The sequence below is a fragment of the Methylibium sp. Pch-M genome (genome assembly GCF_004136295.1).
In the GTDB taxonomy this organism is placed as follows: domain Bacteria; phylum Pseudomonadota; class Gammaproteobacteria; order Burkholderiales; family Burkholderiaceae_C; genus Methylibium; species Methylibium petroleiphilum.
This window is the reverse complement of the sequence record NZ_CP029606.1, coordinates 335,109-447,326: the sequence shown is the minus strand read 5'-3', so window position 1 is coordinate 447,326 and position 112,218 is coordinate 335,109. Positions and strand designations below refer to the sequence as shown.

General features: G+C 69.2%; 104 protein-coding genes and 3 tRNA genes (2 of these 107 running past the window's edge). 75 read left to right on the top strand and 32 right to left on the bottom strand.

The annotated features are described in order from the left end of the window. A protein-coding gene (locus C1M51_RS02075; RefSeq protein ID WP_129448005.1) for a histone deacetylase family protein crosses the window boundary here: on the top strand, positions 1-718 show its 3' portion. The gene continues 224 nt to the left of window position 1, outside the view; 718 of the gene's 942 nt are visible here — the last part of the coding sequence; its start codon lies beyond the left edge, outside the window; its stop codon occupies positions 716-718. A 43-nt stretch (positions 719-761) separates the two neighbouring features. Further along, complete coding sequence (locus tag C1M51_RS02070) at positions 762-2,069, top strand: mechanosensitive ion channel family protein (protein ID WP_129448004.1); 1,308 nt, start codon at positions 762-764, stop codon at positions 2,067-2,069. 3 nt (positions 2,070-2,072) lie between these two features. Here the strand turns inward: C1M51_RS02070 and C1M51_RS02065 are convergent, their stop codons facing one another. The 4 genes from C1M51_RS02065 to C1M51_RS02050 all read right to left on the bottom strand — a co-directional run bounded on the left by C1M51_RS02065 (position 2,073) and on the right by C1M51_RS02050 (position 7,284). Beyond that, positions 2,073-4,379 (bottom strand): ATP-binding protein, encoded by a 2,307-nt coding sequence (locus tag C1M51_RS02065; RefSeq protein WP_129448003.1) that lies wholly within the window; start codon positions 4,377-4,379, stop codon positions 2,073-2,075. 35 nt (positions 4,380-4,414) lie between these two features. Next, complete coding sequence (locus tag C1M51_RS02060; RefSeq protein ID WP_129448002.1) at positions 4,415-5,152, bottom strand: response regulator transcription factor; 738 nt, start codon at positions 5,150-5,152, stop codon at positions 4,415-4,417. A gap of 46 nt (positions 5,153-5,198) precedes the next feature. Next, positions 5,199-6,188 (bottom strand): phosphate/phosphite/phosphonate ABC transporter substrate-binding protein, encoded by a 990-nt coding sequence (phnD, locus tag C1M51_RS02055; protein ID WP_165349628.1) that lies wholly within the window; start codon positions 6,186-6,188, stop codon positions 5,199-5,201. A gap of 118 nt (positions 6,189-6,306) precedes the next feature. Further along, the gene (locus C1M51_RS02050) at positions 6,307-7,284 is read right to left on the bottom strand and encodes an NADPH:quinone oxidoreductase family protein (RefSeq protein WP_129448000.1); all 978 of its coding nucleotides are present in this window, start codon (positions 7,282-7,284) and stop codon (positions 6,307-6,309) included. Positions 7,285-7,388: 104 nt separating this feature from the next. Here C1M51_RS02050 and surE point away from each other — a divergent pair, with 104 nt between their 5' ends. From surE to C1M51_RS18955, 7 genes are all read left to right on the top strand, one after another. Then, the gene (gene surE, locus C1M51_RS02045) at positions 7,389-8,153 is read left to right on the top strand and encodes a 5'/3'-nucleotidase SurE (protein WP_056322529.1); all 765 of its coding nucleotides are present in this window, start codon (positions 7,389-7,391) and stop codon (positions 8,151-8,153) included. After that, positions 8,150-8,959, top strand: coding sequence for a protein-L-isoaspartate(D-aspartate) O-methyltransferase (locus tag C1M51_RS02040; RefSeq protein ID WP_129447999.1), 810 nt, complete (start codon positions 8,150-8,152; stop codon positions 8,957-8,959). Before surE ends, C1M51_RS02040 begins: the two co-directional genes overlap by 4 nt. A gap of 19 nt (positions 8,960-8,978) precedes the next feature. Beyond that, entirely contained in the window at positions 8,979-9,917 is a 939-nt protein-coding gene (locus C1M51_RS02035) for a peptidoglycan DD-metalloendopeptidase family protein (protein WP_242499944.1), read from the top strand. A 17-nt stretch (positions 9,918-9,934) separates the two neighbouring features. Continuing rightward, on the top strand, positions 9,935-10,966 hold the full coding sequence (rpoS, locus tag C1M51_RS02030; RefSeq protein WP_129447997.1) for an RNA polymerase sigma factor RpoS: 1,032 nt from the start codon (positions 9,935-9,937) through the stop codon (positions 10,964-10,966). 48 nt (positions 10,967-11,014) lie between these two features. Continuing rightward, a complete protein-coding gene (gene rlmD / locus C1M51_RS02025) occupies positions 11,015-12,379 on the top strand; it encodes a 23S rRNA (uracil(1939)-C(5))-methyltransferase RlmD (protein WP_129447996.1) in 1,365 nt (454 codons plus the stop codon). A 612-nt stretch (positions 12,380-12,991) separates the two neighbouring features. Beyond that, on the top strand, positions 12,992-13,864 hold the full coding sequence (locus C1M51_RS02020; protein ID WP_129447995.1) for a hypothetical protein: 873 nt from the start codon (positions 12,992-12,994) through the stop codon (positions 13,862-13,864). 180 nt (positions 13,865-14,044) lie between these two features. Further along, positions 14,045-14,200, top strand: coding sequence for a hypothetical protein (locus C1M51_RS18955; RefSeq protein WP_165349627.1), 156 nt, complete (start codon positions 14,045-14,047; stop codon positions 14,198-14,200). Positions 14,201-14,529: 329 nt separating this feature from the next. On the opposite strand, the gene C1M51_RS02015 is transcribed toward C1M51_RS18955, so the two are convergent. Together C1M51_RS02015 and C1M51_RS02010 are read right to left on the bottom strand one after the other, a co-directional pair. Then, positions 14,530-15,435 (bottom strand): IS1595 family transposase, encoded by a 906-nt coding sequence (locus C1M51_RS02015; RefSeq protein ID WP_129447994.1) that lies wholly within the window; start codon positions 15,433-15,435, stop codon positions 14,530-14,532. 114 nt (positions 15,436-15,549) lie between these two features. Continuing rightward, the gene (locus C1M51_RS02010) at positions 15,550-16,245 is read right to left on the bottom strand and encodes a Bax inhibitor-1/YccA family protein (protein WP_011828856.1); all 696 of its coding nucleotides are present in this window, start codon (positions 16,243-16,245) and stop codon (positions 15,550-15,552) included. A 185-nt stretch (positions 16,246-16,430) separates the two neighbouring features. Between C1M51_RS02010 and C1M51_RS02005 the strand changes: the two genes are divergently transcribed. Continuing rightward, positions 16,431-16,835, top strand: a complete 405-nt coding sequence (locus C1M51_RS02005; protein WP_129447993.1) for a heme-binding protein — start codon at positions 16,431-16,433, stop codon at positions 16,833-16,835. A gap of 43 nt (positions 16,836-16,878) precedes the next feature. Here C1M51_RS02005 and hemP read toward each other — a convergent pair whose 3' ends face one another. The 3 genes from hemP to bfr all read right to left on the bottom strand — a co-directional run bounded on the left by hemP (position 16,879) and on the right by bfr (position 17,976). After that, the gene (hemP, locus tag C1M51_RS02000) at positions 16,879-17,091 is read right to left on the bottom strand and encodes a hemin uptake protein HemP (protein ID WP_129447992.1); all 213 of its coding nucleotides are present in this window, start codon (positions 17,089-17,091) and stop codon (positions 16,879-16,881) included. Positions 17,092-17,174: 83 nt separating this feature from the next. After that, positions 17,175-17,396 (bottom strand): bacterioferritin-associated ferredoxin, encoded by a 222-nt coding sequence (locus C1M51_RS01995; RefSeq protein ID WP_129447991.1) that lies wholly within the window; start codon positions 17,394-17,396, stop codon positions 17,175-17,177. A gap of 100 nt (positions 17,397-17,496) precedes the next feature. Further along, positions 17,497-17,976: a bacterioferritin gene (gene bfr / locus C1M51_RS01990; RefSeq protein WP_011828859.1), complete on the bottom strand. Its 480-nt coding sequence runs from the start codon at positions 17,974-17,976 to the stop codon at positions 17,497-17,499. Positions 17,977-18,229: 253 nt separating this feature from the next. Here bfr and carA point away from each other — a divergent pair, with 253 nt between their 5' ends. From carA to C1M51_RS01965, 5 genes are all read left to right on the top strand, one after another. Continuing rightward, positions 18,230-19,381: a glutamine-hydrolyzing carbamoyl-phosphate synthase small subunit gene (gene carA / locus C1M51_RS01985; protein ID WP_129447990.1), complete on the top strand. Its 1,152-nt coding sequence runs from the start codon at positions 18,230-18,232 to the stop codon at positions 19,379-19,381. Position 19,382: 1 nt separating this feature from the next. Then, positions 19,383-22,655 (top strand): carbamoyl-phosphate synthase large subunit, encoded by a 3,273-nt coding sequence (gene carB, locus C1M51_RS01980; protein ID WP_129447989.1) that lies wholly within the window; start codon positions 19,383-19,385, stop codon positions 22,653-22,655. 79 nt (positions 22,656-22,734) lie between these two features. Continuing rightward, the gene (greA, locus tag C1M51_RS01975; RefSeq protein WP_129447988.1) at positions 22,735-23,211 is read left to right on the top strand and encodes a transcription elongation factor GreA; all 477 of its coding nucleotides are present in this window, start codon (positions 22,735-22,737) and stop codon (positions 23,209-23,211) included. After that, on the top strand, positions 23,208-23,666 hold the full coding sequence (locus C1M51_RS01970) for a DUF4149 domain-containing protein (protein ID WP_129447987.1): 459 nt from the start codon (positions 23,208-23,210) through the stop codon (positions 23,664-23,666). The genes greA and C1M51_RS01970 overlap by 4 nt, the downstream gene beginning before the upstream one ends. A 102-nt stretch (positions 23,667-23,768) precedes the next feature. Then, positions 23,769-24,413, top strand: a complete 645-nt coding sequence (locus tag C1M51_RS01965; RefSeq protein ID WP_242499942.1) for a DUF502 domain-containing protein — start codon at positions 23,769-23,771, stop codon at positions 24,411-24,413. Position 24,414: 1 nt separating this feature from the next. Here C1M51_RS01965 and C1M51_RS01960 read toward each other — a convergent pair whose 3' ends face one another. Beyond that, on the bottom strand, positions 24,415-24,885 hold the full coding sequence (locus C1M51_RS01960; protein ID WP_129447985.1) for a YhbY family RNA-binding protein: 471 nt from the start codon (positions 24,883-24,885) through the stop codon (positions 24,415-24,417). Positions 24,886-24,905: 20 nt separating this feature from the next. Between C1M51_RS01960 and C1M51_RS01955 the strand changes: the two genes are divergently transcribed. The 4 genes from C1M51_RS01955 (at position 24,906) to glmM (ending at position 30,017) form a co-directional block, all read left to right on the top strand. Beyond that, the gene (locus tag C1M51_RS01955) at positions 24,906-25,580 is read left to right on the top strand and encodes an RlmE family RNA methyltransferase (protein WP_011828866.1); all 675 of its coding nucleotides are present in this window, start codon (positions 24,906-24,908) and stop codon (positions 25,578-25,580) included. Positions 25,581-25,757: 177 nt separating this feature from the next. Further along, positions 25,758-27,680 carry an ATP-dependent zinc metalloprotease FtsH gene (ftsH, locus tag C1M51_RS01950; protein WP_129447984.1) on the top strand — a complete coding sequence of 641 codons (1,923 nt, stop codon included), beginning with the start codon at positions 25,758-25,760 and terminating at the stop codon, positions 27,678-27,680. Positions 27,681-27,763: 83 nt separating this feature from the next. After that, a complete protein-coding gene (gene folP, locus C1M51_RS01945; RefSeq protein ID WP_129447983.1) occupies positions 27,764-28,600 on the top strand; it encodes a dihydropteroate synthase in 837 nt (278 codons plus the stop codon). 43 nt (positions 28,601-28,643) lie between these two features. Further along, entirely contained in the window at positions 28,644-30,017 is a 1,374-nt protein-coding gene (gene glmM, locus C1M51_RS01940; protein WP_129447982.1) for a phosphoglucosamine mutase, read from the top strand. 43 nt (positions 30,018-30,060) lie between these two features. Here the strand turns inward: glmM and C1M51_RS01935 are convergent, their stop codons facing one another. Next, complete coding sequence (locus C1M51_RS01935; protein WP_129447981.1) at positions 30,061-30,546, bottom strand: fasciclin domain-containing protein; 486 nt, start codon at positions 30,544-30,546, stop codon at positions 30,061-30,063. Positions 30,547-30,765: 219 nt separating this feature from the next. Between C1M51_RS01935 and pstS the strand changes: the two genes are divergently transcribed. From pstS to phoR, 7 genes are all read left to right on the top strand, one after another. After that, positions 30,766-31,806 (top strand): phosphate ABC transporter substrate-binding protein PstS, encoded by a 1,041-nt coding sequence (gene pstS, locus C1M51_RS01930; RefSeq protein WP_129447980.1) that lies wholly within the window; start codon positions 30,766-30,768, stop codon positions 31,804-31,806. 129 nt (positions 31,807-31,935) lie between these two features. Then, on the top strand, positions 31,936-32,913 hold the full coding sequence (pstC, locus tag C1M51_RS01925; RefSeq protein WP_049820778.1) for a phosphate ABC transporter permease PstC: 978 nt from the start codon (positions 31,936-31,938) through the stop codon (positions 32,911-32,913). Further along, the gene (gene pstA / locus C1M51_RS01920) at positions 32,910-33,794 is read left to right on the top strand and encodes a phosphate ABC transporter permease PstA (protein WP_129447979.1); all 885 of its coding nucleotides are present in this window, start codon (positions 32,910-32,912) and stop codon (positions 33,792-33,794) included. The genes pstC and pstA overlap by 4 nt, the downstream gene beginning before the upstream one ends. 13 nt (positions 33,795-33,807) lie before the next feature. Continuing rightward, complete coding sequence (gene pstB / locus C1M51_RS01915) at positions 33,808-34,593, top strand: phosphate ABC transporter ATP-binding protein PstB (RefSeq protein ID WP_011828874.1); 786 nt, start codon at positions 33,808-33,810, stop codon at positions 34,591-34,593. Positions 34,594-34,609: 16 nt separating this feature from the next. After that, positions 34,610-35,317 (top strand): phosphate signaling complex protein PhoU, encoded by a 708-nt coding sequence (gene phoU / locus C1M51_RS01910; RefSeq protein WP_011828875.1) that lies wholly within the window; start codon positions 34,610-34,612, stop codon positions 35,315-35,317. A gap of 19 nt (positions 35,318-35,336) precedes the next feature. After that, positions 35,337-36,038, top strand: a complete 702-nt coding sequence (gene phoB / locus C1M51_RS01905; protein ID WP_011828876.1) for a phosphate regulon transcriptional regulator PhoB — start codon at positions 35,337-35,339, stop codon at positions 36,036-36,038. 29 nt (positions 36,039-36,067) lie between these two features. Then, entirely contained in the window at positions 36,068-37,450 is a 1,383-nt protein-coding gene (gene phoR / locus C1M51_RS01900; RefSeq protein WP_129447978.1) for a phosphate regulon sensor histidine kinase PhoR, read from the top strand. Here the strand turns inward: phoR and C1M51_RS01895 are convergent. The 5 genes from C1M51_RS01895 to trxA form a co-directional block, all read right to left on the bottom strand. Then, positions 37,393-38,772: an MATE family efflux transporter gene (locus C1M51_RS01895; protein WP_129447977.1), complete on the bottom strand. Its 1,380-nt coding sequence runs from the start codon at positions 38,770-38,772 to the stop codon at positions 37,393-37,395. The genes phoR and C1M51_RS01895 overlap by 58 nt on opposite strands. Continuing rightward, positions 38,769-40,532: a hypothetical protein gene (locus C1M51_RS01890; RefSeq protein WP_129447976.1), complete on the bottom strand. Its 1,764-nt coding sequence runs from the start codon at positions 40,530-40,532 to the stop codon at positions 38,769-38,771. Before C1M51_RS01890 ends, C1M51_RS01895 begins: the two co-directional genes overlap by 4 nt. Positions 40,533-40,605: 73 nt before the next feature. After that, positions 40,606-40,866, bottom strand: coding sequence for a type B 50S ribosomal protein L31 (locus tag C1M51_RS01885; RefSeq protein ID WP_036229732.1), 261 nt, complete (start codon positions 40,864-40,866; stop codon positions 40,606-40,608). Between the two features lie 124 nt (positions 40,867-40,990). Further along, positions 40,991-42,253: a transcription termination factor Rho gene (gene rho / locus C1M51_RS01880; RefSeq protein ID WP_036229752.1), complete on the bottom strand. Its 1,263-nt coding sequence runs from the start codon at positions 42,251-42,253 to the stop codon at positions 40,991-40,993. A gap of 238 nt (positions 42,254-42,491) precedes the next feature. Next, the gene (trxA, locus tag C1M51_RS01875) at positions 42,492-42,821 is read right to left on the bottom strand and encodes a thioredoxin TrxA (protein WP_011828882.1); all 330 of its coding nucleotides are present in this window, start codon (positions 42,819-42,821) and stop codon (positions 42,492-42,494) included. A gap of 275 nt (positions 42,822-43,096) precedes the next feature. Here trxA and C1M51_RS01870 point away from each other — a divergent pair, with 275 nt between their 5' ends. Beyond that, entirely contained in the window at positions 43,097-45,595 is a 2,499-nt protein-coding gene (locus C1M51_RS01870) for a PD-(D/E)XK nuclease family protein (protein WP_129447975.1), read from the top strand. Next, positions 45,592-48,852, top strand: coding sequence for an exodeoxyribonuclease V subunit beta (locus C1M51_RS01865; protein ID WP_129447974.1), 3,261 nt, complete (start codon positions 45,592-45,594; stop codon positions 48,850-48,852). Before C1M51_RS01870 ends, C1M51_RS01865 begins: the two co-directional genes overlap by 4 nt. A 37-nt stretch (positions 48,853-48,889) precedes the next feature. On the opposite strand, the gene hpnE is transcribed toward C1M51_RS01865, so the two are convergent. From hpnE to hpnC, 3 genes are all read right to left on the bottom strand, one after another. Next, a complete protein-coding gene (hpnE, locus tag C1M51_RS01860; protein WP_242499941.1) occupies positions 48,890-50,230 on the bottom strand; it encodes a hydroxysqualene dehydroxylase HpnE in 1,341 nt (446 codons plus the stop codon). Beyond that, entirely contained in the window at positions 50,227-51,090 is an 864-nt protein-coding gene (gene hpnD, locus C1M51_RS01855; RefSeq protein WP_129447973.1) for a presqualene diphosphate synthase HpnD, read from the bottom strand. The genes hpnE and hpnD overlap by 4 nt, the downstream gene beginning before the upstream one ends. Positions 51,091-51,168: 78 nt before the next feature. Beyond that, on the bottom strand, positions 51,169-51,999 hold the full coding sequence (gene hpnC, locus C1M51_RS01850) for a squalene synthase HpnC (RefSeq protein WP_129447972.1): 831 nt from the start codon (positions 51,997-51,999) through the stop codon (positions 51,169-51,171). Between the two features lie 195 nt (positions 52,000-52,194). Between hpnC and C1M51_RS01845 the strand changes: the two genes are divergently transcribed. The 9 genes from C1M51_RS01845 (at position 52,195) to C1M51_RS01805 (ending at position 62,995) form a co-directional block, all read left to right on the top strand. Continuing rightward, complete coding sequence (locus tag C1M51_RS01845) at positions 52,195-53,334, top strand: efflux RND transporter periplasmic adaptor subunit (RefSeq protein ID WP_129447971.1); 1,140 nt, start codon at positions 52,195-52,197, stop codon at positions 53,332-53,334. 13 nt (positions 53,335-53,347) lie between these two features. After that, positions 53,348-56,473 (top strand): efflux RND transporter permease subunit, encoded by a 3,126-nt coding sequence (locus tag C1M51_RS01840; RefSeq protein ID WP_129447970.1) that lies wholly within the window; start codon positions 53,348-53,350, stop codon positions 56,471-56,473. 97 nt (positions 56,474-56,570) lie between these two features. Continuing rightward, positions 56,571-56,657 (top strand) — tRNA-Leu (locus C1M51_RS01835). A 35-nt stretch (positions 56,658-56,692) separates the two neighbouring features. Further along, complete coding sequence (gene tig / locus C1M51_RS01830; protein WP_129447969.1) at positions 56,693-57,997, top strand: trigger factor; 1,305 nt, start codon at positions 56,693-56,695, stop codon at positions 57,995-57,997. Positions 57,998-58,124: 127 nt separating this feature from the next. Beyond that, entirely contained in the window at positions 58,125-58,733 is a 609-nt protein-coding gene (clpP, locus tag C1M51_RS01825) for an ATP-dependent Clp endopeptidase proteolytic subunit ClpP (protein WP_129447968.1), read from the top strand. Between the two features lie 104 nt (positions 58,734-58,837). Further along, entirely contained in the window at positions 58,838-60,109 is a 1,272-nt protein-coding gene (gene clpX / locus C1M51_RS01820) for an ATP-dependent Clp protease ATP-binding subunit ClpX (protein ID WP_129447967.1), read from the top strand. A gap of 122 nt (positions 60,110-60,231) precedes the next feature. Continuing rightward, positions 60,232-62,649 (top strand): endopeptidase La, encoded by a 2,418-nt coding sequence (gene lon / locus C1M51_RS01815; protein WP_129447966.1) that lies wholly within the window; start codon positions 60,232-60,234, stop codon positions 62,647-62,649. Positions 62,650-62,749: 100 nt separating this feature from the next. After that, a tRNA-Gly gene (locus C1M51_RS01810) sits at positions 62,750-62,825 on the top strand. 96 nt (positions 62,826-62,921) lie between these two features. Beyond that, a tRNA-Cys gene (locus C1M51_RS01805) sits at positions 62,922-62,995 on the top strand. A 490-nt stretch (positions 62,996-63,485) separates the two neighbouring features. Here the strand turns inward: C1M51_RS01805 and murI are convergent. Next, positions 63,486-64,307, bottom strand: coding sequence for a glutamate racemase (murI, locus tag C1M51_RS01800; RefSeq protein WP_129447965.1), 822 nt, complete (start codon positions 64,305-64,307; stop codon positions 63,486-63,488). Positions 64,308-64,510: 203 nt separating this feature from the next. On the opposite strand from murI, the gene C1M51_RS01795 reads away from it, so the two are divergent. From C1M51_RS01795 to C1M51_RS01780, 4 genes are all read left to right on the top strand, one after another. Beyond that, positions 64,511-65,260, top strand: coding sequence for an electron transfer flavoprotein subunit beta/FixA family protein (locus tag C1M51_RS01795; RefSeq protein ID WP_129447964.1), 750 nt, complete (start codon positions 64,511-64,513; stop codon positions 65,258-65,260). A 2-nt stretch (positions 65,261-65,262) separates the two neighbouring features. Continuing rightward, positions 65,263-66,192, top strand: coding sequence for an electron transfer flavoprotein subunit alpha/FixB family protein (locus tag C1M51_RS01790; protein ID WP_129447963.1), 930 nt, complete (start codon positions 65,263-65,265; stop codon positions 66,190-66,192). Between the two features lie 97 nt (positions 66,193-66,289). Further along, positions 66,290-68,080, top strand: a complete 1,791-nt coding sequence (locus C1M51_RS01785; RefSeq protein WP_129447962.1) for an acyl-CoA dehydrogenase — start codon at positions 66,290-66,292, stop codon at positions 68,078-68,080. Positions 68,081-68,094: 14 nt separating this feature from the next. Then, complete coding sequence (locus C1M51_RS01780) at positions 68,095-69,060, top strand: nitronate monooxygenase family protein (RefSeq protein WP_129447961.1); 966 nt, start codon at positions 68,095-68,097, stop codon at positions 69,058-69,060. A gap of 13 nt (positions 69,061-69,073) precedes the next feature. Here C1M51_RS01780 and C1M51_RS01775 read toward each other — a convergent pair whose 3' ends face one another. Continuing rightward, on the bottom strand, positions 69,074-69,469 hold the full coding sequence (locus C1M51_RS01775) for an FKBP-type peptidyl-prolyl cis-trans isomerase (RefSeq protein ID WP_129452062.1): 396 nt from the start codon (positions 69,467-69,469) through the stop codon (positions 69,074-69,076). A gap of 396 nt (positions 69,470-69,865) precedes the next feature. On the opposite strand from C1M51_RS01775, the gene C1M51_RS01770 reads away from it, so the two are divergent. The 7 genes from C1M51_RS01770 to C1M51_RS01740 all read left to right on the top strand — a co-directional run bounded on the left by C1M51_RS01770 (position 69,866) and on the right by C1M51_RS01740 (position 75,041). Continuing rightward, positions 69,866-70,087: a hypothetical protein gene (locus C1M51_RS01770; protein WP_129447960.1), complete on the top strand. Its 222-nt coding sequence runs from the start codon at positions 69,866-69,868 to the stop codon at positions 70,085-70,087. A 215-nt stretch (positions 70,088-70,302) separates the two neighbouring features. Beyond that, positions 70,303-71,397, top strand: a complete 1,095-nt coding sequence (locus C1M51_RS01765; RefSeq protein WP_129447959.1) for an amine dehydrogenase large subunit — start codon at positions 70,303-70,305, stop codon at positions 71,395-71,397. Positions 71,398-71,451: 54 nt separating this feature from the next. Continuing rightward, a complete protein-coding gene (locus C1M51_RS01760; RefSeq protein ID WP_129447958.1) occupies positions 71,452-72,066 on the top strand; it encodes a LysE family transporter in 615 nt (204 codons plus the stop codon). Positions 72,067-72,184: 118 nt separating this feature from the next. Further along, positions 72,185-72,886, top strand: coding sequence for a DUF6781 family protein (locus C1M51_RS01755; protein ID WP_129447957.1), 702 nt, complete (start codon positions 72,185-72,187; stop codon positions 72,884-72,886). Between the two features lie 20 nt (positions 72,887-72,906). Further along, positions 72,907-73,113, top strand: coding sequence for a dodecin (locus C1M51_RS01750; RefSeq protein ID WP_011828904.1), 207 nt, complete (start codon positions 72,907-72,909; stop codon positions 73,111-73,113). A 32-nt stretch (positions 73,114-73,145) separates the two neighbouring features. Further along, positions 73,146-73,445 carry a hypothetical protein gene (locus C1M51_RS01745; protein WP_129447956.1) on the top strand — a complete coding sequence of 100 codons (300 nt, stop codon included), beginning with the start codon at positions 73,146-73,148 and terminating at the stop codon, positions 73,443-73,445. A gap of 117 nt (positions 73,446-73,562) precedes the next feature. Next, positions 73,563-75,041: a M48 family metalloprotease gene (locus tag C1M51_RS01740; protein ID WP_129447955.1), complete on the top strand. Its 1,479-nt coding sequence runs from the start codon at positions 73,563-73,565 to the stop codon at positions 75,039-75,041. 10 nt (positions 75,042-75,051) lie between these two features. Here C1M51_RS01740 and C1M51_RS01735 read toward each other — a convergent pair whose 3' ends face one another. Then, positions 75,052-75,345, bottom strand: a complete 294-nt coding sequence (locus C1M51_RS01735; protein WP_129447954.1) for a YkvA family protein — start codon at positions 75,343-75,345, stop codon at positions 75,052-75,054. Positions 75,346-75,499: 154 nt separating this feature from the next. Here C1M51_RS01735 and C1M51_RS01730 point away from each other — a divergent pair, with 154 nt between their 5' ends. Continuing rightward, on the top strand, positions 75,500-75,838 hold the full coding sequence (locus C1M51_RS01730) for a hypothetical protein (protein WP_129447953.1): 339 nt from the start codon (positions 75,500-75,502) through the stop codon (positions 75,836-75,838). Positions 75,839-76,055: 217 nt separating this feature from the next. Then, positions 76,056-76,838: an aldo/keto reductase gene (locus C1M51_RS01725; RefSeq protein WP_242499940.1), complete on the top strand. Its 783-nt coding sequence runs from the start codon at positions 76,056-76,058 to the stop codon at positions 76,836-76,838. Positions 76,839-76,849: 11 nt separating this feature from the next. Here C1M51_RS01725 and C1M51_RS01720 read toward each other — a convergent pair whose 3' ends face one another. Both C1M51_RS01720 and C1M51_RS01715 read right to left on the bottom strand, forming a co-directional pair. After that, positions 76,850-77,158 (bottom strand): hypothetical protein, encoded by a 309-nt coding sequence (locus C1M51_RS01720; RefSeq protein WP_129447951.1) that lies wholly within the window; start codon positions 77,156-77,158, stop codon positions 76,850-76,852. A 96-nt stretch (positions 77,159-77,254) separates the two neighbouring features. Then, positions 77,255-78,184, bottom strand: a complete 930-nt coding sequence (locus C1M51_RS01715; protein WP_129447950.1) for a LysR family transcriptional regulator — start codon at positions 78,182-78,184, stop codon at positions 77,255-77,257. A gap of 150 nt (positions 78,185-78,334) precedes the next feature. Between C1M51_RS01715 and C1M51_RS01710 the strand changes: the two genes are divergently transcribed. Next, positions 78,335-79,111 (top strand): SDR family NAD(P)-dependent oxidoreductase, encoded by a 777-nt coding sequence (locus tag C1M51_RS01710; protein ID WP_242499939.1) that lies wholly within the window; start codon positions 78,335-78,337, stop codon positions 79,109-79,111. 136 nt (positions 79,112-79,247) lie between these two features. Beyond that, positions 79,248-80,465 carry an MFS transporter gene (locus C1M51_RS01705; RefSeq protein WP_129447949.1) on the top strand — a complete coding sequence of 406 codons (1,218 nt, stop codon included), beginning with the start codon at positions 79,248-79,250 and terminating at the stop codon, positions 80,463-80,465. A 5-nt stretch (positions 80,466-80,470) separates the two neighbouring features. Here C1M51_RS01705 and C1M51_RS01700 read toward each other — a convergent pair whose 3' ends face one another. Further along, the gene (locus C1M51_RS01700; RefSeq protein ID WP_129447948.1) at positions 80,471-82,300 is read right to left on the bottom strand and encodes a glutamine--tRNA ligase/YqeY domain fusion protein; all 1,830 of its coding nucleotides are present in this window, start codon (positions 82,298-82,300) and stop codon (positions 80,471-80,473) included. Between the two features lie 193 nt (positions 82,301-82,493). Between C1M51_RS01700 and C1M51_RS01695 the strand changes: the two genes are divergently transcribed. The 13 genes from C1M51_RS01695 (at position 82,494) to fabG (ending at position 93,793) form a co-directional block, all read left to right on the top strand. Continuing rightward, complete coding sequence (locus C1M51_RS01695; RefSeq protein WP_129447947.1) at positions 82,494-82,874, top strand: hypothetical protein; 381 nt, start codon at positions 82,494-82,496, stop codon at positions 82,872-82,874. A gap of 85 nt (positions 82,875-82,959) precedes the next feature. Beyond that, positions 82,960-83,265, top strand: a complete 306-nt coding sequence (locus tag C1M51_RS01690) for a phosphopantetheine-binding protein (RefSeq protein ID WP_011828915.1) — start codon at positions 82,960-82,962, stop codon at positions 83,263-83,265. A 16-nt stretch (positions 83,266-83,281) separates the two neighbouring features. Beyond that, positions 83,282-83,932 carry a hypothetical protein gene (locus C1M51_RS01685; protein ID WP_242499938.1) on the top strand — a complete coding sequence of 217 codons (651 nt, stop codon included), beginning with the start codon at positions 83,282-83,284 and terminating at the stop codon, positions 83,930-83,932. Positions 83,933-84,078: 146 nt separating this feature from the next. Continuing rightward, a complete protein-coding gene (locus C1M51_RS01680) occupies positions 84,079-85,329 on the top strand; it encodes an AMP-binding protein (protein ID WP_242499937.1) in 1,251 nt (416 codons plus the stop codon). After that, complete coding sequence (locus C1M51_RS19200) at positions 85,326-85,646, top strand: 3-hydroxyacyl-ACP dehydratase (RefSeq protein WP_242499936.1); 321 nt, start codon at positions 85,326-85,328, stop codon at positions 85,644-85,646. The genes C1M51_RS01680 and C1M51_RS19200 overlap by 4 nt, the downstream gene beginning before the upstream one ends. Further along, the gene (locus C1M51_RS01675; RefSeq protein ID WP_129447946.1) at positions 85,643-86,608 is read left to right on the top strand and encodes an acyl-CoA synthetase; all 966 of its coding nucleotides are present in this window, start codon (positions 85,643-85,645) and stop codon (positions 86,606-86,608) included. The genes C1M51_RS19200 and C1M51_RS01675 overlap by 4 nt, the downstream gene beginning before the upstream one ends. Further along, positions 86,592-87,230, top strand: coding sequence for an outer membrane lipoprotein carrier protein LolA (locus C1M51_RS01670; RefSeq protein ID WP_242499935.1), 639 nt, complete (start codon positions 86,592-86,594; stop codon positions 87,228-87,230). Before C1M51_RS01675 ends, C1M51_RS01670 begins: the two co-directional genes overlap by 17 nt. Then, positions 87,230-89,638 (top strand): MMPL family transporter, encoded by a 2,409-nt coding sequence (locus C1M51_RS01665; RefSeq protein ID WP_129447944.1) that lies wholly within the window; start codon positions 87,230-87,232, stop codon positions 89,636-89,638. The genes C1M51_RS01670 and C1M51_RS01665 overlap by 1 nt, the downstream gene beginning before the upstream one ends. Positions 89,639-89,733: 95 nt before the next feature. Then, the gene (locus C1M51_RS01660) at positions 89,734-90,576 is read left to right on the top strand and encodes a polysaccharide deacetylase family protein (protein ID WP_129447943.1); all 843 of its coding nucleotides are present in this window, start codon (positions 89,734-89,736) and stop codon (positions 90,574-90,576) included. After that, positions 90,573-91,757 carry a beta-ketoacyl-[acyl-carrier-protein] synthase family protein gene (locus C1M51_RS01655; protein ID WP_129447942.1) on the top strand — a complete coding sequence of 395 codons (1,185 nt, stop codon included), beginning with the start codon at positions 90,573-90,575 and terminating at the stop codon, positions 91,755-91,757. Before C1M51_RS01660 ends, C1M51_RS01655 begins: the two co-directional genes overlap by 4 nt. Continuing rightward, positions 91,754-92,557, top strand: coding sequence for a beta-ketoacyl synthase chain length factor (locus tag C1M51_RS01650; RefSeq protein WP_129447941.1), 804 nt, complete (start codon positions 91,754-91,756; stop codon positions 92,555-92,557). Before C1M51_RS01655 ends, C1M51_RS01650 begins: the two co-directional genes overlap by 4 nt. Continuing rightward, positions 92,550-93,065, top strand: a complete 516-nt coding sequence (locus C1M51_RS01645) for a hotdog family protein (RefSeq protein WP_129447940.1) — start codon at positions 92,550-92,552, stop codon at positions 93,063-93,065. Before C1M51_RS01650 ends, C1M51_RS01645 begins: the two co-directional genes overlap by 8 nt. Next, on the top strand, positions 93,062-93,793 hold the full coding sequence (gene fabG / locus C1M51_RS01640) for a 3-oxoacyl-ACP reductase FabG (RefSeq protein ID WP_129447939.1): 732 nt from the start codon (positions 93,062-93,064) through the stop codon (positions 93,791-93,793). The genes C1M51_RS01645 and fabG overlap by 4 nt, the downstream gene beginning before the upstream one ends. Before the next feature lie 23 nt (positions 93,794-93,816). Here the strand turns inward: fabG and C1M51_RS01635 are convergent, their stop codons facing one another. The 6 genes from C1M51_RS01635 to C1M51_RS01610 are packed head-to-tail and all read right to left on the bottom strand — an operon-like array spanning position 93,817 to position 99,321. Next, a complete protein-coding gene (locus C1M51_RS01635) occupies positions 93,817-94,590 on the bottom strand; it encodes a glycosyltransferase family 2 protein (protein WP_129447938.1) in 774 nt (257 codons plus the stop codon). Next, positions 94,587-95,333: a lysophospholipid acyltransferase family protein gene (locus C1M51_RS01630; RefSeq protein ID WP_011828928.1), complete on the bottom strand. Its 747-nt coding sequence runs from the start codon at positions 95,331-95,333 to the stop codon at positions 94,587-94,589. Before C1M51_RS01630 ends, C1M51_RS01635 begins: the two co-directional genes overlap by 4 nt. Beyond that, on the bottom strand, positions 95,330-96,163 hold the full coding sequence (locus C1M51_RS01625; protein ID WP_129447937.1) for a MipA/OmpV family protein: 834 nt from the start codon (positions 96,161-96,163) through the stop codon (positions 95,330-95,332). The genes C1M51_RS01630 and C1M51_RS01625 overlap by 4 nt, the downstream gene beginning before the upstream one ends. Continuing rightward, entirely contained in the window at positions 96,160-97,188 is a 1,029-nt protein-coding gene (locus tag C1M51_RS01620) for a hypothetical protein (protein ID WP_242499934.1), read from the bottom strand. Before C1M51_RS01620 ends, C1M51_RS01625 begins: the two co-directional genes overlap by 4 nt. 2 nt (positions 97,189-97,190) lie before the next feature. Beyond that, a complete protein-coding gene (locus C1M51_RS01615; RefSeq protein ID WP_129447935.1) occupies positions 97,191-98,540 on the bottom strand; it encodes an NAD(P)/FAD-dependent oxidoreductase in 1,350 nt (449 codons plus the stop codon). Positions 98,541-98,544: 4 nt separating this feature from the next. Next, positions 98,545-99,321: a class I SAM-dependent methyltransferase gene (locus tag C1M51_RS01610; RefSeq protein ID WP_129447934.1), complete on the bottom strand. Its 777-nt coding sequence runs from the start codon at positions 99,319-99,321 to the stop codon at positions 98,545-98,547. A gap of 197 nt (positions 99,322-99,518) precedes the next feature. On the opposite strand from C1M51_RS01610, the gene C1M51_RS01605 reads away from it, so the two are divergent. Both C1M51_RS01605 and C1M51_RS01600 read left to right on the top strand, forming a co-directional pair. Then, on the top strand, positions 99,519-100,700 hold the full coding sequence (locus tag C1M51_RS01605; RefSeq protein ID WP_129447933.1) for an efflux RND transporter periplasmic adaptor subunit: 1,182 nt from the start codon (positions 99,519-99,521) through the stop codon (positions 100,698-100,700). After that, entirely contained in the window at positions 100,697-103,783 is a 3,087-nt protein-coding gene (locus tag C1M51_RS01600) for an efflux RND transporter permease subunit (protein ID WP_129447932.1), read from the top strand. Before C1M51_RS01605 ends, C1M51_RS01600 begins: the two co-directional genes overlap by 4 nt. A gap of 15 nt (positions 103,784-103,798) precedes the next feature. Here C1M51_RS01600 and C1M51_RS01595 read toward each other — a convergent pair whose 3' ends face one another. Beyond that, the gene (locus C1M51_RS01595; protein ID WP_129447931.1) at positions 103,799-105,328 is read right to left on the bottom strand and encodes a helicase HerA-like C-terminal domain-containing protein; all 1,530 of its coding nucleotides are present in this window, start codon (positions 105,326-105,328) and stop codon (positions 103,799-103,801) included. A 145-nt stretch (positions 105,329-105,473) separates the two neighbouring features. On the opposite strand from C1M51_RS01595, the gene C1M51_RS01590 reads away from it, so the two are divergent. The 8 genes from C1M51_RS01590 to rsfS all read left to right on the top strand — a co-directional run. Continuing rightward, complete coding sequence (locus C1M51_RS01590; protein ID WP_129447930.1) at positions 105,474-105,998, top strand: zonular occludens toxin domain-containing protein; 525 nt, start codon at positions 105,474-105,476, stop codon at positions 105,996-105,998. A 267-nt stretch (positions 105,999-106,265) separates the two neighbouring features. Next, entirely contained in the window at positions 106,266-106,832 is a 567-nt protein-coding gene (locus tag C1M51_RS01585) for a hypothetical protein (protein ID WP_129447929.1), read from the top strand. 586 nt (positions 106,833-107,418) lie between these two features. Continuing rightward, positions 107,419-108,012 (top strand): recombinase family protein, encoded by a 594-nt coding sequence (locus C1M51_RS01580; RefSeq protein WP_242499928.1) that lies wholly within the window; start codon positions 107,419-107,421, stop codon positions 108,010-108,012. Between the two features lie 26 nt (positions 108,013-108,038). Continuing rightward, complete coding sequence (locus C1M51_RS01575) at positions 108,039-108,764, top strand: YebC/PmpR family DNA-binding transcriptional regulator (protein WP_129447928.1); 726 nt, start codon at positions 108,039-108,041, stop codon at positions 108,762-108,764. 10 nt (positions 108,765-108,774) lie between these two features. Next, on the top strand, positions 108,775-110,067 hold the full coding sequence (gene purD / locus C1M51_RS01570) for a phosphoribosylamine--glycine ligase (RefSeq protein ID WP_129447927.1): 1,293 nt from the start codon (positions 108,775-108,777) through the stop codon (positions 110,065-110,067). Between the two features lie 10 nt (positions 110,068-110,077). Further along, a complete protein-coding gene (gene hemF, locus C1M51_RS01565) occupies positions 110,078-110,998 on the top strand; it encodes an oxygen-dependent coproporphyrinogen oxidase (RefSeq protein WP_129447926.1) in 921 nt (306 codons plus the stop codon). Continuing rightward, positions 110,995-111,633, top strand: a complete 639-nt coding sequence (nadD, locus tag C1M51_RS01560; protein WP_242499919.1) for a nicotinate-nucleotide adenylyltransferase — start codon at positions 110,995-110,997, stop codon at positions 111,631-111,633. The genes hemF and nadD overlap by 4 nt, the downstream gene beginning before the upstream one ends. 24 nt (positions 111,634-111,657) lie before the next feature. Continuing rightward, a protein-coding gene (rsfS, locus tag C1M51_RS01555) for a ribosome silencing factor (RefSeq protein WP_129447925.1) crosses the window boundary here: on the top strand, positions 111,658-112,218 show its 5' portion. It continues 90 nt past the right edge of the window; only the first 561 of its 651 coding nucleotides appear in the window; the start codon lies at positions 111,658-111,660; its stop codon lies beyond the right edge, outside the window.

Sequence of the window (112,218 nt, the reverse complement as noted above, 5' to 3'; positions counted from 1 at the left end):
CGAGGCCACTGGCCAGCGCCGCGCGCTGGACCCCGATACCGTCGCCGGCCCCGGCACCTGGGCCGCGGCGCTGCATGCGGCCGGGGCCGCGGTGGCGGCGACCGATGCGGTGCTCGACGGCGAGATCGAGAACGCCTTCTGCGCGGTGCGCCCGCCGGGCCACCACGCCACGCGGCGCCAGGCCATGGGTTTCTGCTTCTTCAACAACGTGGCCGTCGCGGCACGCCATGCGCTCGACCGGCGCGGGCTGGAGCGTGTGGCGATCATCGATTTCGATGTCCACCACGGCAACGGCACCGAGGACATCATCGCCAACGACGACCGCGTGCTGATGTGCAGCTTCTTCCAGCACCCGCTGTACCCGAACTCCGGGGCCCAGCCGCTGGGCGACAACATGGTGAACCTGCCGGTGCCGGCCTATACCAAGGGATCCGAGATCCGCGAACTGATCGACCGGCACTGGTTGCCGCGGCTCGAGGGCTTCCGGCCACAGATGCTGTTCATTTCGGCGGGTTTCGACGCTCACCGCGAGGACGATCTCGGTCAACTCGGGTTGGTGGAGAGCGACTACGCCTGGATCACGCGGCGCCTCAAGGGTGTGGCCGAACGCCATGCCGACGGTCGCATCGTCTCGTGTCTGGAGGGGGGCTACGCCCTGAGTGCGCTGGCGCGCAGCGTGGCCAGCCACGTGCGGGTGCTGGCCGGCCTGACCGATTGACGGCGCTCGCACGCCGCATTCCGCACCGAACCCGAAGGACCCGATGGCCCGACCGATGACCCCCGACGAGCTGAGTGCGCTGGGCAGCGCGCTGCTCACCACCAATGCCGCACTGGAGCTCGCCGTGCTCGGCGGCTGCCTGCTGCTGGCGTGGGCGCTGGCTCGCACGCTGCGCGGTCGGCGCGAGGATCCCCATTCGGTGCTGTTCGGTCGCCGACTGGTCGACGGTGCGCTGTTTCCGCTGCTCTCGCTGGGGCTCGTGCTGGCCGCCCAGCACCTGCTGCTGGCGGTGCTGCACCTGCCGCCGGCGGTACTGCGCATCGCGGTCGCGTTGCTGCTGTCGCTGGCGCTGATCCGCGTGTTCGTGCGGGTGCTGCGAGCGGCGTTCCCGGCGTCGGCCTTCGTGCGCATCGTCGAGCGCTGGCTGTCGTGGGCGGTGTGGATCGGCATGATCCTTTGGTTCACCGGCGTGCTGCCGATGCTGATGGAAGAGCTGGAAGGCATCAGCTGGAAGGTCGGCAGCGATCGCATCTCGCTGCGGGCGCTGCTCGAAGGCGCGTTCAACGCGGTGATCGTGCTGATGCTCGCGCTGTGGCTCAGCGCGGCGATCGAGGCGCGGCTGCTGAAGGGGCGATTGACCGACCTCTCTCTGCGCAAGATCGCGGCGAACGCCACCCGCGCGTTGCTGCTGTTCGTCGGCCTGCTGATGGCCCTGTCGGCGGCCGGCATCGACCTCACCGCGCTCAGCGTCTTCGGGGGGGCGATCGGTGTCGGCCTGGGCTTCGGCCTGCAGAAGCTCGCGTCCAACTATGTCAGCGGCTTCGTGGTGCTGGCCGAGCGCTCGCTGCGGATCGGTGACCTGGTCAAGGTCGACAACTTCGAGGGCCGCATCACCGACATCAACACGCGCGCGACGATCATCCGCGCCGCCAACGGCCGCGAGTCCATCGTGCCGAACGAGCTGCTGATCACGCAGCGCGTCGAGAATGCCTCGCAGACCGACCCGAGCCTGCAGCTGTCGACCGTGGTGCAGGTGGCCTACGGGACCGACATCCTGAGTCTGCGCCCCAAGCTGCTCGATGCGCTGGGTGGCATCGAGCGCGTGATGAAGGACGATAAGCACCGCGCCGTCGTGCACCTGAGCAACTTCGCGGCGGACGGGCTCGAGCTGACGGTCTGGTACTGGGTGCCGGACCCGCTGAACGGCCAGTCCAACCTGCGCTCCGAAGTGAATCTGGCCATCCTGGCGGTGCTCGACGCCGAGGGCATCGAGATCCCGTTCCCGCAGCGCGTGCTGCGGCGTGTGCCGCCTGCCCACAAGCCGCCATCGGCGGCCTCGCAACCGCCCTGATCGTCAGGCCGACGCGCTCTGCGACCAGTTCGGGAAACGCACCCGGCACTCGATGCCGGCCGGCAGCAGTTCGCGCCACTCGACCTCTCCGCCGAGCTGCTTGACCCGCTTGCGGATGCCGCCGAGGCCCAGGCCATGCGCCCATGCCTGCGGATTGCGGCCGTGGCCGTCGTCGTGCACGCGCAGCTCGAGCCGATCGTCGGCCAGCTGCAGCGAGATCGCCACCCGCGTGGCCCGGGCGTGTGCAATGGTGTTGCTGACCAGCTCGCGCAGCACGCGCGTCAGGGCCGACCACTGCACCACCGTCAGCTCCGCGTCGCGATCGAACTGCGTGTGCCAGTCCAGCACGACGTTGGCGATCTGCAGCCGTTGCTGCACATCGGCCTTCCATTCGGCAGCGGCATGGGATAGGCGGTGGCTGCTGACCGCGAGGCCGCGCGTCAGCGTCTTCAGATCCTGCAGCGTGTGGCGGATGTAGTCCTCCTGCTCCGGGCTCTGGGCCTGGTACATCAGCGTCAGAAGCCGCGCGCCGATGTCGTCGTGCAGGTCCTGCGCCAGGCGGCTGCGCTCCTCGCTGCGGCCCCGCTCGACGGCCTGGTCGAAGGCGACCGCGCGCTTGAGCTGCTCGACGATGCGGTCCGCCAGACGCGCGTCCTCGCGCGTGAACAGGCGCCGGCCGCGCTGCGAGTAGCGCAGCACCAGCGTCTCGTCGGCGCGGCCGCTGATGCGGCTGAGGTCGGGCACCGGCACGGTCAGCGCCGAGCCGTCACCGCTGGCACGTGCGTGCTGGGTGGATTTCGGCGCAACCGCGGCCTCCAGCGGTTCGAACAGTTCGCGCAGCAGGCTCAGCAACGAGGTCGACGCGCGTTCCGGGTGGGCCTCCACCTCGCGTGCCATGCGGTACAGGCGCTCGAACAGGCGTTCCATCGTGACCATGCCGGTGCCGCGCAGGTGGTTCAGCAGCCATTGCCGCACGCTGACGTACAGACCGATCGACAGGAACACCGACAGCGTGATCGACGTGAACTGACCGAAGGAGAAGGCGGTGACGAACAGCAGGTCGAGCGAGGTGGCGACGGTGCTGACGCCGGCCAGCAGCGAGAACTCGCGCAGCATCTGCTGCGACTTGGCGAGAAACGGCACCAGCAGCATCAGCGAGGCGAGGAACACCACCCAGATCATCGAACCGACGGTGGCGATCCCCTGCTGCGCACCCGGGGTCTGGCCGACGGCGGCGATCGCGGCCGTCAGCAGGATCCAGGTGCCGGCGGTCACGATGCCGAATCGGCGTTGCACCAGGGCGTAGGGGTGCGGCTCGATGCGGTAGGACCAGCTCAGCAGGCCGATGGCCGAGAGACCGAGCGCGGCACCGATGCCCTGCGTCCACCACCAGGCCTGCGGCAATGCGGCCCGCACGTCGAGCGCCAGCAGTCCGCCGACCAGGCCCCACACCAGCAACGCGATCGCCGGGCCACCGGGCAGCCGCCTCGGGTGCAAGGAGGCCGCGTGGACGATGGCCGCAGCGGTGACCAGATCGAAGGCCATGCGGGCATGCACTTCCAATCCCGCGTAGCCCCGAGGCAGCGTCAGCTCCGACACCCCCGCCGCAGCGATGAACAGCAGATTGCCGCACTGGCTGAGCGCCATCAGCGCAAACAGGGCGTTGGCGAGCATCGGTCGCACCAGCAGCACCACCATCGCGATCAGGTAGAGCACCAGCGCCAGGCCGGCGAGCAGCCAGTACATCAGCCCCAGCCGGAAACTGCCGCGAGGCTGGAGCTGCAGCTCGGCCGTGCCGCCTTCGGCGAAGTAGAAACGCACATGGCCCTGCGACAGCGCCCGCTCGAGCTGGTCGTGCAGTTCGTGGTGGCGGGCCCGCTCGGCATCGCCGGGCAGCCAGCGCGGCGAACGCTGCAGGGCCAGCGCGTCGAGCACGGCGACCTGGCTGTCGCCGCCGATGATGCCAAGCAGCGCGTGGCCGACGAAGGGCTGCAGCGCCGGCTCGTTGCTGGCCGCCAGCAGCAGCTGGCCGTGCTCGTTGCCGCGCCAGCTGGCGTCCAGGCGCGGTTGCTGCGCGAGTTCGCGCGTCAGCAGGAACAGCGCCAGGCACCCCAGCAGCGCCAGCACGACCAGGGCCCGCAGCCGCCAGCCGAGCCAGCGCGAGCTGCGCAGCCGCGACGGCAGCCATTGCTCGAGGACCGTGGTGTCGATGCCGGAGTCGTTGTCGTCGAGCCGCGACGTGGGCGGGCCGGAAGTGCGCGCGTCGCGCCGCGACGGCCTTGCGGGATGGCGCTCAGCCGGCGCGTTCATCGACAGGCCGCGTTGTCAGCACACCGAACGCGGGCTCACACCAGACCTTGCTTGCTGGCCAGCACGGCGGCCTCGGCGCGGCTGGAGACATTGAGCTTGCGGTAGATGGCCTTGATGTGGTCGTTGACGGTAAACCACTTGATGCCCATCAGGCCGGCGATCTCCTTGATCGTGAAACCCTTGCTGAGGTAGGTCAGCACCTCGGTCTCGCGCGGTGTGAGACGCTCGTGGTCCGGCTCCGCGTAGACCGCGGGAGCGGCCGGTCGGGCGGGCTGGAAGTCGCCGGGCGCGTGGGCGCTGTCGAGGGCCATCGAGCCCGAATCGCCGAGCCGGAAGTGCGACAGCAGACGCCGCGCGATCGCCGGTGACAGCGGCGGTTGGCCACGAACGATCTTCTGCAGTTCCTCGACCAGCACCTCGAAGCGGTCTTCCTTCAGCAGGTAGCCGTCGGCGCCGCACTGCAGCGCGGGGAAGAGATGGTCGTCGTCCGAGTACAGCGTGGTGACGATCTTCGTCGCGCCGTGTCCGGCCAGTTCGGTGAGCAACTCGAGGCCGTTGCCGTCGGGCAGCTCCAGGTCGACGAGCACCAGCTTGAACGGCTCGCTGCCCGGCGGCAGCGGCGGGGCGCCGCCGATGCCGAGCTGGCGGCGGGCGGATTCGAGGTCCCCGGCCTCGGCCATCCCCGTCACGTCGGAAAAGCTCTCACGCACGACGCGCGCCAGGAAGTGGCGTGCGACGGGGTTGTCTTCGACGATCAGCACCTTGACGGCCATCGGATTCTCCAGAAAGGGGGACGAACGTCGTGGACCCGGCGCGGCGTCATCGCGGCGGGTCCGTGTCGGCCTGGACAGCGCGCGACAGGCGCACATAGCGCTCGCGCAGGTCGGAGAGCCGTTCGTTCTTGGCGGACTCGCTCATCCTGGCGTCGAGCAGCGCTTCGGAACGCTGCTTGAAGTCGTCGACGTCGAGCACGAACTTGAGCTGCTGGTTGCTGGAACGCTTGAAGCCGGCAAGGTCGAACATGCGCTTGAGCATCAGCTTCTCGTCATCGGTCCGACCTACACCGAAGATGTAGTCTGCGATGCGCTTGCGCACCGACAATGGCAGGTCGCGGCGCCACAGCAGTGGATCCTTCGGGATCATCGCCGACTCCCACAGGATCCGCAGCTGCATTGCCTGAGCGGGCGACTGCTCTCGCAGGCGATGCAGCTCCTCGGTGTTGTACGTGCCGGCGTGGACCTGGCCGGCGAGCACGGCCGCGAGCGTCTGTGCATGGGTGCCGCGGCGCAGTGCCTGGAAGTGTTCCTCCGGCTTGATGCCGCGCGGCACGAACAGCGCGTACTCCAGCATCACGGCGCCGGAGGTCGAGCTGGGCTCGCCCATCGCGAAACGCCAGGTGCGTGGGCGGTTGAGCAGAGGGTCGATCGACAGCAGTGCGCTGTCGCGGCGCGTGATGATGATCGAGCGATAGCCGAGCGAGCCCGCGGAATCGACCAGCTGAGCGAACACTTCCACGTTGGTGCGCTCGATGCAATCGAGCGCGGCCTTGTTCGAGACCCAGGCCAGCTGCACCAGGTTGCGCACCACCGCGTCGACCGCTTCTTCGTAGGTGGCGTGGTAGACGCCGCGCACGTCGAGTCCGGTGCTGCGACGCATGGCGGCGAAGAAGGGTTCCCACGCCGTGCGGGTCTCGGCGACGGTGGTGGTGGTGATCACGCCGAAGGCCAGCGATGGCGCGTCGGCCGCAGTCACCCGGCCGGCCAGGCCGACGAGGACGAGCATGAGCAGCTTCAGCAGCAAACGGCGCACGGCGGGCTCGCGTTGAATGGGCACGCGAATTTAGCACCGGGGCCGGGCGGACCCGACCCATCAAGAGGGCCCCCCGACGGGGGGCCGCGGCGCCGAGGGCCCTGCGGTAAGAAGCGCTTCAGTCGACGCTGAGCACGATCTTGCCGCGCACTTGCCGTGACGCCATCAGCTCGAAGGCGCGTGGCAGGTCGCGCAGCGCGTAGCGGTGCTCGATCACCGGCTTGATGCGGCCCTGGGCGTACCAGCCCGCCAGTTCGTTCAGGGCTCGCGCGTTCTGCTGCGGTTCTCGCTTGGCGAACTCGCCCCAGAACACACCGACCAGCGAGGCGCCCTTGAGCAGGGCCAGGTTCAGCGGCAGCGCCGGGATGGCGCCGGCGGCAAAGCCGATCACGAGGTAGCGACCGCGCCAGGCGATCGAGCGGAACACCGGCTCGGCCATCGCACCGCCGACGGGGTCGTAGACCACATCCGGCCCTTTGCCCTCGGTGGCGGCCTTGATCTGCTCGCGCAGGTCGGCGCTCGTGTAGTTGATCGACGCGTCTGCCCCGAGGGTGCGGCACAGCGCGCACTTCTCGTCGCTCGAGGCGGCGGCGATCACGTGCGCGCCCACCGCCTTGGCGATCTGGATCGCGGCGGTGCCGACGCCGCCCGCCGCACCCAGCACCAGCACGGTCTCGCCGGCCTTCAACTGTGCGCGGTCGACCAGCGCGTGGTGGCTGGTGCCGTAGGTGCACAGGAAGGCGGCGGCGTCGTCGAACGCGAAGCCCGACGGCAGCGGCATCACCTGCCGGGCGTCAACGCATACATGGCTGCCGAACCCACCGATGCCGCCGAACGAGGCGACGGCCATGCCGGCCTGCAACTGCGTCACGCCGGGACCGACCGCCTCGATCACGCCGGAGAACTCTGCCCCGGGCACGAAGGGCAGCGGGGGCTTCAGCTGGTACTTGTTCTGCACGATCAACAGGTCGGGGAAGTTCAGGCTGGCGCAGCGCACCGCCACGCGCACTTCGCCCGCCTGCGGCTCGGGGGTCGGCAGTTCGGTCCACTTCAGCGCCTCGGGGCCGATCGGGTTGTCGCAGAGCCAGGCGTGCATGTCGTCTCCTTGCTGCCGCAGTCGGCCGCGGCGCCCGATGATAGGTAGAGGTACGCGGGAACTCCGTCGCCGAGGCGACGTGGGGGCTCCCTACAATGAGTCGGATGCGCATCCTTGTTGCCAACGACGATGGTTATCTTGCCCCCGGACTGGCGGCGCTGGTCGAAGCGTGTCGCGGACTGGGCGAGCTCGACGTGGTCGCGCCCGAGCAGAACTCGAGCGGCACCTCCAACGCGTTGACGCTGCAGCGTCCGCTGTCGGTCTGGACCGCGGCCAATGGCTACCGCTACCTGAACGGCACGCCGTCGGACTGCGTGCACGTGGCGCTGACCGGGCTGCTGCCGCAGCGTCCGGACCTGGTGGTCTCGGGCATCAACAACGGCGCGAACATGGGCGACGACACGCTCTATTCCGGCACGGTGGCCGCGGCGATGGAAGGCTATCTGTTCGGCATCCCGTCGATCGCCTTCTCGCTGAGCGAGAAGGGGTGGACGCACCTCGACACGGCCGCGCGCGTGGCACGCCGTCTCATCGAGCAGGTGATCGCGCTGCCGCCGGTGCCCGGTGCCTGGCTGCTCAACGTGAACATTCCCGACCGGCCCTACGAGGACTTGCGCGGCCTGCGCACCACCCGGCTCGGCCGCCGCCACGCCAGCGAACCGGTGATCCGCCAGAGCAATCCCCGCGGCGAACCGATCTACTGGATCGGTGCAGCCGGCGACGCTCGCGAGGCCGGTGCCGGCACCGATTTCCATGCCGTGGCTCAGGGCCACGTGTCGGTCACGCCGTTGCAGGTGGACCTGACCGATCATGCCTGCCTGCCGGCCTGGGGTTCGTGGCTGGAACGCGCGGGCGAGGGCGGGCGATGAGCGCCGGCCAGCGACCGGCCCCGAAGTTCCCGCTGCGGCTCGACCAGGTCAAGCCGGCAGGTCGCCCAGACGCCGCACCCTTGCTGCGGCCCCAGCGGCCATTGCACCAGGCGGCCACGGAGCGCGGCCGCGGCACTGCGCCGGCCGGTCTGGGACTCGATTCGCACCTGGTGCGCGAGCGCATGCTGGCGCGCCTTCAGGCCGAAGGCGTACGCGACGCGCGCGTGCTCGCGGCGATGCGGGCCGTGCCGCGGCACAGCTTTGTCGATACCGCGCTGGCCAACCAGGCCTACGAGGACACCAGTCTGCCGATCGGACTCGGGCAGACGATCTCCAAGCCCTCGGTGGTGGCGCGAATGATCGAGTTGATGCTCGCCCTGCAGCCGGCCGGCGCGCGGCCGAGGCTGCTCGAGATCGGCAGCGGCTGCGGCTACCAAGCGGCCGTGCTGGCGCAGTTGGCGCGCCAGGTGGTGTCGATCGAGCGGCTGCGACCGCTGTACGACAAGGCGCGGGAGAACCTCGCGCCATTGAACTTCGGGAACCTGCGGCTGGTCTATGGTGACGGCCGTGTCGGCCATGCACCGAACGCGCCCTACGACGGCATCATCGCGGCGGCGGGCGGTGAAGACATCCCGCAGCCCTGGATCGACCAACTTGGCCTGGGAGGACGGCTCGTCGCGCCGATGCTCGACGCGCGCAGTGGAGGGCAGGTGCTGGTGGTGATCGACCGTCATGCCGACGGCAACCTGGTGCGCTCGCTGCACGAGGCTGTCAGATTCGTCCCCCTAAAATCCGGCACCGACTGAACGAATGCGACGCCACCTCATGTTTCTTCCTGTCCCTGGTCGCACGCTGTCGCGCAGTCTGACGACCGCGCTGCTGGTGTTCTTGCTCGCGGCCTGCGTGCAGGCGCCACGGCGTGCCCCCCCTGTCGAGGATCGCAGCACGCGCAGCCCGGCCGCAGCGGTGGCCGTTCCGGCGGGCGCGGCCGTGGCCTCGGCCGCCAGCGCACCCGACGCCGGCAAGCCGCTGCCCGGCGCAGAGAACGCCGGCAAGCCGGGCTACTACACCGTCAAGCCGGGTGACACGATGATCCGCATCGGTCTCGAGACCGGTCAGAACTGGAAGGACATCGCTCGCTGGAACGGCATGGAGAACGTGAACGTCATCGAGGTCGGCCAGGTGCTGCGCGTGCTGCCGCCGACGGTCGACCCGACGGTGGTCGCGGCCAAGCCGGTGGCCAGCACGAAGGTCGAGGCGCGGCCGCTCGAGACCAAGCCGGGCGCCGCTGCGGCGTCGGCACCGGGAGGCAGCGCGTCGGGCAGTGCCGTGGCAGCGGCCCCGCAGGCACCGGTCATCACCCAGACGCCTGCGGCCTCGTCGAACCGGGACGACGACGAACTGAACTGGGCCTGGCCCGCTTCGGGTGCCGTGCTGGCAAACTACGATGAAGCGCGCAACAAGGGGCTCGCGATCGGCGGCAAGGCCGGCGATCCGGTGACCGCGGCAGCGGACGGGCGCGTCGTGTATGCCGGGTCGGGGTTGCGCGGTTACGGCAATCTCGTGATCGTGAAGCACAACGCCACCTACCTGACCGCCTACGCGCACAACCAGACGCTGCTGGTCAAGGAAGACCAGCCGGTCAAGCGAGGCCAGAAGATCGCCGAGATGGGGGCGACCGACGCCGAGCGGGTACAACTGCACTTCGAGATCCGCAAGCTGGGCAAGCCGGTCGATCCGGTCAAGCTCCTGCCACCGCGCTAGCGACGCACCCGACCATCATGAATCACAGGAAGCACTCTCCGCCCGGCAACGGACACGCGCTTCCTGATGCGGGTGCCCTGCCGCACGGGGCTTGGCCGGTCGAGCCGATGCATGGTGCGGGAGATCCGCCGAATGGTGCGGACGACCTGCCGGAGCCGGTGCAGGAGCACCTGCCGATCGCCGCCGGCGAAGGCGAGGTCGGCAACACGCTGCAGACCTATCTGCGTGAGATCCGGCGAGCGCCCCTGTTCACGCCCGACGAGGAATTCGCGATGGCCACGCGCGCCCGGGCCGGCGATTTCGCGGCGCGGCAGCAGATGATCGAGCGCAATCTGCGGCTGGTGGTCAGCATCGCCAAGAGCTACCTCAGCCGCGGCCTGCCGATGACCGACCTGATCGAGGAAGGCAACCTCGGCCTGATGCACGCGATCGGCAAGTTCGAGCCTGAACGCGGCTTTCGCTTCTCGACCTATGCCTCGTGGTGGATCCGCCAGAGCATCGAGCGCGCGATCATGCACCAGGCCCGCCTGGTGCGGCTGCCGGTGCATGTGGTGCGAGAACTCAACCAGGTGCTCAAGGCGCGCCGTGCGCTGGAGGGCGAAGCCGCGGCGAGCGCCGACGGGCGGACCGTCCGCGTCGATGAGATCGCCGCAGCGTTGGGGCGTCCGGTGACCGAGGTGTCCGAACTGCTGCGATTTGCCGAACAGCCCACCTCGCTCGATGCGCCGCTCGAGCGCCAGGCAGGCAATGGGGCCGAGACGCTGGGCGACATGGTGGCCGACGAGCAGGCCACCGACCCGCTGGGCCACACGCTGAGCCACGAACTCGACGTCCTGCTGGAGCACGGATTGGGCGAACTGAGCGAACGCGAGCGCGAGGTGCTGGCTGGTCGTTACGGGCTGCACGACCGGGAACCCGAGACGCTGGAGGTGCTGGCCGAGCGTCTGGGCCTGACGCGCGAGCGCATCCGCCAGATTCAGCAGGAGGCGCTGCTCAAGCTCAAGCGCCGGATGGCACGCAACGGCGTCAACCGCGACTCGATCTTCTGAGCGGGAGGCTTGCCGGCCGCGCCGGCCGTGGCCCGGATAATCCACGGCATGACAGCAAGCGATGAATGGTTGACGGTCGAGTCGCTCGACCTCGAGGCGCAGGGCGTGGCGCACAACGCCGAAGGCAAGGTGGTGTTCGTGGAGGGCGCCTTGCCGGGCGAGCAGGTTCTGGTCGCAGTGGGACGGCGCAAGAACAACTGGGAGCAGGGCACGATGACGGCGCTGCGCCGCGAGAGCTCGCAGCGCGTCTCGCCGCGTTGCGAGTACTTCGGCCTCTGCGGCGGCTGCAAGATGCAGCATTTCCACGTCGGCGCGCAGGTCGCGGTGAAGCAGCGGGTGCTGGAGGACAACCTCTGGCACCTGGGCAAGGTGAAGGCCGGCCAGATGCTGCGGCCCATCGAGGGGCCGACCTGGGGCTACCGCTACCGGGCGCGCCTGTCGGTGCGGCATGTCGTCAAGAAGGGCAAGGTCCTGATCGGCTTCCACGAGCGCAAGTCGAGCTACGTGGCGGACATGAGCCGCTGCGAGGTCCTGCCGCCGCACCTGAGCGCGATGCTGCTGCCGTTGCGCGCCCTGATTGCCGCCATGGACGGCCGCGACCGGCTGCCGCAGATCGAGGTGGCGATCGGCGAGGCGCCCGACGGGCTGGTGACGGCGCTGGTGCTGCGTCACCTCGAGCCCTTGAGCGCGGCCGACCTGCAGCGGCTGCGGGCTTTTGGCGCCGAGCACGGCGTGCAGTGGTGGCTGCAGCCCAAGGGGCCCGACACCGTGCAGCGGCTCGACGACAGCGGGCCTCAGCTCGCCTACACGTTGCCGGAATACGGCGTCGTCATGCCCTTCAAGCCGACCGATTTCACCCAGGTCAATCACGCCATCAACCGCGCGCTGGTGGTGCGGGCGCTGCGGCTGCTGGCCGTACAGGGCGACGAGCGGGTGATCGACTGGTTCTGCGGGCTCGGCAATTTCACGCTGCCGCTGGCGACGCAGGCAAGAGAGGTGCTGGGCATCGAAGGCAGTGAGGCGCTGGTGGCACGCTCACGCGACAACGCGGCGCTCAACGGGCTTTCGCACAAGACGCGCTTCGACGCGCGCAACCTGTTCGAGTTGCTGCCGGCCGATCTGGCGGCCTATGGCAGCGCGGCGAAGTGGCTGGTCGACCCGCCGCGCGAGGGAGCGTTCGCCCTGGCCAAGGCCGTGGCCGATGCGGTGCAGGACCCGGCGCTGGCGCCCGGCTGGGCGCCGCCGGCGCGCATCGTGTACGTGAGCTGCAACCCCGCCACGCTGGCGCGCGATGCCGGCCTGCTGGTGCACCAGGCCGGCTACCGCTGCGTGCAGGCCGGCGCGGTGAACATGTTCCCGCACACCGCGCACGTGGAAAGCATTGCGGTCTTCGACCGCAATGCTTGGGCGTAGGCTCATGTCGCGGAGCGACGTGACGCCGTAGCCAAAGCATCAGGGTGTCGACCGCAATGCTTGGGCGTAGGCTCATGTCGCAGAGCGACGTGATGCCGCAGCCAAAGCATCAGGGTGTCGACCGCAATGCTTGGGCGTAGGCTCATGTCGCAGAGCGACGTGATGCCGCAGCCAAAGCATCAGGGTGTCGACCGCAATGCTTGGGCGTAGGCTCATGTCGCAGAGCGACGTTACGCCGTAGCCAAAGCATCGTGGCGATGCAGCGGCATCGAGCCGATCACAAAGAAAACGGAAGTATGTACTTTGCAAACCCAGAGCGCTGACCTAGGCCGAGGCCACGCTCGATCTGCACAGTAGGTGTCGTGCTCATCCTCAGCCAGAAGATGACGCATCCGATCCCAGCCGGCACGCCCGAGAATTCAACTATCGTCGGCAGTCTAGTTGTATGGCGCTCAGTCTACGCATTAATTGCAACTACTAATTTGTTGATTTTAAACAATAAAGTATTGACGGCGCGATAGCTTAGCCGGCGACGCAATTGAGTTGTGCTTGTGTTGTGCACGATTCGGCGAGTTCGTGATAGGATGCGGCATCTTCTGGCTGGAGATGAGCATGGCTACTGATGCACCGAACGAAGTCCCCAATGGGGACGAAGGAGCCGCAGGCAAGGCGGCTCGGCCAAAGCCGACCAAACCGCTCCCGACGGATCGTGTCGGTATCGACAAGCAGTTCTTGATCATGCGCGCGGCCGCTAAGGCCAGCTTGTCAGCGGACGGCAAGTCGGTGGCGAACGGGGATGTGGCGAGGATCGCCGACATCCACATCTCTAGCGTCAGTGTCTGCAACCCGTTCTGGGTGGACATCGGCCTGATGTCCCGCGATGGGCTCAAGCTGATGCCGCACGCGGCTGTCTTTGAGTACGACCAAGCGGCCGAATGGAACGCAGAGAAGGCGCCGCTAAAACTGGCGCGCGTATTCGAGGGAACATGGTTCGCCAAGGCGATCTTGCCGCGTCTTGCGTTGCGCTCGATGACTCGCGCTGAGGTACTGGAGGTGCTGGCCGAGGAGTGCCGAGCTCCGAAGGAGTTCCAGCCGCAGCTCGAATTGCTGATCGAGTACATGCGACTCGTCGGCGTGATCATCGTCGACGGCAGCAACGTGACGCGCGCGAAGGCCGAAGCGCCATCCACGCCGCCACTGCCACCACCGGCCCCCGCGGTGCAAGCCGGCGGCGAAAGCAAGATCGTGCAGCCGCCCCATCAGGCCGACAACATGGAGCGGTTCTCGATCTATTTGCCCGGGAAGGCCAAGGTGACGGTCGAGATACCGAAGGATATCGACAAGGACGACTGGATCATGGTGGCCGACCATCTGGCCGGCTACATCCGGCGCTGGAAGGGGTGGCGGCCGACGCCAGCCCTGAAGGATGCAACCGACGACGACAACGACGTATCCGCCAACAACCCGAGCGGGGTGCCCAAATGAGGCCTTGAGTCGGCCCCGGTGATGCGCCCGCCGTAACCGGGGCGGAAGAGCGGGCCCTGATAGCGCCGATGAGTCTTGGCGGACAGCGCGCTATCAGGGCCGAGGCGGGCTCCTTGCGGAGCCGTTGCTCCGTGCCCTCCACTGACGCCGGATAAGGCCGGCAGAAAGTAAGAGCACGTCGTGAAACAAGCGACATTCAACTTTCCGATCCCCGAGGATCACGAGGTCATCTTTCGAGCCTCGATCACCCTCAAGAACGGGAAAGTTCTCTTGGCACGCTTCTTCGGGATCAGGGGGTTCCCGATCCTGGTGAAGAAGCAGGCGAAGAAGGACTGACCGTCTCTCGCTTCACTATGCCCCGGTGGCGGAATCAGTAGACGCGACGGACTTTAAATCCGGGACTCTGGCTGGAGTGTGCGGGTGCAAATCCCGTCCGGGGCACTTTTGAAGTTTAGCCCATAGGGGCATGGCCTCGCCACGGGATTTACTTCCCCGGCGAGACCTTTTTGCGCCCGCGCGAAGCTGGCGCGGCGGGCTTGAAGTTGAGCATGCGACGCAGCGTCTCATCGAGCCCGATTCCGGGTTCGTCGCCGCTCTGCTCGTCGCGCGGCAAGCTCTGCTTCGGCTTCGGCCTTGATGGCCTTCCAGACCTTGTTGCGGGCAAGTTAGGCCTTGTAGGTCAGCCGCTTCCCTTCGATGCCCTTGAGGATCGCTGACGTGCGCTGCACGTCGTTGACGCCGAGGGCGATGCGATGGTTCCAGCGGAAATCAAACTCGGTGGCGTACCGTTGCAGGTGCGCCTCGCTGACGCTGTGGAACGTGCCGATCAGGCCGCGCTTGAGAAGCGCGAAGCTGGATTCAACAGTGTTCGTCGTCACGTCACCGCGAGCGTATTCCTTCTGCGTGTGGTTCACAACCTCGTGCGAGGCGAACTCGGGTCCGATCACCTTGTACTGGTTGGCGTCGTCCGTCATGAGGCGGGCCTTCTCGGCGATCATGCCCTTCATGATCGGGCGCAGAGTCTTCGCGTTGACGCTCGGGACGTGGAATGAACGCTTCTCGCCGTTGCGCTCCACCAGCGAAACAACCTTCATCTGATGATGGAACGAGCGGGCGCCAGGAGCATTCTTGCCCTTGTTGCCCCAGAAGGTCTCATCGGCCTCGACCGGAGCGGTCAGGCCGAGCGGGAGCTTTGGGGCGATGTTCATTGCCTCCCGAATCCGGTGGCCCATGAACCATGCGGTCTTGTACGAGACGCCGAGCATGCGCTCAAGCTGCTTGGCCGAAACACCCTTCTTGCTCGCGCTCATCAGGTGGCAAGCCTGCATCCAGATGTGGAGCTTGATCTTGGATGACTCGAACACGGTGCCGACCGTGACGCTGAACTGCTCGCGGCAGTCTTGGCACTTGTAGAGGCCCGGGCGATGCGCTTCGCCGGTGAGCTTGTAGAAGCGGTCAATCACGCCGCAATGCGGGCAGACGACACCATTGGCCCAGCGGATCGCTTCAAGGTACTCGCGCGCGGCTTCCGGGTCTTGGAAGTGCGGTTGATTGAAGATTGATTCGGCCATGATTTGCGCTCCGGAATGACTCCATTGGGCGCCTTTCTCATGGGTTTGTCAAGTACATACTTCCGAAAGAAAAAGGCCCCGCGGAGCGGGGCCTTGTCGATCCGGCGGCGCGCGTTATTCGCGTTCGCCACCGAAGATGCCCAGCAGGCTCAGCAGGCTCTGGAACACGTTGTAGACATCCAGGTAGATCGCCAGCGTGGCGGTCACGTAGTTCGTTTCGCCGCCGTCGATCACGCGCTTGATGTCGTACAGCATGAAGGCCGAGAAGATCACGATGGCGAGCACCGAGACCGTCAGGAACAGCGCCGGCATCTGCAGCCAGATGTTGGCGACGCTGGCCACGATCAGGCCGATCACGCCCACCATCAGCCACTTGCCCAGGCCAGACAGGTCGCGCTTGATCGTGGTCGCCAGCGTGGCCATGCCGAAGAACACCAGCGCGGTGCCGCCGAAGGCCATGCCGATCAGGGTGGCGCCGTTGCTGTAGTTGCCGAGCACGCCGCCGATCAGGCGCGACAGCATCAGGCCCATGAAGAAGGTGAAGCCCAGCAGCAGCGCCACGCCAATGCCGGAGTTCTTGAACTTCTCGATCGCGAAGAAGAAGCCGAACGCGATGCCCATGAACAGCAGGAAGCCGATGAAGGGGCTGCCGGCGAAGAAGCTGAAGCCGGTCGCGACCCCCACCCAGGCGCCCAGCACGGTCGGCACCAGCGACAGCGCGAGCAGCCAGTAGGTGTTGCGCAGGACGCGGTTGCGCTCGCCGCCGACGGCGGCCGAGCCGGGGTAGGCGGTTTGCAGGGTGTCATTCATTCGATAACCTCCGTAGGGAAGAATAGGCTTGCTTGGAGCTGACGGACCGATTCTAGTTCCCTTGTGCAGGTGCTGCCCAGGCTGTCCCGGTTCCGATGGCACGCGGATGAGGAATTGGCCGCAGTCTCTTTGCCACGGAGCCCGGGCCGCCTTAGAGTCGGGTTAACCCATAGTCGGAGGATTCCATGCAGACCAAGCCCGTGCTGTCCCTCGAGGATGTCAAGCGCATTGCGGCCGCGGCCGAAGCCGAGGCACTGGCGCACCAGTGGCCGGTGACGATCGCGATCGTCGACGACGGAGGGCATCTGCTGTGGCTGCAGCGTCTGGACGGCGCGGCGCCGGTCTCGGCGCACATCGCGCCGGCGAAGGCCCATACCGCCGCGCTGGGCCGGCGAGAAAGCCGGGTGTACGAAGAGGTCATCAACCAGGGGCGCACGTCGTTCCTGAGCGCACCGACCATCGCGGGCCTGCTGGAAGGGGGCGTTCCCATCCTGCTGCAGGGCCAGTGCGTCGGCGCGGTGGGCGTCAGCGGCGTGAAGTCGAACGAAGATGCCCAGGTCGCCAAGGCGGGGATCGCCGCGCTGGGCTGAGCGGCAGGCCGGGGGAGGGCGGAGCCTTCCCGGTCGGCCGGGTTCACTTCGTCAGGATGAGCTTGCCGAGCCGGGTGCTGCGCAGCTGGTAGAGCGCCCCGTTGTGCTCGATGTGCACGACATTGCGGCCCTGGAGCAGTGCCGCGCTGTGCACCTGGGGCGCGGGAGGAGAGACGGCCGCGGCACAGGGCCCCGCGGGCACGTGGCCGCCGGGACGCAGGGAAGGCAGGTCGAGAGTCGGGTTGGCGATGTGCATCAGGCATCCCTCAGCGTGGTGAACGCAGCGCCCACCAGGCGCCCAGGGCAACGACGGACAGGCTGGCCAGCCACCACATGAGCTCAGGCCAGTGCCGCAGCCGGTTGAGCCGCACGCAGGCGGCCCATCAGGCCGCAAGTGGGTTGCTGGCGGGCCTCGTCGAACACGGAGCGGGCGCAGTCACCGCAGCGGCCGCAGCCGGTGGCGACACCGGTGTTCAACTGCAATTCATCGAAGCTGTCGCAGGCCGTTGCATGGCGCTCGATCTCGCGATGGGAGATGCGGTGGCAGACACAGACGATCATGGTGCGGCAGTCCGGGATCAGAGTGCCTTCACTATAAATAGGAATGATTCGTAATACAAGCCCCTGTTGACCCAGGGGCTTGTGCTGACCTTGCGATCGCTCAGGAACCGATCTCGCCCATCTGCGACTGCAGGTAGTTCTGCGGACCGACCTGGTCGACCAGGCCGAGTTGCGTCTCGAGGAAATCGATGTGCTCCTCGGTGTCGTCGAGGATGCCCTGCAGCAGGTCGCGCGAAACGTAGTCGCGCACCGTCTCGCAGTGTGCGATGCCATCCTTGATCGTGAGTTGGGCGGTCTGCTCCAGCTGCAGGTCGCTGCGCATCGCCTCGACGACGTCCTCGCCGATCAGCAGCTTGCCCAGGTCCTGCAGGTTGGGCAGGCCGTCGAGCATCAGGATGCGGTCCATCAGGCGGTCCGCGTGCTTCATCTCGCCGATCGACTCTTCGTACTCCTTCTTCGCGAGCTTGTCGAAGCCCCAGTGCTTCATCAAGCGGTAGTGCATGAAGTACTGGTTGATCGCGGTCAGCTCGTTCTTGAGCTGAGCGTTCAGGTATTCGATGACTTTGGCGTCGCCTTTCATGGCCCTCTCCGTGATGTGATTCGCTGCATTATCGAAGCGCGACGGCGGCTTTCCAGCGCTCCACCGGCCAAGGCCCCGCCGATTCGCTCTTGACGCGCATGCGACTGACTCGCAGTCTCGGAGCGGGGCGCGAAGCCAGCTACAATTCACAGGTTTACCCGCACCCACCTGCCGCCCACCGAAACTTCCGCTGTTTCCCGCCGGACTCAGGCCCGAAGAGCCGAGCTGGGCGCGCGCAAATGACGGAGTTCCCGTGCTGCCCGATCTGCCCCTCGCTCTACTCGCTCTCGCAGACGGCACGGTCTTTCAAGGGACCTCGATCGGCGCGGCCGGTCGCACGGTCGGCGAGGTGGTGTTCAACACCGCACTCACCGGCTACCAGGAGATCCTCACCGACCCGAGCTACTGCCGGCAGATCGTCACGCTGACGTATCCGCACATCGGCAACACCGGCGTCAACGAGGAGGATGTCGAAGCCTCGAAAGTCCATGCCGCCGGCCTGATCATCAAGGACCTGCCGGTCCTCGATTCGAATTTCCGCAAGACGCGCACCCTGTCGCAGTACCTGTGCGACGAAGGAACGGTGGCGATCGCCGACATCGACACCCGCAAGCTCACCCGCATCCTGCGCACTGGCGGGGCCCAGAACGGCTGCATCGTGGCGCTGCCGCGCGGGGAGACCTTCACCGAGGCGCTGGTCACCGACGCGGTGGCCCGGGCGCGCAGTGCGCAGAGCATGGCGGGCCTGGATCTCGCCAAGGTCGTGAGCACTGCGATGCCCTACGGGTGGACCGAGACCGAGTGGTCGCTGGGCACCGGCTACGGCACCCAGGCGGCGCCGAAGTTCCACGTCGTCGCCTACGACTTCGGCGTCAAGCGCAACATCCTGCGCATGCTGGCGAGCCGCGGCTGCCAGGTGACGGTGGTGCCGGCCAAGACGCCAGCGGCGGAGGTGCTGCTGCTCAAGCCCGACGGCATCTTCCTCAGCAACGGACCGGGCGACCCCGAGCCCTGCGACTACGCGATCGAGGCCACGCGCACGCTGATCGACACCGGCCTGCCGCTGTTCGGCATCTGCCTGGGGCACCAGATCATGGCGCTGGCGTCCGGGGCGAAGACCTTCAAGATGAAGTTCGGCCACCACGGCGCCAACCACCCGGTGAAGGACCTGGACGACGGCCGCGTCAGCATCACGAGCCAGAACCACGGCTTCGCGGTCGACGAGAAATCCTTGCCCGCCACGCTGCGTCCCACGCACGTGAGCCTGTTCGACGGCACGCTGCAGGGACTGGCGCGCACCGACAAGCCCGCCTTCTGCTTCCAGGGCCACCCGGAAGCGTCTCCCGGGCCGCACGACATCGGCTACCTGTTCGACCGCTTCATTGCGCTGATGGAAAAGAACTGACATGCCCAAGCGCACCGACCTTCAAAGCATCCTCATCATCGGCGCCGGCCCGATCATCATCGGTCAGGCCTGTGAATTCGACTACTCCGGCGCCCAGGCCTGCAAGGCGCTGCGCGAGGAGGGCTATCGCGTCATCCTCGTCAACAGCAATCCGGCGACGATCATGACCGACCCGGAGATGGCCGACGCCACCTACATCGAGCCGATCACGTGGTCGGTGGTCGAGAAGATCATCGCCAAGGAGCGCCAGGCGCATCCCGACGAGAAGATGGCGATCCTGCCCACGATGGGCGGCCAGACCGCGCTGAACTGCGCCCTCGACCTGCACAAGCACGGCGTGCTGTCCAAGTACGGCGTCGAGATGATCGGCGCCAACGAGCACGCCATCGAGAAGGCCGAGGACCGCCTGAAGTTCAAGGACGCGATGACCGGCATCGGCCTGCATTCGGCCAAGAGCGGCATCGCGCATTCGATGGAGGAGGCGCTGGCGGTCCAGCGCCGCATCACCAACGACATCGGCGGCACCGGCTTCCCGATGGTGATCCGCCCGAGCTTCACGCTCGGCGGCACCGGCGGCGGCATCGCCTACAACCCCGAGGAGTTCGAGGAGATCTGCAAGCGCGGCCTCGACCTCTCGCCGACCAAGGAGCTGCTGATCGAGGAGAGCTTGATCGGCTGGAAGGAGTACGAGATGGAGGTCGTCCGCGACAAGGCGGACAACTGCATCATCGTCTGCTCGATCGAGAACCTCGACCCGATGGGCATCCACACCGGCGACTCGATCACCGTGGCGCCGGCCCAGACGCTGACCGACAAGGAATACCAGCTGCTGCGCAACGCCAGCATCGCGATCCTGCGCGAGATCGGCGTCGACACCGGCGGCTCGAACGTGCAGTTCTCGATCAACCCGGACAACGGCCGCATGGTCGTGATCGAGATGAACCCGCGCGTGTCGCGCTCGTCGGCCCTGGCCTCCAAGGCCACCGGCTTCCCGATCGCCAAGGTGGCCGCCAAGCTGGCGGTCGGCTACACGCTCGACGAGCTGCGCAACGACATCACCGGTGGTGCGACGCCGGCGAGCTTCGAGCCCAGCATCGACTACGTCGTCACCAAGATCCCCCGCTTCGCGTTCGAGAAGTTCCCGGCCGCCGACTCCCGCCTGACCACGCAGATGAAGTCGGTGGGCGAGGTGATGGCGATGGGTCGCAGCTTCCAGGAGAGCTTCCAGAAGGCGCTGCGCGGTCTCGAGACCGGCATCGACGGCCTGTCCGAGCGCAGCACCGACCGCGAGGAGATCGTCCAGGAGATCGGCGAGGCAGGACCGGAGCGCATCCTCTACGTCGCCGACGCCTTCCGCATCGGCCTGAGCCGCGAAGAGATCTTCGAGGAGACCGCGATCGATCCGTGGTTCCTGGCGCAGATCGAGCAGCTGGTGCAGGCCGAGCAGGCGCTGAAGGGCCGCACGCTGGCCAGCCTGTCGACCGACGAATTGCGCTTCCTCAAGCGCAAGGGCTTCTCCGACAAGCGCCTGGCCAAGCTGCTCGGCACCCACCAGCACGAGGTGCGCGCCGCACGCCACGCGCAGGGCGTGCGGCCGGTCTACAAGCGAGTCGACACCTGCGCGGCCGAGTTCGCCACGCAGACCGCCTACATGTATTCCACCTACGACGAGGAATGCGAGGCGCAGCCGACCGACCGCAAGAAGATCATGGTGCTCGGCGGCGGGCCCAACCGCATCGGCCAGGGCATCGAGTTCGACTACTGCTGCGTGCACGCCGCGCTGGCGATGCGCGAGGACGGCTACGAGACCATCATGGTCAACTGCAACCCCGAGACCGTGTCGACCGACTACGACACCTCGGACCGGCTGTACTTCGAGCCGGTGACGCTGGAAGACGTGCTGGAGATCGTCGACAAGGAAAAGCCGGTCGGCGTGATCGTGCAGTACGGCGGCCAGACGCCGCTCAAGCTGGCGCTCGACCTGGAACGCGCCGGCGTGCCGATCGTCGGCACCTCGCCGGACAGCATCGACATCGCCGAGGACCGCGAGCGCTTCCAGCAACTGCTGCACAAGCTCGGTCTGAAGCAGCCGCCCAACCGCACCGCGCGCACCGAGGAGGCCGCGCTACAGCTGGCGCAGGAGATCGGCTACCCCCTGGTGGTGCGCCCGAGCTACGTGCTGGGTGGCCGCGCGATGGAGATCGTGCACGGCGACAAGGACCTCGAGCGCTACATGCGCGAGGCGGTCCGCGTGTCCGAGAAGTCGCCGGTGCTGCTCGACCGCTTCCTCGACGATGCGGTGGAGGTCGACGTCGACTGCATCTCCGACGGCCAGGACGTGATGATCGGCGCGATCATGGAGCACATCGAGCAGGCCGGCGTGCACTCGGGCGACTCGGCGTGCTCGCTGCCGCCGTATGCGCTGAGCCCGGCGCTGCAGGACGAACTGCGCCGCCAGACGGCGGCGATGGCGAAGGCGCTCAAGGTCGTCGGCCTGATGAACGTGCAGTTCGCGATCCAGGGCGAGGGCGACGAGGCGGTGGTCTACGTGCTCGAGGTCAATCCGCGCGCGTCGCGCACCGTCCCCTTCGTGTCCAAGGCGACCGGCCAGCCGCTGGCCAAGATCGCGGCGCGCTGCATGGTCGGTCAGAAGCTGGCCGGGCAGAAGGCGTTGAAGGGCGAGGCGCCGCGCGAGATCGTGCCGCCTTACTACAGCGTCAAGGAAGCGGTGTTCCCGTTCAACAAGTTCCCCGGCGTCGACCCCATCCTCGGTCCCGAGATGCGCTCGACCGGCGAGGTGATGGGCGCGGGCCGCAGCTTCGGCGAGGCCATGCTCAAGAGCCAGCTCGGCGCCGGCTCGCGTCTGCCGTCCAGGGGCACGGTCGTCATCACCGTGAAGAACGCCGACAAGGACCGCGCGGTCAAGATCGCCGGCGACCTGGTCGACCTGGGCTTCAACGTCGTCGCCACCAAGGGCACGGCGGCCGCCATCGCGGCGGCTGGCGTGCCGGTGAAGGTGGTCAACAAGGTCAAGGACGGCCGGCCGCATATCGCCGACATGATCAAGGCCGGCGAGATCCAGCTGGTGTTCACGACCGTCGACGAGACCCGCACCGCGATCGCGGATTCGCGCTACATCCGCACCGCGGCGATCGCCAACCGCGTCAGTTACTACACCACCATGGCCGGCTGCGAGGCGGCGGTCGAGGCGCTGAAGCACCAGGACGATCTGACCGTGCTTTCCCTGCAGGAGCTGCACGAGGAACTCCACTAAACTGCATCCTTCACACGGCCGCCCCGGAGCCCCGGGGCGGCTGAGTTTTTTGCACGCACCGATTCGACGAGAAGAGATCATGGCCACCATCCCGCTGACCAAACGTGGCGCCGAGAAATTGAAGGAAGAACTTCACCGCCTGAAGTCGGTGGAGCGGCATGCCGTGATCCAGGCCATCGCCGAGGCGCGTGCGCAGGGGGACCTGTCGGAGAACGCCGAGTACGAGGCCGCCAAGGACAAGCAGGGCTTCATCGAGGGGCGCATCCTCGAGATCGAAAGCAAGATGGCGGCGGCCCAGATCATCGATCCCGCGGCGCTCGACGCCGGCGGACGGGTGGTGTTCGGCGCGACGGTCGAGCTGGAGGAAGAAAGCTCGGGCGACAGCGTCACGTACCAGATCGTCGGTGACGACGAGGCCGACCTGAAGCAGGGGCTGATCTCGGTCAGCTCGCCGATCGCGCGCGCGATGATCGGCAAGGAAGCGGGCGACGTGGCCGAGTTCCAGGCCCCCGGCGGCACGCGCCGCTATGAGATCGTCGAGGTCCGCTACCTGTGAGCGGCGCCAGCCTGCCGGCCGTGCTGGAACGGCTGAGGCGCCTGATCCCCGGCCTGTGGTTCGGGGTGTTGCTGGCCATCGCCTTCATCGCCGCGCCCAGCCTGTTCGGCCTGCTGGACCGTCCGTCCGCCGGGCGGGTGGCTGCGCGCCTGTTCGCACTCGAGGCCCAGCTCAGCCTGGCGCTGTGCGTGCTGCTCGGGCTGCTGGAACGCCTGCGGGCCGGTCGCCGCGCGAAGGCTGGGCAGGGCTCACCGGTCAGCGCCGAACTGCTGCTGGTGCTGGGCGCGCTGTTCTGCACCGTGCTCGGTCACTACGGGTTGCAGCCGATGATGGAGGCCGCCCGCGCCGGGGAGGGCCGCTGGTCGTTCGGGGCACTGCACGGCGTGTCGACCACCCTCTATGCCCTGAAGAGCCTGCTGGTCGCTACATTGGCCTGGCGGGCGGCGCGGGGCTGACGGCCGTTCGGTGCCTCCGCTGCGTGCGGAGGCTGATCTGTTTGCCCCCTCCAGGAGAGCCGCTCCATGACGCCCAGTTCGCCGCCACCGAAACGGACGCTGATGAGCATCTTCCTCGCCGGCCTGCTGGCGGCGCTGCCGCTGGCCGCCACGTTGCTGGTCATCGTGTGGGTGCTGCGCCTACTGTTCGCCTATGTCGGGCCGGGCAGCTTCATCGGCCGGGGGCTGGTGGCGCTGGGCCTGGGCGGCGGCAGCTCCGAGGTGGTGGGCTATCTGATCGGTGTGGCCCTGGTGCTGGCGGCGATCTTCGCGCTCGGCGTGGTGGTGCAGACGCGCCTGCGCTCCTGGCTGGCCCGCGGCGTCAACGCGCTGGTCCAGCGCATTCCGGTCGTGCGCAGCATTTACGGCATCACCCAGCGCTTCGTCGAACTGCTCTCGCCGCGTGGGTCCGACGGCGGTGGGCTTCAGTCGATGCGGCCGGTCTGGTGCCACTTCGGCGGGCCGGGCGGCGTGGCGGTGCTGGGCCTGCTGTCGGCCGCCGAGACCATCGACCTGGGCGGCGCGCCTTACCATGCAGTGCTGGTGCCGACCGCCCCGGTGCCGGTCGGTGGCGGGTTGCTCTACGTGCCGCAGGCGTGGATCACGCCGGCCGAGATTGGCATCGATGCGCTGACGAGCATCTACGTTTCCATGGGCGTCACCTCGGCCCAATACCTGCCGCGGCAGGCGCCGGCAGACGGCCGATGACTCAATCGCCCAGCTTCTTCTTGCCTGGCAGCCGCTCCTTGGCCCGCTTGACGATGCCGCCGGAGGTGATGCGCTGGTTGCCCAGCACGGTGAGTTTCTTCACCTGGGCACGGTGGTTGCCGCTCTTGGAGAACTTCAGGATCTTCACCACCCGTGGGCCGGCCTGGCGGTGTTCGTCCGGCGTCTTTTCCTTCGGCTCGACCGGGCGCCACAGCACCAGCAACTTGCCGATGTGCTGGACGGGCGCCGCGCCGAGCTGTTCGCACAGCGTGGCGAAGATCGTTTCGCGGGTCTCGCGGTCGTCGGAGAACACGCGTACCTTGATCAGGCCATGGGCCTTCAGCGCGGCGTCTGCCTCCTTGGTGACGGCGGGGGTCAGGCCCTCGCCGCCGATCATCACGACCGGATCGAGGTGGTGCGCATCGGCACGGTGGGCCTTGCGCTCGGCAGGCGTGAGTTGAATGGCAGGCATCCCCGTATTATCGACGCGACATGAAAGTCAAAACCAAGAGCAAGAAGGTCAACAAGGCGTGGCTCAACGATCACATCAACGATCCCTACGTCAAGCTGGCCCAGAAGGAGGGCTACCGGGCCCGCGCCGCCTACAAGCTCAAGGAGATCGATGAGGCGCTGGGACTGATCAAGCCGGGCCAGGTCGTCGTCGACCTCGGCGCAGCGCCCGGCGCCTGGAGCCAGTACCTGCGCCGCAGGTTCGCGCCCAAGGAGGCCGGCACCGGCGGCGCCGCGGCCGGTGCACTGAACGGCCGCATCATTGCGCTCGACCTCCTGGATTTCGAGCCGATCGAGGGCGTGCAGTTCATCCAGGGCGACTTCCACGATGAGGCGGTGCTTGCGGAATTGAGCGCCGCGATCGGCGGGCGCGGCGTCGACGTGGTCGTGTCGGACATGGCGCCGAACCTCTCAGGCATCGCCTCCTCAGATTCCGCGCGCATCGCGCTGCTGGTGGAACTGGCGGTCGAATTCGCCGAAACGCACCTCCATCCGCACGGCGCGCTGGTCTGCAAGGTGTTCCACGGCAGCGGCCACAGCCAGCTGGTCGAGCTGTTCAAGAAGCGTTTCCGGGTCGTGAAGCCGATCAAGCCCAAGGCGTCTCGTGACAAGTCGTCGGAAACCTTTCTGGTCGGCATCGGTCTCAAATCGAGGTGAAACCGGCGGAAAATCCCGCGAATCCAGGTCTTGACCTATCGCAGCCGATGGCAAAGGCGATCGGCGCCCGGGGGTTGACTGGACTAAACTCGGCCCCATATCCCGCGAGAGTGAGACATATCCCGTGCAGCAAGTGAGTGACGCCCATTTCGGGCAGGATTCGGTGAAGGAGCCGCGGTGAACAATCAATGGTTCTCGAAGGTCGCTGTCTGGCTGGTGATCGCCTTGGTGCTGTTCACCGTGTTCAAGCAGTTCGACCGCACGGCGGCCGCGGGCGGGCAGATCGGCTATTCCGACTTCCTCGAGGAGGTGCGCAGCAAGCGCATCTCGACCGTCACCCTGCAGGAGAGCGGCAACGGTGCGACGGAGATCCGGGCGGCCACCACCGATGGCAAGACGCTGCGCACCACGGCCACCTACCTCGATCGCGGGCTGGTCGGCGACCTGATCAACAACGGCGTCAAGTTCGACGTGAAGCCGCGCGAGGAGCCATCGATCCTGATGAGCATTCTGCTCAGCTGGGGGCCGATGCTGCTGCTGATCGGCGTGTGGATCTATTTCATGCGACAGATGCAGGGCGGCGGCAAGGGCGGTGCCTTCAGTTTCGGCAAGTCCAAGGCGAGGATGCTGGACGAAGCCAACAACTCCACCACGTTTGCCGATGTTGCGGGCTGTGACGAAGCGAAGGAGGAAGTCAAGGAGCTGGTCGACTTCCTGAAGGATCCGCAGAAGTTCCAGAAGCTGGGCGGACGCATCCCGCGCGGCGTGCTGCTGGTCGGCCCGCCGGGCACCGGCAAGACCCTGCTCGCCAAGGCGATCGCCGGCGAGGCGAAGGTGCCATTCTTCTCGATCTCGGGGTCCGACTTCGTCGAGATGTTCGTCGGCGTCGGCGCGGCCCGCGTGCGCGACATGTTCGAGCAGGCCAAGAAGAGCGCGCCCTGCATCATCTTCGTCGATGAGATCGACGCAGTCGGTCGCCACCGCGGCGCCGGCCTGGGCGGCGGCAACGACGAACGTGAGCAAACGCTGAACCAGATGCTGGTCGAGATGGACGGCTTCGAGACCAACCTCGGCGTCATCGTGATGGCGGCCACCAACCGGCCCGACATCCTGGACCCGGCGCTGCTGCGCCCGGGCCGCTTCGACCGCCAGGTCTACGTGACGCTGCCCGACGTGCGCGGCCGCGAGCAGATCCTGAACGTGCACATGCGCAAGGTGCCGATAGGCCAGGACATCCGCGCCGACATCCTGGCGCGCGGCACGCCGGGCTTCTCCGGCGCCGACCTGGCCAACCTGGTCAACGAAGCGGCGCTGTTCGCCGCGCGGCGCAGCGCCCGCGTGGTCGAGATGGCCGACTTCGAGAAGGCCAAGGACAAGATCATGATGGGCCCCGAGCGCAAGTCCATGGTCATGCCCGAGGAAGAGCGCCGCAACACGGCCTATCACGAGGCCGGCCACGCGCTGGTGGCGCGCCTGATGCCCAAGACCGACCCGGTGCACAAGGTCACCGTGATCCCGCGCGGCCGCGCGCTGGGCGTCACCATGCAGCTGCCGGAGACCGACCGCTACAGCATGGACAAGGAGCGCATGCTGAGCACGATCTCGGTGCTGTTCGGCGGTCGCATCGCCGAAGAGGTGTTCATGAACCAGATGACCACCGGTGCCAGCAACGACTTCGAGCGCGCCACCCAGATCGCGCGCGACATGGTGATGCGCTACGGCATGACCGACGAGCTCGGCCCGATGGTCTATTCCGAGAACGAGGGCGAGGTCTTCCTCGGCCGCTCGGTCACCAAGACGACCAACATGTCGGAAGAGACGATGCGCAAGGTCGACTCGGTGATCCGCCGCATCATCGACGAGCAGTACTCGACCGCCCGCCGGCTGATCGAGGAGAACCAGGACAAGATGCACGCGATGGCGAAGGCGCTACTCGAGTGGGAAACCATCGATGCGGAGCAGATCGACGACATCATGGGCGGCAAGCCGCCGCGGCCGCCGAAGGACTGGACGCCCGGCAGCGCGGCCGGCGTGAACGGCGGCAGCGGCAACGGCGGCACACCGGCGGTCAGCACCGACGGTGCCCCGGCCGCGGTCTGACGTTCTGCTCGTTTCTCGATCGCGCAACGGGGCTTCGGCCCCGTTTGCTTTGAGCGGATCTCTTTTCCCCCACTGTCCCCACGATGTTCTGGCAGACCACGCGATTCCGCATCGACCTCGGCGCCCCGCGCGTCATGGGCATCGTCAACGTCACCCCGGACTCGTTCTCCGATGGCGGATTGCACGGCGGGGCCGCCGGCGCGCTGGCCCACTGCGAGCAGTTGCTGAAGGACGGCGCCGACATCCTCGACATCGGTGGCGAATCGACCCGCCCGGGCGCGGAGCCGGTGCCGCTGCGGGACGAACTGGCACGCGTGCTGCCGGTGCTGCGCGGTGCGATGGCGCTCGGCGTGCCGGTGTCGCTCGACAGCTACAAGCCCGAGGTGATGCGTGCCGCGCTCGACCTCGGCGTCGACATCGTCAACGACATCAAGGCGCTGCGCGAGCCGGAGGCGCTGGACGTGGTGGCTGCCCACGCGAGCTGCGGCGTCTGCCTGATGCACATGCGCGGCGACCAGCCGAAGACCATGCAGGACGGCGATCCGCAGTACGACGACGTGGTGACCGAGGTGCGGTCCTTCCTGCAGGCGCGCGTCGAAGCGCTGCGGGCGCGGGGCGTCGACGACGCCCGGATCACGCTCGACCCGGGCATCGGCTTCGGCAAACGCACCGAGCACAACGTGGCACTGCTGGTCCGTCAGCAAGAGCTGCTGGGCCTGGGGCTGCCGCTGCTGGCTGGCTGGTCGCGCAAGGGCGTGCTGGGCCGGCTGACCGGCCGCGAGCTCGGCGACCGCCTGGTGCCCAGCGTCACGGCGGCCCTCGCCTCGGTGCAGCGTGGGGCGCGCATCGTGCGCGTGCACGACGTGGCCGCCACCGTCGATGCGTTGAAAGTGTGGCGGGCTGCCGGTCTTTGCCCCTGAGCGCAGGGTTCGCCTCGCCGGTCGCCCGGCACAATGGCGCCCCATGAGCAGAACCTATTTCGGTACCGACGGCATCCGTGGCGCCGTCGGCCAGGCGCCGATCACGCCCGACTTCGTGTTGCGCCTCGGCCATGCGGTCGGGCGGGTGCTGAAATCGCAACAGACCTCCCCGGCGTCGCGGCCCACGGTGCTGATCGGCAAGGACACGCGCATCTCGGGCTACATGCTGGAGTCGGCCCTGGAAGCCGGCTTCGCGTCGGCCGGCGTCGACGTGCTGCTGACCGGCCCGCTGCCCACCCCCGGCGTGGCCTACCTCACCCGGGCACTGCGCCTCAGCCTGGGTGTCGTCATCAGTGCCTCGCACAATCCCTACGGCGACAACGGCATCAAGTTCTTCTCGTCCCGGGGGGAGAAGCTGCCCGACCGCTGGGAGCAGCAGGTCGAGGCTACCGTCGAGGAACCGGCGCAGTGGGTCGATTCCAGCGGGCTGGGCAAGGCGCGCCGGCTCGACGATGCACAGGGCCGCTACATCGAGTTCTGCAAGAGCACCGTGGCCGGCGAACTCAGCCTGAAGGGCCTGAAGCTGGTGGTTGATGGCGCCCACGGCGCCGCCTACCAGGTGGCGCCCGCGGTGTTCCACGAACTCGGTGCCGAGGTGATCTCCATCGGTTGCAGCCCGAACGGGCTCAACATCAACGACGGCTTCGGGGCCACCCATCCCGAGGCGCTGGTGAGCGCCGTGCAGGCCCATCAGGCCGACTACGGCATCGCGCTCGATGGCGATGCCGACCGGCTGCAGTTGGTCGATGCCACGGGTCGTCTCTACAACGGAGACGAACTGCTGTATCTGATGACGCTCGACCGGCTCGCGGCCGAGCCGTCGGAAGACGCCGCGCCGTCGCGCGTCGGCGTGCCCGGCGTGGTCGGGACGCTGATGACCAATCTCGCGGTGGAGCAGGCCCTCGCGGCGCGTGGCGTCGCGTTCGTGCGCGCCAAGGTCGGGGACCGCTACGTGCTCGAGGAATTGCTGGCGCGTGGCTGGCAGCTCGGCGGCGAGGGCTCGGGGCACCTGATCGCGTTGGACAAGCACACCACCGGCGACGGGCTCGTCAGCGCGCTGCAGGTGCTGCAGGCGGTGGTGCGCAGCGGGCGCACTCTGGCGCAACTGCTGGATGGGCTGACGCTGTTTCCGCAGGTGCTGCTCAACGTCCGGCTGCAGCCGGGGCAGGACTGGAAGGCCAGCGCCGCACTCGCCGAGGCGCAGCGCGAGTCGCTGGCCGAACTGGGCGACCACGGCCGCATCCTGATCCGGCCGTCCGGCACCGAGCCGCTGCTGCGTGTGATGGTCGAGGCCAGCGACGCAGCCCTGGCGCAACGCTGCGCCCAGCGCATGGCCGACGCGGTGCGCAGAGCCTGATCCGCCGTGCGCGGGCCGCCTTGGCCTGCGCACGCCGCCCACGTCACTTCTTGACCGGCGGGATCAGCACCTTGTCGATCACATGCACCACGCCGTTGCTGGCGAGCACGTCGCTCTGGGTCACCAGCGCTTCGTCGACCGTCACGAAGGTTCCGGCCTTCGCCACCGCCAGGTTGGCGCCCTGCGCGGTCTTCAGGTTGCCCGGTTGCACGTCGGCTGCCAGCACCTTGCCCGGGGCCACGTGGTACAGCAGCACCGCCTTGAGCTGTTCCTTGTCCTTGCCCAGGGCGTCCAGGGTCTTGGCCGGCACGGCCTTGAAGGCGTCGTCGGTCGGTGCGAACACGGTGTAGGGACCGGCGCCATTCAACGTCTCGGCGAGGCCCGCCTCGGCGATCAGCTTGTTCAGGGTCGACAGCGACGGCGTTGCGGCGGCGGTGCCGGCGATCGTCTTCGGCGCCGGGGTCGAAGCGCAGCCGGCCAGGGCCAGCCAGGCGGCCGAGGTGGCGAGTAGCAGGGTGCGTTTGTTCATGGGAGCTCCTGTTTCGGTGAAGGGGCGGCGGAGGCTTACGGCCACCATGCCGATCGCCGCGGAGCATAGAAGTCGATCGTGACACTCCGGTGACGGATCAGCGAGGGTGCTGTCACGAAGAAGTCCAGGCCCACCACTGTCGGCGGCGCGTCATGGCCCTGTCACAAAGCCTGCCTAGAGTGCGGCTCATCGATCCACCAAGCTTCGAAAGGGCTGCTCATGAACGTTTCTTTCCTCCGCTCCACCCTCGCGGCGGTCGCGCTGGTCGCCGTGGCCGGCACGGCCTCGGCGCAGGACATCACCGGCGCCGGCGCCTCCTTCCCGGCCCCGGTCTATTCGAAGTGGGCCGATGCGTACAACAAGGCCACCGGCGCGCGCCTCAACTACCAGTCGATCGGTTCGGGCGGCGGCATCAAGCAGATCAAGGCCAAGACGGTCGATTTCGGTGCGTCCGATGCGCCGCTGAAGGACGAAGAGCTTGCCAAGGATGGCATGGTGCAGTTCCCGACCGTGATCGGCGGCGTGGTCCCGGTCGTCAACATCAAGGGCATCGCCCCGGGCCAGATGAAGCTGACCGGCCAGGTGCTGGGTGACATCTATCTGGGGAAGATCACCAAGTGGAACGACCCCGCGATCGCCGCGCTCAACGCCGGCGTGACGCTGCCCGATGCCTCGATCGCCGCGGTGCGCCGCGCCGACGGTTCGGGCACCACCTTCCTGTTCACGAACTACCTGTCCAAGGTCAACGCGGAATGGAAGACCAAGGTCGGTGAAGGCACCGCGGTCAACTGGCCGACCGGCGCCGGCGGCAAGGGCAACGAGGGCGTGTCGGCTTTCGTGCAGCGCCTGCCGAACTCGATCGGCTATGTCGAGTACGCGTATGCCAAGCAGAACAAGATGTCCTACGTGATGCTGAAGAACAGGGACGGCCAGTTCGTCGGTCCGGACGAGGACAACTTCAAAGCCGCCGCCGCCGGCGCGGAATGGGCCAAGAGCTTCTACCAGGTACTGACCGAGCAGCCGGGCAAGGAGGCCTGGCCGATCACCGGCGCGACCTTCATCCTGATGCACAAGTCGCAGGACAAGCCCGAAAGTGCCTCCAACGCGCTGAAGTTCTTCGAATGGGCCTACAGCAGCGGCGACAAGATGGCGGCCGACCTCGACTACGTGCCGATGCCCGACACCGTCAAGACGATGATCCGCAAGCTGTGGGCGGACAACATCAAGGATGCCTCCGGCAAGGCCGTCGCCTACAAGTGACCTGCCACGCCGGCCCCGGGAGGGGTCGGTTCGAGGGGAGGTGCGCATGCGCCTCCCTGTTGCTGCAACGAAGGAGGAGGCGACGTGGCCGCTACACTGCCTGCAACCCCGTACCCCGATCAAGACAAGATGGAACGATCCGACCCGCAGGATCGGCCGCCGGTCGTGCGCAAGGCGGCGCCCTGGGCCGACACCGTGTTCTCGGTGCTCGCGCATGCGGCAGCCATCCTGACCCTCGGCCTGCTGGTCGGCATCATCGTGTCGCTGATCATCGGCGCCGGGCCGGCCATCCAGGAATACGGCCTGAGTTTCCTGTGGCGCAGCGAATGGGATCCGGTTCAGAACCAGTACGGCGGGCTGGTCATGATTTACGGCACCGTGATGACCTCGTTCATCGCGCTGCTGATCGGCGTGCCGGTGAGCTTCGGCATCGCGCTGTTCCTGACCGAACTCTCGCCCGGCTGGCTGAAGCGGCCGCTGGGCGTGGCGATCGAACTGCTGGCTGCCGTGCCGTCGATCGTCTACGGCATGTGGGGTCTGCTGGTGTTCGCCCCCATCCTCTCGACCTACGTGCAGCAGCCACTGCAGGGCGCCTTCGACGGCGTGCCGGTGCTGGGCACGCTGTTCAGCGGCCCGCCGGTGGGTATCGGCATCCTGTCGGCCGGGATCATCCTGGCAATCATGATCATTCCCTTCATCGCCTCGGTGATGCGCGACGTGTTCGAGGTCACGCCACCGATGCTCAAGGAGTCCGCCTACGGCCTCGGCTCGACCACCTGGGAGGTGGTGTCCAAGGTGGTGCTGCCCTACACCAAGACCGGCGTCATCGGCGGGATCATGCTGGGCCTGGGGCGCGCGCTGGGCGAGACGATGGCGGTCACCTTCGTCATCGGTAATTTCAACCAACTCAATTCGCTGTCGCTGTTCGAGGCAGCCAACAGCATCACCTCGGCCCTGGCCAACGAGTTCGCCGAGGCCGGCGAGGGCCTGCACCAGGCCTCGCTGATCTACCTGGGCCTGGTCCTTTTCTTCATCACCTTCGTGGTGCTGGCCTGTTCGAAGCTGCTGCTGGCGCAGCTCAAGAAGGGTGAAGGGAGCCGCTCATGAGCAGCATTGCAAGTCCGTCCGCTGCCGCGCTGCAGGCCTCGCGGCTGAGCAAGCACGCCAGCCGCAAGCGCATCAACGCGATCGCGCTGGTGCTGTCGCTGGCCGCCATGTCCTTCGGCGTGTTCTGGCTGATCTGGATCCTGATCGAGACGGTGCGTCTGGGGGTCGGCGGCCTCGCGCTGTCGCTGTTCACCGAGATGACGCCGCCGCCGCAGGCCGAGTCCGGCGGGCTGGCGAACGCGATCTTCGGTTCCTTGCTGATGGTGTCGCTGGCCACGGCGGTCGGCACGCCGGTCGGCGTGCTGGCCGGGGTCTACCTGGCCGAGTACGGCCAGAAGACCTGGCTGGGCAGCGTCACGCGCTTCATCAACGACATCCTGCTGTCGGCGCCGTCGATCGTGATCGGCCTGTTCATCTACGCCGTCGTCGTGGCACAGATGAAGAGCTTCTCCGGCTGGGCAGGCGTGATGGCGCTGGCGCTGATCGTGATCCCGGTGGTGATCCGCACCACCGAGAACATGCTGAGCCTGATCCCGAACTCGCTGCGCGAGGCGGCCTATGCGCTGGGCACGCCGAAGTGGAAGGTCATCATGACCGTGACGCTGAAGTCGGCCCGCGCCGGCGTGATGACCGGCGTGCTGCTCGCCATTGCCCGCATCGCCGGCGAAACCGCGCCGCTGCTGTTCACCGCGCTGTCCAACCAGTTCTGGACCACCGACCTGAACCAGCCGATGGCCAGCCTGCCGGTCACGATCTTCAAGTTCGCGCTGAGCCCGTACGAGAACTGGCAGAAGCTGGCGTGGGCCGGGGTGTTCCTGATCACGATCGGCGTGCTGGTGCTCAATATCCTGGCGCGCGTGCTGTTCCGCAACAAACACTGAAGAAGGACTCGACATGGACGTCAAAGTCGAACTGCCCGTGACCGAGAAGCCCAAGCTTGCGGTGCGCAACCTGAACTTCTACTACGGCCACTTCCATGCGCTGAAGAACATCCACCTCGACATCCCCGAGAACAAGGTCACGGCCTTCATCGGGCCGTCGGGCTGCGGCAAGTCAACGCTGCTGCGCACCTTCAACCGCATGTTCGAGCTCTATCCGGAGCAGCGTGCCGAAGGCCAGATTCTGCTGGACGGCGACAACATCCTGACCTCCAAGGACGACGTCTCGCTGATCCGCGCGAAGATCGGCATGGTGTTCCAGAAGCCCACGCCGTTCCCGATGTCGATCTACGACAACATCGCCTTCGGCGTGAAGCTGTTCGAGACCCTGCCGCGCGTGGAGATGGACGAGCGCGTCGAGTGGGCCTTGAAGAAGGCGGCGCTGTGGAACGAGGTCAAGGACAAGCTGGGCCAGAGTGGCTCGGGCCTGTCGGGCGGCCAGCAGCAGCGCCTGTGCATCGCGCGCGGCATCGCGATCAAGCCCGAGGTGCTGCTGCTCGACGAGCCCTGTTCGGCACTGGACCCGATCTCCACCGGCAAGATCGAGGAACTGATCCACGAACTGAAGTCGGACTACACGGTCGTGATCGTGACGCACAACATGCAGCAGGCCGCGCGCTGCTCGGACTACACCGCCTACATGTACCTGGGCGACCTGATCGAGTTCGGCCCGACTTCGGAGCTCTTCATGAAGCCGAAGAAGAAGGACACCGAGGACTACATCACCGGCCGCTTCGGCTGAGTCAGGGGGAACGAACATGAGCGACAAGCATCTCTCGACGCAGTTCGACAGCGAACTCAGCGGCATCTCCACGCGCGTGCTCGAGATGGGCGGCCTGGTGGAGTCCCAGGTGGCGCAGGCGATGTACGCCTTGACCAACTTCAGCAGCGAGACGGCGAGCCAGGTGCTGCTGCAGGAGGAGAAGGTCAACCAGATGGAACTGGACATCGACCGCGATCTCTCCAGCATCATCGCGCGGCGCCAGCCGACCGCGCGCGACCTGCGCCTGCTCACCGCCGTGAGCAAGACCATCGGCAACCTCGAGCGTGTCGGCGACGAGGCGGCGCGCGTGGCACGCACCGTGCAGCGGCTGGTCAACACCGGCGTGTCGAGCCGCCTGCGGCTGCCGGTCTCCGACGTGTCCTTCGAGGCCACGCTGGCGATCGCGCTGCTGCGCAAGTCGCTCGACGCCTTCGCCCGTCTCGACGTGGAGAAGGCGATCGAGGTGATCAAGCAGGACGACCAGATCGATCAGGAGTTCGAAGGCCTGATGCGCAAGCTGATCACCTTCATGATGGAAGATCCGCGCACCATCTCTTCGAGCATCGACCTGGTGTTCGTGGCGAAGGCGATCGAGCGCGTGGGCGACCATGCCAAGAACCTGGCCGAGCAGATCATCTACATCGTCAAGGGCATGGACGTGCGCCACAACCCCGTCGAGACCGTGGAGTCGATGGTCAAGTGACCCTCACAAGGAGCGAACGATGAGCCGAGTGCTGGTGGTGGAAGACGAGTCGGCGATCGCCGAACTGATTTCGATCAACCTGCGGCATGCCGGCTACGAAGTGACGATCGCGGCCACCGCCGACCAGGCGCAGCTCGCGATCGACAGCGTGCTGCCCGATCTGGTGATCCTGGACTGGATGCTGCCGGGCCAGTCGGGCCTGGCGCTCGCGAAGCGCTGGCGCGGCGAGAGCCGCACCAAGGAGCTGCCGGTCATCATGCTGACCGCGCGCGCGGAGGAGGGCGACAAGGTCGCCGGCCTCGACGCAGGCGCCGATGACTACCTGACCAAGCCGTTCTCCACTCACGAGCTGATGGCGCGCATCCGCGCCGTGCTGCGCCGCAAGGCGCCGGAGGCGCTCGACAGCGCTGTCGAACTCGGCGTGCTGAGGCTCGACCCGTCGACGCGCCGTGTGGCGCGCGGCGAGCAGGAAGTCAAGATCGGCCCGACCGAGTTCCGTCTGTTGCATTTCCTCATGACGCACCCCGAGCGGGTGCACAGCCGTGCCCAGTTGCTCGACCGCGTGTGGGGCGACCATGTCTTCATCGAGGAGCGCACGGTCGACGTGCACGTGAAGCGCCTGCGTGAAGCGCTGGCGCCGGTGGCCTGCTCGACGATGATCGAGACGGTGCGGGGCGCCGGCTACCGCCTGACGCAGCAGATGGCGGCCGCCGCGGCCTGATCGGCCGGCCACCCGCGGGGTGAGTCCACTTGACCTGGTTGTTACCGCGCCTCTTCTCCTGCCTCGTCGCGCTGCTGCTGGGCGGAACGGTCGGCTATGTGACCGGCGCAGCGGTGCGCGCGCCGATCCTGGGTGCCCTGCTGGGTGGCACGCTGGCGATCGGCTTGGTCGCCGCCGTGGACACCCTGCGCGGCGCGCGGCTGATCGCCTGGTTGCGCGGCTCGCAGGACACCGACGCGCCGCGTGACGCCGGCTTCTGGGGCGAGATCGCCTACCGCGTCGAGCGCGGCATCCGGGCGCGTGAGCGCAGCACGGTGCAGGAGAAGGCGCGGCTCGCACAGTTTCTCGACGCGATCGAGGCCTCGCCGAACGGCGTGCTGATGCTCGACGTCAACGGGCAGATCGACTGGTGCAATTCGGTCGCGGCCTCGCACTTCGGCCTCGACCCGCGGCGCGACCGGCTGCAGCGCATCACCAACCTCGTGCGCGCGCCGGCCTTCGTGGCCTACCTGCAGGCCGGCGTCTACCGGGAGGCGGTGGTCTTCCCCAGCCCGAACGGCCTGGGCACGCTGTCGGTCCTGGTGCGCGACTATGGTGAGGGCATGAAGCTGGTGCTGTCGCAGGACATCACCGAGCGCGAGCGGGCCGACGCCATGCGCCGTGATTTCGTGGCCAACGTGTCGCACGAGATCCGCACGCCACTGACGGTGCTCTCGGGATTCATCGAGACCATGAGCACGCTGCCGCTGACCGAGGTGGAGTCGCGTCGCGTGCTCGTGCTGATGAGCCAGCAGGCTCAGCGCATGCAGACGCTGGTGAGCGACCTGCTGACGCTGGCGCAGCTCGAGGGCAGCCCGCGTCCGGCCGCCGACCGCTGGATCGCGGTGTCGCGGCTGCTGCAGCTGGTTGAGGCCGACGCCCGCACGCTGTCGCAGGGTCGGCACACGCTGACGCTGGCTGGCGACGACAGCGCTCAGATCGCCGGAGCCGAAACGGAGCTGCTGAGCGCGCTCACCAACCTGGCGAACAACGCCGTGCGCTATACGCCCGAGGGCGGGCGCATCGACATCAGCTGGCGCCGGCTGGCCGACGGCAGCGGCGAGTTCGCCGTCAGGGACACCGGCCTGGGTATCGAGCGCGAGCACCTCCCGCGCCTGACCGAGCGCTTCTACCGGGTCGACGGCAGCCGCTCGCGCGACACCGGCGGCACCGGCCTGGGGTTGTCGATCGTGAAGCACGTCGCGCAGCGCCACGGCGGCGAGCTCGACGTGCAGAGCGAGCCCGGCAAGGGTTCGACCTTCCGTCTCGTCTTTCCGGCCGCGCGCCTGCGCTGCGTGGCGACGCCGACGACACCTCAGTCGGCCAGCGACCCGGGGGTCCCCGTGGGCGACCTCACGGCCGACACGCGCTGAAGCAGGGCCAGCAGCAGCGCGCTGACGCAGCCGAGCGCCACCACGTTGGCCAGCCAGAACGCGGCTGGGCCCGCCAGCGCGTTCGGCCAGACTGGTGGCGGGCTGAAGGCGAGCCAGGCTCCGCCGGCCAGGCCGATGCCCCACAGCCCGATCGCATAGCTCAACGCCGGCAGCAGCGCGATGCGGTAGGCGCGCAGCGCGAAGGAGGCAATGCATTGCGTGGCGTCGGCGAGCTGGCTCGCGGCGACGAACAGCAGCAGCTGGGTGGCCACGGCCTGCACGGCGGGGTCCGGGCTGTAGGCGCGCGCGAGCGGGCCACGCAGCCCGACCAGCAGTGCACCGAGCACTGCCACCAGCGCCAGTGCGAGCCACAGGCCCCGCCGCCAGATGCGCCGCGCCTGCGCGCGGTCGCCGGCACCGAGGGCCTGCGCAGCCTGGGCGCCGGTGGCGATGCCGATCGACAAGGGCAGCATGTACAGCACTGCTGCCACGTTGGCGGCGATCTGGTGTCCCGCCAGCGGCGTGGTGCCCAGTCGGGCGATGAACACCGCCATCAGCGCGAAGCCGGTCACCTCGAAGAACAGTGCCGCCCCGCTGGGCAGGCCGAGCCGCAGCAGTTCGCGCTGCGCGTCCCAGCGCGGCCGCGACCAGCGGGCGAACAGCTGCACTTCGCGATAGGCCGGATGACGCATCAGCATCAGCGCGGCCACGGCGGCCAGCGTGCACTGCACGATCAGCGTGGCGATCGCGCAGCCGGCCACACCGAGCGCCGGCACGCCAGCGCCTCCGAAGATCAGCCAGGCGTTGAGCGGCAGCTTGAGGCCCAGCGCCATCAGCTGGAGCAAGGTGACCAGCAGCGGCCGCGACAGGCCCTGGTTGAGGCCACTGTAGACACGGAATAGCAGGCCCGCCGGCAGCGACCAGGCCAGCCAGCCGAGGTAGGACCGCACGCGCTCGAGCACCGTCGCATCCGTCTGGGCCCAGCTCAGCGCCAGGCCGGGGAAGAGCAGCACAGTCATGCCCGGCAGTGCGATTGCCAGCGCCAGCCACACGCCCTGCTGGAAGCTGCGGCGGACGCCTTCGTGGTCGCCCGCGCCGTGATGGTGGCCCACCACCGGGATCAGCGCCTGGAGCACGCCGGTCAGCGCGATGTAGACGCAGATGTAGACCGCTGCCCCGATCGACAGCGCGGCCAGATCGGTGCTGTCGTGGCGACCGGTCATCACCGTGTCCGCCACGGTGTAGCCGATCACCGCCACCTGGCCGACCAGGATCGATGTGGCGTGGCGCGCGATGCGTCCGGTGGTCCCCGCGCCGCTCACCGGCCGGCGCTCGCGAGATCGCGCCGGTAGACGACGGTCTGCTCGGCGCGATCGGTCGGTCGGCGCTCGCGCGCCAGCAGCTTCCAGCCGGGCCGCGCCAGCGTCGCAGTCACGGCGTTCGCGCGCGCTGTCGTCAGCAGGAATTCGCAGCCGGTCTGCGGCGCGACCGGGTGCGCCTCGACACGCCAGCCGCCGTGGTACTCCAGCGCGGCCAGCTGGGCCCGTGGCAGGCCGACCGTGGCGATGCAGGCGTCGCTCGGCACATGCTGGGCGATGCGCTCGACCAGCGGGCGGTCGCTGCGCGCGTAGTCCAGTACCGGCAGCAGCAGCGTCATCGCCAGCAGCCAGCACAGGCTCAGGCCGCCGGCCGGCAGCACCAGGCTCTTCCAGAGCACGGGGCGATGGCGACCGGTGCGCCATCGCACCAGCAGCAGCCATGCCAGGGTGCCGGCCACGGCCGCCAGCAACGGGAACCACGCGAAGCTGCTCTGGTAGCCCGGCACCAGCCGGGCAACGTTGGAGGCGGTCTTGGCCGGCACCCCGGTCTGCAATGCGGCGTAGACGACCCACACCGCGATGGCGGCGATGCTGAAGAATGCGACCGAGAACCAGTCGATCGCGGCTGACACGCTGCGCTGCAGGGTCGGCAAGGCGAAGGCGGCCAGCGCGGCCAGCGGCGGCAGGGCCAGCATCAGCGCCCGGTCGGAGCCGCCCATGCCGATGCAGGCGAGCAGCGCGACGGCTGCTGCGGTGGCGGGCACCGCGATGTGCCGATGCATCAGGTGGCCCCGCCAGCGCCACAGCGTCCAGCCGGCCATCGCCCAAGCCGGCCAGGCGAACCAGGCCAGCAACTGCATCACCTGGCCGACGTCGGGCGTGCCGAGCCGCCAGCCCCACGCGCCGATCGCCAGCGCGATGCTGGACGCCAGCGCAGCAGCCCCCACGATCCAGAGCGAGAACGGCCGGGCCAGGGGGTAGCTCGACCGCAGGCAGACGACGCCGCCGGCCAGCGCGTAGCCCAGTCCGATGGCCGGCGCGCCGCTGGCGGCCAGCACCGGCAGGGCCAGCAGCACGGCCCCGCGCGACGCCCAGCGGCGCGAGACACTCGCCGCCATGGCATAGAAGAACAGCGCTGCCGCGAACAACTGCATCAGCTCCGGCGTGGTTTCGTGGCCCAGCTGCAGCAGGCCGAGCGTGGCCATCAGGGCCAGCAGGGCGCCGTCGGCGATGGCCCGTGCGTAGTCGACCGGGCTGGCCTCGCCGCCGAAGGCGAACGGCAGCGGCTGGGCGTTGTCGGTCCTTGCCAGGTGATAGGTGCCGTACCAGGTGAAGACCAGCACGCCGACCAGCAGCAGTGCGAATGGCAGGCGGGCCGCGAGCGCCGGGTCGAGCACACCGCCGAACAAGTGGATGCCCAATGCCCCGAGCCAATACGGCAGCAGGGCGCCGTCTGCCGGCAGCCCGGCGATCGAGGGCGACAGCAGGTCGGCGCCACCCTGCGCCAGGCTGAACATGTAGCCGAAGGCGGTGATATCGGCGTTGCGCCAGGGATCTCGGCCGAACAGGCCGGGCAGCACATAGGCGGCACAGAACAGCAGCAGCGCGCTGCGCGGCAGGCGCTCGACGGCACGCTGCGAGACGAGGGCGGGAGTGGGGGTGCTCAAGACGGGAGGGGCGGTGGCGACGACGCGGCATCTTGCAGCAAAAGCCGCGACCGCGAACGTAAAGCAGGCGCACCGACCTTGGCGGTGCCCCGGCATGTCCCGGCCCCGGGGCCCGAGTCGGCAACAAAAAAGGCAGCCGAGGCTGCCTTTGCACGCGTGCGAACCGCCGTCACTTCTTGGCGCCGAGGTGCGCGAACTTGTTGCGGAACTTCTCGACGCGACCGCCCAGGGAGTCGACGCTCTTCTGGGTGCCGGTGTAGAACGGATGCGATTCGCTGGTGGTCTCGAGCTTGAACAGCGGCAGTTCGCGGCCGTCGTCCATCTTGACGGTTTCGCGGGTCTGGGCGCACGAGCGCGTCACGAACTTGAAACCGTTGGAGAGGTCCACGAAGCACACGTCGCGGTAGCTGGGGTGAATGCCGTCTTTCATCTCGAATCCTCGCAGGGTCTGGGTGCGGGAGCCACGCTGCGTTGCCACTGCGGCCACACAATGCACTTTCCGCCATGGCGAAAACTTGAAATTATGCCATGCATCAACGACTTGGGCCAGGGGCTCAGCCGCCGCGGCGCATCATGTCGAAGAAGTCCAGGTTGGTCTTCGTGGCCTTCATCTTGTCGAGGATGAACTCCATCGCCTCGATCTCGTCCATCGAATAGAGCAGTTTGCGCAGGATCCAGGTCTTCTGCAGGATCTCCGGCTTGAGCAGCAGTTCCTCGCGGCGGGTGCCCGACTTGTTCAGCAGGATCGACGGGTAGACGCGCTTCTCGGCCATGCGGCGATCCAGGTGGATCTCGCAGTTGCCGGTGCCCTTGAATTCTTCGTAGATCACCTCGTCCATCCGGCTGCCGGTATCGACCAGCGCGGTGCCGATGATGGTCAGCGAACCGCCTTCCTCGATGTTGCGCGCAGCGCCGAAGAAGCGCTTTGGGCGCTGCAGCGCGTTGGCATCGACGCCACCCGTCAGCACCTTCCCGGAGGAGGGCAGCACGTTGTTGTAGGCGCGCGCCAGGCGGGTGATCGAGTCGAGCAGGATCACCACGTCCTTCTTCAGTTCCACCAGGCGCTTTGCGCGCTCGATCACCATCTCGGCAACCTGCACGTGGCGTGCGGCGGGTTCATCGAACGTGGAGCTGATGACCTCGCCGCGGATCGTGCGCTGCATCTCGGTCACTTCCTCGGGCCGCTCGTCGACCAGCAGCACGATCAGGTGCACTTCCGGGTAGTTGGCGGTGATGGCGTGCGCGAGGTTCTGCATCATCACCGTCTTGCCGCTCTTCGGGGCCGACACCAGCAGCGCCCGCTGGCCCTTGCCCAACGGGGCGATCAGGTCGACGATGCGGCTGGTGATGTTCTCCTCGGCCTTGATGTCACGCTCGAGCTTGAACTGCTCCTTGGGGAACAAGGGCGTCAGGTTCTCGAACATGATCTTCTGCTTGTTCTCCTCCGGCGTGATGCCGTTGACGATGTCCACCTTCACCAGGGCGAAGTAGCGCTCGCCATCCTTGGGAACGCGCACCTCGCCTTCGATCATGTCGCCGGTGTGCAGGTTGAAGCGGCGGATCTGGCTGGGGCTGAGGTAGATGTCGTCGGTGCTCGCGAGATAGCTCGCCTCGGGGGAGCGCAGGAAGCCGAAGCCGTCGGGCAACACCTCGAGCACGCCGTCGCCAAACACCTGCTCGCCCTGCTTGGCGCGCTTCTTCATGATCGCGAACATCAGCTCCTGCTTGCGCATGCGGGCGCTGTTCTCGATCTCCAAGGTTTCGGCGACCTTGATCAGTTCGGATATGTGCTGGGCTTTGAGTTCGGATAGATGCATGAAGCGCACCTCGGGGGCAAGCGTGACGGCCCGGAAAACGGGCGCCACCGGAGTCGGGCGATCGCAGGCGCTGGATAGGGCCCGGACCGCTCGCGGTCGGTGTCGATCGACATGCGATCGACGGTAGGACGGGTGATCTGGGAGGGGGAGCCGGCTCCACGCGCTGGATGCAGCGTGGCGGCAATCTCGCTGGTGCTCGGGGCAGGCGGGTGGCCTCGCCCCGGCACGTTTGCAGCGATTATAGGTGGCCGTCGAGGAATGCGGTCAACTGCGACTTGTTCAGGGCGCCGACCTTGGTGGCGGCCAGTTGCCCGCCCTTGAACAGCATCAGCGTCGGAATGCCGCGGATGCCGAACTTCGCCGGCACGTCGCGGTTCTCGTCGACGTTCATCTTGGCGATCTGCAACTTGCTGCCGTAATCCTTGGCGACTTCGTCGAGGATCGGGGCAATCATCTTGCACGGGCCGCACCACTCGGCCCAGTAATCGACCAGCACGGGGGTACCGGACTTGAGCACGTCGTCGTCGAACGACGCGTCGGAGACGTGTTTGATCAGTTCGCTGGCCATCATGGGTCCTTCAACTGCCGCCTGTCGTGCGCAGTTCGCACGAGCTTCCAGGGCACAATGATTTTGACACAAGGCCCCCTGGCGCGCCGTGCGGCGCCGGCCCTGCACGCTATGGGGGCGATAGAAGGATCCCGCCCCTGAATCCGACACCGGACCCCGCCGCCGAGGACGCCCTGCCCGAAGCCGGCCTGGCGGTCGCCGCGTGCTGGACGCGCCTGGCGCACGAGATCGCCGCGTTTTCGCGCCGCGAGGCCATTGCATCGCGGGACCTCGTTGTGCTGCTGCCCTTTGCTCAGCACCTGCCCCTGGCGCGGGCCGCCTGGCTGGGGCTCGACCACGCCCCCTGGATGCCGCGTTTCGAAACGACGCAGACCCTGCTGCGTTCGCTCGGTCCGCCGCAGCCGGCCGCATCAGGCGAACTGGCTTTCGATCCGGTGGCTGATCCGCTGCAGGCCGCACAACTGCTGCGCGAGCAGGTTCCGGATTGGCCGCATCGCGATCCGCGCGGCTTCGCGCTCGCCGTCGCGCGCCTGAACGACACGGCACAGGCGCTGGCGCGCGCCAGGCTGGCACTGCCGCCGGCCCAACGCACGGCCTGGCTCGAGAAGGCCCGTGCGCTGCTGTCCGGACCCACCGGGCCGGGCCAGCAGGAACGCGCGCTGGCCCGGCTCGCGCTCGAATGGTCGAACACGGCGGCCACGTTGGGCGCCGATGCGCTCCACGCCCTGAGGCCGGCGGCCTGGGTCGCGTTGCGGGTCGGCGCCTCCGATCCGCTGGTCGAGTCCCTGTTGGCCGCGTCGTCGGTCCCGGTGCTGTGGCTCGATGCCGACCTGCACGCCCCCGGCCTTCGCGGCGCTCCCGGTGCGGTGCAGGTCAGCGAGTGCGACGATTTCGAGGACGAGGCGCAGCAGGCGGCGGCACAGGTGCTGGCTCACCTGGCGCAGGGCGAGCAGCCGGTGGCCCTGGTGGCGCTCGACCGCGTGCTGCTGCGCCGCGTGCGCGCGCTGCTCGAGCGGCAGCAGGTGCCGGTGAGCGACGAGACGGGCTGGAAGCTGTCGACCACCCGTGCAGGCGCCACGGTGATGGGCCTGCTGCGCGCGGTGCATCCCCGCGCAGCGACCGACGATCTGCTCGACTGGCTGGCCTCGGCACCGGTCCCGGCGGACGGCCGTGCGGCGCTCGATGCCGCGTGGCGCCGCGACGGCATCACCGCGTTGCGGCAGGTCGACGAGGCCCGCCTCGAGCCCACCGCGCTCGCCCTTTGGCAGCAGTGGCTCACGATCGGCGAACCCTTGCGCGCCGGCCGCCGTCTGGCGCTGGGCGAATGGCTGTCGCGTCTGCGCGAGGCGCTGCTGCGCGCCGGGCTGTGGGAGCTCCTGCTGGATGACGCCGCCGGTCGGCAGGTCATCGACGCCTTGCGTTGCCGCGCCGAGCCCACGGCCGGCAGCGCCTGGGCACAGCAGGCGGCACGCGTGCGCTTCGATGCCGACGGCTTGCGCGACTGGGTCGACGGGGTGTTGGAGGCGGTGTCGTTCGAACCGCCGTCGCCCAGCCTCGGCGGCGCGGCACCGGTGATCCTCACGCCGCTGGCGCGCGCGATGCTGCGTCCGTTCGCGGCGGTCGTGTGTCCGGGGGCCGATGCGGCGCATCTCGGCGCGCCGCCGAAGCCGCAGGCCTTGCTGGGCGACGCACTGGCGGCCGCGCTCGGCCTGCCGTCGAGTGGTCAGCGTCGCGAACACGAGCGACGGGCCTTCTTGCAGTTGCTGCGGGTGCCGCGGCTCACGTTGCTGCACCGCCGACGCGACGGCGCCGAGCCGCTGCAGGCCAGCCCGCTGTTGCTGCAACTGCAGTTCGACGCGCGCGACGCCATCAGGTCGGGCGATGAGCCGCGGACGCCCCTCGCCGTGATGCGGCGCCCGCTCGCGCACCCCTTGCCGGTCGCTCCGGCGCTGTTGCCCGACTCGCTCAACGCCACGGCCTACGAAGCGCTGCGCGCCTGTCCCTATCGCTTCTTCGCGCAGCGCCTGCTGGGCCTGGCCGAAGCCGAGGAGCTCGACGACGCCGTCGACAAGCGCGACTACGGCACCTGGCTTCATGCGGTGCTGCAGGACTTCCACCGCCAGCGGCAGCCCGGCGCGCCGCAGGACGATGCAGCCTTGTTGCTGACCATTGCCCGCGCGCGGCAGGCGCTGCTGGCGCGCGACGATGCCGATTTCCTGCCGTTCGCCGTGTGGTTCGAGGACCTGCTGCCGCGCTACCTCGCCTGGTGGCATGCCGAAGAGGCGCTGGGCGCGAACGTGATCGACACCGAGCTTGAACTGCGCGCACAGCCGCCGGCGCTGGCGTCCACGGGCCTGCGCCTGCGCGGCACGCTGGACCGCATCGATGCCGTGCCGGGCGAGGCCGGCCCAGGTGCGCACCGCATCCTCGACTACAAGACCACCAGCGAGACCACGCTGCGCGAGCGCCTGCGGCAGCCGCTCGAGGACACCCAGCTGCCGTTCTACGCCGCGCTGCTGGACGCGTCGCGCGGCACCCCCCCGGGCGGGGTGCAGGCCGCCTACCTGTCGCTCGACGGGCGCGAGGGTGTGAAGCTGCTGGCACATCCTGACGTGGCCGCCAGCGCTGCGGCCCTGCTCGAAGGCATCGCGGCCGACTTTGCGCGCCTGCAGGCCGGCGCGCCGATGCCGGCGCTGGGCGAGGGCAGCGCCTGCGAGCACTGCAGCGCACGCGGCCTGTGCCGGCGCGACCACTGGCGCGAGGACCGGGCATGACGTCGGCGGCGTTCGCCTACCGCATCGACGGCGAGCTGGTGGCGCCGGCGGCGTTCTACCGCGTGGCCTGCGACCCGCGCCGCAGCGTCGTCGTGGAAGCCTGCGCTGGCGCCGGCAAGACGTGGATGCTGGTGTCGCGCATCCTGCGTGCGCTGCTCGACGGCGCGGCGCCGCAGGAGATCCTGGCCATCACCTTCACCCGCAAGGCTGCGGGCGAGATGCGCGAGCGCCTGCAGGACTGGCTGCGCGAGTTTGCGCTGTGCGACGACGCGCAGCGCGAACAGGCGCTGGTCGATCGCGGCTGCACGCGACAGGAGGCCGGCGTGCTCGTGCCCCGGCTGGCCGCGCTGTACGCGGAGTTGCTGTCCGGTGGGCGTCTGGTCGAGATCCGCACCTTCCACGGCTGGTTCAGCCAGTTGCTGCGCGCCGCGCCGCTGGCGCTGCTGGAGCCGCTGGGCCTGCAGTCCGAGGTCGACCTGCTCGAGGACCGCAGCGACCTGCAGCCGCACTACTGGCGGCGTTTCCTGTCGGCGGTGTCGGCCGATGCCGCCCTGCGCGGGGACTTCGCGGCACTCGTGCACGATCGCGGGCGCCACGTGGCACAGCAGTGGCTCGAGGCCGCGCTCGACCAGCGCGTCGAGATCGAGCGGGCCGACGCCGCCGGCGTGCTGGAAGCCAGCGTGCCATCGGCCGCGGCGCTGTGGCCGCAGTTCGACGGACTGGCCCACCCCGCCGACTGGCTGGCGCAGCCGGACATCCGGGGGGCGCTGTCGGCTCTGGCGGTGGCGCTGGGGGCGGCCGGGGGCAAGAAGTCGCGAGATGCAGGCAGCGCGCTCGAGCAGGCGCTGGCCGGCATCGAAGCCGATCCGGCGGCGGCCTTCGACGCCGCCTGGCAGGCCTTGTTCACCAAGACCGGCGAGCTGCGCAAGCAGATCGACGCACCGGGCCTGAACGAGGCGGCCGACGTGCTGCGGCGCATTGCCGAGGCCATGGACCAGCAGGCGGCGCACCGTGCGCATGCGCGCATGGTCCGGCTGTCTCGCGTATTGCTCGCCAGCTACCGCCAGCTCAAGCGCGACCGAGGCCTCGCCGACATGGCCGACCTCGAGGCGTGCGCCGAGCACCTGCTCGCCGATGCCGAACTGTCGGGCTGGGTCCAGGAGCGGCTGGATGCGCGCGTGCGTCACCTGCTGATCGACGAGTTCCAGGACACCAGCCCGCTGCAGTGGCGCACGCTCGATGCCTGGCTCAGCGGCTATGCCGGGGCCGGCGGCGGCAGCAGCGGCCAGCGGCCCCTGTCGGTCTTCATCGTCGGCGATCCGAAGCAGAGCATCTACCGCTTCCGCCGGGCCGATCCGCGCGTCTTCGCGCAGGCGCGCGACTTCGTCGTCACCGCGCTGGACGGCGCCCACCTGGCCTGCGATCACACGCGCCGCAATGCGCCGCGGGTGCTGGCGGTGCTGAATGCGGTGTTCGAGCACGCCCAGGCCGGTGGCCGGTTCGACGACTTCCGCCCGCACACCACCGACGTGCGCGAGCCGTCCGGCGCGGTGCGGTTGCTGCCGGCGGTGCCGCGGCCGGAGAAGGGCGGCCCGGCGGTCGCCGCCGGCGGCTGGCGCGACAGCCTCACCACGCCGCGCACCGAGCCCGAAGAGGTGCTGCGGCGGATCGAGGCGGAGCAGGTGGCAGCCGGTATCACCGGCCTGCTGGGCGAAGGGGGGCTGGCCCCGGGCGATATCCAGGTGCTGTGCCGCAAGCGAGCCCCGTTGGCGCTGGTGGCCCAGGCGCTGCGTGAACGTGGTGTTCCCCACGCCACGCCCGAGCAGCGCGAGCTGACGGGGGCGCCCGAAGTGCGCGACCTGGTCGCGCTGCTCGATGCACTGGCGTCACCGTCGCACGACCTGTCGTTCGCGCAGGCCCTGAAGAGCCCGGTGTTCGGCGCGAGCGACGACGACTTGGTGGCGCTCGCACGGGCGGCGCGGGCCGAGCGGCTTGCCTGGAGCGAGGTGCTGCTGCGTGGCGCAGGCGCGGGCAGCGCGGCTCTCGATCGGGCCCGCACGCTGTGGCCCGGCTGGCTGACGGCCGCCGCGGCACTGCCGCCGCACGACCTGCTCGATCGCATCGTCGACGAGGGCGAGGTGCGGGAGCGCTATGCCGCCGTGGTGCCGCCCGCGGGGCGCTCGCTGGCGCTTGCGGCCATCGATGCGTTGCTGGCGCAGTCGCTGCTGCTCGACGGTGCGCGCCACGCCACACCCTACAACTTCGTGCGCGCGCTCCGGCGCCGGCGCGTGCTGCTGCCGCCGCAGAGCGCGGCCGACGCGGTGCAGTTGCTGACCATCCATGGCGCCAAGGGCCTGGAGGCGCGCGCGGTGTTCGTGATCGACACCACGCCGGAGGCGCCGAAGGCGGAGACCGCGACCCTGCTGATCGACTGGCCGGCCGATGCGGCGCACCCCCATTGCTGTGCCTTCGTCGCCAGTGAGTCGCGTTGCCCGCCGTCGCTGCGCGCCCTGATGGCAGCCGAGCAGGAAGGGCGGGCGCGCGAGGAGCTCAATGCGCTCTATGTGGCAATGACCCGGGCCCGCGAGCGGCTCGTCTTCAGCGCGACCGCCCCGTTCCGCGCGGCGCCGGGGCCGAGCGCCTGGCAGCGACTCGCCGAAGCGGGCGCGGATGTCGTCCCGCCGGTGGGCGATGCCGATGAGGCGGTTGTACCCGCCGGGTCCGCGGAGAGCCCGGTGGTGCTGCTTGCGCTGCCGCGCGTCCGTCTCGCCGCCGCGCACTCCGACCCGGCGGCGGTCGACGCCGACAGCGAAGCTGCGCAACTCGGCCGCGCAGTGCATCGCGTGCTCGAATGGCTGCCGACCCACGCCGCGCTCGATACTGCCGCAGCGGCGGCGGCCGTCGAGTTCGCGTTGCCGCCCGACGCCGCGCCTCGCGTGGCCGCGCTGGCGCGGGCGGTGCTGGGCAGTGCGGCCTGCGCGCGCTTCTTCGACCCGGAGGCGCTGCACTGGTCGGGCAACGAGGTGGCGATCGCGTGGCGCGGTGCCGCGCTGCGTATCGATCGGCTGGTGGCATTGCGCACGCCCGCAGGCCCGGAGTGGTGGGTGCTCGACTACAAGCTGCAGCACACCCCGCAGACGATCGAGGCCTACCGGGCGCAGCTGGCCGGCTACCGCGAGGCCGTGCAGGCCCTGCAGCCGGGCGAGCGCGTGCGCGCGGCCTTCATCACCGCCGCCGGCGAGGTGATCGAGCTCTAGGGTTTCGGGTTCCAGGCGCGGCCGCGTGGCCCGGCCGCTAGGGCGACAACGCGCGCGCTGCAGCCTGCCCGGCGCGCACCGCGCCCTCGAGCGTGGCGGGGTAGGGTCCGTCCACGTGATCCCCCGCGGCGAGCAATCCCGGCGCGATGCGGCCGCCGGGACGCCGCAGGCCGGGCGTGCAGAGGAAGGTGGCGCGCTTCTCGCTGAGCACCCGCAGCAGCCGGGGCTCGCTCGGCAGGCAGCGGCCGAGCTGCGCTGTGGCCTGCAGGCGCACCGCCTCGGCCGTGGCGTCGAGCCCGCGCGCGATGGCGTCGGTCGCGCCGCTGATGACGAAGGCCAGCGTGCCGGCCGCGCCCGGTTCGCGTGCCGGGTCACGCAGCTGGCCGAGATCGAACACGTATTGCGCCGGCGACACGGCGTCGCGCGCGTCCAGGGCGAGCATCGGCGCCGGGAGCCGGGCTCCGGGTGCGTGCAGCAGCACGGTGACGATCGGCTCGTAGCGCAGCGCTGCCGCCTGCCCGGCCCAGGCCGGCGCATGCGGCTCGGCGAGGCGGGCGGCCTCGACAGCGCTGCAGGCCAGTACCACGCGGTCGAAGTGCACGCCATCGACCTGCCAGCCGTCGCCCTCGGGAGCGATCGCGTTCACGCGCCGTCCGGTGTGCAGCACCGCGCCGCGGGTGCGCAGCCAAGTCGCGGCGGCGTCGGGCCACAGCGCGCCGAGGTCCACGCGCGGCAGCAGCAGGTCCGAAGCGCCGGGGCCGGCGAACAGCGCGTCCTGCAGCACGCGCAGGAACACCTGCGCGCTCGCCTGCTGCGCCGGCGTGTTGAGCGCGGCGACGCACAGCGGTTCGATGAGTGCGCGGCGCAAGGTGGCGGGCAGCGAGGCCGTGAGGGCCGCGACCGTCAGCTGTTCGTCGCAACGGAAGCCGCGCAGCAGCCAGCCGCCGGCCGCGCACAGCAGCGCCATGCGCTCGCGCAGCGACCAGCCCCGGGCCGACAGCACGCCGCGCACGAAGCCGGGCAGCGCCGGCCCGCGCGGCAATGACAGGCCGTGCCCATGCGCGTCGACCAGGGTCAGGGGCCTGCGCTGCAGCACCGCGCGCTCGTCGACTCCGACCGTTCGCAGCAGCGACAGCGTCGTGCTGTACGCGCCGATCAGGATGTGCTGGCCGTTGTCGAGCGCCAGGCCGTCGACGGACGCCGGCAGGCGTCGCGCGCGACCGCCCAGCGACGGCGCCATCTCGGCCAGCGTGACGTGGTGGCCGAGCGAGCTGGCCTCCACGGCCGCAGCCAGCCCGGCCCAGCCGCCCCCGACGATCGCAACCCGCAGCGGCGCGCCCCTGGGGGGGAGCGGCGCAGCCGCAACGGGGCGGGTCAACGCTCTTTCCAGTTGGTCTTCCACGCCAGCCACAGCTTGCGCAGCGGGGTCAGCGCGGTGCGCTGGTGCAGCACCTGGAAGCCGGTGGCCTCGATCTCGCGCAGCAGCGTGCGATAGATCTCCGCCATCATCAGGCCGGGCCGCTGCGCACGGCGCTCGTCGGCGGGCAGCGCCGCGAACGCCTCGTCGTAGGACCGGTGCGCGCGCTCGGCCTGGAACTTCATCAGCGCGGTGAAGCGCTCGCTGTAGCCCCAGGGCGCCTCGCGCTTGAGCAGTTCGTGCGCCTTCACGTCGTAGCGCTGCAACTCGCTCACCGGCAGGTAGATGCGGCCGCGGCGCGCGTCGTCGCCGACGTCGCGAATGATGTTGGTGAGCTGGAAGGCGCGGCCCAGAGTGTGGGCATAGCGTCGCGTGCCCTCGCTCAGCGGGCGCCCGGGCTCGCAGCCGAAGATGCTGGCAGCGACCTCGCCCACCACGCCGGCCACCAGGTGGCAGTAGCGTTGCAGCGCCACGTCGTCGAGGTAGCGCGTCTGCGTGAGGTCCATCTCGCAGCCGTCGATCACGGCGCTCAGGTGCTCGGCGCGGATGCCGTAGTCGGCCACGTGCGGCATCAGGGCCTGCAGGATCGGGTGGTGCGCCTGACCGGCGAAGGCCTCGGCCACCTCCTTGCGCCACCAGGCCAGCTTGGTGGCCGCGACACCGGGGTCGGAGACTTCGTCGACGACATCGTCGACCTCGCGGCAGAACGCGTAGAACGCGGTGATGGCGGCGCGGCGCGGAGGTGGCAGGAACAGGAAGGCGTAGTAGAAGCTCGACCCGCTCGCAGCGGCCTTGTCCTGCACGTACTGTTGGGGCGTCATGGGGCGGGGGTGGGGCGGGCGAGGCGGTGCGGTGATTCAGGAGATTGTCACATCGGCCGCCAGCCGCATCGTGCTCCGTCAGACGCGTGCACGCATGCGGCAGGCGCGCCAGGCGATCAGAGGTCCGTCCAGTGCCCGCAGCCGCGGCCGCCGGCGCAGCGTGGCGAACTGCAGGGCCTCGATCTTGTCGACGATGCGCAGGCCGCCCTGCACCACGCCGCGCAGTTCCCAGCCGGCCCGGCCCGGCAGCCGGTGGACCAGCGGCGCGCCGCTCAGCATCAGCCCGCGCGCCCAGGCGCATTGCGCCTGCACCAGGGCCCGGCTGGCGACGCTGTCGAGCTGCAGGAACAGCGCGGCCTCGTCGACGCCGTGGGCGGCGCACTGGTCGAGCGGCAGGTAGAGCCGGCCGCGCGGCAGGTCGACGCTCAGGTCCTGCCAGAAGTTGATGAGTTGCAGCGCGCTGCAGATCGCATCGGAGCGCTGCAGGCTGTCGGCGTCCTGCACGCCGTACAGGTGCAGCAGCAGCCGTCCCACCGGGTTGGCCGAGCGGCGGCAGTAGTCCAGCAGTTCGGCGCGGTCGGTGTAGCGCGTCTGGACCACGTCCTGTACGAAGGCGTCGAGCAGATCCTCCAGCAGCGGCAGCGGCAACGCGTGCTTCGCGATCGCGACGGACAGCGGCCCGAACACGGCGGCCCAGCGTGGCGAGACCGCCGCGCCGGCGCCGACGGCATGCAGGTCGGCGCGGTAGGCCGCCAGGTCGGCGAGCCGCTGCGCGGCGGGCGCATCGCCCTCGTCGGCCAGATCGTCCGCCGTGCGGGCGTAGTGGTAGATCGCTGTCACGGCCGGCCGCAGGGCCGGCGGGCAGAGCAGGGAGGCGACAGGAAAGTTCTCGTAGTGGTCGACGCTCATCAGGGCCTGCATGCGGGCGTGAGGCCGCATTGTCCACGCCAGCGCCGGACACGAGGCCTGGACGGGCGCTGCGTTGACAGGCCTTGCGGTCGACCCGTATATTACTGACCAGTCAGTCATTAATGGTTCAAGGGCCCGTTCCACGCTGCCCAGGGGCCACTCCCGTCCCGTCCACCTGCCGTTCAAGGGTTCGACATGCGCCTGCCGTTCTCTCGCCACGTCCGCCTCGCCATCGTGCCGCTGTGTGCCCTCGTCCTGCTGGCCTGTTCGAGGCACGAACCAGCACCCGAGCCGGTGCGCGCCGTCCGCACGCTCACCGTCGCGGGCGACGTGGCCGGCGGTCGCTACGAGTTCGCCGCCGAGGTGAAGGCGCGCATCGAGTCGCGGCTCGGCTTTCGCGTCGGCGGCAAGATCCTGCGGCGCGATGTCGATCTGGGCGACAGCGTCAAGGCCGGCCAGGTGCTGGCGCGGCTCGATCCCCGCGATCTGCGGCTCGGCGAGGACAGTGCGCGAGCCGCCCTGTCGTCGGCCCAGGCCAGCCACGACCTCGCCGCGGCCGACCACCGGCGCTACCAGGAACTGCTGGCGCAGGGCTTCATCAGCGCAGCCGAGCTCGAGCGTCGCGACGCCACGCTGAAAGCGGCGCGCGCCGCGCTCGACCAGGCCCGCGCCCAGTCGGCCGTGCAGGGCAACCAGGCCGACTACGCGGTGCTGCGGGCCGATGCGGCGGGCGTCATCACGGCGGTGGAGGCCGAGCCGGGCCAGGTGGTGGCGGCCGGCGCGGCGGTGCTGCGACTGGCCCAGGACGGGCCGCGCGACGCGGTGTTCTCGATCCCCGAGGACAAGCTGGCGCTGGTGCGGGCGCTGGAGGGGAAGCCCGGCGCGGTGAAGGTACAGCCCTGGGGCTCGTCCGAACTGCTGCCGGCGACCGTGCGCGAGATCGCCGCGGCCACCGACGCTGTCACGCGCACCTTCCTGGTCAAGGCGGACGTGGGGCGTGCCGAGGTCAAGCTCGGCCAGACGGCGGCGGTGATGGTCGAGACGCCGCGGATCGACGGCGTCATCAAGCTGCCGCTCAGCGCGCTGGTGGAATTGCAGGGCAAGACCTCGGTATGGCTGCTCGACGCGCAGAGCATGACGGTGCGGGCCCAGCCGGTGCAGGCCAGCGGTGCCGAAGGCAATGCGGTCATCGTGACGGCCGGCCTGGCACCAGGCCAGGAGGTGGTGACCGCCGGCGTCCACCTGCTGACGCCCGGGCAGAAGGTCAAGCGCTACGCCGAGCCGGGCGCGGCAGCCGCCGCCGCCGCGTCGGCCGTGACCGCGGTGACGCACTGAGTCCGGGGCCATGATGGACGCACCCGCTGCCGATCGGTTCAATGTCTCACGCTGGGCACTCGAGCATGCCGCGCTGACGCGCTACCTGATGGTGGTGCTGATGGTGCTGGGCTTCGTGGCCTACTTTCAGCTGGGGCAGGACGAGGATCCTCCGTTCACCTTCCGCGTGATGGTGGTGCAGGCCTTCTGGCCCGGCGCGACCGCGCAGCAGATGGCCGAGCAGGTGACCGACAAGATCGAGCGCACGCTGCAGGAGGTGCCCTATGCCGACAAGATCCGCAGCTACACCAAGCCCGGCGAGTCGCTGACGCTGCTGCAGATCAAGGACTCGTCGCCGGCGCGCGAGGTGCCCAACGTCTGGTACCAGGCGCGCAAGAAGCTGGGCGACGCGCGAGGCCAGTTGCCCTCCGGCGTGCAGGGCCCGTTCTTCAACGACGAGTTCGGCGACGTCTATGGCTCGATCTACGCGCTGTCGGCTGACGGCTTCAGCGACGAGGAGCTGCGCCAGCAGGCCGAGTCGCTGCGCACACGGCTGCTGCGGGTGCCCGACGTGGCGAAGGTCGAGCTGTTCGGCGTGCAGGCGGAGAAGGTGTACATCGAGATCCCGCAGAAGCGGCTGGTGCAGCTGGGCATCGACCTGAACGCGGTACTGGCCCAACTGGGCGCGCAGAACGCGGTGGAGGGCGCCGGGGCCTTCCATGTCGCCGGGCAGACGGTCCAGGTGCGCATCGGCGGCCAGTTCAATTCGATCGACGAACTGCGCGCCTTCCCGATCCGCGCGGTGAACGCGAGCACCGGCGCGGCCAGCAGCCTGCGGCTCGGCGACATCGCGACGATCCAGCGCGCCTATGTGGACCCGCCGAGCGTCAAGGTGCGCCACCAGGGCCGCCCGGTGATCGCGCTCGGCATCTCGATGTCGCGCGGTGGCGACATCATCGAGCTCGGCAAGAACCTGCAGGCGGCCACCGCGAAGATCCAGGCCGACCTGCCGATGGGTGTGGAGCTGTCGCAGATCCAGGACCAGCCGCAGGCGGTGTCGCGCTCGGTGGGCGAGTTCGTGCGGGTGCTGATCGAGGCGGTGGTGGTCGTGTTGGCGGTGAGCTTCATCGCACTGGGCCTGCACTCCAGGCCGCTGCGCATCGACGTGCGACCCGGGCTGGTGGTGGCCATCACGATCCCGCTCGTTCTGGCGATCACCTTCATCACGATGTACTACTGGAGCGTGGGCCTGCACAAGATCTCGCTCGGCGCGCTGATCATCGCGCTGGGCCTGCTGGTCGACGACGCCATCATCGCCGTCGAGATGATGGTGAGAAAGCTCGAGGAGGGCTACGACAAGGTCCGCGCCGCCACCTTCGCCTACGAACTGACCGCGAAGCCGATGCTGACCGGCACGCTCATCACCGCCGCCGGCTTCCTGCCGATCGGGCTGGCGAAATCGGTGACGGGCGAATACACGTTCGCGATCTTCGCCGTGACCACGGCCGCGCTGCTGATTTCCTGGGCGGTGTCGGTGTACTTCGTGCCCTACCTCGGACTGCTGCTGCTCCAGGCCAGGCCGCACGCGGCGGGCGAAGCCGCGCACGAGCTGTTCGACACACCGTTCTACACGCGCTTTCGCGCGCTCCTGAACTGGTGCGTGGCGCACCGCTGGCTGACCATCGGCGCGACGCTGCTGGTGTTCGCGCTCGGTATCGTCGGCATGGGTCGGGTGCAGCAGCAGTTCTTCCCCGACTCGAGCCGCCCGGAGATCCTGGTCGACCTGTGGCTGCCGGAGGGCGCCTCCTATGCGGCCAGCGAGGACGTTGCCAGGCGCTTCGAGGCCCGCCTGATGCGGGAGCCCGGGGTCGACGCCGTGACCACCTGGGTCGGTTCGGGTGTGCCGCGCTTCTACCTGCCGCTAGACTTCGTGTTTCCGCAGACCAATGTGTCGCAGTTCATCCTGCTGCCCAAGGACCTGGCGGTGCGCGAAACGCTGCGTCGCAAGCTGCCGGCGCTGCTGGCCGAGGAGTTCCCGGAGGTGCGCGGGCGGGTCAAGCTGCTGCCCAACGGGCCGCCAGTGCCCTATCCGGTGCAGTTCCGGGTAATCGGCGACGACGTCCAGGCGGTGCGGCAGTGGGCCGACGAGGCCAAGGCCATCCTGCGCGGCAACGCCGGCATGCGCGGCGTCAACGACAACTGGAACGAGTCGGTGAAGGTGCTGCACCTCGATGTGGACCAGGACAAGGCCCGCGCGCTCGGCGTCACCAGCCAGGCCATCGCCCAGGCCTCGCGCACGGTGCTGACCGGCAGCACGGTGGGCCAATACCGCGAGGGCGACCGGCTGATCGATATCGTGCTGCGCCAGCCGGCCGACGAGCGCAACGCGCTCACCGACCTGGCCAATGGCTACGTCCCGACCGCGAGTGGCCGCTCGATTCCCCTGACCCAGATCGCCAAGGTCGGCTTCACCTGGGAACCGGGTGTGCTGTGGCGCGAGGGGCGGCATTACGCCGTCACCGTGCAGGGCGACGTGGCCGAAGGCCTGCAGGGCGCCACCGTGACGGCGCAGCTGTGGCCGCAGCTCGAACAGCTGAGCCAGCGCATGCCGCCGGGCTACACGATCGAGATCGCCGGTGCGGTGGAAGAGAGCAGCAAGGGCCAGGGATCGATCGCCGCCGGGGCGCCGCTGATGCTGTTCATCATGTTCACGCTGCTGATGCTGCAGCTGCACAGCTTCAGTCGTGCGGTGCTCGTGTTCCTGACCGGTCCGCTGGGCATCGCCGGCGTGGCGGCCGCGCTGCTGCTGCTCGGGCGGCCGTTCGGCTTCGTCGCGTTGCTGGGTGTGATCGCGCTGAGCGGCATGATCATGCGCAACTCGGTGATCCTGATCGACCAGATCGAGCAGGATCGCGCGCGTGGCATCCCGGCCTGGACGGCCATCGTGGAGTCGGCGGTGCGGCGCTTCCGCCCGATCGTGCTGACGGCCGCTGCCGCGGTGCTGGCGATGATCCCGCTGACCCGCAGCGTGTTCTGGGGGCCGATGGCGGTGGCGATCATGGGCGGGCTGATCGTTGCCACCGCACTGACGTTGCTGGCCCTGCCGGCGATGTATGCGGCGTGGTTCAGGGTCCGGCGCCCTGAACTGGAAGCCAGCTAAAATCTCCGGTCGACCGAATCGGCGCCCCGGCGAAGCGGTGCACCGAACTCGACCGAACTCGACGAACAAGGGCCGGCGGGCCCTTGTTCAATTTCCAGCGCGGGTGGCGAAATTGGTAGACGCACCAGGTTTAGGTCCTGACGCCCGCAAGGGTGTGCGGGTTCGAGTCCCGCCCCGCGCACCACACGCATCCTTCAGTCCAGCGAGAGAGTACAGATCATGGCTGTCACCGTCGAAACCCTCGAGAAGCTCGAGCGCCGCATCACCCTCACCCTGTCGGCCGACACGATCAAGAACGAGGTCGAAACGCGCCTGAAGCGCCTGGCCAAGACGGTCAAGGCCGACGGCTTCCGCCCCGGCAAGGTGCCGATGAGCGTGGTGGCGCAACGCTATGGCTACTCGGTCCAGTACGAGGTGATGAACGACAAGGTCGGCGAGGCCTTCAGCAAGGCCGCCAACGAGGCGCAGCTGCGCGTCGCCGGCGCGCCGCGTATCTCCGAGAAGGAAGGTGCGCCCGAAGGCGAGCTGGCCTTCGACGCGACCTTCGAGGTCTATCCGGACGTGAAGATCGGCGACCTGTCGGCCACCGAGATCGACCGCGTGAGCACCGAGGTGACCGACGCCGCGATCGACAAGACGCTGGACATCCTGCGCAAGCAGCGCCGCACCTTCGCACAGCGCGCGGCGGGCGAAGGCGCGGTCGACGACGATCGTGTGACGATCGACTTCGAGGGCAAGATCGACGGGGTGCCGTTCGACGGTGGCAAGGCCGAGGCCTTCCAGTTCATCCTCGGCGAAGGCCGCATGCTGGAGGCCTTCGAGAAGGCGGTGCGCGGCATGAAGACCGGCGAGTCCAAGACCTTCCCGCTGCAGTTCCCCGAGGACTACCAGGGCAAGGAAGTGGCCGGCAAGGAAGCCGACTTCCTGGTGACGCTGACCAAGATCGAGGCGCAGCACCTGCCGGAGGTCGACGAGGCCTTCGCGCAGTCGCTGGGGATCCAGGACCCGACCCTCGAAGGCCTGCGCGCCGACATCCGCAAGAACCTCGAGCGCGAGGTCAAGAACCGCCTGATCGCCCGCAACAAGTCGGCGGTGATGGAGGCCCTGATCAAGGTGGCCGACCTCGACCTGCCGAAGGCGCTGGTGCAGAACGAGACCGACCGCATGATCGAGGGCGCCCGCGCCGACCTGAAGCAGCGTGGTATCAAGGACGCCGACAAGGCGCCGATCCCCGCCGAGATCTTCCACGAGCAGGCCGAGCGGCGAGTGCGCCTGGGCCTGGTGGTGGCGGAGCTGGTGCGCACGAACCAGCTGCAGGCCAAGGGCGAGCAGATCGGTGCGCACATCGAGGAGATGGCGCTGAGCTACGAGAAGCCCGAGGAGGTCCGCCGCTGGTACTTCGGCGACCGGCAGCGCCTGGCCGAGGTCGAGGCCCTGGTGGTCGAGAACAACGTCACCGAGTTCGTGCTGTCGAAGGCCAAGGTCAGTGACAAGCAGCTGCCGTTCGACGAGTTGATGGTCTGACCCGGCAGAGCTGTCTCCGAAGGCGCCGTGCCGCGAGGCCGGCGCCTTCTTGCCATCTCTCGAGGCCTGCTCTTGACGCGACATAATCAAGCCGCATCTGAAGCAGGTCGTCGAATCAAGGAGTGCCATGAGCGCGCTGGAAACACAGAATCTGGGCATGGTGCCCGTCGTCATCGAGCAGTCGGGCCGCGGCGAACGCGCCTACGACATCTACAGCCGTCTGCTGCGTGAACGCGTGATCTTCCTGGTCGGTCCAGTCAACGACCAGACGGCCAATCTGGTGGTGGCGCAGCTGCTGTTCCTGGAGAGCGAAAACCCCGACAAGGACATCTCGCTGTACATCAATTCCCCAGGCGGCTCGGTCAGCGCCGGCCTGTCGATCTTCGACACCATGCAGTTCATCAAGCCCGACGTGTCGACGCTGTGCATGGGCATCGCGGCGAGCATGGGGGCCTTCCTGCTGGCCGCCGGCGCCAAGGGCAAGCGTTTCGCGCTGCCGAACTCGCGCGTGATGATCCACCAGCCCTCGGGCGGGGCCCAGGGCCAGGCGACCGACATCGAGATCCAGGCGCGCGAGATCCTGAAGCTGCGCGAGAGCCTCAACGGCATCCTGGCCGAGCGCACCGGCCAGTCGCTGGAGAAGATCCGCGCGGACTCGGAGCGCGATTACTTCATGTCGGCCGAGGAGGCCACTGGCTACGGCCTGATCGACAAGGTGATCTCGAAGCGCGCCTGACCCGAATGGCCGGGTAACTGGGTGGGCAACGGGGCCTTTTTCGACGCCAAGGCCCCGTTTTCTTTTCCCTTATCATTCTTGTCACTCCCCAGACGGCTCGTCCCATGCCCGAGAAAAAAGGCTCCTCCAGCGAAAAAGTGCTGTATTGCTCGTTCTGCGGGAAGAGTCAGCACGAGGTGAAGAAGCTCATCGCCGGCCCGTCGGTGTTCATCTGCGACGAGTGCATCGAGCTGTGCAACGACATCATCCGTGACGAAGTGCCCGCGGAAAGCGCGGACGCGAAGGCGGCCAAGAGCGACCTGCCGGTGCCCGGCGAGATCAAGGCCAGCCTGGATCAGTACGTGATCGGACAGGAGCCGGCCAAGCGCACGCTGGCCGTCGCGGTCTACAACCACTACAAGCGCCTCAAGCATGTGCAGGGCGTGGGCAAGAAGGAGGACGTGGAGCTCGCCAAGAGCAACATCCTGCTGATCGGCCCCACCGGTTCCGGCAAGACACTGCTGGCGCAGACGCTGGCGCGGCTGCTCAACGTGCCGTTCGTGATTGCCGATGCCACCACGCTGACCGAGGCCGGTTACGTGGGCGAGGATGTCGAGAACATCATCCAGAAGCTGCTGCAGAACTGCAACTATGAGGTCGAGCGCGCGCAGCGCGGCATCGTCTACATCGACGAGATCGACAAGATCTCGCGCAAGGCCGACAACCCTTCGATCACACGCGACGTTTCGGGCGAGGGTGTGCAGCAGGCGTTGCTCAAGCTCGTCGAGGGCACGATGGCCAGCGTGCCGCCGCAGGGCGGCCGCAAGCACCCGAACCAGGACTTCCTGCAGATCGACACCACCAACATCCTGTTCATCTGCGGCGGCGCCTTCGACGGTCTCGAGAAGGTGATCCAGAACCGCTCCGAGAAGTCGGGTATCGGCTTCGGCGCCAGCGTGCAGAGCAAGACCGAACGCAAGGTCAGCGAAGTGTTCCGCGAGGTGGAGCCCGAGGACCTGATCAAGTTCGGTTTGATCCCTGAACTGGTCGGCCGTCTGCCGGTGGTCGCCACGCTGGGCGAGCTGACCGAGGACGCGATGGTGCAGATCCTCACCGAGCCGAAGAACGCGCTGGTCAAGCAGTACCAGAAGCTGTTCGCGATGGACGGTGTCGAGCTCGAGATCCGGCCGTCGGCGCTGACCGCCATCGCCCAGAAGGCGCTGGCCCGCAAGACCGGTGCGCGCGGGCTGCGCTCGATCATGGAGCACTCCCTGATGGACACCATGTTCGATCTGCCCACCATGGATGGCGTCCAGAAGGTCGTGCTCGACGAGCACACGATCGAAGAACACACCAAGCCGCTGCTGGTCTACCGCGAACAGAAGGCCAGCGCCTGAGGCCGTAGGCGCATCCGAGGCCGGCCCGTCACCGCTCCGCCTGCCACCGTCGCCGCCACCCAGGCTCCCTTCTTGCAATTCCCCGCTCGGGCTCCATCTGCGCCTGAGAAAGAGAGGCCTCCATGTCCGGACATCCCGTTCTTCCCGCCGACCCGATCACGCTGCCGCTGTTGCCGCTGCGCGATGTGGTCGTGTTCCCCCACATGGTGATCCCGCTGTTCGTCGGCCGCCCCAAGTCCATCAAGGCGCTGGAAGCCGCGATGGAAGCCGGCCGCCAGATCATGCTGGTGGCTCAGAAGGCCGCTGGCAAGGACGAACCCAAGGCCGACGACATGTTCGACATCGGCTGCGTCTCGAGCATCCTGCAGATGCTGAAGCTGCCCGACGGCACGGTGAAGGTGCTGGTCGAGGGCATGCAGCGCGCCACCACCGTCAGCATCGACGACAGCGGCGAGTACTTCACCGCCGAAGTGGCCCCGATCCCGCCCGAGCAGGGCGCCTCGCCGGAAGTCGAGGCGCTGCGCCGTGCCGTGACACAGCAGTTCGACCAGTACGTCAAGCTCAACAAGAAGATTCCGCCCGAGATCCTGACCTCGATCGCCGGCATCGACGACGCCGGCCGCCTGGCCGACACGATCGCCGCTCACCTGCCGCTCAAGCTCGAGAACAAGCAGGCGATCCTGGACCTCGACTCCGTGAACGCGCGGCTCGAGAAGCTGCTCGAGCAGCTCGAGCACGAGGTCGACATCCTGCAGGTCGAGAAGCGCATCCGCGGCCGCGTCAAGCGCCAGATGGAGAAGAGCCAGCGCGAGTACTACCTGAACGAGCAGGTCAAGGCGATCCAGAAGGAGCTTGGCGAGGGCGAAGAAGGTGCGGATCTCGAGGAGCTCGAGAAGAAGATCATCGCCGCCAAGATGCCCAAGGACGCGCGCAAGAAGGCCGACGCCGAGCTGAAGAAGCTCAAGCTGATGTCGCCGATGTCGGCCGAGGCGACGGTGGTGCGCAACTACATCGACACCCTGGTCAACCTGCCCTGGGCGAAGAAGACCAAGATCAAGCACGACCTGCTCAATGCCGAGGACGTGCTCAACGAAGATCACTACGGCCTCGACAAGGTCAAGGACCGCATCCTCGAGTACCTCGCGGTGCAGGCGCGCGTGGACAAGGTCAAGGCGCCGATCCTGTGCCTGGTCGGCCCCCCGGGGGTCGGCAAGACCTCGCTCGGCCAGAGCGTGGCGCGCGCGACCGGACGCAAGTTCGTGCGCATGGCGCTCGGTGGTGTGCGCGACGAGGCCGAGATCCGCGGTCATCGCCGCACCTACATCGGCTCGATGCCGGGCAAGGTGCTGCAGAGCCTGACCAAGGTGGGCACGCGCAACCCGCTGTTCCTGCTCGACGAGATCGACAAGCTGGGCATGGATTTCCGCGGCGACCCTTCGTCGGCGCTGCTGGAAGTGCTCGATCCCGAGCAGAACCACACCTTCAGCGACCACTACATCGAGCTCGATTTCGACCTCAGCGACGTGATGTTCATCGCCACGTCGAACTCGATGAACATCCCGCCGGCGCTGCTGGACCGGATGGAGGTGATCCGCCTGTCCGGCTACACCGAGGACGAGAAGCTCAACATCGCGCAGAAGTACCTGCTGCCCAAGCAGTGCAAGAACAACGGCGTGAAGGAAGAGGAACTCGATGTCACCGAGAGCGCGCTGCGCGGCATCATCCGCTACTACACGCGCGAAGCCGGTGTGCGCTCGCTCGAACGCGAGATCAGCAAGATCTGCCGCAAGGTGGTCAAGGGGCTGTCGCTGAAGAAGTACGCTGGCCGCGTCGTCGTCACCGACGAGAACCTCAACGAGTTCCTGGGCGTCCGCAAGTTCGACTACGGCCGCGCCGAGAAGGAAGACCAGGTAGGCCAGGTGGTCGGTCTGGCGTGGACCGAGGTGGGCGGCGATCTGCTCACCATCGAGGCGGCGGTGATGCCTGGCAAGGGCAACATCATCCGCACCGGTTCGCTGGGCGACGTGATGAAGGAATCGGTCGAGGCGGCCCGTTCGGTGGTGCGCTCGCGCGCCCGCCGCCTGGGCATCAAGGACGAGCTGTTCGAGAAGCGCGACATCCACATCCACGTGCCCGACGGCGCGACGCCGAAGGACGGGCCGAGCGCCGGTGCGGCGATGACGACGGCCTTCGTGTCGGCGCTGACCGGCATCCCCGTGCGCTCGGATGTCGCAATGACCGGCGAGATCACGCTGCGCGGTGAGGTCACGGCGATCGGCGGGCTCAAGGAGAAGCTGCTCGCGGCCCACCGAGGCGGCATCAAGACCGTGATGATCCCGGAAGAGAACGTCAAGGATCTCCAGGACATCCCCGAGAACGTCAAGAACCACCTCGAGATCGTGCCGGTGCGCTGGATCGACAAGGTGCTGGAGGTCGCGCTGACGGCCCTGCCGCAAGCGCTGGTCGACGAGGAGCCCAAGCCCGAGACGCCCAAGCCCGACGCGGCACCGGCGGCTGGTGGCGAAGTGATCAAGCATTGAGCCGGAAGCGCGGTGGTGCGCTTGCATCACTGTGCAGGCTTCGGCTATACTGCGAGGCTCGCAAGGAAGCGATTCCTTGCGAGCAGGCAGTGAAAAGTGTGCGGGAATAGCTCAGTTGGTAGAGCGCAACCTTGCCAAGGTTGAGGTCGCGAGTTCGAGCCTCGTTTCCCGCTCCAGTCTTGCGATGAAAGGGAAGCTCATGCTTCCCTTTTTTGTCAGCGGTTCTTTGTCAGAATTGTCGGCATTGCCGGCATCTTCGAGAGCGGCACCAGGGCGCGGTAGCAAAGCGGTTATGCAGCGGATTGCAAATCCGTCCAGGGCGGTTCGACTCCGCCCCGCGCCTCCAGTCTCCGCTCGATGGCCCAGTGCCTCTTCGTCGCCTCGCTCCAGCGGGGCGTTTATGTTTCCGGCCTCCTGTGCGGCGCTACCATGCGTGCAGGCCTCGATGGCGAAATTGGCAGACGCAGCGGACTTGAAATCAATTTGAGCGCCCGCGCAGAAACGCGCGGGATGGATCCCGTCAAATTCGGAGAACCCCCTGCGGTGCGTTACGCATCGCGAGGCAACGCCGAGCCAAGCCGCAGCCGGGCCGGGGCGGAAGGTGTAGAGAGCGGACGGCGGGCACCTAAGGCGCAAGCGATGGTGAAGGCGCGCTCCAGACCCCGAACGTGCACAGCGCTGGCTGCGCGCGGCGGCGAAAGCCGTAGCAGGTAAGAAAATCCGCCGGACCCTGACCGGTCCATCCCGGTTCGATCCCGGGTCGAGGCACCACCGAGCCCGCTGCGGGCGGCTTTACCGTCTGCCGTGCGGCGTTTCGCGCATGCGTGTGCCTCGCCTCAGGCCGCCGGGAGTTGTCGCGTCTCGACCTCGAAATCCAGCCACCGGCCGGCGACCAGTGTCAGGGTCGCCAGGTCGCCGGTGGTCCACAGCCGGGCAGCGGCGTGTGCGTGGGCGGACCGCAGGCCGACGATGAGCTGCTGCACGCGTCGCGCCACGGCGTCGGCCGTGTCCACCAGCTGCACCCCGGCGCCGAGCGCTCGCTGGATGTGCTGCGCGACGAACGGATAGTGCGTGCAGCCCAGCACCACGGTGTCGACATCCGCCTTGCGCAGTGGGGCCGTGTACCGGTCCACCAGGGCCAGCACCTCGGCGCTGTTGGCATCGCCGGCCTCGATCGCGTGCGCGAGACCGGCGCAGGCCTGCAGATGGAGCTGGGCACCCTGCGCATGCGAACTGACGAGCCGGCGGAACTTGTCGCTGGCCAGCGTGCCGCGCGTCGCCATCACGCCGATGCGGCCGCTGCGGCTCAGTGCGATAGCGGGCTTGATGCCGGGTTCGACCCCGACGAACTGCACGTCGGCATGCTCCTCGCGCAGCGCGCGGACCGCCGCGGCAGTGGCGGTGTTGCAGGCCACCACAATGAGCTGAGCGCCTTCGCGCAGCAGGTGGGCGGTCAGCACGCGCGAGCGCTCGATCACGTAGCCTTCGTCGCGCTCTCCATACGGGGCGAAGCCCGAGTCCGCGACGTACAGCAGCTGCGAATGCGGCAGGTGGCGGTGCAGTGCGCGCAACACCGACAGCCCGCCGACGCCGGAATCGAACACGCCGATGCAGGCGGCGGGGGGGCGGTCGTCCAGCGGCGCGGCGGTGTTCGTCATGGGCGCGCGAGTCTAGCAAGTGGCCGGATCGCGCAGTTCGACGCCCTTCATTGACGCCATCGGACATGTCTGGCAGGTGTGGTGATCGGTATCATCCCGTCGAAACTGAACGATCGTGCTTTTTTGTGGGGCGCCGCCCGGGTCGGGCAGGTGGGCTCCATAGAATCGCAGCGCAGGTTTGCATCAATTCCGGAGAAGATCGAATGAAGGCACTGGTCGCCGTGAAGCGCGTGGTGGACTACAACGTGAAGGTTCGCGTGAAGAGCGACGGCACGGGGGTGGACACCGCGAACGTCAAGATGAGCATGAATCCGTTCGACGAGATTGCCGTCGAAGAGGCGGTGCGGCTCAAGGAGAAGGGTGCGGTCAGCGAAGTCATCGCCGTCTCCTGCGGCGTCACCCAGTGCCAGGAGACCCTGCGCACCGCGATGGCCATCGGCGCCGACCGCGCCATCCTGGTCGAATGCACCGAAGAGCTCCAACCGCTGGCGGTCGCCAAGCTCCTCAAGGCCCTGGCCGACAAGGAACAGCCCCAGCTCGTCATCCTCGGCAAGCAGGCCATCGACGACGACTGCAACCAGACCGGGCAGATGCTCGCCGCGCTGGCCGGCTGGCCCCAGGCCACCTTCGCCAGCAAGGTCGAGATCGCCGACGGCCGCGCCCAGGTCACGCGCGAGGTCGACGGTGGCCTGGAGACCGTCTCGGTCGCGCTGCCGGCGGTGGTCACCACCGACCTGCGCCTCAATGAGCCGCGCTACGTGACGCTGCCCAACATCATGAAGGCCAAGAAGAAGACCCTCGAGGTCGTCAAGCCGGCCGACCTGGGCGTCGATGTCACGCCGCGCCTCAGGACGCTCAAGGTGAGCGAGCCGCCCAAGCGCGGCGCCGGCATCAAGGTGCCCGACGTTGCCACGCTCGTGGCCAAGCTCAAGACCGAAGCCAAGGTGATCTGAACATGACCACACTCGTCATCGCCGAACACGACCACGGCAGCCTCAAGGGCGCCACCCTGAACACCGTCACCGCCGCGCTGCAATGCGGCGGCGAGGTCCACGTGCTGGTCGCCGGCCACCAGGCCGCCGCGGCGGCGCAGGCGGCCGCACAGATCGCCGGCGTGACCAAGGTGCTGCACGCCGACGCGCCCCAGCTCGCCGAGCAACTGGCCGAGACGGTGGGGGCGCAGGTGCTGGCCCTGGCCGGCGCCTACAGCCACCTGCTGTTCCCGGCCACCGCCCACGGCAAGAACGTCGCGCCGCGCGTCGCGGCGCTGCTCGATGTCGCGCAAGTCAGCGACGTGACCCGCGTCGACAGCCCCGACACCTTCGAACGGCCCATCTACGCCGGCAACGCGATTGCCGTGGTGCAGAGCAGCGACAAGGTGAAGGTCCTGACCGTGCGCACCACCGGCTTCGACGCCGCGGGCACGGGCGGCAGCGCGCCGGTGGAGAGCGTGGCGCCGGTGGCCGACGGCGGCAGCAGCCGCTTCGTCGGCCGCGAGGTCACCAAGAGCGACCGGCCCGAGCTCACCGCCGCCAAGATCATCGTCAGCGGCGGACGGGCGCTGGGCAGCAGCGACAAGTTCAACGAGGTGCTCACGCCGCTGGCCGACAAGCTCGGCGCCGCGCTCGGCGCCAGCCGTGCGGCAGTGGATGCCGGCTACGCGCCCAACGACTGGCAGGTCGGCCAGACCGGCAAGATCGTCGCGCCCAGCCTGTACATCGCCGCCGGCATCTCCGGGGCCATCCAGCACCTCGCGGGCATGAAGGACTCCAAGGTGATCGTCGCGATCAACAAGGACCCCGAGGCCCCGATCTTCAGCGTCGCCGACTACGGCCTCGAGGCCGACCTGTTCGAGGCCGTGCCGGAGCTGGTCCGGCAGCTCTGAGGTCGACTGCATTCCCCACCCCGGCATCCGAACGCGACGAACCGCGTCCGGGCGCCTCATCGAGCCGACAGAAGCTCGGCCTTCCAGGAGACACGTCATGAGCTACCAGGCCCCCGTCAAGGACATGCTGTTCTGCATGCAGGAACTCGCGGCACTCGAGGAAGTGGCCAAGTTGCCGGGCTTCGAGGACGCCGGCGTCGACACGGCCCAGGCCGTGCTCGAGGAGTGCGCCAAGTTCAACGAGGGGGTGGTGGCACCGCTCAACTGGGAAGGGGACAAGCAGCCCTCGTCCTGGAAGGATGGTCGTGTCACCACGACGCCGGGCTTCAAGGAGGCCTTCCGCGGGTTCGTCGAGGGTGGCTGGCAGGGGCTGCAGCATTCGGTCGACTTCGGCGGCCAGGGCCTGCCCAAGACCATCGGCTCGGCCTGCGGCGAGATGCTCAACAGCGCCAACCTCAGTTTCGCGCTGTGCCCGCTGCTGACCGACGGCTGCATCGAGGCGCTGCTGACCGCCGGCTCCGAGGCGCAGCAGCAGACCTACATCCCGAAGATGATCTCCGGCCAGTGGACCGGCACGATGAACCTGACCGAGCCGCAGGCCGGCTCCGACCTCGCACTGGTGCGCACGCGCGCCGAGCCGCAGCCCGATGGCAGCTACAAGCTGTTCGGCACCAAGATCTTCATCACCTACGGTGAGCACGACATGGCCGAGAACATCGTCCATCTGGTGCTGGCCCGCGTCAGCGGCGCGCCGGAGGGCGTGAAGGGCATCTCGCTGTTCATCGTGCCCAAGTTCCTCGTCAAGGCCGATGGCTCGCTTGGCGAGCGCAACGACGTGCACTGCGTCAGCATCGAGCACAAGCTGGGCATCAAGGCCAGCCCGACCGCGGTGCTGCAGTACGGCGACCACGGCGGCGCGGTGGGCTACCTGGTCGGGCAGGAGAACCGCGGCCTCGAGTACATGTTCATCATGATGAACGCGGCCCGCTACGCGGTCGGCGTGCAGGGCATCGCGGTCGCCGAGCGCGCCTACCAGAAGGCCGTCGCCTATGCGAAGGACCGCGTGCAGAGCCGCCCGGTCGACGGTTCGGTGCGTGGCAGCGCACCCATCATCCACCACCCCGACGTGCGCCGCATGCTGATGACGATGCGGTCGCACACCGAGGGCTGCCGCGCGATGGCGATCGTCGCTGCCGCCGCTTACGACGCGGCGCATGCCCACCCCGATGCCGAGGTGCGGGCGCAGAACGAGGCCTTCTACGAATTCATGGTGCCGCTGGTCAAGGGCTACAGCACCGAGATGAGCGTCGAGGTCGCGAGCCTGGGCGTGCAGGTGCACGGCGGCATGGGCTACATCGAGGAGACCGGCGCGGCGCAGTACTACCGCGACGCCAAGATCCTGACCATCTACGAAGGCACCACCGCGATCCAGGCCAACGACCTGGTGGGCCGCAAGACCGCGCGCGACGGCGGTGGCACGGCCAAGGCGATCGCGGCCCAGATCGCGCGCACCGAGGCCGAGCTCGCGGCGCGCGACAGCGTTGCGGCCCGCGCGGTGCTCAAGCGCCTGACGGCCGCGCGCACCGCCTTCGAGCAGGTGGTCGATTTCGTCGCCGGCCAGACCAAGGCCAGCCCGAATGCCGTGTTCGCCGGCAGCGTGCCCTACCTGCTGCTGGCCGGCAGCCTGATGGCCGGCTGGCAGCTTGCCCGGGCGCTGCTGGTGGCCGAGACGCGCGCCGCGGCCGGCGACGACGTGGCCTTCATGAACGCCAAGGTGGCCACGGCGCGCTTCTACGCCGAGCACCAGCTGAGCAAGCTGCCCGGCCTGCGCGACAGCATCGTCGAGGGGGCCGACTCGGTCACCGCGCTGGCGCTCGACGCGTTCTGAGCGGCGGGTCTTCGATGCCGCTGCCGCCGATCCTGCAGAAGCTGCCGCTGCCGATCATCGGCGCGCCGCTGTTCATCATCAGCAACCCCAGGCTCGTGATCGAGCAGTGCAAGGCCGGCGTCGTCGGCTCGATGCCGGCGCTCAATGCACGCCCGGCCGCGCAGCTCGACGACTGGCTGGCCGAGATCACCGAGGCGCTGGCCGCGCACGACCGGGCGCACCCCGATCGACCGGCGGCGCCGTTCGCGATCAACCAGATCGTGCACCGGAGCAATGACCGCCTCGACCACGACATGGCGGTGTGCGCGAAGTACAAGGTGCCGATCGTCATCACCTCGCTCGGTGCGCGCACCGACATCAACGATGCGGTGCACGCCTGGGGCGGCGTGGTGCTGCACGACGTGATCAACAACGCCTTCGCGCACAAGGCCATCGAGAAGGGCGCCGACGGCCTGATCGCGGTGGCGGCCGGTGCCGGTGGTCATGCGGGCGTGAAGAGCCCGTTCGCGCTGGTGCAGGAGATCCGCCAGTGGTTCGACGGTCCGGTGGCGCTCAGTGGCGCCATCGCCCACGGCGGCGCGGTGCTCGCGGCGCGCGCGATGGGCGCCGACTTCGCCTACGTCGGCTCGGCCTTCATCGCCACCGAGGAGGCGCGCGCGGTCGACGGCTACAAGCAGGCCATCGTCGAAGGCAGCTCGGACGACATCGTCTACAGCAACCTCTTCACCGGCGTGCACGGCAACTACCTGAAGGGATCGATCCGCAGCGCCGGTCTCGACCCCGATGCGCTGCCCGAGAGCGACCCGAGTGCGATGAACTTCGGTGCGGCACTGAACGACAGCGGACCGAAGAAGGCCTGGAAGGACATCTGGGGCTGCGGGCAGGGCATCGGCGCGGTGAAGCAGGTGCTGCCGGCGCGTCTGCTGGTCGAGCGACTGGCACGCGAGTACCACGACGCACAGTCGCGCGTCGCAGCCTGAACCCTCGGTGCACTCAGCGCGCGGTCAGTCCCAGCAGCTCGACCTCGAACACCAACGTGGCATTCGGCGGGATCAGCCCGCCGCCCGCGCCTCTGGGGCCGTAGGCGATGTCTGAAGGGCAGGTCAGCCTGGCGCGGCCGCCGACCTTCATGCGCTGCACGCCCTCGGTCCAGCAGGGGATCACGCGGTTGAGCGGGAACTCGATCGGCTCGCCGCGCTTGTAGGAGCTGTCGAACTCGCGGCCGTCGATGAGCTTGCCGCTGTAATGCACCTTCACCACGTCGGTCGGTCGCGGGCTGCCGCCGCTGCCGTCCTTCAGCGAGAGGTACACCAGACCGCTGGGCGTGACCACCGCGCCGGCCTCCTTGGCGGCACCGGCCAGCGCATCCGGCTGGGCCTGAGTCGCCATGCTGCCGAGCGCCAGCAGGCCGCCGATCAGCAGCGCGGGGAGGTTCGAGGTCGGTTTCGTCACGGGAGGCTCCGGCAGGCAAGGGGATGAGGCGGCGGATCATGCCCGCGTCGCCGCGCCGGTGCAAACGCGTGCGCTTCCGTGACATCGATCTCGGAGGCCGGCTGTCGCCGGCCGCCACGCTGGTTCACCCCGCGACCGCGCCGAGGCGTGCAGCAGGGGAAGGGCCGCAGGTGCGCCGGGTGGCAACCGGCACGCGCGTCGGCGCGTTTCCTACAGACGCAGCAGTCTGTGGCCGACCCCCGGCTTGGGTGGTGAGCTACGGCGCCGGCACCGCCTTGCATCTAAGCTGTACTCATCGTCGCTGCCATTGCAGCCCCGATGGGAGTCCGCATCATGAGCACCGCCTCGTCACCTGCCGCCGCCGACGCCAGCTACGAGCTGCGCTTCGACTCCATGTTCGTCGCCGGACGTGGCCTGTCCTTTCCCTGCGACGCCCACGGCTGTGTCGACCTCGATCGGCTGAGCGAGCGCGCGCGTCACAACTATCTTTATGCGAGGGCCGTCGTCGGCCGCGAGTTCCTCACGCCGTCGGTCTGCTGCTGCGCCTTGCACTGAGCCGCCGATCGCGCCCGCCCCCGGCCGCCCGCGCATTGGCCTATCACAAAGTGCGGACTGCATGGTGATTGCCGGCGCCGCCGAACGAAGATCGGGAAGTTTTCCCGGATGTCGAATTTGCAGCTTGAGGGAAACTCTCCCGCTTGTCACGCATCCCACGCAGGCGTGGCCGGCCCCCAGCCGCGTTTCGAACGACAACCGAGGAGACCTTCCGCATGAAATTCCATTGCCCGCGTGGCGTCACGCTGCTGCCTGCCTTCGCGATCTCGCTGGTTGTCGGGCTCCAGGCAGCGCCGGCCCAGGCGGCCGGCGAAGCCGGCCTGGCTTACGTCAGCAACCAGAACGGCGAACTGTCGGTGATCGACCTCGCCACGATGGAAGTCACCAAGGAGTTCAGCAGTCCGGGCAAGGAGCCGCGCGGTCTCGGCGTCACCGCCGATGGCAAGTTGCTGGTCACCGCGAACCGTGCCGATGGCAACATCTCGGTGATCGACCGCGAGACCGGCAAGCTGCTGAGCACCGTCGTGATCGGCAAGAACCCCGAGTTCGTGCGGACCCGCGGCCACATGGCCTTCGTGTCCTTCGAACCGGCCTCCGACGGCAAACCGCCGCCGAAGCCGGGTTCGCCGGAGGCGATGGCTGCGGAGAAGGCCAAGGATGACGACGATGAGAGCCCTGCCTACGTCGCCGTGGTGGATCTGAAGGCCGGCAAGGTGCTGCGGCGCATCCGCGGCGGTCTCGAGACCGAGGGCATCGAGTTCTCGGCCGACGGCAAGCACATCCTCGTGACCAACGAGGAAGATGACAACATCACAGTCCACAACATCGCCACCGGGAAGAAGGTCAAGACCGTCGATGTCAAGCCGTATGGCGATCGGCCGCGCGGCATCAAGCGCGCGCCGGACGGCAAGTCCTATGTGGCCACCATCGAGCACGGCAACACGCTCGTGGTGATGGACGACAAGTACAAGGTCGTCAAGTCGGTGCCGACCGGCGACACGCCGTACGGGCTCGCCTTCGACCGCAGCGGCGAGCGCCTGTTCGTGGCCAATGCGAAGAGCAAGACGCTGCAGGTCTACAGCGCCAAGACCTACGAGACCCTCAAGACCATTCCGACCGGCGAGCGCTGCTGGCACTTCACCTTCACGCCGGACGACAAGCAGATCCTGATCGCCTGCGGTCGTTCGAACGAGGTGGTGGTGATCGATGTCGCCACGCTGGAGCCCACCAAGCGTATTGCCGACAAGAAGCTGCCTTGGGGCATAGTCACGTATCCCAAGTCGGTCGGCAGCCTCGACTGGCCGGAGTGAACGGCGTCCGCGGTTTCGGGTCGCCGCGCGCGACCTGACCCGCGGAGGTGAACCATGCTCGGAGTGGCCGATTACGGCGCGTTCGTCGTCACGGTGATTGTTTTCCTGGCGATCCCGGGCCCGGGAAATCTGGCGCTGATCACCTCCACCGGCAAGGGCGGGCTGCGCGGCGGCTTCGCTGCGACGCTGGGCGTCATCGCCGGCGACCAGGTGCTGATGTGGCTGGCGGTGGCCGGTGTCGCGACCCTGCTGCAGGCGGCTCCGGTGGTGTTCGGCGCCGTGCAGTGGCTGGGCGCCGCCTACCTGGCCTACATCGGCTGGCGGCTGATCACCAGCCGGCCGGGGGATGCACCGGTGCTGCAGATCCTGCCGCGGCACTACTTCCGCCAAGCCTGCATGATCACCCTGCTCAACCCCAAGGCCATCGTGTTCTACATGGCGTTCTTCCCGCTGTTCGTCGACCCGGCGCGTCACCAGGGCCTGCCGCCCTTCGGCCTGATGGCGGCGACGATTGCCGCGCTGACCTTTCTCTACGGTGCCATCGTGGTCCTGCTGACGCACCGGCTGGCCGACCGGCTGCGCGCCAGCCCGCGCATCACCAAGGCGCTGGAACGGCTGGCGGGCGCGCTGCTGATCGGTTTCGGCGTGAAGCTGGTGCTGAGCCGGTAGCGGCCGGGCCGGCGGCCCAGGCCGGGCGCAGCCCTGCCGAAGAAGCCTATTGCGTCTGCGGTGCAACGGCGGTATCAATGCAGTATTCCGACGGCTCGCCAACCACCGAGGAGACTGCATGGCCACCAAGACCGGGATCGACCAGGACGCGCTGATCACGATGTTCTCTCAGGCCAGCGCTAAGCAGGGTGAGGCGCTGCGGCAGGCCGTCAGCGAAACCACGCTGCGCGCTCTGCAGGGCCGCGAACTGACGCTGAAGAACATCCGCGGCGTGCTGAAGACCGTGACCGAAGCCGCCTCCACCGGTGCGGCCCTGCATGGCGGCAAACCGGCCGAGATGGAAGCGCTGCTGGGGTCGGCGATCGATGGCATGGATGCGGCGCTGCTGCAGGCTGTCGAGGCCAACCGCCGCGCGCTGCAGCAGTTCCTCGACCAGGGCGCCGATCTCCAGAAGGGCGGCATCAAGGGGGCGCTGAACGACCTGGAAAAGCTGGAGGACACCTTCTTCAGCAGCGTCAGCAAGGCGGCCCAGGCGGCCGGGGCGCCGGTCCAGGGGCCGTGGACGCAGGTCCTCGAGTCCATGAAGCTGAAAGGCACCGACAGCGGCGCGCAGGCGGCGCTGACGGTCGAGCAGTTGCTCTCTCAGACGCAGACCGCGATGCGCGACGGTCGTGCCATGAGCCTGCGCGCGGGCAAGGCGCTGATGGACAGCTATGCCGCCCTGGTGAGCGGCGTGCTGATCGGCATGTCCGAAGGCCTGCAGCGCGGCGGCAAGGATGCTGGCGAGGGCCGCGCGGCGCCGTCCTCGCGCAAGCGCTGAACCGGTCCGGGAGCGACGCCATGACCGACCATGTCTACAAGACCATCGAGCTGACCGGCTCGTCGAAGAAGGGCATCGAGCCCGCGGTGCAGAACGCCATCGCGAAGGCGCACGAGACCGTGCGCAACATCCAGTGGTTCGAGGTCACCGAGACGCGCGGTCACGTCGTCAAGGGCAAGGTGGCGCACTGGCAGGTGTCGCTGAAGGTGGGCTTCACGCTCGATTAGCTCGCAGGTCCGGTGGGGTGGGCAGTATGGAAATGGCGTTGATCGATGGGGTCCTGGCGGGCATCGCGCTCGCCGTGTGCGTCGTGCTGCTGCTGCGTCTGGTGGCCGGTGCGCGTCGCCGCGACCGATTCGACGCCGCCGCGCGGCGCACTTGGCGGGCCGGTCGTCAGCGCGCTGTGGCGCTGTGGCGCTGGCCGGGCCAACGCCGGGCGGCGGCCCGCGCGGCCGACGAGATCATCCGCCGCGCCGCCCGCCGCGATGCCGACCAGGATGGCAATGTGATCCGCCCCAAGGCCTTCCACGAAGGCCGCGGCCCGCGCAAGCCGCACTGACGGCGCTGCGCGCGGAGGGCGCGGTCGCCGGCCGGGACGGCCGGTGGCAACATGGCGTCCGCTGCGACCGGCGCTCCCCGCCGTTGCCCCCTGGCTACCGACGGAGACTTCTCGACGATGCGACAGTACTTCCTGCCCCTGCTGCTGGCTGCCGGCCTGCTGGCTTCGTGCGCCACCGTGGTGAATCCGGTCACCGGGCGCGAAGAGCGCACGGTGATGAGCGAGGAGGCCGAGATCGCCGAGGGCAAGAAGGCCCATCAGCAGGTGCTGGCAGAGTACGGCGTCTATGGCGACGCCAAGGTCCAGGCCTACGTCGACGACCTGGGCCAGCGTCTCGCGAAGCAGTCGCACCGCGCCCACCTGCAGTGGACCTTCACGGTGCTCGACAGCCCCGAGATCAACGCCTTCGCGCTGCCGGGCGGCTATGTCTACGTCACGCGCGGGATCATGGCCTACATGGAGAGCGAGGCCGATCTGGCGGGCGTGATCGGCCACGAGATCGGCCATGTGACGGCGCGCCACGGCGCGCAGCGGGCCACCCGCCAGCAGACCGCCGGCATCGGCGTGCTGGCGGCGAGCGTGCTGGGCGCGGTGCTGGGCGTCGGCGACGTGGCGAGCCAGGTCTCGCAGAGCGTCGCCGCCGGCTACGTGGCCTCGTACAGCCGCGACCAGGAACTGCAGGCCGACCAACTGGGCGCCGAGTACCTGTCACGCAACCGCTACGACCCGCAGAACATGGTCGACGTGATCCGCGTGCTCAAGCGCCAGGAGCAGTTCGCGGCCGACCAGGCCCGGGCCGAGGGCCGCACGCCGCGCCAGGGCGGCGACTGGCTGGCCTCTCACCCCAGCAACGAGCAGCGGCTCGAGCAGATCACGCGGATCGCCGCCGGCTACAAGGGCCAGGGCGCGGGCTATGTCGACGACGGCCGGGCGCGCTACCTGCAGGCGGTCAACGGCCTGCCCTTCGGCGACAGCCGGGACCAGGGCGTGACGCGCGGGCAGAATTTCTACCACGAGCCGCTGGGCATCGCGCTCACCGCGCCGCAGGGCTGGAAGATCCAGAACGCTCAGGACGCCGTGACGGTGGTCAATGCCACCGGCGACGCCGGGCTCATCATGCAGACCGTGCCCGACAAGGCCGGCAAGAGCCACGAGGAGATCATCCGCAACCTCATCAAGCCGACCCAGGGGCGCACCGAGCCGCTGTCGCTGAACGGCCTGAGCGCCACGCATTTCGTCGGTGCGCGCCTGAACCAGCAGGGCCAGACGCAGAATGTCGAGGCCACGCTGGTGACCGGTCCGGGCGCCAAGAACTACGCGCTGCTGTATGCGGCCAGGAACGCCGGCGCGCTGCAGAACGCCCGTCCGCAGTTGCGCGAGGCCGAAGGCTCGTTCCGCGCCCTCACCGCGGCGGACCGCAGCGCAGCCCGGCCGTGGGTGCTGAAGTCCGTGGCCTATCCGCGGGGCGGTTTCGCCGAGCTGGCCCGGCGCTCGCCGCTCAGCGGCAACGCGGAGCAGCAGCTGCGCCTGATCAACGGCCTCTACGGCGCGACCGACGAGCCCAAGGCCGGGCAGCTGGTGAAGGTGGTGGAGTAAGCCGGGCGCTTCAGCCCGCCGCGTCGACCGCCCCCGCGGCGCGCCGCTCGGCATGCTCGCGCACACCGGCGGGCAGGCGCTTGAGCATGAAACGGATGGCCAGCGGCACCAGCACCAGGTCGTCGACCACGCCGAAGAAGGGCACGACGTCGGGGATCAGGTCCAGCGGCGAGAACAGGTAGAGCACCACCATCGCCGTACCCGCCTTCAACCACAGCGGCGCGGCCGGGTGGCGCAGCGCGTACCAGAGCTGGCGCGCGTCACCGCGCACCGCGAGCCACAGCACCGACAGACGTTTCCACATGGCAGGACCTCCGCGCCATCCGCGCCACTCGGCGAGCGGCGACACTGGCAGTTGCGGCCCGCGGCGCCGAAACTCAAGGGGGCTGCCGCCAGAATGTCGGCCGATTTCCCCGCGGGGAACCCTGGGGCCTCTCGCGCATCAGACACTGATGACCATGACGAACGACTGGATCGAAGCCCTGAATCGCAGCCTGCGTGGGGCCATCTCCCTGGTGCTGAAGATGGCGCTGACCCTCGCGGGTCTGGTGTTCATGCTCGGCGTGGTGGTGCTCGGGCTGACCCTCGGCGCGGTGCTGGTGGTGTGGGCGCTGCTGCAAGGCAAGCGGCCCCGGGCCGTGCGCTTCGGCCGCCACCCCGGCGCCGACTGGAACCGCTTTCGCGCGGCCGCCGCGGCGCGGCGCTCGCCAGGGGCTCGCCCCGACGTGCCGTCGCGTGGCGACGTCGTCGACGTGGAAGTGCGTGAGATCGCCGACCCGCGGCCGCGCGGCGACTGACGGACGGCCCGCTCTCGCCCCCGACGGCCACGGCGCCGCGAACCGTCCAGCCCGGAGGCACAGCACGATGGATCGCAGAGCCTTGCTGGCCCGGGCTGCTGCGGGAGCCTTTGTGGCGACGGGGCTGTCGCCCGTCATGGCGACTGCGGCGCAAGCCGGTCTTCCTGCGCTCACCCGACCTATCGCCCGCAGCGGCGAGCGGGTACCGGTGGTGGGCATGGGCACCTGGCTCAGCTTCGACGTGTCGCCGGGCGACGCCGAGGCGCTGGCGCGGCGCGCGTTGGTGCTGGAGCGCTTCTTCGCCGGTGGCGGGCGCCTGATCGACTCCTCGCCGATGTATGGCCATGCCGAGGCGGTGCTGGGCACCTTGCTGCCGACGCTGCCGCAGTCGAGGGCGCTGTTCAGTGCCACCAAGGTGTGGACGCCGATCGGCAGCTACGGCCCCACGCAGATGCAGCGCTCGCTCGACCTGTGGAAGCTCGAGCGCTGCGACCTGATGCAGGTGCACAACCTGCTGAACTGGTCGGCCCACCTGCCCACGCTGCGCCGCTGGCGGGCCGAGGGCCGGGTGCGCCACCTCGGTCTGACCACCTCGCACGGCAACAAGCACGACATGCTGCGCGAGCTGCTCGACAGCGAGCGCGACCTCGACGTGCTGCAGATCACCTACAACCCGGCCGATCGCCGCGCCGAGCCGCTGATGCGCCAGGCCGCCGCGCGCGGCATGGCCGTGGTGCTGAACCGGCCGTTCGACGGTGGCAGCGTGCCGCGCCGGCTGCGCAACGAGCCGCTGCCGACGTTCGCCGCCGAACTGGGCTGCAGCGCCTGGGCGCCGCTGGTGCTGAAGTGGGAGCTGGCGCACCCGACGGTGAGCTGCGTGATCCCGGCCACCACCGATCCGGAGCACATGCTGCAGAACCTCGAGGCCCTGCGCGGGCCGCTGCCCGATGCGCGCCAGCACGCCTCGCTGACGACCGTGTTCGACCGCGTGTTCGGCTAGGCCTGTCGACGCTAGCCGGGCGTCGAGGCGTCGCTGCCCTGGTCACCGCCAGCCAGTGCCTGGCGGGCCAGCTCCTCCTCACTGAGTTCGGGCGCCGCCTCCAGCGCGGCCAGTTCCTCCAGCATCTCGGGCGTGGCCTCGGCATTGCCGAGCAGCACGTCCTCGAGCGTGGGGTGGGCCGCCGCGATCTCCTCGTGGTCCTCGGGCGAGGGGTGCACGACGGCCGGGTCGAGCGCCGGCAGGCGGGCCGCGGCGAGTTCGAGCTGCTGGTCGATCAGCTTGGAGAAGTTGCCGTCGTCGGGCAGGGTGGTGGTGCTCATAGCGGGCCTCCTTGCGGGCGGGTCGACGCATCGATCATGCACCTGCGGACGGCGTCGTTCTGTCAGGGTTGCCCTCGATGTCGTCGGCCCATGACTTCATGCCGGAGCCGCGCCGGGCGGGACGAGGTGAGGCTGCAGGACCTCGGCCACCCAGGCCATGAAGGCCTGCACTCGTTGCGGCAGGTGGCGGCGGTGCGCGTACAGCAGCGAGACCGGCAGCGGCGCGGCACGCCAGGCCGGCAGCACCTCGAGGAGCCGGCCGTCCGCGCACAGCCGTCGCACCGCGGCCTCCGGCACCTGGATCATGCCCAACCCGGCCAGACAGGCGGCCAGGTAGGCCTCCGAGTTGTTCACGCTCAGCGGCCCGGGCATCGGCAGAAAGCGGGCCTGCGGGCCCACGGCCTCGTCCACGTACTCGAAACCCGCCGAGCGCGCGCCCAGCGTCGGCACGTAGTGCACCAACCGGTGCATCGGCAGGTCGTCCAGCGTGGCCGGCACGCCGTGCATCGCGACATAGTCCGGGCTCACGCAGTTGACCATCCTGTAGTGGCCCAGCGGGCGCGCGACCAGACTCGAGTCGACTAGGCTGCCAGCGCGCAGCACGCAGTCGAAGCCTTCGCGCACCACGTCGACACGGCGGTCGGTGCTGCTCAGTTCGACCTCCAGTGCCGGATGCGCCGCCATGAACTCGGGCAGCCGCGGCACGACGATGTTGCGCGCTGCGCCCAGCGGCATGTCGATCCGCAGCCGTCCACGCAGCGCCGACGGCGCCGGTCGGAACATCGTCTGCAGTTCCTCCACGTCGGCGAGCATGTCCTTGCAGCGCTCGTAGAACGCCAACCCGTCCTGGGTCATCTGCACACGCCGCGTCGTGCGGTGCAGCAGGCGCGTGCCGAGCACCGCCTCGAGCCGCTGCACCGCCGCGGAGACGCTGGCCTTGGGCAGCCCCAGGCTCTGTGCGGCCTGGGTGAAGCTGGCCAGTTCGGCCACGCGGGCGTAGGTGCCCATTTCTTGGAGCAGGCTCATGAGGGGGTTCTCGACTGTTCGTATTTAAATGACAGTCTAGCCAATTAATGCATATTTATCTCTTTTATTTGACTCAATAAAGTGAAGGCATCGGATCAGGCGCCATTCGGCCCCGACCGCAACGTCTCTCTTTTCACCACAGGAGTCCTCGTGCACAGCACCCCCATCCCCACCGGCAAGATCGCCCTCGTGACCGGCGGCAGCCGCGGCCTCGGCCGCAATGCCGCGCTCCAGCTCGCCGCCCGCGGCGTCGACGTGATCCTCACCTACCGCAGCCGCCGCGACGAGGCCGACGCCGTGGTGGCCGAGATCGAGCGCCGGGGCGCCCGCGCGGTGGCGCTGCCGCTCGACGTGGCCGACAGCGCTTCCTTCGCCGGCTTCGCCGCCGCGGTGCGCGAGCAGCTCACCGGCCGCTGGCAAAGGGGGCACTTCGACCACCTGGTCAACAACGCCGGCATCGGCATCCACGCATCTTTCGCCGAGACCACCGAGGCGCAGTTCGACGAGCTGATGAACATCCAGCTCAAGGGCCCGTTCTTCCTGACGCAGGCGCTGCTGCCCTTGCTGGCCGATGGCGGGCGCATCGTCAACATCTCCACCGGCCTGACGCGTTTCGCACTGCCCGGCTACGCGGCCTATGCGGCGATGAAGGGCGCGATCGAGGTGCTGACGCGCTACCAGGCCAAGGAGCTGGGGGCACGCGGCATCGCCGTCAACGTGGTGGCGCCCGGCGCGATCGAAACCGACTTCGGCGGTGGCGCGGTGCGCGACCGCAAGGAGCTCAATGCCTACATCGCCTCGCAGACCGCGCTGGGCCGCGCGGGGCGGCCCGACGACATCGGCCGGGTGATCGCGGCGCTGCTGTCGGACGACAACGGCTGGATCAACGCGCAGCGCATCGAGGCCTCGGGCGGCATGTTCCTGTGAGGCGCGTGCCCGGACGCCCGGGCCGGCGGCGCATCGGGCCTGCGGAAGTGCCCGCAGGCGGTCCGCTTGGGTAAGCTCGGCGCGCCGGCATGCTTCCGGCCCCGCATGCGCCTGCCCCGGGCGCGACGAGCTCACGATGAACAGCGACAGTCCACGTCCCTCGGTGCCTGCCAGTGCCGCGCTCTACATCGCGGTGGTGCAGTGCCTGTTCGTCACCACCTGGACGGTCTACGCCGTCTACCTGCCGCAGCTGCTGGAGTCCGCCGGCCTGCCCAGGGCCTGGGCGCCGTGGATCCTGCTGCTCGACCAGCTGGTGTTCCTGGCGGCCGACATCGCCACCGGCGTCTTCGCCGACCGCGTGCAGCGCACGCTCGGGCGCATCGGCCCGTGGATCGTCGGCGCGACGGCGCTGTCCTGCCTCGCCTTCCTGCTGCTGCCACTGGCGGCTCGTTCGGGCAGTGCCGCGTCAGGCGGGATGCTCGCGCTGACGCTGGTCTGGACGCTCAGCTCGTCGGCGCTGCGCGCGCCGCCGTGGGTGCTGCTCGGCCGCTACGCCGCACGCCCGGCGCTGCCGTGGCTGAACGCGCTGACGCTGCTCGGCCTGGCGGCCGGCAGTGCGGTCGCGCCCTACCTGGGCGTGCTGCTGAAGGGGGTCTATCCGCGGCTGCCGTTCGCCCTGTCCAGTCTCACGCTGCTCGCCACGACCGTCGGCCTGGTGCAGGTCGAACGCGCGCTGGCGCGGCGGCGATCGGCGCCGCTGCCGGCAGAGATCACGCAAATCCCGCGCGTCGGTGGCGCCGGCCATGCGGCGTGGATGCTCGGCGTGCTGCTGCTGGCGGCGGCATACCAGGCCCAGGTGTTCGTCAATGCCGCGCCGCACTACCTGCGTTTCGCTGCGCCGTCGGCGCTGGAATGGCTGCTGCCGCTGTTCTGGGTGGGCTTCGGCGTGGCGATGCTGCCCGGCGCTGCGCTGTGCCGTGTGTTCGGAGCCCTGCCGACCATGGCCGCGTCTGCGCTGTGCGGTGCCGCGGCTGCGCTGGCCAGCGCGGCGGCGGTGTCGCTGCCCTGGTTGGTCGCGGCCCAGCTCGCGGCCGGTGCGGCCTGGGGCGGGATGCTGCTCGCCATGTTCGCGTCGGCCGCCGAGCGGGGCCGCAGCGGGCGCGAGGGGCTGGCGCTCGGCACGATGTTCGCGATGCTGGCGCTGGCCACGCTGCTGCGCATCGGCGCGGTGCTGGCCGGCGTGCAGGCCGATGCCACGCGGGCCGCGGCGCTGGCCTGGATGCCCGCCGCGCTGTGGGGCGCCGGGGGCGTGCTCGTTGCACTGCTCGCGCGCCGCAGCGCGCGGCCGGACTGAGTGGCCTATTTGCCCCAGGAGTCCTTCAGGCCGGTGATGCGGTTGAAGACCGGTTGGGCCGTCCGGTGGGCCTTCGCGTCGGCGACGAAGTAGCCGTGCCGCTCGAACTGCAGGCGTGACTCGGGCATCACCCGGCCGACCGAGGGCTCGACGCAGCCGGTCACGACCCGCTTGCTCTGCGGATTCAGCACCGTCAGGAAGTCGCGCCCGCCGGCGTCGGGTTGCGCCTCGGTGAACAGGCGGTCGTAGAGCCGCAGCTCGGCCGGCACCGCCTCGTGCACCCCCACCCAGGTGATCGTGCCCTTGACCTTCACCGCGTCAGCGCCGGGCGTGCCGCTCTTGGTGTCCGGGACCACCGTGGCCAGCACCGCGATGATGCGGCCGTCGGCGTCCTTCTCGCAACCGGAGCACTCCACCACCACGCCGTACTTCAGCCGCACCTTGTTGCCGGGGAAGAGGCGGAAGAAGCCCTTCGGTGGCTGCTCGGCGAAGTCGTCGCGCTCGATCCAGACCTCGGGGCCGAGCGTGAACTCGCGCGTGCCCAGTTCGGGCAGGTGAGGGTGGGCCGGCGCCTGGCAGGGCTCCAGGTGGTCGGCGCTGCCGAACACCTCGGCCCAGTTCGTGAGCTTGAGCTTCAACGGATCGAGGACAGCCATCGCGCGCGGCGCCTTGCCTTCCAGGTCGTCGCGCAGTGCGGCATCGAGCGTGGCGTAGTCGATCCAGCTGTAGTCCTTGCTGACGCCGATGCGCTCGCAGAACAGCTGAATGCTCTCGGGCGTGTAGCCGCGCCGGCGCAGGCCGACGAGGGTGGGCATGCGAGGGTCGTCCCAGCCGTCGACGTGGCCCTCGTCCACCAGCTGCTTGAGCTTGCGCTTGCTGGTGACCACGTAGGTCAGGTTGAGCCGCGCGAACTCGTGCTGGTGCGGGCGCGGCTGCGCCAGCAGGCCCAGCGTGCACAGCGTGTCGAGCAGCCAGTCATAGAACGGACGCTGGTCCTCGAACTCCAGCGTGCAGATGCTGTGGGTGATGCCCTCCAGCGCGTCCTCGATCGGATGCGCGTAGGTGTACATCGGGTAGATGCACCAGGTGTCGCCGGTGTTGTGGTGCGTCGCGCGCTTGATGCGGTAGATGGCCGGGTCGCGCAGGTTGATGTTGGGCGAGGCCATGTCGATCCGGGCACGCAGCACCGCGGCGCCGTCGGCGAGCTCGCCGTCGCGCATGGCCCGAAAGCGCGCCAGGTTCTCGGCCGGGGTGCGGTTGCGGAACGGGCTGTCGGTGCCGGGCGTGTTGAAGTCGCCGCGCGTGGCCCGCATCTGCTCCGCGCTCTGCTCGTCCACGTAGGCGAAGCCCGCGGTGACCAGGGCCTCGGCGGCGCGGTACATGAAGTCGAAATAGTCGCTGGCGTAGTACAGGTGGTTCACCGGCGTCTCGAGGTGGGCGGGATCGTGTCCCTGCCAGTCGAAGCCGAGCCACTTGACGGCGTCGACGATGGCGTCGACGTACTCCTGCTCTTCCTTCTCGGGATTGGTGTCGTCGAAACGCAGGTGGCATACACCGCCGTAGTCGCGGGCCAGTCCGAAATTCAGGCAGATGCTTTTCGCGTGGCCCACGTGCAGATAGCCATTGGGCTCGGGCGGGAATCGGGTACGGATCTTCGCGGCGTCGAGCGGCGCGCCGGCGTGGTGGGCCGCATCGCCGGGCGATCCGGCGTGGCGGCGACCGGCGTAGGTGCCGGCTTCCAGGTCGCGCTCGATGATGCCGCGCAGGAAATTGCCGGGGCGGTGCGTCTCGGCGGAGGCGTCGCCCGGGCCGGGCTTCTTGGGAGCGTGGTTCATGGCGGGCGGGAAAGGGAAGCGGTCATTCTAAGGAGCGCCCTCGTGCCGGCGCCGGAGCGCCGCATTCACAAAACTTCACCCGCTTTCTTGCATCTGGATACGGATCGCTGTGAACCTGACCAGGGGCTGACCCGTTCATAGCAGCAAGGACATGAAAACCTTCCCCTTGGAAGCGTCCTGACAAGGAGACCGTATGAAGCAAGCGATCCGCAAGAGCCTGGCCGTCGCCGCACTCGGCCTCGCCGGGCTGGCCGCCACCGGTGCGGCGCATGCCGGCGGCGTGAACTGGCACATCGGCATCAACCTGCCGGGCATCTTCTATCCGGCGCCGCCGGTGGTCTATGCGCCGCCGCCGGTCGTCTACGCGCCGCCTCCGGTGGTCTACGCCCCGCCGCCGCCGGTCTACTACCGCCCGGCGCCCATCGTCTACCAGCCCGCACCGGTCTATGTGCAGCCGGCACCGCGCGGCTACTGGCGTGAGGGCCGCTGGCATGACCACGGTCGTCGAGACGGCTACCGCGACGGCTACCGCGATCGCAACGGCGACGGACGGCCCGATCGCTACCGCTACTGAGCGACCGACCGGCCCGGCCGGTCGGTCGGTCGAGCGGCCTCCCTTAGAATTCAGGCCCATCGAGATCGTGCCATCAGGGAGTCGCGTGCCGTCCGTCCAAGTCACCCCGTCCGCTGCCGGCGCAACGCTGGAACAGTCCGCATCGGAACATGAACTGGCGGTGCTGCTGGTCGAAGCGCTGAACCTGGAAGTCGCACCGGCCGACATCGATCCGAACGCGCCGCTGTACGGCGAAGGCCTCGGCCTCGATTCGATCGACATCCTCGAAGTCGCGCTCGAGGTCTCGCGGCGTTACGGCTTCCAGTTGCGATCCGACGACGAGAACAACCAACTGATCTTCCAGTCCCTGCGCAGTCTTGCGACGCATGTCGCCAAGCACCGCAGCACCTGAGAGCCAGAGCGTCCCCATGCCGAACGGGCGCCTCAGTCTCGGGCTGCTGGCGGCAGCGGCCTACGCAGTCCTGTCCCACTGGCTGATGGTGCACGCGGCCAATCGGCCGTGGGCGATCGCGGCGCTGTTCGGTCCGCTGCTGCTGGCGGCGCTGGGCTTCGCGCTGCGGCAGCGCAACGGGCCGCTGCTCGCCGGGCTGGCGTTCGCGCTGCTCGGGCTCTACGGCATCGTCGAGCGTGGCGGTGTCGGCGACGTGAACCGGTTGTACGTGCTGCAGCACGCCGGCATCCATTTCGCGTTGTTCGTCAGCTTCGCGGCCTCGCTGCGGCCGGGGCGGCTGTCGCTGATCGGCGGCGTGGCGCAGCGCGTGCATGGCGGATCGCCGCTGTCGCCCGAGATGGTGCGCTACACCGGCAAGGTCACGCGCCTGTGGGCCGGCTACTTCCTCGCGATGACCCTGGCCTCGCTGTGTGTCTATGCGCTGGCGCCGTGGAGCGTCTGGTCGCTGCTGGCCAACCTGGTCACGCCGGTGCTGATCGCCGCATTGTTCGTCGGTGAACACCTGCTGCGCTACCGCCTGCACCCCGAGTTCGAACGCGCCACGCTGGCCGCGGCCGTGCGCGCTTACAGTCACAAGCCGGTGAACGGCGACGCCGCGGGGCGATGAGCGAGGTGGTCGCCTTGAGCACTGCCGGGCCCGCGTTGCTGCCGCTGATCGAACGCGCCGACCTCGACGCGCCACTGGCCTAGCGCGCGGGTGTCGCCGTCAGCGCGCGCCGGTTCCTGGCCGACGTGGCGGCGCAGTCCGCATGCTTGCCGGCCGCCGGCCCGCTGGTCAACCTGTGCGGCGACCGCTATCGCTTCGCGGTCGGCCTGGGCGCAGCGCTGCTGCGCGGACGCACCAGCCTGCTGCCGCCGAACGCGCTGCCCGACACGCTGGCGCGCCTGCGCCGGTCCTGGCCAGCGCTCGAAGCCTTGACCGACGATGAAGCGCTGGAAGTCGACGGCGTGCCGCTGCTGCAGGCGTTGACCGACGCGGCGATGCCGGGGTCGGCGACGGTGCCGTGTATCGCGGCCGACCTGGACGCCGCCTGCCTGCTGACCTCGGGGTCCACCGGCGAGCCGCAGCCGCATGCCAAATCCTGGGGCGCACTGGCCGCCAACATCCGTGCCGCGTCGCAGCGCCTCGCCGAGGTGCTGGAGCGTCCGTCGCTGGCCGGCCTGAACCTCGTGGCCACGGTGCCGGCGCAGCACAGCTACGGCTTCGAGTCGAGCGTGCTGCTGGCACTGCTGGGCGGCGCGGCCTTCGACAGCGGGCGGCCTTTCTACCCGGCCGACATCGTGCAGGCGCTGGCGCGCCTGCCGCGCCCGCGCGCGCTGGTCACGACGCCGTTTCACTTGAAGACCCTGCTGCTGTCCGGCGTGGCGCTGCCGCCGACCGACCTGCTGCTGTGCGCGACCGCACCGCTGTCGCCGCAACTCGCGCTGCAGGCCGAGCGCGCCTTCGGCGGCCCGCTGGTCGAGATCTACGGTTGCACCGAGGCCGGGCAGGTGGCGACGCGCCGCACGGTGCATGGCGAGTCGTGGCAGACCTTCGGCGCGCTGCGCGTGCACAGCGAAGGCGAGGGCGAGTCCGAGCGCTTCATCGTCGACGGTGGCCACGTGCTGCAGCCGACGCCGCTCGCCGACGTGCTGCAGCTCGACGGCGCGCAGCGCTTCCGGCTGCTCGGGCGCGCCAACGACCTGATCCACGTGGCTGGCAAGCGCAGTTCGCTGGCGCACCTGAACTACCACCTCAACAGCATCGAGGGCGTGGTCGACGGCGCCTTCTGGCTGCCCGAGGACGTGGCCGACGGCGTGGTCCGGCCGGTGGCCTTCGTCGTGGCGCCGGGGCTGAGCGGCGCGCGGATCATCGCGGCCCTGCGTGCACGGCTCGAGGCGGTGTTCGTGCCGCGCCGCGTGCTGCACGTCGATGCGCTGCCGCGCGAGGCGACCGGCAAGCTCACCAGCGGTGTGCTGGCGCAGTTCGCGCGGGCACGGCTCGACCGGCAGGCCGCGCCGTGAACGATCCGGCCGTGCGCCTCACGCGCCGCGTGGCGCCCGACCATCCGGCGTTCGCCGGGCATTTCCCGGGGCAGCCGCTGTGGCCCGGCGTGCTGCTGCTGGCCGAGGTGATGGAGGCGTTGCAGGTCGCGCCGGCACTGGCGGCGCGCCTGGGCGAGCGGCCGACGCTGGCGCAGGCGAAGTTCCTCGCGCCGGTTGGCCCGGGCGACACGCTGGTCGTGTTGCTGTACGACGAACCGCGCGGCCTGCGCTTCGAGCTGCGGCGCGGCGAGGTGCTGGCGGCCAGCGGCCTGCTGCTGCCGGAGACCGCGGCATGAGCGCGGGCTCGCACACCAGCCGCCACGGCGATGCCGTTCCGGCCGACTGGACCCGCGAACCCGAACGCAGCAACGCGACTGCGCTGCGCGTGATGAGCTGGATCGCGCTGCACTGCGGGCGACGCGTCGCGCGCTGGGTGCTGCACCCCATCACGCTGTACTTCCTGCTGTTCGCGGCTGGCCCGCGGCGCCACTCGCGCCGCTACCTGGGCCGTGCACTGGGGCGTCCGGCCCGACTGGCCGATGCCTATCGGCAGGTGCACGCCTTCGCGTCGACGATCCTCGATCGCGTCTACTTCCTCAGCGGGCGCATGGACCTGTTCGACGTGCAGGTGCACGGCGAATCGCTGATCGACGCCACGCTGGCCGACGGCCGAGGGGCTTTCCTGGTGGGCGCGCACCTGGGCAGCTTCGAGGCGCTGCACGTGGTGGGTCGTACGCGGCCGGCGCTGCGCATCGCGATGGTCATGTACCCCGACAATGCCCGCCTCATCAACAGCGCGCTGGCGGCGGTGGCGCCCGACTTCCGGGCCGACATCATCGCACTCGGCCGCATGGACTCGATGCTGGCGATCCGCGACTGGCTCGACGCCGGGGGGTTGGCCGGCATGCTGGCCGATCGCTCGCTGCCCGAGGGCAGCTCGACCCGCTCGAGCAGCGTCAGCCTGTCGTTTCTCGGGCAGCCTGCGGAGTTCAACGACGGTCCGTTCCGGCTCGCCGCGCTGCTGCGACGGCGCGTCGTCTTCATGACCGGGCTCTATCTGGGCGGCAACCGCTACGAGGTCCGCTTCGCGCCGCTGGCCGATTTCAGCGAGCGCGCCGGCGACCCGGCCGAGCGCGAGCGGCAGATCCGCGCGGCGCTGCAGGCCTATGCCGATCGGCTCGAGGCACTGTGCCGTGAGCACCCCTACAACTGGTTCAATTTCCATGACTTCTGGCGCGACGATGCACCCCGTCGTTGAACGACGCTGCTGCCTGCATCGCCTCGTGCAGGTGGGGGCCTGGCTGGCGCTGGGCGCTCCCGGCGTGGCGTCGGCCGCGGAGCCGGTCTTCGAGTTGCCGGAGCTGATGGCGCTGCTGGCCCGCCAACGCAGTGGCGAGGCCCGCTTCACCGAGCTGCGCCATGTGCAGGGCCTGGACCAGCCGCTGGAAGCCAGCGGCACGCTCAGCTTCGCGGCACCCGACCGCTTCTCGCGGCAGACACTGAAGCCGCGCCCCGAATCGATGGTGGTGGAGGGCAACACGCTCACCGTCCAGCGCAGTGGCCGCAGCCGCAGCTTCGCGCTCGACGCGACGCCCGAACTGGTGGCACTGGTCGAGGCGGTGCGTGGCACGCTGACCGGCAACGCGCAGACGCTGACGCGCTATTTCCGCACCACGCTCGCTGGCAGTGCGGAGAAGTGGACGCTCGACCTCGTGCCGGCCGACAGCCGGCTGGCGGGCCAGGTGCGCAGCGTGCGCATCGCCGGCCAGCAGGGCGCGCTGTACAGCATCGAGATGCTGCTGGTGGGCGGGGACCGCTCGGTGATGAGCATCGAACCGCTGCCCGCCGGCGCGTCGGCCTCGGCGCCGGTGCGGCCCTGATGCGTCCCGCCACGCCATGGCCGCATCGGCGCGCCTGGATCGTGCTGACGCTGTGGCTCGCCGGCATGCTGGCGGGGGGCGCGCTGATTGCCCGCACCGGCTTCAGCACCGACCTGTCGGCCTTCCTTCCGGCGCGCCCCGATGCGAGGCAGCGCGTGCTGATCGAGCAATTGCAGAACGGCGTGGCGGCCCGCACGCTGCTGGTCGGCATCGACGGCGGCGATGCCGCGCAGCGGGCCCAGGCCTCGCGCACGCTGGCCGCGGCCCTGCGTGACAGCGGCCGCTTCGACCAGGTACAGAACGGCGATCGCAGCCCGGGCTCCGGCGAATGGGCCGCCGCCGGCACCTGGCTGGTCGAACACCGCTACCAGCTCAGTCCGGCCGTGACGCCGGAGCGGTTCAGCGTCGCGGGGCTGCGCGACGCGATCGACGAGACGCTGTCGCTTCTGGGCACGCCGGCCGGCAACGCGGTCAAGCCGCTGCTCGAGCGCGACCCGACCGGCGAGATGCAGCGCATCGCCGAATCGCTGATCCCGGCCAGCGCGCCGCGCAGCGAGGAGGGCGTGTGGGTCGCCCGCACCGCGCCGCGCGCCTTGCTGCTGCTCACCACGCACGCCGCCGGTGCCGATCTCGACGGCCAGGCCGACACGGTGGCGCAGGTGGAGCGGGCCTTCGCGCCGCTGGCCGCGCAGGGGCTGACGCTGCAGCTCAGCGGCGCGCCGGTGTTCGCGGTGCACAGCCGTGCGCAGATCGAGCACGAGGCCATCCAACTGGCCCTCGTCGGCAGCCTGGTGATGGGCGGCCTGCTGCTGCTGGCGTTCGCCTCGCTGCCGGCGCTGGCGGTGGCCTTGCTGCCGGTGGCGACCGGCATCGTCGCCGGCATCGCGGCGGTGAGCGTGGGCTTCGGCACGGTGCACGGCTTCACGCTGGCCTTCGGCAGCACGCTGATCGGCGAGGCGGTCGACTACGCGATCTACTACCTGATCCAGGCGCGCGGGGCCGCGGCACCCGGCGGCGGCTGGCAGCGCTGGTTGAAGGACAACTGGCCCACGGTGCGGCTGGGCCTGCTCACGTCGGTGTGCGGCTTCGCGGCACTGGCGTTCTCGGGCTTTCCGGGCCTGGCGCAGTTGGGGGTGTTCTCGATGGCCGGGCTCACCGGTGCCGCACTGGCGACCCGCTTCGTGCTGCCGGTGCTGGTGCCCGACGGCGCGGCCGGGCGGGGGCTGCGCCAGTCGATGGGTCGCTGGGCCGGCGCCGTGCTGCGGCGGTTGCCGCGGCTGCGCGCGGCCTTCTTCCTGCTCGGCGCCGTGGCGCTGCTGTTGCTGGCGACGCGCAGCGAGCCGCTGTGGCGTGGCAGCCTCTCCTCGCTCAGCCCGGTGCCGCCGGCAGCGCTGGCGCTGGCAGAGCAACTGCGGGCCGATCTCGGTGCCGACACGGCGCGCACGCTGGTGGTCGCCACCGGCGCTGATCCGCAGGCCGCCTTGCGGGCCGCCGAGGCGGCCGGCCAGCGGCTCGATGCGCTGGTGGCGCAGGGCCTGCTGGCCGGCTACGAATCGCCGGCCCGGCTGCTGCCGAGCGTGGCGACCCAGCGCGCACGCCAGGCCGCCTTGCCCGAGGCGGCCGAGTTGCGCGAACGGCTGCTGCAGGCCACCGCCGGCGGGCCGCTGAAACCGGCGCGGCTGGAGCCCTTCATCGCCGAGGTACAGCAGGCCCGCAGCATGGCGCCCGTCGAGCGCGCGGCGCTGGACGGCAACCCTCTGGCGTCGGCGGTCGACGCGCTGATGCTGCCGCGCCGCGACGGCGGCTGGTCGGCCCTGATCGCGCTGCAGCCGGGCCCGACCGAACTGGGCGCCGAGCGCCTGCGTGCCACCTTGCAGGGGCTGGGCGGCCTCGAGGTGATCGACATCGGGCTCGAGCTGAACAGCCTCTACGGCAGCTACCTGCACGAGGCCTTCCTGCAGGCGCTGCTGGGTGCGCTCGCGGTGCTGCTGCTGCTGGCCTTCTCGCTGCGCTCGCTGCCGCGGCTGTTCGCGGTGTGCCTGCCGCTCGCGCTGGCGGTGCTGCTCACGCTGGCCGGCCTGGCGCTGCTCGACGTGGCGCTGGGCATCCTGCACCTGGTCGGCCTGCTGCTGGTCGTGGCGGTGGGCTCGAACTACGCGTTGTTCTTCGACCAGATCCAGAACACCCCGGCGCACGATGCCGCGGGCGTGCCGGCGCTGGTCAGCGATGACACGCTGGCCTCGCTGCTGCTGGCCAACCTGACCACGGTGGCGTCGTTCGGACTGATCGCGCTGTCGGACATTCCGGCGCTGTCGGCGATCGGCCGGGTGGTGGCCCCGGGGGCCCTGCTGGCCCTGTTGCTGGCGGCCGCCTGCTCACGGCCGCTGCGCCTGGAGCGTGCTGCCTGAGCGCGGGTCCGGCGCGGCATTCCGGTCAGCCTGCTGTGGGAAAATTGCAGCTTGCAGTAACCCGCCAGCGCCCCGCCACCGCGGCGGCTTTCCCCATGTCCCACGCCTCCTCCTCGAGCGCTGCCTGGCCGATGCCGCCGCTGCTGCGCGCCAGCCTCGGCCTGCATGCGGTGGCGGCCGGCGCGGCGATCGCCGTGCCGGGGGCGGCTCCGTGGGCCTTCGGCAGCGTGCTGGCCAACCACGCGGCACTCACCGCGGCCGGCTTGTGGCCGCGCAGTCGGCTGCTCGGCCCCAACGTCACGCGGCTGCCCGATGCCGGCGCCGCGCGCGGCGAGATCGCGCTGACCATCGACGACGGCCCGGACCCTGCGGTCACGCCCGCGGTGCTCGACCTGCTGGACCGGCACGGCGCCAAGGCGAGCTTCTTCTGCATCGCAGCGCGTGCCGCGACCCAGCCGGCGCTGACGCGCGAGATCCTCGCGCGTGGCCACTGCGTGCAGAACCACAGCCATGTGCACCGCCACAACTTCGCGATGCTCGGGCCGCGTGGCTACGCCGCCGAACTGGAGCGGGCACAACAGGTGCTGGGCGACATCACCGGGCGCCGCCCGCACTGCTTCCGGGCGCCGGCGGGCCTGCGCAACCCCTTCCTCGACCCGGTGCTGCACCGGCTCGGCCTGCATTTGGTGAGCTGGACCCGGCGCGGCTTCGACACCCGCGAGCGCACGCCGCAGCGTGTGCTCGAGCGGCTGACGCGCGACCTCGCTGCCGGCGACATCCTGCTGCTGCACGACGGCCATGCGGCGACGACGGCAGCCGGCCGACCGGTGCTGCTGGAGGTGCTGCCGCCACTGCTGGATCGCTGCCGTGCCGCCGGGCTGCGTTGCGTGACGCTGACGGCCGCACTGCCGCCACGCCGGACGGCGAGCGACGCATGAAACCGCTGGCGGTGACCGACTACACGCTCGCCAGTGCGTTGGGCGTCGGCCGCGCGGCCACGTTGGCCGCACTGCGTGGCGGCCGCAGTGGTCTGGCACGCAAGACCTTCGAGACCGCGGCCCTCGACACCTGGATCGGCGAAGTGGAGGGCGTCGACGCGCAAGCGCTGCCGCCGGCGCTGGCCGACTTCGACTGCCGCAACAACCGGCTGGCCTGGCTCGGCCTGCAGGCCGACGGTTTCGCCGCCAGCGTGGCGCGGGCGCAGGCGCGCTTCGGGCCGCGCCGCATCGGCGTGTTCCTCGGCACCAGCACCTCGGGCATCCTGCAGACCGAGCTGGCCTACCGCCGCCGCGATCCAGCGACCGGCGCGCTGCCGGCCGACTTCCGCTACGCGCAGACGCACAACACCTACTCGGTGGTCGACTTCACACGCCGCGTGCTCGCGCTGGAGGGGCCGTCCTGCGCCGTGTCGACGGCCTGCTCCTCGAGCGCCAAGGTGTTCGGCCACGCGGCCCGCCTGATCGAGCTGGGCGTGATCGACGCCGCCGTGGTGGGGGGCGTCGACAGCCTCTGCCTCACCACGCTGTACGGCTTCAATTCGCTGGAACTGCTGTCGAACGACATCTGCCGGCCCTGGGATGCGCAGCGCCACGGCCTGTCGCTCGGCGAGGCCGCGGCCTTCGCGCTGCTGGAGCGCGACGCCGGCGCGCCCCGGGCCTGGCTGCGCGGCGTCGGCGAGAGCAGCGACGGTTTCCACATGAGCAGCCCACACCCGCAGGGCGCGGGTGCGGTCGATGCCATGCAGGCGGCGCTCGCCCAGGCCGGCGTGGTGCCGGGCGAGATCGACTACCTCAACCTGCACGGCACCGCGACGCCCAACAACGACAGTGCCGAGGACCTCGCCGTGAACGCGGTGTTCGGCGACCGGCTGCCCTGCAGCTCGACCAAGGGCGCCACCGGGCACACGCTGGGCGCGGCCGGCGGCGTGGAGGCAGCGATCGCGATGCTGGCGCTGCAGCACGGCCTGATGCCGGGCGGCCTGAACCGGCGCGTGCCCGATGCGGCGCTGCGCAGTCGCTATCTCGATGCCAATGTCGAGGCCCGCCTCGGCCTGGTGGCGAGCAACTCCTTCGGCTTCGGCGGGTCCAACGCCTGCCTCGTCTTCGGGGCCGCCGCATGAGCGCCGCGCTGAGCGTGCGCGTGCGCGGTGTCGGCATGCTGGGGCCGGGCCTGGCCGACTGGACCGGAGGGCAGCAGATGCTGCGCGAGCCGTCCGCCTGGGTCTTCCGGCCGACGGTGCTGACGGCACCGGGCCGCCTGCCGCCGGCTGAGCGACGGCGTGCCGGCGACGTCGTGAAGCTGTCGATGGCCGTGGCCGACCAGGCCTGCACCGAGGCCGGTGCCGACACCCAGCATCTGGCGACGGTGTTCACCGCGTCGAGCGGCGACGCTGCCAACTGCAACGCGCTGTGCGAGGCACTGGCGACGCCGCAGCGCGCCATCTCGCCCACGCGCTTTACCAACTCGGTGCACAACGCGGTGGCGGGCTACTGGCACATCGCCACCACCAGCCGCGCGCCGTCGACCAGTCTGTGTGCCCACGATGGCAGCTTCGGCGCCGGCTTGCTGGAGGCGATGGTGCAGTGCGTGAGCGCACGCCGCCCGGTGCTGCTGGTGGCGGGCGATGCGCCTTACCCGGAGCCGCTGCACAGCGTGCGGCCGCTGTCGGCCGCCTTCGGCGTGGCCTTGCTGCTCGATGTCGGTCCGGACGACGCACCGCTGCCGATGCTGACGCTGCGCAGCGACGAGACCGAGGCCCCTGCGAGCGACTGCGGCGATGTCGCACTCGATGCGCTGCGCCTCGGCGTGCCGGCCGCTCGCAGCCTGCCGCTGCTGCGCGCACTGGCCGTCGGTGCGCCGGCTTCGCTGCGCATCGAGGGACTGGAGGGCTTCACGGTCGAGGTCCGGCCCCATGCGTGAGTCTTTCCCGGCCGCTGCCCCGGCCACGCTGGACCGCGCCGGCATCGCGCTGCGCATCCCGCACCAGGGTCGCATGTGCCTGCTCGACCGGCTGCTGTCCTGGTCGCCGGAGCAGATCCACTGCGCCGCCGAGAACCACAGCGAACCCGACCACCCGCTGCGCAGCGCCAGCGGCCTGCTGTCGCCGTGCGCGATCGAGTACGCGGCGCAGGCCATGGCACTGCACGGCGCGCTGCTCGCGCCGCCCGAGGCCGGCCCGCGGCCCGGTTACCTGGCAAGCGTGCGCAACGTGCGGCTGGCAGTGGCGCGGCTGGATGGCGTGGCCGGGCCGCTGCAGGTGCGCGCCGAGCGTCTGGCCGGCGAGGACCGGCAGGTGATGTACCGCTTCGAGCTCAGCGACGAGCACGGTCGCCTGTTGGTCGACGGGCGCGCGACCGTGGTGCTCGACACGCCGCTTGCGAGGACGCCCGCCACGCAGGACCTGCCGTCACCGAGGAGCGAGCCATGAGCCTGGACCACAAGCGCGCCCTCGTCACCGGCGCCAGCGGCGCGCTCGGTGCCGCGATCGCCCGGCGGCTGGCGCGCGACGGCGCATCGCTGCTGCTGCACGCCAACGCGCGCCCGCAGGCAGTGGAGCAACTGGCGGAGGCGATCCGTGCCGACGGCGGCCAGGCGGCCTGCTGCGTGTTCGACCTGACCGACGCCGACGCCTCGCGCGTGGCCTGCGAGCGCCTGCTCGCGGACGGGCCGGTGCAGGTGATCGTCAACAACGCCGGCGTGCACGACGACGCGGTGTTCCCCGGCATGCGCGCCGAACAGTGGCACCGCGTGATCGACGTGTCGCTGCACGGCTTCTTCCACGTGACCCAGCCGCTGCTGCTGCCGATGCTGCGCACCCGCTGGGGCCGGGTGATCAACATCTCCTCGGTCGCGGCGCTCGCCGGCAACCGCGGCCAGGTGAACTACGCGGCGGCCAAGGGCGCGCTCAACAGCGCGACCAAGGCCCTGTCGCTGGAGGTCGCGAGCCGCGGCATCACGGTCAACGCCATCGCGCCGGGCATCATCGCGTCGCCGATGGCCGATGCCGCCTTCGATGCCGCGGCCATCGCGCAGCTGGTGCCGTGCAAGCGTGCCGGTACGCCCGAGGAAGTGGCCGACCTGGCCGGCTTCCTCGCCAGTCCCGCGGCGGGCTACATCACCGGCCAGGTGATCTCGATCAATGGCGGCATGCTGTGAGCTACCGTTTCAGCCGACCGATCTCAAGCCTGGAACGGCGGCTGCCGCCGCAGGCGGCGCCACAGCAGTACCGGCAGGCGCAACAGGAACTCCAGCATCAGCCGCGTGTGCATCCAGGTCAGCAGCAGGTTGTCGCGGCCGTAGCGGAAGTGCGAGACGCCGCCGTCCTCCGGCCGCAGGTACTTCACCGGCGCGTCGCGGTTGATCGGCTTGATGCCGCGCCAGGCGAGCCGCACCACCGCCTCGGTGTCGAAATCGAAACGGCGCATCCAGGGCTGGCGCGCCATCACGGCGACCAGCGCGGCGACCGGGTAGACGCGAAAGCCGTACAGCGAGTCGGCCACGCCGGCGCCCAGGGTCTCGAGGTTGGTCCAGGCGTTGGAGACGCGCCGGCCGCGCACCCGCAGCAGCGGCGCGCTGGCGTCGAACACCGGGCGGCCGAGGATCATCGCGTCGGGCCGGGCGAGCGAGGCGCGCATGAAGTCCGGAATCAGGCCCGCCGGGTGCTGGCCGTCGGCGTCCATCGTCAGGGCATGGGTGTAGCCGGCGGCCTGCGCGGCTCGCAGGCCGTGCAGCACCGCCGCGCCCTTGCCCTGGTTGATGGACAGCAGCAGCACGCGCAGTCCCTCGTCGCCGACGGCCAGACGCTGAACCTCCGCGCCGCTGCCGTCGGTGCTGCCGTCGATCACCACCCACACCGGGTTCCACTGCGCACGCGCCTCGCGCACCGTGTCGCAGAGCTTGCGCCCGGTGTCGAAGCTCGGGATCAGCACCAGGTGCGTGGTCGACGGCGTCATGCGGTGGGCCCGGACGGCTTCACGCCGGCAGCGAAATAGGCTTCGAGCTGTGCGAGCAGCGCATCGGTGTCCTCCTGCGGCGCGAAGCGCTCGCCCAGCCGGACCGAGAAGCGGATCGGCAGCGGCGGCAGCTTCCAGATCGGCCAGCCCTTGCCGAGGTAGGGCGACTCGGTGTCGATGAAGACCGTCTGGATCGGTGCCCCGGCGAGCTTGGCGATCAGCGTCACGCCGGGCCGGAACGGATTGACCGGATGCCGCGTCGTGCGCGTGCCTTCGGGAAACAGCACCAGTTGGCCACCGTGCTGCAGGTCCTGTACCGCGAGGCGGATCATGCCGCGCGGCGAGTCGTTGCGGATGTAGCGCGCCAGCCGCGCGCCGGCACCGAGGAAGGGGTTGCGCATCAGCCCGGCCTTCATGATGCAGGCGCTCCTGGGCAGGCGGGCCACCAGCATCAGCGCATCGAGCAGGCTGGGGTGGTTGGCGACGACGATCAGCCGCGGCTCGTCCTTGAACGCATCGAGTGCGTTCGCATCGAGCTTGATCATGCCGCTGGCCGAAGCCAGTAACCAGTAGAGCCGGTAGCCGTAGGCGATGCCGGCGCGACCGACGACCAGGCCGCGATCGCGTGGCAGCAGCGGGTAGAGCAGCAGCGCGGTCAGGTTCCAGATCGTCGACATCACGCCGAGCAGCAGCAACAGCGCGAGCAGGGCCAGGCTCAGGGGAAGGGCGAACAGGCGCTTCATCGATCGGAGGATACGGTCTCGGACGAGGTCGCGAAGACCCAGCTGAACGCGATGCCGAACGAGAGGTTGTCTCGCCGGCGCACCAGCGGGCTGTCGGCGAAGCGCGCGCCGTGCAGCGTGTCGTGGCGGACGAACAGGCCGGCCCAGGTGCGCTCGAAGCGACGCGACAGCGTCGCGGTGGCCTGGGCGCCCGCATAACCGCCGGGGCTGCGGTAGGCCGGTCGATCGGCGGTGGCGTCGGCCGTCGGCACGTCGTAGAAATAGGCGTTGAAGCGGCGGCTGCCGAACACCGGACCGCTCATCAGTCCGAGGTTCCAGCCGGTGCTGCCGACGTTCTCGACATCGAGGCTGAGGTTCGGCGTGGCGGTCCAGCCGATGCCTCGCGCGTGCGACTCCAGCGTCAGCGCCGCGCGCAGGGGCGCTCGCAACTGCAGGGTCCAACCGGTGCCGCGGGCGGCCGTCCAGTTGAGGTTGGGCCCGAGCTCGAGTGTCGGCGCGAGGTCGCCCATGCCCCGGCGCGCGTCGTTGTCCTCGCTGCGCGTCGGCGCGGTGGCGGCGAGGCTCAGGTCGAAGTCGAGCCGGTCCGACTCGAACAGCACGGCGCGCGCGCCGTCGCGGTCGGCCTTGAAGATCCTGCCGCGGTACACGGCGTAGGGCACCGGCAGCAGCCAGTCGTGCGACTGGTCCGCGCCGCGGTAGTGCGGCAGGCGCAGGGCCGCCGCACCGAGCCCCAGTTCCCACAGCGGTCTTTCCTCCTGGGCCGCGACCGGCAGCGAGGCGGTGCAGGCCAGCAGCGAGGCGATGCAGGCGTTCCCGGCCCGCCGCCTCACGCGCGCACCTCGCCGGGCGCGAAGGCGTGGGCTTCGATCTCGACCAGCAGCTCGCGGCGGCAGACGTCGCCCTGCAGCAGCACGGCGTCCCGCAGTGCCACGGCGTCGGCGCCGAGCGCGTCGCCGAGCAGCGACAGCACCTGCGCGGCGTCGCTCGCGTGGCGCACGTACACCGTCAGCGAGAGCTGATCGAGCTCGAAGCGCGCGCTGCTGCGCTGGCGCGCGGCGCTGAGCACCGCCTCCAGGTTGGTGAGGGTCTCACGCGTCTGCGCGGCCACGTCGCCCGCGTGCAGGCTGGCGTGGCCGACGATGCTGGCCGTGCCGGAGATCAGCAGCGCCACCTGGCCCGCGCCGGCGTCGAACACCGCCGCACGCGAGAAGCTCGGGCTCCGCGGGCCGTACTCGCTCGGGTAGTGGTAGGCCGACACCTGGCGCGGGTTCTCGACCTGCAGCGGCTGCGTGCGGCCGGCCAGGAAGTGCACGCAGAACGGACCACCTTGCGTGCCCAGCGCGCAGGCCGCCGGCGCGCCCTCGAAGGCCGGGCGCTGCGCGTCGAAGAAGGCCTGCTGGCGCCCCAGGTTGAACTGGCGGTAGCGCTCCAGGCCGCCGCCGTCGCCGTTGATGTCGGGCAGGTAGTTCCACAGCCGCAGCAGGTGCTCGCAGCTAGTGTGGGCCAGCGTGGCAAACACGTCCTGGTAGGCGCGCTGTGCGAGGGCCTGCATGCCGCCGTCGGCTTCGAGCGTTTCGTCGAGCTGCAGCGAGCCGAACAGCCAGTGGCCGTCGTGTCGCCAGTGGACGCCGCCGCAGCGGCCGGCGTCGACCAGCGGTGCCGGGCTGCACCAGGCGTCGACGCGTGGGCCGGCGGCGCCCAGCGTGCGGGCAGCCACCGCGGCCAGGCCGGGTGCGGCGGCCATGCCGTAGCCGAGGGCGCCCAGCGGCGGCGTCGCGCCGGCGGCGAGCGCCGACCACTGCGACGGCGTGAGGCGTTGGACGCTCAGGTGGGGCGAGGGAAGGGCAGCCGGCACCGTCACTGCGCCTCGAGAATGTTCTCGCCGCGCAGCGGGCCCATGTCCTGGATGTTGCGGCGATGCCGCCGCCAGCCGCCGATGGTGCGGCGCAGGCTGCGCAGCGAGATGAGGTAGTAGATGCCTTTCATGGCCCACAGCGACGGCCAGATCGGCGTCTTGCCGTAGATGTCGCCGGCCAGCAGCGACAGCAGCGCTTCTTTCACGCGCAGCGGGTTCGCCGGGTACATGAACATCTCGCGGATGGTCGGGTTGGTGACGCGGAAGATGAACCACGAGTACTCGCGCGGCCCCTTGCGCATCGTCGCCTCGAAGCGGCGGCGGGCTGCCACGGCCTCGGCGGGGCGATCCAGGCAGGTCGCCACCACGTCGGCGCCGTCGAAGGCGCTGTGCATGGCAAGGTAGACGCCGGACGAGAACATCGGGTCGATGAAGGTGAAGGCATCGCCGAGCAGCAGGTAGCGCTCGCCGCTGCAGTGGGTGGCGCAGTACGAGAAGTTGCCGGTCGCGTGTACGTCGCCGCCCACCAGCGTGGCGTCCTTCAGTCGGTCGGCCAGTTCGGGGCACAACGCGATGGTGTCGTCGAAGAAGTCCTTCAACGGCTTGTCGCGCTGCTTCAGGTAGTAGGGCCAGCACACCGCGCCGACGCTGGTGGTCCCGTCGGCCAGCGGGATGAACCAGAACCAGCCGTGGGCGAACCACATGATGCTGATGTTGCCTTCCTTCACGCCCGGCAGCCGGCGCGCGCCGGTGTAGTGGCCGAACAGCGCCGAGCTGTTGTGCGCCGGGTTCTTTTCCTTGCAGCGCAGCTTGTTCGCGATGAAGGTGTCGCGCCCGGAGGCGTCGACCACGAAGCGGGCGCGCCAGCTGCGCGCGGCGCCGTCGTCCAGCGTGGCCTGCACGGTGGCGCCGTCGGCGTCGAAGCTCACGTCGCGCACGCGGCAGCCTTCCAGGGACTTGGCGCCGGACGCCGCCGCATGGCGGAACAGCAGTTCATCCAGTTCGGAGCGGCGCACCTGCCAGGCATAGGGCTGGCGCTTGTCCCATTGGTCGGCAAACTCCAGGTAACTGCGGTGCTCGTGCTCGGGCGATACGAACTCGATGCCCCACTTGGGCATGCCGATCTTTTCGACCTGGTCGCGCACGCCGAGCCGCTCGAACAGCGCGACGTTGGCGGGCAGCAACGACTCGCCGATGTGAAAGCGCGGGTGGTGGGCCTTCTCCAGCAGCACGACATCGCGGCCCTGTTTCGCCAGCAGGGCCGCGATGGAGGAGCCGGCCGGACCGCCGCCGATCACCAGCACGTCGCAGGAGGAGGGCGCCGTGTCGGAGGAGGATGCAGCGGAATTCATGGGTTCAGTTCCGGGCCGGCTTGACGGCCGTGTACTCGGAGAAGATGCCGAGCTCGACGTGGCGCTGCACCTGCTCGAAGCCCGCGGCCCGCAGTGCCTCCATCACCGAGTCCGGCGAGATGCAGGCTTCGATGGTGTCCCAGTAGTAGCGCCACAGCTCGGCGGTGTCGCTGCGGCGCCCGACGGCGCGAGCGATCAACGGCACCACCGCACGCATGTAGCCGCGCAGCAGCGAGGTGGGGATGCGCCCGACCGGACGCGTGATCTCGAGCAGCAGCAACCGCCCGCCGGGCCGCAGGGCGCGGTGGAACTCGGAGAACGCGGCCGACACGTCAGCGATGTGCCGTAGCGCGTAGCCGAGGCTGAGGAAGTCGGCGCTGGCATCGTCGCAGGGCAGGGCCTCCGCGCGACCCTGCCGCAACTCGACGCCGGGCAGATGCACCTCGCCCATCATGCCGGGGCTGGGATCGATGCCGACCAGCCGGCCACCCGGACCGATCAGGCGCAGCGCCTCGCGCGCGACCATGCCGGTCCCGATGCCGACGTCGAGCACCTGCGCGCCGGTGGCGAGCCCGGCCCGTTCCAGCGCGCGCCGACGGTACCAGGGGCCGGAGCCCAGGGCCAGGATGCGCTCGATGCGCTCGTAGTCCGGCGCCGTGTCGTCGAAAATGCGGCGCAGGAAGCGCTGGTGATCGGCTTCGTCTCCATAGTAGGCGCTGAGCGGCGCGTGCGGGGCCAGGGCCTCGCGGGACGGCGGGATGGAGGGCGGGCCGGGTTGCATCGAACGATTATGGCAAGCCGCTGGAGCAGCCCGTCCCGCAAGACCGAGCGCAGGCAGGCCGCCGCCGGGGCGGCGACACTCCGGGTCGGCCGATCGTCGCCCGTCAGGGTCGCGGTGGCTTCACGCAAGTTCACAGTCCTTCACGCCGGGCTCAAGTGCGCGTGGCAACTTTCGCCTTTGCCCGAGATCGCAGTGACATGAAAAGAACGACGCTGTTGGGGGGGGCCGTGGTGCTGGTCGTCGCGGGGGCCGCCCTCGCCTGGGGGCTGACGCAGCGCCCGCCGGCCGGCGCCCCACGTGCTGCGGCGGCGACCGCCGGCGCCGCCGTCACGGTGACCACGGTACCGGCACGCCGCGAGGACTTTGCGCTGGAACTGGGGGCGACCGGCACGGTCAGCGCGTTGAACCGCGTGGAGATCCATCCGCAGATCAGTGCCGCCATCGAGCGGGTGCACATCCGCGAAGGGCAGACGGTCCGTGCCGGGGAACTGCTGTTCACCCTCGACAGCCGGGCTGCCGAGGTGCGGGTGGCCCAGGCCCAGGCGCAGTTGCAGCGCGATCTGGCCACGCTGGCGGACGCCGAGCGGCAACTGGCCCGCAGCCGCGATCTGCTGCGCCAGGATTTCGTGTCGCAGAGCGCCGTCGACACCAACCTCAGCCAGGTCGAGGCGCAGCAGGCGGTGGTGGCGGCCGACCGCGCGGCGATCCAGGCCGCGCGCGTGGACCTCGGCTACGCGCGCATCGTGGCCCCGAGCGCCGGCCGCGTGGGCGCGATCGCGGTCTATGCCGGCAGCTACGTGACGCCGGCGTCGCCGGCGCTGGTGACGATCACCCAGCTCGACCCGATCGCGGTGAGTTTCCCGGTGCCGCAGCGGCACATCGGCGCGCTGCTGGCCAGCCTGAAGTCGGGCACCGGCCGCGTCACCGCGCGCCTGCCGGGCGCGCAGGTCCCGCTCACCGGCATGCTGCAGTTCGTCGACAGCGCGGTCGATGCGAACTCGGGCACGGTCCAGGTCAAGGCGCAGTTCGCCAACCCGCAGCAGCAGCTGTGGCCCGGTGCCTATGCCGACGTGAAGCTCGCGGTCGGCAGCCTGCCGGGCGCGGTCCTGGTGCCGCAGGCCGCGATCATCCAGGGTGCCAAGGCCAAGTCGGTCTACGTGGTCGGCACGGACGGCAAGGCACAGCTCCGCGAGGTGGAGGTCATCGCCTCGGCCGGTGACGTGGCGGCCGTCGGCGGTGTGCAGGCAGGCGAGCGCCTCATCGTCGACGGCAAGCAGAACCTGCGGCCCGGTGCGGCGGTCGTCGAGCAGGCCCCGGCGGCGGCCGCGGCGAGCCGCCCGGCGCGGCGCGTGGCCGCCGCGTCGGAGCCGCGGCCATGAACCTGTCGGAGCTGTTCATCCGCCGTCCGGTGATGACGGTGCTGCTGAACCTGGCCATGGTGGTGGCCGGCGTCATCGCCTACCGGCAGATCCCGATCGCCGCGCTGCCGAGCTACAACACCCCGGTGATCAACGTCACGGCCTCGCTGCCCGGTGCCAGCCCCGAGACCATGGCCACCTCGGTGGCGCTGCAGTTGGAGAAGCAGTTCTCGACGATCCCCTCGCTCAGCATGATCAGCTCGACCAGCACGCTGGGCAGCACCTCGCTGACGCTGGAGTTCGACGAGGGCCGCGACATCGACGCGGCGGCGGTCGACGTGCAGGCGGCGCTGCTGCGTGCCGAGCGCACGCTGCCGCAGGACATGACCGCGCCGCCGTCGTATCGCAAGGTCAACCCGGCCGACGCGCCGGTGCTGCTGATGGCCATGACCTCGCCGTCGCTGAACCTGTCGGACCTGAACGACTACGCCGAGCACCTGATCTCGCCCGCGCTGTCCACGCTGCCTGGCGTGGCGCAGGTCAACATCTTCGGCCAGCGACGCTTCGCGGTGCGGGTGAGGGTGCATCCGCAGGCGCTGGCCGCGCGCGACATCGCGATCGAGGAGCTGAGCGCGGCGCTCGCCACTGCCAACGCCAACACGCCGGTCGGCACGCTCGAGGGCGACCGCCAGACGCTGACGGTGCAGGCCAACCGGCAGCTGCGCAACGCGGCCGAGTTCGCCGACCTGATCGTCAGCAGCAAGAACGGCAACACGGTGCGGCTGCGCGACGTGGCGACCGTGGAGGACAGCTACGAGAGCGTCAAGACCTCGGCCAACTTCAACGGCGAGGCGTCGATCACGCTGGCCGTGCAGCGCCAGCCCGACGCCAACACCGTGGCGGTGGTGGATGCGGTCAAGGCCGCGCTGCCGGGCTTCACCGCGCAGCTGCCGCAGTCGATCCAGCTGAGCCTGCTGAACGACCGTTCCACCTCGATCCGCGAGGCGCTGCACGACGTGAACCTCACGCTGCTCGGCACCATCGTGCTGGTGGTGCTGGTGATCTTTCTCTTCCTGCGGAGGGCGGTCGCGACGGTGATCCCGACGCTGTCGCTGCCGGTGTCGCTGATCGGTGCGGTGGCGCTGCTGTGGGCCGGCGGCTACAGCCTGGACAACATCTCGCTGCTGGGCCTGACGCTGGCCGTGGGCCTGGTGGTGGACGATGCGATCGTGATGCTCGAGAACATCATGCACCACGTCGAGCAGGGCATGGACCCGTTCGAGGCGGCGCTGAAGGGCTCGCGCGAGGTCGGCTTCACCATCGTCTCGATCTCGACCTCGCTGGTCGCGGTGTTTATCCCGATCTTCTTCATGCCCGGCGTGATCGGCCTGCTGTTCCACGAGTTCGCGGTGATCGTCTCGCTGGCCATCCTGGTGTCGGCCTTCGTCTCGCTGACCCTCGTGCCGATGCTGGCCGGGCGCTACCTGAAGCCCGAGGCCACGCAGCGCCCGCCGGGCGCGCTGGTGCGCGGCTTCGAGCGCGGCTTCGAGGCCGTCACGCGCTGGTACACGCGCTCGCTCGACCTGGCGCTGCGGCACCGCCGTCTGATGCTGGGCGTGGGCGTGCTGACCTTCGCGCTGACCGCGCTGATGTTCGTCACCATTCCCAAGGGATTCTTCCCGGAGGAGGACATCGGCCAGATCCGCGCCTCCACCGAAGCCGCCGAGGACACCTCGTTCGCGGCGATGGTGAAGCTGCAGGATCAGGCGGTGCAGGTGATGCTGGCCGACCCGAACGTGCTGAGCGTCAACTCGGTCAACGGCGGCAGCGGCACGCAGAACACCGGCCGCATGTTCATCAACCTCAAGCCGCGCGGCGAGCGACTGCCGATGAAGCAGGTGGTGGAAGGGCTGCGCAGGCAGCTGAGCCAGGTGGCCGGCATCACCGTCTACCTGCAGCCGGTGCAGAACCTGCAGCTCGGCGGGCGGCCCAGCAAGAGCCGCTACCAGTACATCCTGCAGAGCGTGAAGGCCGACGAGCTGAACGACTGGGCGGCCAGGCTGCAGGAGAAGCTGCGCGCCGACCCGCGCTTCCGCGACGTCACCTCCGACTCGCAACTCAAGGGCCTGCAGGCCTCGCTGAAGATCGACCGCGACAAGGCCAACACGTTGGGCGTGTCGGTCGATTCGATCCGCAACGCGCTGTTCAGTGCCTTCGGCGAGCGCCAGGTCGCCACCATCTACACCACCGCCGACAGCTACCAGGTGATCATGGAAGTGGCGCCCGATGCCAAGCGCGACGAGAGCGCCTTCGACGGCATCTACCTGCGCAGCAGCAATGGCGCGCTGGTGCCGCTGAACAGCTTTGCGACGGTCGAGCGCACGCTGGGGCCGACCTCGGTGAACCACGTCGGGCAACTGCAGGCGGTGACGGTGTCGTTCAACCTCGCGCCGGGCGTGCCGCTCGGCGATGCCACCCGGCAGCTCGAGGCCTACGGGCAGGAGATCCGCCTGCCGGCGTCGGTGATCACCAGCTACGGCGGTGACGCGGCGGTGTTCAAGACCTCGCAGGGCAGCCAGGCCATCCTCATCGTCGCGGCGCTGCTGGTGATCTACGTGCTGCTGGGGGTGCTGTACGAGAGCTACATCCACCCGCTGACCATCCTGGCCGGCCTGCCGTCGGCCGCGGTCGGGGCCTTGCTGATGCTGGAGTTCTTCGGTCAGGACCTGACGCTGATCGCGACCATCGGCATCCTGCTGCTGATCGGCATCGTGAAGAAGAACGCGATCATGATGATCGACTTCGCGCTCGATGCGCAGCGCAACCAGGGCATGGAGCCCGACGCCGCGATCCGCGAGGCCTGCGTGCGGCGCTTCCGGCCGATCACGATGACCACGCTGGCCGCGCTGATGGGCGCGGTGCCGATCGCGCTGGGCATCGGCGCCGGCGCCGAGCTGCGCCAGCCGCTGGGTCTGGCGGTGGTGGGCGGCCTGCTGTTCTCGCAGGCGATCACGCTCTACCTCACGCCGGTGATCTACCTCTACCTCGACCGCTACAGCGGCCGAGGGCCGATCCAGACGCCGGAGGCGCTGGAGGCCCGCTGAAGAGAAGCCCGCGCCTCAGCGCCGCTTGCTGCCGCCCAGCAGGCTGCCTAGCACACCGCGGATGATCTCGCGGCCCACCGTGGTGCCCATGGTGCGCACGGCCGACTTGGCCATCGACTCGGCCAGGCCCTCGCGCTTGCCGCCGCGCGGCCCGGTCGAGCCGAACAGGATGTCGCCCAAGCCGCCGAGCATGCCGCCGCCTTCCTGTGCCGGCGCGGTGCCGCCAGCACCCCGATTCGCCTTCAGCTGGTCGGCCGCCTCGGCCGTCGCGGCGCCGCGGCCCTTGAGCTTCTCGTAGGCCGACTCGCGGTCGACCACCTTCTCGTACACGCCGGCCACCAGCGAGCCGGCGATCAGCGCCTGGCGCTGCTGCGGCGTGATCGGGCCGATCTGGCTGCCGGGCGGGATGACGAAGACGCGCTGCGTGACGCCCGGGCGGCCCCTCTCGTCGAGCAGGCTGACCAGCGCCTCGCCCACCGCCAGCTCGGTGATCGCGGTGGCGATGTCGAGGCCCGGATTGGCGCGCATGGTCTCGGCGGCCGACTTCACCGCCTTCTGGTCGCGCGGCGTGAAGGCGCGCAGCGCATGCTGCACGCGGTTGCCGAGCTGGCCGAGCACGCTGTCGGGCACGTCGAGCGGGTTCTGTGTCACGAAGTAGACACCGACGCCCTTGGAGCGCACCAGCCGCACCACCAGCTCGATGCGCTCGACCAGGGCCTTCGGAGCGTCGGTGAACAGCAGGTGGGCCTCGTCGAAGAAGAACACCAGCTTGGGCTTCTCCAGGTCGCCCACCTCGGGCAGCAGCTCGAACAGCTCGCTGAGCATCCACAGCAGGAAGGTGGCGTAGAGCCGCGGCGAGGTCATCAGCTTGTCGGCGGCCAGGATGTTGACCACGCCCTTGCCGTCGGCGGTCTGCATGAAGTCGCCGATGTCGAGCATCGGCTCGCCGAAGAACTTGTCGCCGCCCTGTTCCTCGATCTGCATCAGCCCGCGCTGGATGGCGCCCACGCTGGCCGCGCTGATGTTGCCGTACTCGGTCTGGAACTCCTTGGCGTTGTCGCCCACGTGCTGCAGCATCGCGCGCAGGTCCTTCAGGTCCAGCAGCAGCATGCCGTTGTCGTCGGCGATCTTGAACACCAGCGACAGCACGCCCTGCTGGGTCTCGTTGAGCGCGAGCATGCGGCCCAGCAGCAGCGGACCCATGTCGGACACGGTGGCGCGCACCGGGTGGCCCTGGGCGCCGAACACGTCCCACAGCGTGGCCGGGCAGGCGAGGGGAGTCGGCAGGCCCAGGCCGCGGTCCTTCAGCACCTTGGCGAGCTTGTCGTTCACGCTGCCGGTCTGGGCGATGCCGGTCAGGTCGCCCTTCACGTCGGCCAGGAAGACCGGCACGCCGATCTTCGAGAACTGCTCGGCCAGCGCCTGCAGCGTGATGGTCTTGCCGGTGCCGGTGGCCCCGGTGATCAGCCCGTGGCGGTTGGCCAGGGCGGGCAGCAGCGCGCATTCGATCTCGCCGTGCTTGGCGATCAGCAGGGGTTCGGCCATGAGGTCCTCGGCAGGGGGGGCGGGCGAAGACGCGGAGGCGTCTACCCATCGACGCGATCCTAAGTGAATCGCCTCGGTTTCTCTAGACACGAAGCAAGCGATACCGGTCGTGAGGTGTTCGAGTGGAACGCCTGGCGACCTGGTCGTGATCGACGAAGCGCAGTTCGTCATGCCGCGTGGCACCTTGGGCCGCAAGCCGCCGTACTGGCTGCAGGCGATGGAGATCCACCGGCACGACGGCGTGGACTTTCTCATCATCACGCAGCACCCGCGGTTGATCGACACCACCGTGCGCGCGCTGGTCGGCCCGCACCGGCACGTGCGCTCGGTGATGGGATCTCCGGTCTGCATGGTCTACGCCTGGGAGCACGCCTCAAACCCTGAGCGCTTCACCAACGCCACCAAGAGCCAGTTCATCCGGCGCAAGTCGCACTACAAGCTGTTCCACTCGGCCGCGGCGCACGTCAAGCCGCCGACGGCCGGCCGCTCCGTCGTTCTCATCGTGCCGCTGCTGCTCGCGGTGCTCGGCTACAAGGCTTGGGCCTTCTACGACGGCAACAAGCCCGACAGCCAGGCGCAGCAGCTCGCCACGGGCAAGCCGGGCCACCCACACCCCGCCAACCGCAGGCGCCGCAGCCCTCAGGGCCTTCAGCGCCATCTACTCGAGTAGAAGCGACGGCGATCCACGGTTGCTGGAGCCAGGGCAACGTCTGCCGCTGTATCGACCAGGCCGGGCGGCCAGTCATTGTCGATGAGCTGAGCTGTCGGACCAGTGCGGCTGGCTATGACGGCCTGGTCAAGTGGGCGCCGCGAGCGATACCCCCGACGGCGCCCGAACCGCGCAACCGATCTGATGTGAACGCTTCGCTCTCAGCCATACTCTGACAACGCGCAGATATCCCGCGCCTTATTGATACGATTGTTTGAGGGGCATCACATGCGAAGATATTTTCCCCCTGCCAATTACTGCATTTATTGCGGGGCAAATCATTGCCGCCTGACTGATGAGCACATCATTCCTCTAGCGCTTAATGGAAATCTCATTCTACCCAAGTCGAGTTGCGACAGTTGCGCCAAAGTGACAACACGTTTCGAGCTGATCATTGCGCGAGATATGTACGGCCCTATGCGTATTGCGAACAATTTCCAAACTCGCCGCAAGAAAAAACGCTCGGCCGATATCGAGGGCTCGATCGTTAGCGAAACGGGAGAAGAATCTCCAATGTCGTTTTCGCCATCACTTTTGCCATCGATTTATATGGCGTTAGATTTTCCGCCGCCTGGAATATTGACCGGAGCGCCACTTTCGGGGTTGAATCCAGAACTAAAAGTTCAGTTAAAGGCTGATCCCGAAAAAATTGCGGGGCTAGCAAAGGCTCTCGATGTTGGAAATATTGAAATGGGCGTAATGGCTGCTTGGGGGCCGTTTTCCCAACTTCTAGCCAAAATTGGCCATGGTTATATTGAAGGAATTTTCAGGGGCAGGGATATGATCCTCTGCTAAATGATGTGATTCTTGGTAGGTCAGACCATCTAAGTCACTATGTCGGAGGCATTCCAGGTCAAGCGCCGGAAGGTGATCTGGTTCTTGGTGTTGAACAGATTGGAAGCGAAAAATATTTAAAGGTAGCAATATCACTTCTCGGCAAAGGAAGGCTGCCGCCATACCAGGCAATCGTTGGAAGAGTGACAAATGAAGGCCTCATTCAAAAAAGGCTTCAAAAGCCGCTTTTTGATTGGCCCGCCGCATGAGGCACCTCAGTTAAAAAGGTGCATGGTTAATGTTCATTCTTTGTTTGAACAGAGGCGGTGAATATACAGAATCAAAGGGGGCTGGGGGCTCGCCCCCAGGATGAGCCGTCGTCCTTCAGATCAGCCAGCGGCAGCGATAGCGCACCGCCTAGCTGATGCTCGCGGGCTCTGACCTGGCGCAACCACAGACCGGAGCAGCGCGCCCTCGGCACTCTCTTTTCTCGTGTACTCGCTCAGTCGCCCATCGAAGCAAAAACATGGGTCTTATCCATCGAGTCCGCCAGATCGATCCCGGTACGGTGCGCACCTTCGTGACTGCTTGAAAGGGCTGCCGGTGCTTGTCGGCTACGCGAGGGTTTCAACGGTGCAACAAGACACGGCGCTCCAGCGCGCCGCGTTCATGCGGGCAGGGGTCCGGCAAGGTCATCGAGGAGATCGAGGAGAAGCACAGTGGTGGAGGCGCCAGGCCGCTCCTCGAAGCGCTGTTGACCAGGTTGAAGCCCGGCGACGTGCTCGTCGCCTACAAGATCGATCGCCTGCCCCGCAGCCTGGTCGACCTGCTGCGCATCCTCCAGCGCATCACCGACGCCGGTGCGCAATTCCGCAGCCTCACTGAGCCGCTCGAAACGGCCACACCTGTCGGTCGAATGATGCTGCAGCTGCTCGGCGCCTTCGCCGAGTTCGAACGCGCCCTGATCCGCGAACGCTGCTGCGCAGGCCTCTACGCTGCAATGGCACGCGGTGTGCCCGTTGGTCGCCGGTCTCGCGTCGAACGAGCGGCCGTCGTCGAGCTAAGGGGCAGGGGGCTGAAGATGCGAGAGGTCGCCGAGCTGCTAGGTTGCTCGGCCGGCACAGTCAGTAAAATCTGGCACGGGCAGCGGGTTGCCGACCGAAGGGCAGGGGCTCCGGGAGCCACGCCTGCCATTTCCTAAACCAAGCTTTCCGAAACGAGAACAACATGGCCGGCCATTCCAAATGGGCCAACATCCAGCACCGCAAGGGGCGCCAGGATGAGAAGCGCGGCAAGATCTGGACCCGCATCATTCGAGAGATCGTCGTGGCGGCCCGCGCCGGCGGCGGCGACACCGCGATGAACCCGCGGCTGCGCCTGGCGATCGACAAGGCCAAGGCCGCCAACATGCCGGCCGACCGCATCAAGTACAACGTCGACAAGGCCACCGGCAACCAGGAAGGCGTCAGCTACGAGGAGATCCGCTACGAGGGCTACGGCATCGCCGGCGCGGCGATCATCATCGACACGATGACCGACAACCGGGTGCGCACCGTGGCCGAGGTGCGGCACGCCTTCAGCAAGTACGGCGGCAACCTGGGCACCGACGGCTCGGTGAGCTTCCAGTTCAAGCACTGCGGCCAGTTCGTGTTCGCACCGGGCAGCAGCGAGGACAGGATCATGGAGGTGGCGCTCGACGCCGGCGCCGAGGACGTGGTCACCGACGACGACGGGACGGTGGAGGTGCTCTGCGCGCCGCCCGACTTCGAGGCCGTGCAGGCGGCGCTGCAGGCGGCCGGGCTGGTGCCCGAGCTGGCCGAGGTGACGATGCGTGCCGAGAACACCGTGGCACTGGCCGGCGAGGACGCGCAGCGCATGCAGAAGCTGCTCGACGTGCTGGAAGACCTGGACGACACGCAGGCCGTGTTCCACAACGCCGAACTGGACGAGTGAGCAGGACGACATGAAGGTACTCGTCATCGGCGGTGGTGGCCGCGAGCACGCGCTGGCCTGGAAGCTGGCGCAGTCGCCCAAGGTGCAGATGGTCTACGTGGCGCCGGGCAACGGCGGCACGGCGCTCGACGTGCGCCTGAAGAACGTCGCGATCACCGAGGTGGACGCGCTGGCCGATTTCGCGCAGGCCGAGAAGATCGGCCTCACCGTGGTCGGCCCGGAGGCGCCGCTGGCGGCCGGCGTGGTGGACGTGTTCCGCGCCCGCGGCCTGCGGGTGTTCGGCCCGACCCAGGCGGCCGCGCAGCTGGAGAGCTCGAAGGCCTTCTCGAAGGACTTCATGAAGCGCCATGGCATCCCCACGGCCGCCTACGAGACCTTCTCCGACGCGGCGGCGGCGCACGCCTATGTGGACCGCATCGGCGCGCCGATCGTGGTGAAGGCCGACGGCCTGGCCGCCGGCAAGGGCGTGGTCGTCGCGGCGACGCTCGACGAGGCCCACCAGGCGGTCGACTGGATGCTGGCCGGCCACAGCGGCGACAACAAGCTCGGCGTCACGCACAACGCCGGCGGGGCGCGCGTGGTGATCGAGGAGTTCCTGGCCGGCGAGGAGGCCAGCTTCATCGTGCTGGCCGACGGCAAGCACGTGCTGCCGCTCGCCACCAGCCAGGACCACAAGCGCCTGAAGGACGGCGATGCCGGCCCGAACACCGGCGGCATGGGCGCCTACTCGCCGGCGCCGGTGGTCACGCCGAACATCCACGCCAAGGTGATGCACGAGATCATCCAGCCCACGCTCGACGGCATGGCGCGTGATGGCATCCCCTATACCGGTTTCCTCTATGCCGGGCTGATGATCGACGCCCAGGGCAACCCGAAGACGCTGGAATTCAACTGCCGCATGGGCGATCCGGAAACCCAGCCGATCATGATGCGGCTCAAGAGCGACCTGCTGGACGTGCTGACGCATGCCGCCGACGGCACGCTCGACCAGGTCGAACTGCAGTGGGACCGGCGCTTCGCGCTGGGCGTGGTGATGGCCGCGCACGGCTATCCGGAGCAGCCGCGCAAGGCCGACGTGATCACCGGCCTGCCGCCCGAGACCGCGGACGCGGTGGTGTTCCACGCCGGCACCAGCAAGCCGGGCAAGGACATCGTCACGAGCGGCGGCCGCGTGCTGTGCGTCACCGCGCTCGGGGACTCGGCCAAGGTCGCACAGGCCCGCGCCTACGACGCACTCTCGGGCATCGCCTTCGACGGGATGCAGTTCCGCCGCGACATCGGTCACCGCGCGATCAAGCGCTGACGCCCGCCCGATGACTGACACGCAAGCCGTCCGGGACTACCTGCTGGGTCTGCAGGAGCGAATCGTCGCCGCGCTGGAGGCGGAGGACGGCGGGCGCTTCCTGAGCGACCGCTGGACGCGCGAGCCCGGCGGCAAGCTGGAGGGCGAGGGTCTGTCGCGCCTGATCGAGGGCGGGCGCCTGCTCGAACGTGGCGGCTGCAGCTTCAGCCATGTGCGCGGCCGCGCGCTGCCACCGTCGGCCACCCAGCATCGCCCCGAACTTGCTGGCGCGCCCTTCGAGGCGATGGGCGTTTCACTGGTGTTCCACCCGCGCAACCCCTATGTGCCCACGGTGCACATGAACGTGCGCATGCTGGCCGCGCACCGCGCCGACGGCGAGACCGTCACCTGGTTCGGCGGCGGCATGGACCTGACGCCGTACTACGGCTTCGAGGACGACGCGGCGCATTTCCACGCGACCTGCCGCGACGCGCTGGCACCGTTCGGCGACGACAAATACCCGCGCTTCAAGCAGTGGTGCGACGAGTACTTCTTCCTGAAGCACCGCAACGAGCCGCGCGGCGTCGGCGGCGTGTTCTACGACGACTTCTCCGAACTCGGCTTCGACGGCAGCTTCGCCATGACGCGTGCGGTCGGCGACGCCCTGCTCACGGGCTACCTGCCGATCGTGCGGCGCCGCCAGGCGCTGCCGTTCGGCGAACGCGAGCGCGACTTCCAGGCCTACCGGCGCGGCCGCTACGTCGAGTTCAACCTGGTGTGGGACCGCGGCACGCTGTTCGGGCTGCAGTCCGGCGGGCGCACCGAATCCATCCTGATGTCGATGCCGCCGGCCGCGGCCTGGCGCTACGACTGGCGGCCCGAGCCCGGGACGCCCGAGGCCCGGCTGTACAGCGAATTCCTGCGGCCGCGCGACTGGGTGGCCCCGACTTGAACGCCGCGCCCCCCCGCCGCATCGGCCTGTACGGCGGCAGCTTCGACCCGCCGCACATGGGCCACCTGGTGCTCGCGATGACCGCGGTGCAGCACCTCAAGCTCGACGAGCTGCGCTGGATCCCGGCCGGCGTGCCGTGGCAGAAGGAGCGCACGCTGCTGAGCGGCACGCACCGCGCCGCGATGGTCAAGGCGGCCATCACCGGCCATCGCGGCTTCAAGATCGACCGCCGCGAGATCGAGCGGAACGGCCCCAGCTACACCATCGACACGGTGCGCGAGTCGCAACTCGCCGAGCCGGACGCGAAGTGGTTCCTCGTGATCGGCCAGGACCAGTACGAACGCCTGCCCACCTGGCACGAGTGGCGCGAGCTGATCACGCGGGTCACGCTGGCGGTGGCCGGCCGCGACGGCAAGTCGCCGGCGCCGCCGTCCGAACTGCTGGCGGTGTGGCACCGCATCGAAGCCTTGCCGATGCCGCCGATGAACGTCTCGTCGACGGCGATCCGGGCCCACCTCGCCGCCGGCGGCACCGCGCAGTCGCTGGTTCCCGACATGGTGCCCACCGTGGTCGCGCGCTATATTGACCGTTACCACCTCTACGCGCCGCCTCGCGGTGGCGTCCCCGCCGCCTGAGGGCGGCACCCAGCCCGGAGCTGCATGGACATCCGCAAACTGCAACGCGCCATCGTCGATGGCCTCGAGGACGTGAAGGCCCAGGACATCCAGGTCTTCAACACCGAGCACCTGTCGCCACTGTTCGAACGGGTGATCATGGCCTCGGGCCTGAGCAACCGGCAGACAAAGGCCCTGGCCGCCAGCGTGCGCGACGCGGTCCGTTCCCACGGCTTTCCGGTCATGCGCACCGAGGGCGAGGACAACGGCGAGTGGATCATCGTCGACTGTGGCGCGGCCGTGGCGCACATCATGCAGCCCGAGATCCGCCGCTATTACCACCTCGAGGAGATCTGGGGTGGCAAGTCGGTGAAGATGAAGTTCGGTGCGGTGAGCAAGGGCCTGGTCAAGGCCTCGGCGCCCGACGAAGCCCCGGCCGAGCCGAAGCAGCGCGCGGCGACCAAGAAGCCGGCGGCGAAGTATGCGTCGCGCTCCGCCGCCCCGGCGCCGGCGCGCAAGTCCGCCGCGGCCAAGGCGCCGGGAGCCAGGAAGGCGCCGGCTCGCAAGACGGCCGCCTCGGCACCGGTCGCGAAGAAGGCACCGGCC

Excerpts from the sequence above, each read along its gene's own strand:
- C1M51_RS02070 (WP_129448004.1), top strand. The coding sequence starts at position 762 with ATGGCCCGACCGATGACCCCCGACGAGCTGAGTGCGCTGGGCAGCGCG.
- C1M51_RS02065 (WP_129448003.1), bottom strand. The coding sequence starts at position 4,379 with ATGAACGCGCCGGCTGAGCGCCATCCCGCAAGGCCGTCGCGGCGCGAC.
- C1M51_RS02060 (WP_129448002.1), bottom strand. The coding sequence starts at position 5,152 with ATGGCCGTCAAGGTGCTGATCGTCGAAGACAACCCCGTCGCACGCCAC.
- C1M51_RS02050 (WP_129448000.1), bottom strand. The coding sequence starts at position 7,284 with ATGCACGCCTGGCTCTGCGACAACCCGATCGGCCCCGAGGCGCTGAAG.
- surE (WP_056322529.1), top strand. The coding sequence starts at position 7,389 with ATGCGCATCCTTGTTGCCAACGACGATGGTTATCTTGCCCCCGGACTG.
- C1M51_RS02040 (WP_129447999.1), top strand. The coding sequence starts at position 8,150 with ATGAGCGCCGGCCAGCGACCGGCCCCGAAGTTCCCGCTGCGGCTCGAC.
- C1M51_RS02035 (WP_242499944.1), top strand. The coding sequence starts at position 8,979 with ATGTTTCTTCCTGTCCCTGGTCGCACGCTGTCGCGCAGTCTGACGACC.
- rpoS (WP_129447997.1), top strand. The coding sequence starts at position 9,935 with ATGAATCACAGGAAGCACTCTCCGCCCGGCAACGGACACGCGCTTCCT.
- rlmD (WP_129447996.1), top strand. The coding sequence starts at position 11,015 with ATGACAGCAAGCGATGAATGGTTGACGGTCGAGTCGCTCGACCTCGAG.
- C1M51_RS02020 (WP_129447995.1), top strand. The coding sequence starts at position 12,992 with ATGGCTACTGATGCACCGAACGAAGTCCCCAATGGGGACGAAGGAGCC.
- C1M51_RS02015 (WP_129447994.1), bottom strand. The coding sequence starts at position 15,435 with ATGGCCGAATCAATCTTCAATCAACCGCACTTCCAAGACCCGGAAGCC.
- C1M51_RS02010 (WP_011828856.1), bottom strand. The coding sequence starts at position 16,245 with ATGAATGACACCCTGCAAACCGCCTACCCCGGCTCGGCCGCCGTCGGC.
- C1M51_RS02005 (WP_129447993.1), top strand. The coding sequence starts at position 16,431 with ATGCAGACCAAGCCCGTGCTGTCCCTCGAGGATGTCAAGCGCATTGCG.
- hemP (WP_129447992.1), bottom strand. The coding sequence starts at position 17,091 with ATGCACATCGCCAACCCGACTCTCGACCTGCCTTCCCTGCGTCCCGGC.
- C1M51_RS01995 (WP_129447991.1), bottom strand. The coding sequence starts at position 17,396 with ATGATCGTCTGTGTCTGCCACCGCATCTCCCATCGCGAGATCGAGCGC.
- bfr (WP_011828859.1), bottom strand. The coding sequence starts at position 17,976 with ATGAAAGGCGACGCCAAAGTCATCGAATACCTGAACGCTCAGCTCAAG.
- carB (WP_129447989.1), top strand. The coding sequence starts at position 19,383 with ATGCCCAAGCGCACCGACCTTCAAAGCATCCTCATCATCGGCGCCGGC.
- greA (WP_129447988.1), top strand. The coding sequence starts at position 22,735 with ATGGCCACCATCCCGCTGACCAAACGTGGCGCCGAGAAATTGAAGGAA.
- C1M51_RS01965 (WP_242499942.1), top strand. The coding sequence starts at position 23,769 with ATGAGCATCTTCCTCGCCGGCCTGCTGGCGGCGCTGCCGCTGGCCGCC.
- C1M51_RS01960 (WP_129447985.1), bottom strand. The coding sequence starts at position 24,885 with ATGCCTGCCATTCAACTCACGCCTGCCGAGCGCAAGGCCCACCGTGCC.
- C1M51_RS01955 (WP_011828866.1), top strand. The coding sequence starts at position 24,906 with ATGAAAGTCAAAACCAAGAGCAAGAAGGTCAACAAGGCGTGGCTCAAC.
- folP (WP_129447983.1), top strand. The coding sequence starts at position 27,764 with ATGTTCTGGCAGACCACGCGATTCCGCATCGACCTCGGCGCCCCGCGC.
- glmM (WP_129447982.1), top strand. The coding sequence starts at position 28,644 with ATGAGCAGAACCTATTTCGGTACCGACGGCATCCGTGGCGCCGTCGGC.
- C1M51_RS01935 (WP_129447981.1), bottom strand. The coding sequence starts at position 30,546 with ATGAACAAACGCACCCTGCTACTCGCCACCTCGGCCGCCTGGCTGGCC.
- pstS (WP_129447980.1), top strand. The coding sequence starts at position 30,766 with ATGAACGTTTCTTTCCTCCGCTCCACCCTCGCGGCGGTCGCGCTGGTC.
- pstC (WP_049820778.1), top strand. The coding sequence starts at position 31,936 with ATGGAACGATCCGACCCGCAGGATCGGCCGCCGGTCGTGCGCAAGGCG.
- pstA (WP_129447979.1), top strand. The coding sequence starts at position 32,910 with ATGAGCAGCATTGCAAGTCCGTCCGCTGCCGCGCTGCAGGCCTCGCGG.
- pstB (WP_011828874.1), top strand. The coding sequence starts at position 33,808 with ATGGACGTCAAAGTCGAACTGCCCGTGACCGAGAAGCCCAAGCTTGCG.
- phoU (WP_011828875.1), top strand. The coding sequence starts at position 34,610 with ATGAGCGACAAGCATCTCTCGACGCAGTTCGACAGCGAACTCAGCGGC.
- phoB (WP_011828876.1), top strand. The coding sequence starts at position 35,337 with ATGAGCCGAGTGCTGGTGGTGGAAGACGAGTCGGCGATCGCCGAACTG.
- C1M51_RS01890 (WP_129447976.1), bottom strand. The coding sequence starts at position 40,532 with ATGCCGGGGCACCGCCAAGGTCGGTGCGCCTGCTTTACGTTCGCGGTC.
- C1M51_RS01885 (WP_036229732.1), bottom strand. The coding sequence starts at position 40,866 with ATGAAAGACGGCATTCACCCCAGCTACCGCGACGTGTGCTTCGTGGAC.
- rho (WP_036229752.1), bottom strand. The coding sequence starts at position 42,253 with ATGCATCTATCCGAACTCAAAGCCCAGCACATATCCGAACTGATCAAG.
- trxA (WP_011828882.1), bottom strand. The coding sequence starts at position 42,821 with ATGGCCAGCGAACTGATCAAACACGTCTCCGACGCGTCGTTCGACGAC.
- C1M51_RS01865 (WP_129447974.1), top strand. The coding sequence starts at position 45,592 with ATGACGTCGGCGGCGTTCGCCTACCGCATCGACGGCGAGCTGGTGGCG.
- hpnD (WP_129447973.1), bottom strand. The coding sequence starts at position 51,090 with ATGACGCCCCAACAGTACGTGCAGGACAAGGCCGCTGCGAGCGGGTCG.
- hpnC (WP_129447972.1), bottom strand. The coding sequence starts at position 51,999 with ATGAGCGTCGACCACTACGAGAACTTTCCTGTCGCCTCCCTGCTCTGC.
- C1M51_RS01845 (WP_129447971.1), top strand. The coding sequence starts at position 52,195 with ATGCGCCTGCCGTTCTCTCGCCACGTCCGCCTCGCCATCGTGCCGCTG.
- C1M51_RS01840 (WP_129447970.1), top strand. The coding sequence starts at position 53,348 with ATGGACGCACCCGCTGCCGATCGGTTCAATGTCTCACGCTGGGCACTC.
- tig (WP_129447969.1), top strand. The coding sequence starts at position 56,693 with ATGGCTGTCACCGTCGAAACCCTCGAGAAGCTCGAGCGCCGCATCACC.
- clpP (WP_129447968.1), top strand. The coding sequence starts at position 58,125 with ATGAGCGCGCTGGAAACACAGAATCTGGGCATGGTGCCCGTCGTCATC.
- clpX (WP_129447967.1), top strand. The coding sequence starts at position 58,838 with ATGCCCGAGAAAAAAGGCTCCTCCAGCGAAAAAGTGCTGTATTGCTCG.
- lon (WP_129447966.1), top strand. The coding sequence starts at position 60,232 with ATGTCCGGACATCCCGTTCTTCCCGCCGACCCGATCACGCTGCCGCTG.
- murI (WP_129447965.1), bottom strand. The coding sequence starts at position 64,307 with ATGACGAACACCGCCGCGCCGCTGGACGACCGCCCCCCCGCCGCCTGC.
- C1M51_RS01795 (WP_129447964.1), top strand. The coding sequence starts at position 64,511 with ATGAAGGCACTGGTCGCCGTGAAGCGCGTGGTGGACTACAACGTGAAG.
- C1M51_RS01790 (WP_129447963.1), top strand. The coding sequence starts at position 65,263 with ATGACCACACTCGTCATCGCCGAACACGACCACGGCAGCCTCAAGGGC.
- C1M51_RS01785 (WP_129447962.1), top strand. The coding sequence starts at position 66,290 with ATGAGCTACCAGGCCCCCGTCAAGGACATGCTGTTCTGCATGCAGGAA.
- C1M51_RS01780 (WP_129447961.1), top strand. The coding sequence starts at position 68,095 with ATGCCGCTGCCGCCGATCCTGCAGAAGCTGCCGCTGCCGATCATCGGC.
- C1M51_RS01775 (WP_129452062.1), bottom strand. The coding sequence starts at position 69,469 with ATGGCGACTCAGGCCCAGCCGGATGCGCTGGCCGGTGCCGCCAAGGAG.
- C1M51_RS01770 (WP_129447960.1), top strand. The coding sequence starts at position 69,866 with ATGAGCACCGCCTCGTCACCTGCCGCCGCCGACGCCAGCTACGAGCTG.
- C1M51_RS01765 (WP_129447959.1), top strand. The coding sequence starts at position 70,303 with ATGAAATTCCATTGCCCGCGTGGCGTCACGCTGCTGCCTGCCTTCGCG.
- C1M51_RS01760 (WP_129447958.1), top strand. The coding sequence starts at position 71,452 with ATGCTCGGAGTGGCCGATTACGGCGCGTTCGTCGTCACGGTGATTGTT.
- C1M51_RS01755 (WP_129447957.1), top strand. The coding sequence starts at position 72,185 with ATGGCCACCAAGACCGGGATCGACCAGGACGCGCTGATCACGATGTTC.
- C1M51_RS01750 (WP_011828904.1), top strand. The coding sequence starts at position 72,907 with ATGACCGACCATGTCTACAAGACCATCGAGCTGACCGGCTCGTCGAAG.
- C1M51_RS01745 (WP_129447956.1), top strand. The coding sequence starts at position 73,146 with ATGGCGTTGATCGATGGGGTCCTGGCGGGCATCGCGCTCGCCGTGTGC.
- C1M51_RS01740 (WP_129447955.1), top strand. The coding sequence starts at position 73,563 with ATGCGACAGTACTTCCTGCCCCTGCTGCTGGCTGCCGGCCTGCTGGCT.
- C1M51_RS01735 (WP_129447954.1), bottom strand. The coding sequence starts at position 75,345 with ATGTGGAAACGTCTGTCGGTGCTGTGGCTCGCGGTGCGCGGTGACGCG.
- C1M51_RS01730 (WP_129447953.1), top strand. The coding sequence starts at position 75,500 with ATGACGAACGACTGGATCGAAGCCCTGAATCGCAGCCTGCGTGGGGCC.
- C1M51_RS01725 (WP_242499940.1), top strand. The coding sequence starts at position 76,056 with ATGGGCACCTGGCTCAGCTTCGACGTGTCGCCGGGCGACGCCGAGGCG.
- C1M51_RS01720 (WP_129447951.1), bottom strand. The coding sequence starts at position 77,158 with ATGAGCACCACCACCCTGCCCGACGACGGCAACTTCTCCAAGCTGATC.
- C1M51_RS01715 (WP_129447950.1), bottom strand. The coding sequence starts at position 78,184 with ATGAGCCTGCTCCAAGAAATGGGCACCTACGCCCGCGTGGCCGAACTG.
- C1M51_RS01705 (WP_129447949.1), top strand. The coding sequence starts at position 79,248 with ATGAACAGCGACAGTCCACGTCCCTCGGTGCCTGCCAGTGCCGCGCTC.
- C1M51_RS01700 (WP_129447948.1), bottom strand. The coding sequence starts at position 82,300 with ATGAACCACGCTCCCAAGAAGCCCGGCCCGGGCGACGCCTCCGCCGAG.
- C1M51_RS01695 (WP_129447947.1), top strand. The coding sequence starts at position 82,494 with ATGAAGCAAGCGATCCGCAAGAGCCTGGCCGTCGCCGCACTCGGCCTC.
- C1M51_RS01685 (WP_242499938.1), top strand. The coding sequence starts at position 83,282 with ATGCCGAACGGGCGCCTCAGTCTCGGGCTGCTGGCGGCAGCGGCCTAC.
- C1M51_RS01675 (WP_129447946.1), top strand. The coding sequence starts at position 85,643 with ATGAGCGCGGGCTCGCACACCAGCCGCCACGGCGATGCCGTTCCGGCC.
- C1M51_RS01670 (WP_242499935.1), top strand. The coding sequence starts at position 86,592 with ATGCACCCCGTCGTTGAACGACGCTGCTGCCTGCATCGCCTCGTGCAG.
- C1M51_RS01665 (WP_129447944.1), top strand. The coding sequence starts at position 87,230 with ATGCGTCCCGCCACGCCATGGCCGCATCGGCGCGCCTGGATCGTGCTG.
- C1M51_RS01660 (WP_129447943.1), top strand. The coding sequence starts at position 89,734 with ATGTCCCACGCCTCCTCCTCGAGCGCTGCCTGGCCGATGCCGCCGCTG.
- C1M51_RS01655 (WP_129447942.1), top strand. The coding sequence starts at position 90,573 with ATGAAACCGCTGGCGGTGACCGACTACACGCTCGCCAGTGCGTTGGGC.
- C1M51_RS01650 (WP_129447941.1), top strand. The coding sequence starts at position 91,754 with ATGAGCGCCGCGCTGAGCGTGCGCGTGCGCGGTGTCGGCATGCTGGGG.
- C1M51_RS01645 (WP_129447940.1), top strand. The coding sequence starts at position 92,550 with ATGCGTGAGTCTTTCCCGGCCGCTGCCCCGGCCACGCTGGACCGCGCC.
- fabG (WP_129447939.1), top strand. The coding sequence starts at position 93,062 with ATGAGCCTGGACCACAAGCGCGCCCTCGTCACCGGCGCCAGCGGCGCG.
- C1M51_RS01635 (WP_129447938.1), bottom strand. The coding sequence starts at position 94,590 with ATGACGCCGTCGACCACGCACCTGGTGCTGATCCCGAGCTTCGACACC.
- C1M51_RS01630 (WP_011828928.1), bottom strand. The coding sequence starts at position 95,333 with ATGAAGCGCCTGTTCGCCCTTCCCCTGAGCCTGGCCCTGCTCGCGCTG.
- C1M51_RS01615 (WP_129447935.1), bottom strand. The coding sequence starts at position 98,540 with ATGAATTCCGCTGCATCCTCCTCCGACACGGCGCCCTCCTCCTGCGAC.
- C1M51_RS01610 (WP_129447934.1), bottom strand. The coding sequence starts at position 99,321 with ATGCAACCCGGCCCGCCCTCCATCCCGCCGTCCCGCGAGGCCCTGGCC.
- C1M51_RS01605 (WP_129447933.1), top strand. The coding sequence starts at position 99,519 with ATGAAAAGAACGACGCTGTTGGGGGGGGCCGTGGTGCTGGTCGTCGCG.
- C1M51_RS01600 (WP_129447932.1), top strand. The coding sequence starts at position 100,697 with ATGAACCTGTCGGAGCTGTTCATCCGCCGTCCGGTGATGACGGTGCTG.
- C1M51_RS01595 (WP_129447931.1), bottom strand. The coding sequence starts at position 105,328 with ATGGCCGAACCCCTGCTGATCGCCAAGCACGGCGAGATCGAATGCGCG.
- C1M51_RS01585 (WP_129447929.1), top strand. The coding sequence starts at position 106,266 with ATGCGAAGATATTTTCCCCCTGCCAATTACTGCATTTATTGCGGGGCA.
- C1M51_RS01575 (WP_129447928.1), top strand. The coding sequence starts at position 108,039 with ATGGCCGGCCATTCCAAATGGGCCAACATCCAGCACCGCAAGGGGCGC.
- purD (WP_129447927.1), top strand. The coding sequence starts at position 108,775 with ATGAAGGTACTCGTCATCGGCGGTGGTGGCCGCGAGCACGCGCTGGCC.
- hemF (WP_129447926.1), top strand. The coding sequence starts at position 110,078 with ATGACTGACACGCAAGCCGTCCGGGACTACCTGCTGGGTCTGCAGGAG.